Source organism: Actinoplanes sp. CA-051413, assembly GCF_050955795.1.
Classification (GTDB): Bacteria; Actinomycetota; Actinomycetes; order Mycobacteriales; family Micromonosporaceae; genus Actinoplanes.
In genome coordinates, this window is record NZ_CP192100.1 from 7,128,088 (window position 1) to 7,237,868 (window position 109,781).

Genomic DNA, 109,781 nt, shown 5'->3' on the forward strand with positions numbered 1-109,781 from the left:
GGTGATCGACGGCGAGAAGGTCGACAGCGCCGAGGGCAGCGCCGCCCACCTGACCACGCGCGGCAGCACGGCCCCGCCACGCTGACCGCCCATCCGGTTGGTTCCCCGTCCTGAGGGCAAGATGATCGGGAGCAGGCCGGCGAGAGGAATGACATGACCCGGATCGCGGTGACCGGTGGCAGCGGCAAGCTGGGACGGGCGGTGCTGGCCGACCTGGCCGCACACGGCAACGAGGTGGTCAACCTCGACGTCGCGGCCCCGCGCCCGGCCCTGAAGATCGACCTGACCGACTACGGGCAGACCGTCGAGGCGCTCACCGCCATCGACGACCGCTACGACAAGATCGACGCGGTGGTGCACCTGGCGGCGATCCCGGCGCCCGGCCTGATCCCGAACGCGGCGACGTTCCAGAACAACATCACGGCCACCTACAACGTCTTCTCGGCGGCCCGGCTGGCCGGGATCACCAACGTCGTGTGGGCGTCCAGCGAGACCGTGCTCGGGCTGCCGTTCAGCACCCCGCCGCCGTACATTCCGGTCGACGAGGACTATCCGGCCCGCCCGGAGTCGACGTACTCGCTGGTCAAGCACCTCGAGGAGACGATGGCCGCGCAGTTCTGCCGGTGGAACCCCGAGCTGAAGATGATCGGGCTGCGCTTCTCCAACGTCATGGACCCGGAGGACTACGCCGAGTTCCCGTCGTTCGACGCCGACCCGCGCAGCCGCAGCTGGAACCTGTGGGGCTACATCGACGCCCGCGACGGGGCGCAGGCGGTGCGCAAGGCGCTGGCGTACGGGACGCCCGGCGTGGAGGTCTTCGTCATCGCCAACGCCGACACCGTGATGAGCCGGTCGAGTGCTTCGCTGGCGGCGGAGGTCTTTCCCGGCGTACCGGTGAAGAAAGAGCTCGGGGAGCACGAGACGCTGCTCTCGATCGACAAGGCCCGCCGGGTCCTGGGCTACGAGCCCGAGCACAGCTGGCGCGACGAGGTGTCGTGAGGGCCGGACCTCACGGCGCGGTGAGCCGGGCGGCCGCGATCGGCCGCATCCGGTAGCCGAGCTTCTCGTAGGTGCGGATCGCCGCGAAGTTGTCGCCGCTGACCAGCAGCGCCACCCGGCTGCGGTCCTTGATCAGCTCGTCGGTGACAAAGGCGCAGAGCGTCGTGCCGAGGCCCTGCCCGCGGGTCCCGGCCCGGGTCGCCACCCCGGCGACAAAACCGATCTCCGGTACGGACCAGGCGTCGGCCGCCACCGCCTGTAGTTGCCCGGCGGCGTCGCGCAGACCGGCCCAGCGCCGTACCCCGGAGTCGCCGGGCTTGGCCCACGAACCGGGGTGCTCGGCCTCCAGCAGCGTCGTGACCTCGGGGATCTCGGCATCGGTGAGCCAGCGCGGCTCGCCGGCGACGCGGACCGGCGCGGGCGCCGGCGTGGTCGTGTCCATCCAGCCGAAACGGGCCACCAGTTGCAGGCCCTCGACCCGTTCGGTGAGGGCGTCGATCAGCGCCGCGTCCGCGACCGGGTTGAAGCCGGTGACCTGCGCTCGGATGCGCCGCACCAGCTCGGCGACGTCATCGGGGCTGCCGCGCAGCGCCAGCCGGTCGCGGCGGGAGACGTCCCGGCAGGCGACGGCGGCGGCGTCACCGTGAGCCCAGGCGCGGGCACCGGTACGCATGTCCTGAGCCGTCCACAGCAGCAGCGGATCGTCGTCGGCGGAGATACGGTCCAGAGCGATCATCACCGGCAATGATGCCCGGTCCGCCGGGCTTGACGCCTGCTGGCATCGTCACCGGCATGATCAGGCTCTGGTTCCGGCGCGGCGTCGTGGCGGGTGCGCTCAGCGTGGCGGCGGCGGTCCTCACCATGGCGGCCGGCGACCTTTGGGTACGCGCTGAGGCCCGCGGCCACGTCTACACCGTGGCAGCAGTCCCCGCGGCCCCGGTGGCACTGGTGCTCGGCGCCGAGGTGTATCCCGACGGCAACCCCTCGCCGTTCCTGGCCGCGCGGCTGGAGATCGCCCGGCAACTGCTCGCCGCGGGCAAGGTGCGCGCGATCCTGGTCTCCGGCGACCACATGGACTGGGGTTACAACGAGCCCGGGGCGATGTTCCAGTGGCTGGTCGACCGGGGTGTGCCGAGCCAGCGGATCGTGCTGGACCACGCGGGCTTCGACACGTACGACTCGTGCGCCCGGGCCCGCGAGGTGTTCGGCGTCAGCAAGGCGGTCGTGGTGACCCAGAGCTACCACATCGACCGCGCGGTGGCTTTGTGCCGCCGGCTGGGCGTCGACGCGACCGGGGTGGGCGACGACACCGTCCGGATCTACCGCGAGCCGTGGCGCAACAGTGTGGTCCGCGAGCGCGGTGCGGTGGTCAAGGCGCTCGCCGACGTGGTCTCCGGCCGTGATCCGGTCTTTCTCGGCCCGCGGGAACCGGGCGTCGAGACGGCCCTGAACAGCTACTGAGTGGCGCGCGTGTGGGATCTTCGGCTCATGCCGTCACGCCTGCCCAGACTGCTCGCCGCCACCGGCCTCGCGGTCTCCCTGCTCACCCTCGCCACCGCCTGCTCCGGGCAGGCGGCCGGGGACAAGTCAGCCGGACCGCCGGCCTCCGCACCCGGATCCACCGCGAAGTTCGGTGACGGCCCGGCGCCGGACGCGACCGTCACTCCCGTCGCGACGGGGACCTCGACGAAGCCGGCGGTCCTGCTGGCCGACGGCCGCTGGCCGGGCTTCATCGCCAAGGTGGCCGGCGAGACCGTGTCCATGGACCTCGTCGAGTTCCTCACCGGGGACGCGGCCGCGGCGGCGTGGCAGAAGAAGTACCCCGACTCCGAGCAGGACTCGCCGGACAACGACTACTTCATCATCAACGACAACAAAAAGCTCCGGAAGCTCCCGCTGTCCCAGTCCATCAAAGTCGAGGTCGTCGGAGCGGCGGGCCCGGGGACCGAGGAGACCATCGCGGTGTCGGCCGTGGAGAACCACTTCGGCAACCTGCTCAAGGGCACCCTGTTCTGGTTCACGGTCAAGCAGGGCGAGGTGACGAAGATCGAGCAGCAGTTCCTGCCCTGACCGCACGCCGGGGTGCGGTTATCCGCACCCCCGAACGGGAGCCACCCCCGATGTCCGGCGCGCTCCCGGCAGCCAGGCTGAACGGCATGGAATCGGTCTTGGAACTGAGGGACGTCGCCCGTGCCTTCCCGCGCGGCATCGTGGCTCTGCGGCAGGTGAGCCTGTCCGTGGGTGCCGGCGAGTTCGTCGCCGTCATGGGCGCGACCGGGTCGGGAAAGAGCACGCTGCTGCACTGCGCCGCCGGGCTCGACCGGCCCACCGCGGGCTCGGTCCGGCTGGCCGGCCGCGAGATCAGCCGGCTGCGGGAGCGACCCCTCACCCGCTGGCGGCGCGACCGGGTCGGCTTCGTCTTCCAGTCCTACAACCTGCTGTCGGAGCTCACCGTCCGGCAGAATCTGGCCCTGCCCGGCCGGCTCGGCGGCCCGCGCCGCCGCGGCATCGACGAGGTGCTGGCAGCGGTGGGGCTGGCCGGCACCGGCTCCCGGCCGGTGGGCGAGCTCTCCGGCGGCCAGCGCCAGCGCGTGGCGATCGCCCGGGCCCTGGTCACCGGCCCGTCGGTCATCTTCGCGGACGAGCCCACGGGGGCGCTCGACCCGACGACCGGCGGCCAGATCCTCGGCCTGCTGCGCCGCGCGGTCGACGAGCAGGGCGTGACCGTGCTGATGGTCACCCACGACCCGGTCGCGGCGGCCTGGAGCGACCGGCTGGTGCTGCTGCGCGCGGGCACCGTGGCCACGGACGCGGCCACCCCGGACGCCCCGGCCATCGCCGACCGGCTCCGCGCGGTCTCCACGGCGGTGGTGGCATGATCCGGCAGGCGTTACGCAGCAACCCGTGGTCGTTCCTCGGACCGTTCTCCACCCAGCTGCTGGCCGCGGCCCTGGTCGCGGCCGGCCTCGGCATCACCACCTCGTTCGACCGGGCCCCGCTGGACCCCGCCGCCCGGCAGGCTCTGACCGACAGCGGCCTCGCCGACATCGCGATCATCTTCGTGATGATCGCGATCTACCTGTCGATCATCATCGTCGGCGTGACGATGGCGGCGACGATCGCCCAGCAGGCCCGCGACATCGCCCTGGTCCGCGCGATCGGCGCCACCCCCGGCCGGGTCCGCCGCTCGGTGGCGGCCCAGGCGGCAATCGTCGCCGTGCCGGCCACCCTGCTCGGGGTTCCCCTGGGCAGCCTCGGCGGCCGAGAATGGATCAGCGGCGTCGTCAGCCACGACCTGGCCCCGGCCACGGTCACCTTCCACCCCCACCCGGCGGCCCTGCCGATCGCCCTGGCCGTCACGGTGGGCACGTCCCTGGCCGGCGCCCTGATCGCCGCGATCCGCCCGTCCCGGATGCGACCCGCCGCGGCCCTGGCCGAAACAGCGGCGCCCCGCCGGCGCCTCGGCCGCGTACGCACGACGGCCGGGCTGATCCTGGTGACCGGCGGCACCGTGCTGTCGATCGCGATCGCCGACCTGGACGCGGAAACCACCGACGCCCTGGGCCTGCTGGTGATGCTGGCCCTCTGCGTCGGCGCAGGCCTGCTGGGCCCGGCCCTGCTCCGGGTCGCGGCAGTCGTCGGAAGGTTGTTCGGCGACACCGGCCGGCTGGCGGGCGACACCATCGCCGTGCGATCGAAAGCCCTGTCCAGCGCCCTGGTGCCGCTCACCCTGGCGATCGCCTTCACCGCCGTCAAAGTCATCATCCTGAAAACCACGGAACACACGACAGGAACGGCACCGGCAGCCGCGGACCGCTGGCTGGAGTATTCCGGCACCTCGGTCTACGTCGCCTTCGCCGCGGTGGCAGCGGTCAACACCCTGGTCACCGTGATCCTGTCCCGCCGCCGAGACCTGGCGGTAACCCAACTCGCCGGAGCAACCCGCCGGCGCGCCCTGACGGTCGTGGTCTGCGAGGCTCTGCTGGTGACCGCAACAGCACTGGTGGTGGGCGCGGCGGTGGCCGCGATCACGACGCTGCCGCTGCTGCACACGGCCCTGGGCACCTGGATGCCGTGGATGCCGGTCAGCTGGCTGGTCTCCGGGGTGCTGGCCACGGCCGCCCTGGTCCTGGCGGGGACCGCGCTGCCGGCTGCCCTGGCGATGCGCCGACCCCCGATCGAGGTGGTCTCATGACCGTGCCGCCGACCGGGCAGCGGGCGGGGATCGGGGTGGTCGGGTGATCGTGCTGCGGGCCTGGCTGACCGGACGTACCTGGCGGGAGCTGGCCTACCTGGTCTCCGGGGTGTTTCTCGGACTGCCCACCTTCGTGCTGGCGGTGGTCGGTGCGGTGACCACAGTGGCGTCGGCGCTGACTGTCGGCCTGCCGCTGCTGGTCGGTGTGCTCGCCCTAGCCCGCCTCACCCCCCGCTACTTCCGCGGCCCGGCCCGGAAACTACTCGGCTGGGACTGGGCCGACCCACCGCCGCTGCCCGCCGGCACGTGGTGGGGACGGGTCCGGGCGCTGCCCAGCGACCCGACCGCGTGGCGGGCGCTGACCTATTGCCTGGCCCGGTGGCCGCTGGCGGTCGTCGGGACGTACCCGGGCCTGTTCGCCGTGGTGGCCGCGCCGGTCGGCATCACCTATCCGCTGTGGTGGTTCCTGGTCCCCGCGGACATGCGCGCGTTCGACACCGACACGTGGTCGCACACCTGGGTCATCGCTTTGCAGGGCCTCGCGGTTCTGCTGGCGACGCCCTGGTGGCTGCGGCTGATCGTGCTGCTCGACCGGTTCCTGGTGCGGGCTCTGCTGCATCCGAGCGAGGCCCAGCGCCGCATCGCGGAGCTCGAGGCCGGCCGCGCGGCCCTGCAATCGGATGCGGCGGCACTCCTGCGCCGCGTCGAGCGCGACCTGCACGACGGCACGCAGGCCCGCCTCGTCGCCCTGGGTCTGACTCTGTCCCGGATCGAGAACCGCAGCGCTGACGAGCCGGTCCGCAAGCTCGCGGCAGACGCCCGCGGCACGGTCACGGACGCCCTGGCGGAGCTCCGCGACATCGTCCGCGGCATGCACCCCCCGGCGCTGGACGACGGCCTCGAAGTGGCCCTGACAACCCTGGCGGCCCGCAGTGCCGTGCCGGCGGAAGTAACCGTGTCACTGCCCCGCCGCCCACCGGACGCGACGGCATCAGCCCTGTACTTCGCGGTGGCCGAACTGCTCACCAACGTCGCCCGCCACGCCGACGCCACCCGGGTCCGCATCGACCTCCGCACGGAGAACCGACGCCTACACCTGACGGTGACCGACAACGGCCACGGCGGCGCGGCGGTCATCACCCCCGGTAGCGCCGGATCCGCCACCACTGATCGAGACCGTCCGCCGCCCGATCCCGCCGCTTCCCTGACCGGCACCGCGCGCCCCGATCCTGGCGTCTCGGCGGCCATCCTCGCCGCTTCCTGGTCCGGGCCCGGCACCCCCGGCGGCAAGGCCGACGCCGGCCAAGCTCGGCGGCCCGCTGCCTCCGGGACAGGATTGGCCGGGCTGGCCCGGCGAGCCGCCGCACTCGACGGCTCGCTGACCGTGGACTCACCCCCGGGCGGCCCCACCACAGTGACGATGATTCTTCCCGAGATCGGAGGCTGACAGTGCGCGTGGTCATCGCCGAGGACAACCCGCTGCTGCGGGACGGGATCGCCCTGCTGCTCGGCGAGCATGGCGTCGAAGTGGTCGCCGCCGTTCCCGACGCCGGCGCGCTGCTCGCCGCTGTTGCCGCTGATCCGCCCGATGCTGCCGTTGTTGATGTGCGGATGCCGCCCACGTACACCGATGAGGGTCTGCGGGCCGCGTTGACGATCCGGTCCGCGTACCCCGGGGTCGGGGTCCTGGTTTTCTCGCAGTGGGTCGAGACCAGTTATGCGCGGCAGTTGCTCTCCGAGAACGCCGGGCGGGTCGGGTATCTGCTCAAGGACCGGATCGTCAGCACCGACGAGTTCGTCGGGGCGCTGCGGCGCGTCGCGGACGGCGGCACCGCCCTGGACCCCGAGGTCGTCCGGCAGCTGCTGGCCGCGCCGGCCGTCGACGCCGGTCTGGCGCGGCTCAGTGACCGGGAGCGGGAGATTCTCGGGCTGCTCGCCGAGGGACGGTCCAACGTGGCCATCGCCGAGGCCCTGCACCTGGTCGAACGCAGCGTCGAGAAGCACGTCACCGCCATCTTCACCAAGCTCGACCTGCCCCAGGCGCGCACCGACCACCGGCGGGTGCTGGCCGTGCTGCGGTATCTCCGGGCATGAGCGGGCGTGGTGTACCTTGCCGCGTGGTCCACCGTCCGTCCATTGAGGGAGAACGATGTCAACCAGCATGTCCCGCCGTTCGGCACTCGGTCTCGGCGCCGCGGCAGCAGTCGCGGGTGTCGGCGTGAGCACCCCCGCCCAGGCCGCGGCGGCCGGCCCGGCGAGCATCAAGAAGGTGTACGCGAAGGAGAAGGCCAAGGTCGGCGGCCTCTGGCACACCCACATCGCGGCCGTGGACAGCACCGGCGCGATCAAGCCCATCGTCGAGGACGACGCCGACCACGTCACGTACGGCTACAGCGTGCAGAAGCTCGCCGTGGCCACCGCCGTCATGGACAAGATCGACCGTGGTCAGCTGACCCTCGGCACCAAGCTGGACCTGCAGGCCGACATCATTCTCGGCGGCTCCGGCATCTACCACCTGCACCGGGTGTGGGGCGACGAGATCACGGTCGCGAACTTCCTGACCGCGATGCTGCTGGTCTCGGACAACACGGCGGTCCGCATGTGCGGACGGGTCGTGCCGGCGCTGGAGATCAACGAGATCCTCGCGGCCAAGGGCTTCGTGCACACCCGGGTCGAACCGGTGGCCAACCCCAACCGCTTCTTCCTGGGCACGACCACGCCGCGGGAGATGCACGACCTGCTGTGGCGCCTGGCGACCAAGACGCTGCTGAAGCCGGAATCGTGCGACTTCCTGCTGAGCATCACCCGCTGGCTCAACGGCTACCACGACGGCGTCCGCCGGGTGATGTCCTCCAAGGAGCGGGAGCGGGTCGCGACGAAGTACGGCGCCGACTTCAACGACCTGGGCGAGTCCCGGCACGAGGCCGGCATCATGTTCAGCCCGGACGGGGTGCCGCTGCTGACGTACGCGATGTTCGCCGAGGGCCTGGGCGACCCGGAGAACTACGGCGCGACCCACCCAGCGGTGGAGGCGCACGCCAAGATCGGCCGGACCATGCTGGACAACCTGCCGGCTGTGCCGACGTCGGCGACCGCGCGGTCGGCGGTGCCGCGCTCGCTGCCGAAGCCGTTCCACCCGGTCAACGGCGGCTGATTTCCCGTCGCCCGCGCCGGACGTGGCCACGGCATGCCAGGTGCATGCCGTGGCCACGGCCGATTTCCACGCCTACGGCAGGTCGCTGTCCCCGCCCAGGTTGTCGATCACTCGGCGCAGGACCGTCAGCGTGGCCGCGTACTCCTGCGGGGCTATGCCTTGGTGCATCTCCTCATGGGCCCGCATGTTGCGCTCCCGCGCCCGCAGCCGGCCCTCCTCCCCCGCCTCGCTCAGCGTCAGCGATCCGTCCGCCGCCCGCAGCACCCACCCGCGCCCCTCCAGGTCGTCGAAGACGGCCGCGAAATCCGTCTCCTGGTCGTCGAAGCGTTGCAGCCGCCCGGTCAGGCCGTTCCGCTCCCAGGTGCCCGGCGCCCCCGCCACATGGTTCAAGATCCACCAGTGCGGCTGGGTGAGCTGCTCCACCGCCAGCTCCGCGCGGATCCGCCCGACGACCGCCCGGTACGCCGCGCCGGTCCAGTAGCCGATCGGCTGCGCCGCGAGTTCCGCCTCCGCATACGTTTTCATCACCACGTCGAAACGCTAGAACTTCAAGCCGGCTGAAGGTCAAGAGTCGACATCTGACATCGATGAGCATGGACATCTGCTCCGGGGTGGACGACGATGCTGGGGTATGACGGATCACCGCGAAAAGCCCATCTCGTCGCGGCGCGCGTTCCTGACGGCCTCCGCGGCCGTCGCGGCGACGCCGGTCCTCGGCGCCCGGGCCGCCCATGCCGGCGGGCGGGGCGTGCACGGGCAGTCGCCGGACAAACAGCTGCGGGCGCTGCTGCGGGAGATCGACCCGAACAGGATCGGCGCCATCGTCACCCGGCTCGCCGCGTTCGGCACCCGGCACACGCTGTCCGCGCAGGACGACCCGGCGCGCGGCATCGGCGCGGCCCGGGACTGGATCTTCGAGCAGCTCACCGCCTACGCGGCCGCTTCCGGCGGGCGGATGACCGTCGAGCTGCAGTCGTTCATCCAGCCGGTCTCCCCGCGGGTCCCGGTGCCGACCCGGATCACCAACGTCGTCGCCACGCTGCGCGGCGACACCGATCCAGGCCGGGTGTACGTCGTGACCGGCCACTACGACTCACGGGCCACCGACGTGCTGGACGCCACCAGCGACGCTCCGGGCGCCGACGACGACGCGTCCGGCGTGGCGGCGATCATGGAGCTGGCCCGGGTGATGGCGACCCGGCACACCGAGGCCACCGTCGTCTTCGCCGCCGTCGCGGCCGAGGAGCAGGGCCTGTACGGCTCGGACTACCTGGCCCAGCAGTTCAAGAACGCCGGCACCGACGTGCAGGCCATGTTCAGCAACGACATCGTCGGCACCGGCGACGCGCACGACGGCTCGTCGTCGGATCCGCGCACGGTCCGGCTGTTCGTCGAGGGCGTGCCCACCGCCGAGACGGCCGCCGAGGCCACCGTCCGCAAGTCGGTCGGCGGCGAGAACGACGGGCCGTCGCGCCAGCTGGGCCGCTTCGTCCGGGACGTGGCGGAGAATCCCCAGACCGGGATGAAGGTCCGCGTCATCTGGCGCCGCGACCGCTACCTGCGCGGCAGCGACCACATCTCGTTCCTGCTGCGCGGCTATCCCGCGGCCCGCCTCACCGAGCCGCGGGAGAACTTCGCGCACGAGCACCAGAACGTCCGCGTCGAGAACGGGATCCAGTACGGCGACCTGGTCGAGTTCTGCGATTTCAAGTACATCGCGCGGGTGGCCCGGGTGAACGCGGCGGCCCTGTGGTCGCTCGCCCAGGCCCCGGGCACGCCGAAGGGGGTGGTGATCGACACCACCCAGCTGACCAACGAGACGACGCTGCGCTGGCAGCGCGGCACCAGCCCCGACCTGACCGGATACGAGGTGGTCTGGCGCGAGACCACCGCCCCGGACTGGACGAACGTGCTGGCGGTCGGCGACGTGACCACGGTGACGATCGACCTGTCCAAGGACAACGTCTTCTTCGGCGTACGCGCCGTGGACCGCGACGGTCACCGCAGCCCGGTGGCGGCCCCGCTGCCGGCCAGCTGAGCCCCGCAACCCCGGCGGCGTAATGTCGCCCGCGGGCACCTCCGTGCCCCGGGACCGGGAGGAACGGCGTGTCGTACGGCTATCTGGCGACCATGCGCACGACGGCGGGCCACCGCGACGACGTGGTGAAGATCCTGCTCAGCGGCGTGGACGGGCTGCGTGAGGTGGGCTGCCGGCTCTATGTGGTGGGCGTGTCCGAGACCGACCCGGACCTGATCTGGGTCAACGAGGTCTGGGAGAGCAAGGACCACCACGCGGCCTCGCTGCAGCTGCCCGAGACCCGGGCCGCGATCGCCCGGGCCATGCCGATGCTGACCGGCGAGTTCACCGGCCAGGAGCTGACGGTCGCCGGCGGGCTCATGTGAGCGGCTTCCCGACCGGCACCTCCGACGAGCCGGAGCTCTTTCTGCGCTGGCTGGCCTTCCTGCGCGGGGCGGTGCTGCGCAAGGCCGGCGGCATCACCGACGAACAGGCCCGCTGGCGCCCGGACGGCAAGCTGCTGCCGCTGCTCGGCCTGGTCAACCACCTCACCCACGTCGAGTGGCGCTGGATCGACGGCGAGATGCTCGGCCGGCCGACCGGCAAGAGCGCCGACGAGTACTTCCCCGGCCCGGAGCTGACGATCGAGGCCGCGATCCGGGCGTACCGCGAGCGGGCCGCGGCGACGGACGCCGCGGTCCGAGAGCTGGGAGACCTGGGTACGCCGTCACGAGCCGGCGACGGCACGGATCTACGCTTCGTCCTCATCCACTTGATCAACGAGACGGCCCGGCATGCGGGTCACGCCGACGCGGTGCGCGAACTGCTCGACGGTACGACGGGAGAATGAGTTGACGATCTCGGGCAGCGCCCTGGTCACCGGCGCCTCACGAGGACTGGGCGCCCAGATCGCCCGACGCCTCGCCGCTGATGGCTGGCCGGTCGCCGTGAACTACCGCTCCGACCGGGCGGGCGCGGAGAAGGTGGTCGCCGACATCGTCGCCGCCGGGGGCCGGGCCGCCGCGTTCGGCGCGGATGTCACGGACGAGGCCGAGGTCGCCGCGCTGGCCACCGCGATCACCACCGAGCTCGGCGCCGTACAGGTGGTGGTGGCCAACGCGACCGGCCCGCAGCCGCTCGCCCCGGCCGCCGAGGTCTCCTGGCAGGCCCACCTGGATCAGCTGGTCTTCTTCGTCAAGAGCCCGACGCTGCTGCTCCAGGCGACCCTGCCCGGCATGCGTGAGCTGGGCTCGGGGCGCTTCATCCACATCGGCTCCGACTCGTTCGAGCGGGCACTGCCCGGCGCCTCCGCGTACAACGCGGCGAAGGGCGCGCAGATCGGCCTGGCCCGGACGTGGGCGCGCGAGCTGGGTGCGTACGGCATCACGGTGAACGTGGTGGCGCCGGGCTGGATCCCGGTCGAGCGCCACGGCGTGGTGACGGCCGAGGACAGCGCCGGATACGTACGCGACGTGCCGCTGGGCCGGCTGGGCAAGCCGGAGGACATCGCCGACGTGGTGGCCTTCGTGGCCAGCGACGCCGCCCGCTTCATGACCGGGGAGCGTCTGACAGTCAACGGCGGCCACACCATCGACTGACGCGGCCCGAGGGCCGGGTGCCAGTAGGGTCATCCGGCATGAAGCTGCGTGAGGACGAGGTACGGGTACCGGCGTCCGGCTACGAGATCCGCTCGGTGGTCATCACTCCGGTGGGCGACGGCCCATGGCCGGGTGTGCTGCTGTACACCGACATCTTCCAGTTGACCGAGTCGACGCTGCGCACCGCCCGGCGCCTGGCCTCGGCCGGATTTGTCGTCTGCGTACCGGAGATCTACCCCCGCGGCGAGCTGTCCGGCGTGGTCCTGGAGTTCGACGACGCGGGCAAGCAGGCCGGCCTGGCCGGGGCGGCCGCGACCACCACCGGCCAGTTCGACGAGGACCGGGTCGCGGTGCTGGACTTCCTGGAGCAGCGCACGGACGTCACGACGCTGTTCGCGACCGGCTTCTGCATCGGCGGTCATCTGGCGTTCCGCGCCGCCTTCGACCCGCGGGTGGCGGCCACCGTGTGCTTCTACCCGACCGGCCTGCACAACGGCGCGCTGGGCGCCGACGCCGACGCCGGGTCCCTCGCCCGTGCCGCCGACATCCAGGGCCGGCTGATGATCGTCTTCGGCTCCCAGGACCCGCACGTGCCCGCCGGCGCCCGGGCCGAGATCCTGTCCGCCCTGTACGCGGCCGGCCAGGACGACCTCGAGCTGCACATCTACCAGGGCGGCGAGCACGCGTTCATGCGGGACGTCGGCGCCCGGCACGACCCGGTCCTGACCGACCTGGCCCTGACCGAGGCGATCTCGTTCCTCACCGGCCGATGACGGCCCGATACGCGGCGGATCCGGCCGGTTGTCCTTAGGCTCAGGGCATGCTCATCACCGTCGTGGCCGACTACGGCACCGGGGACCTGGCGTTCGCCGAGGTCCGTCAGACGTTCGCGGAGCTGCTGCCCGAGGCGCGGGTGGAAGCCCTGTCGGTGCCGCCGTTCGACACGGTCGGCGCCGGCTTCTGCGTGGCCCAGCTGGCCTTCGGGTCCGGGCCCGCCGACCGGGTGATCTACGCCAACGTGGCACCCCGGCAGGACGAGGAGCAGCCGCGCGAGGACAACGCCGGGGAACGGCTGGTCGCGGCGCGGCTGCCCTCCGGCGTGCTGGTCGTCGGCGTGGACTCCGGAGCCAGCCTGTCGTTCCTCGCCGACGAGGGCGTGCCGCTGCACGCGGTGAAGGTCGCCGACGCGGGCTCGCAGTTCCGCTCCCGGGACGTGTTCCCGGCCGCGGTCGCGGGCCTGGTCCGCGGCGACGACGACCTGCTCGGCGACGTGGTCCCGATCGGCCCGGCGCCGCAACGCACGGTCGTCTACACCGACGGCTACGGCAACCTCAAGACCAGCTGGTTCGAGGCGCCGGCCGAGACGGGCACGACCGTCCGGGTACGCATCGGCGACGCGGAGGCCGAGGCCGTGGTCAGCGACGGCGTGTTCGCCGTACCGGCCGGGCAGCTGTCGTTCGCGCCGGGCAGCTCCGGCTGGCCGAGCGGCACCGACGACGGCATGAAAATGTGCTTCGAGTTGCTGGCCCGCGGCGGGAACGCGGCCCAGCTCTTCGGCTTCCCACCGGCCGGCACCCCGGTCGAGATCGTCGGATGACGCGCCACGCGTTCGCCCATGACGCCGTGCTGATGATGGGCCCGGAGGCCGATCTGCGAGCGCCGGGCGGCGCGGTCACGACCGCCCTGTGCGGTCACTGGGAGCATGAACCGCCCTGCCCGGTGGCCGCGCACCACACCGCCGCCGTGCGCGTCGACGGCGAGGTCCGGGTCCACGTCCTCTTCGCGACAGAGCCGGACCGCGAGCAGCGGGTCCGCGGCCTGATCGACGCGGCGCTGGCCGCGGGGGCCTTCGCCGGCCCGGACGGTACGGCGTCCTTCTGGTCCCTGACGTCCTCGGCCCCGGGCGAGGTGGCCCCGGAGGAGACCGCGCACGCCGCCCGCCTCACCGAGCAGTGACCGCGGCGACGGATCAGCCGCCGTTCCAGCGGTAGATCTGCCCGTCCCGCAGCTCGTACGACGCCGGCGGGGCGGGTGCTGGTGACGCGGCCAGCCGGGCGAGTACCTTCACCCGGCCCCGGATCGAGATCCGCGGCTCATTCCAGTGCAGGTACGGGTGCAGCAAAGTCTTCAACGCCACCTGGTCGTGGCGTTCGACGGCCGACAGCACCTCACGAACGATTCCGTCCACCACCCCATCCTGGACCCGGCCGGCGTTTCCCCGCGACCCGGTAGCCGGGGACAGCCGCACGACGCCCGGTGAACGGGAACATGCCGCGTCGCTGGGCGTTGGGGGTAGCCAGCCCGCGCCGCGCCTAAGGTCCCCGGCCATCCCGGCCCGGCGATCCCAGCCCCGCGATCCCGGCGATCCGGCCCGGCGGTCCCGGCGATCCCAGCCCGGCGACCCCGGCCCGGCGACCCCGGCCCGGCGACCCCGCCGACCCCAGCCCCGCGATCCCGGCCCGGCGGTCGCGGCGATCCTGGCGATCCCGGCGGCGCTCGCCGGGCTCGGCGGCCGGGACGTCCCGCAGGAGATCCCGGCCGTCATCAGCTCGATCAGGCGCCGCGGAGCACAGCTCCCACCCGCGACGACGCCAGTGCCACTGCCGTGTCCCGGGCCGCCACGGCTTCCTCGACAGTCAGCGTCCGGTCCGGCGCGCGGAACGTCAGGTTGTACGCCAGGCTCTTCAGCCCCGCGCCGACCTGCTCCGAGGCGTACACGTCGAAGAGCCGCACCGACTCCAGCAGCGGGCCCGCACCCTCCGCCAGTGCCGCCTCGACCTCGGCCGCCGGGACCGCCTGGTCCACCACCAGCGCCACGTCGATCAGCGCCGGCGGGAACGTGGAGATCCGCCGGGCCTCGATCACCGGCGCCGCCGGGATCGCGTCCAGGTCCAGCTCCATCGCGCAGGTGCGCTTCGGCAGCTCCAGGGCCGAGATCACGCCCGGGTGCAGCTCGCCCGCGTACCCGATGACCGTGCCGTCGACCGCGATCGCCGCGCACCGGCCCGGGTGCCACGGGGCGTACTCGGCTGCCCGTACCGTGATCCGGTCCGGGGTCATGCCCGCCGCCGACAGCGCGATGCGCGCCGCCTCGATCGCGTCCGACCAGGTCGCGGGCCGGCCCGCGCCCCACCAGCCGGCCGGTGCCGCCTCCCCGGTCAGGACCGCGGCGAGGTGCCACGGCTGCTCGGGGACGATGGCGTTGGCCGCGGCCCAGTCCTCGTCGGACGGGCCGTGGTCCACCCCGAGCACCGGCGGCGCGACGGCCGTCAGGTGCGGCAGGAAGACCGTACCGGTCTCGTAGAGCGCCAGGTCGCGCTCGCCGCGGCCGAGGTTGCGCTTGAGCGTGCCGAGCAGCGGCGCCAGCAGCGAGGTGCGCAGCAGCGGCTCCTGCTCGGACATCGGGTTGGTGAGCCGCACCGCGCTGCGCCGCGGGTCGTCCGCGGCCAGGCCGAACGCGTCCGCCGTGCCGGGCGCCACGAACGGGTACGACAGCGCCTCGACGTAGCCGTTCTCGGCCATGGCCCGCCCGACCGTGCGCCGGCGCAGCTGGCCGGGGGTGAGCCGGCCGCCGCCGCGCACCGGCGGCAGGATGCTCGGGATGGCGTCGTAGCCGCCGAGCCGGGCCACCTCCTCGACCAGGTCGATCGGGGCCACCAGGTCGGGGCGCCAGGACGGCGGGGTGACCTCGAGTGGCTCGACCCCGCGGACCGTGCAGCCGACCTGGCCGAGCAGGGTGGTGATCTGCTCGGTGTCGTAGGCCAGGCCGATCCGCCGGGTCGCGAGGGTGGTGTCGAGCAGCACCGGGGCCGGCGCGACGACGTGGTCGAGGTCGAGCACCCGCTCGTCCACGGTGCCGCCCGCGTGCTCGGTGAGCAGGGCGACCGCCCGGTCCAGGGCGACCAGCGGCAGTTGCGGGTCGACCCCCCGCTCCCAGCGCTTCGCCGCCTCGCTGAACAGCTTGTGCCGGCGGGCCGTGCGGCCCACCATCACCGGATCCCAGTGCGCGGCCTCCAGCAGGACGTCGACCGTGTCCGGCTGCACCTCGCTGGTCTCGCCGCCCATGACCGCGGCCAGCGAGATCGGCCCGGAGTCGTCGCAGATGACCATGTCCTCGGCGTCGAGGACGCGCGCGACACCGTCCAGGGTGGTCAGCTTCTCGCCCGGGCGGGCCCGGCGCACGACCAGGCCGCCACGCAGCAGGTTCAGGTCGAACACGTGCATCGGCTGGCCCAGCTCGAGCATCAGGTAGTTGGTGATGTCGACGGCGAGCGAGATCGTCCGCACCCCGGCGGTGATCAGCCGGCGCTGCATCCACGCCGGCGACGGCGCGGACGGGTCGATGCCCCGGACCACCCGCGCGGCGAAACGGTCACAGCCGACCGTGTCGTCGATCCGCAACGGGTACGGCGCCTCGGCGGTCGCACCGGAAGCCGGCACGGCACCGGGATCGGTGTATGCCGAGGCGTACGCGTACGACAGCTCGCGAGCCACGCCCCGGATGCTCATCTCGTACCCGCGGTCCGGGGTGATTTCCACGTCGATGATGACGTCGTCGAGCCCGACGATCGGCCGCGCGTCCACGCCCGGCACAGCGGAGTTCGCGGGCAGCACGATGATGCCCGAGTGGTCGCCGCTGAGCCCGAGCTCGGCCGCGGAACAGATCATGCCGTTGGAATTGCGCCCGTACGTCTTCCGCGCACCGATCTTGAAACCGCCGGGCAGCTCACCACCGGGCAGGATGACCACGACAAGGTCGCCGACCTCGAAGTTGCGCGCACCGCAGACGATCTCCTGCGGCTCGGGGTTGCCGACGTCGACGCGGGTGAAGCGGATCGGCTTCTTGAAACCGGTCAGCTCCTCGATCTCCAGCACCCGGCCGACGACCAGGTCGCCCTTGACGGTGGCGGCCTGGTCGACGATGGACTCCACCTCGATGCCGAGGCCGACCAGCTTGCGCTCCAGCTCGTCGGCGGACAGCACCGCCGGCAGCTGCACGTACTCGCGCAGCCAGGACAGAGACAGCTTCATGATCAGACCGCCATCCCGAAGTTGCGGGTGAACCGGACGTCACCCTCGACCATGTCGCGCATGTCGCTGACCCCGTTACGGAACATCAGCGTGCGCTCGACCCCGATGCCGAACGCGAAGCCCGAATACCGCTCGGGGTCGATCCCGCAGGCGGTCAGCACCCGCGGGTTCACCAGGCCGCAGCCACCCCACTCGACCCAGCGCGGGCCGTCGCGGTGCTGGGCGAACCAGACGTCGAACTCCGCCGACGGCTCGGTGAACGGGAAGTAGTTCGGCCGCCACCGGGTCCGCGCGTCCGGCCCGAACATCGACCGGGCGAAATGGTCGAGAGTGCCCTTGAGGTGGGCGAGCGTGATGCCCTCGTCGACCACCAGGCCCTCGATCTGGTGGAAGACCGGGGTGTGCGTGGCGTCCAGCTCATCCGAGCGGTACGCCCGCCCCGGGCTCACCACGTAGATGGGGGGCTTGCGGCTCAGCATCGTCCGCACCTGGCCGGGCGACGTGTGCGTACGCATGACCAGCCCGGGCAGATCCACGTAGAACGTGTCCATGAGCCCGCGCGCGGGGTGGTCGGGGCCGATGTTGAGCGCGTCGAAGTTCGCCCATTCGAGCTCCAGCTCCGGCCCGTCGACAACCGAGTAGCCCATGCCGACGAACAGGTCGCCCATGTGCTCCATCAGCGTCGTCAACGGATGCCGGGCGCCACGCGGGGCCCGGTCCCAGGGCAGGGAGACGTCGACGCGCTCCTCCACCAGAACACGGGCGGCCCGCTCGAGCTCCAGCTCAGCGAGCCGCGCGTCGAACGCGCTCTGGATCGACTGCCGGGCCACGTTGACACGCTTGCCGGCCTCCGACTTCGCGTGCGGCGGCAGTGAACCGATCTCCCGCCGGGCCAGCGACACGGGCGAGCGGTCACCGAGATGCGCGGGCTTCAGGGCGCCGAGCGCGTCAAGGTCACCCGCACCGGCGAACGCCTTCTCCGCGTCGGCGACGGCGGCCTCGAGAGCCTCGGGGGCGAGCAGGACGGCCTGCTTCGGATCGTACGGATCGTTGCGGTAGGACATGGTCGGGCGAACTCCCTCACACCGGATGAGCCATCGGGCAGTGTACGGAGGCGCGGCTGGGCCGCAGCCCGCCGGTCAGGGGAAGTCGCGCAGGAGTGTCAGACCCGGCGCCCGCGACCAGCGGGCTGGGTAAACATCATCGGGTGCACTCGGCGCATGAGAGACAGCATACCGCCGTAGCCAACTCGGTATCACGGAGCGGCACTTTGTCCCGCGCGGCTGGGGAAGCCTCGACCCACGCGGCGGCGGCCTCGGCGCGGCTGCGGACGTCATAGCCAGCCGTTGTCTCGGGCGACGGTCGCGGCCTCGGTGCGGCTGCCGACGCGGAGTTTGGCCAGGATCGCGGTCAGGTGGTTGCGGACCGTCCCGGGCGACAAGTGCAGGCGGCGGGCGATCAGCGACACCGGCACGTCGGGCTCGGCGGAGCGCAGCACGTCGAGCTCGCGCTGGGTCAGCGGGCACTCCGGCATGCTGAGGGCGTCCGCCGCGAGTCCGGGGTCCACATACCGGCCGCCGCTGTGCACGCGCCTGATCACGTCGGCGAGCGTGCCGCCCTTGCAACCCTTGGGCAGGAAGCCTTTCGCGCCGGCGGCCAGGGCCCGCTGCACCTGCGCGGGCCGGGCGTGCCCGGTGAGGATGACCACCGCGCAGGACGGCAGGACGCGGGTCAGCTCGGCGGTGACCTCGATGCCGTCCCGGGGCATCTGGAGGTCCACGACTGCCACGTCGGGGCGGTGTTGCAGCGCTGACTCCACTGCCTCGTGGCCGTCCGCGGCGTGGGCCACCACGTCCAGATCGGCTTCGAGGTCGAGCAGCGCGGCCACGGCGACGCGGATCAGTTCCTCGTCGTCGGCGAGCAGCAGCCGGATCATGGCGCCGAGCGTACGACGGCCTCGACCGTGAACCGGCCGTCCGCCGCTCTGGTCCGCAGCACGCCGCCGGACTCGGCCAGCCGTTCCGCCAGGCCGTGCAGGCCGTGACTGTGCCGGTCAGGCGCGGCGTCGCCGGCGCCGTCGTTGACCACGGTCATCATGAACTCCGGCCCGGCCCGGACGATGTCGATCGTGCACCACGCCGCCCGGCTGTGCCGCAGCACGTTCGTGGAGGCCTCGCGCAGCACGGCGGCGAGCGGCCCGGCGACCGGCGGGGGTAGGACGCCGTCGGGTGCCTGCACCGAGCAGCGCACCCCGGAGGACTCCAGGACCTGCCCGATGGCGGTCAGTTGCTCGCGCAGGTCGACCTGGCGGTAGCCGTGCACGACCTCACGCAGCTCGGTCAGAGCTGACGTGGCGAGCCCGCGCACCTCCGCCGCCTCCCGGGCAGCCCGCGGCGGATCCACCGGGGCGAGTCGCTCGGCCAGCTCCGCCTTGAGTGCGATCACCGACAGGTGGTGACCCAGCGAATCGTGCACGTCCCGAGCGAACCGCAGCCGTTCCTCGCCGGCGGCCAGCTGGGACTGCGCTGCCCGGCCCTGCTCGGCCTGCACCAACAGCTCCCAGAACCAGACCTGCACGGCGTTGATCGCTGCTATGCCGGCTCCAAAGCCGACCGAGATGATCAGTGCGTCCCGGACCGAGCCCGGCGTGGTCAACACCGCGACCGCCGCGGTGACGGCGCTGAGCGCCAGCGCCCTCCATCTGCCGGTGATCACTGGCAGCACCCCGATGATGCAGGCGGCCAGCCAGGCCCAGCTCGGCCAGGTGCCGCCGGTGGGACCGACCAGCGGCACGGACGCGACGGACGCGGCGGCGAAGCCGAGCAAGGCGGCGCGGCGGGCCCGTGAACTGAGCCACGGCGTCACCAGGGCGTGCAGGACGAAACCCTGGGCGACCGAGAACAGCAGGATGCCGATCGCGCCGAGGACGATCCGGAACGTCTCAGGCTCACGCCAGAGACCGATCGCCGGCAGGAACAACGCCATCGAGCCGTTGGTAGCCAGCACGACCAGGGTGACGACCCGGGCTCGTCGCATCTGTCTGTGCATGCGCTGATGCTAGGCGCGGGAGCCGCACGGACGACCCATGAAAAGTTCATGGTTGCGGGATGCGCCGGCGACGGTGCCGGTTGCGCCCGGCGAGGCCGAGGCTGCTGGCATGACAATCTCAGCGGTACGCACCCGCCCCTGGCCCTTCACCCGGCACCTGCTGGAGATGCTCGCCGCGATGGTCGTCGGCATGGTGGCCCTGGGCCCGTTCTGGACACCGTCCCGGGTGGACGTGTCGGCGCTGTGGATGGCCACCACGATGTCGGTCGCGATGGCGGTCTGGATGGGCTACCGAGGCCACTCAGGGGCCGCGATCGCCGAGATGACCGCGGCGATGTACGCACCCTTCCTGCTGCTGCTCATCCCCTGGTGGGCCGGTCTGATACCGAGCCCGGCGGTGCTCCTCGGCGGACACCTCCTGATGCTGCCGGCCATGGCGCTGGCCATGCTCCACCGCGCTGACGAGTACGCCGGCGGACACGTCCACGAGCCGAGGACCGGCCTGCTGGCCCGCTGGCCGACCGCGCTGGCGTTGCTGATCACGGTGGACATGCTCGTCGAGCCGGCCGCGCTCGCGCCGTGGAAGCTGCTGGTACTGGCGTTCGCCTACCTCACCATCGGAGCGGTGCGGCGCACGTTGCGCCCGCGGGCTGTCCTGATCCGGCAGGTGGCGGCGATGGGGGTGTATCTGGGGCTGCTCCTGGCCACGGTCCTCGCCGGACCGGTGCTGAGCGTCTGGCTGGTGGGGCTGGGGTGGCTCGCGCACGCCGGCTGGGACTACTGGCACTTCCGCCGGAACGAGGTGGTCCCCCGACCATTCGCAGAATGGTGCGGCGTCGTGGACGCGGTCATCGGTGTCTCGGTCCTCGTCTACGCGGTCACGCTGTAGCGCGTCCGCGCCCACGCGCCCGCGCGGCTCCATGCGGTCACGCGGGTCCACGCGGTCACGCGGGTCCACGCAGTCACGCGGGTCCACGCAGTCACGCGGGTCACGCACGTCCACGCGCCCACGCGGGTCCACGCGGTCACCCGGTCACGTCATGGATCGGCACCGTGAGCCGCGGCCGGATCAACTCGGTGTCACGCGATCACGCGGTCAGGCGCCTACCCGGTCACGCTGTGACCGCCAGTCGGCCGGCGATGGGCGCGCGCCGAGGCGTAGAGACAAACCGCCGCAGCCGCCGCCAAATTCAGACTCTCAGCGCCGCCATAAATCGGGATCCGCACCCGCCTATCGGCCGCCTTCACCAAATCCTCCGGCAACCCATGAGCCTCCGACCCGAACAACCAGGCCGTCGGCCCCACCAACGAACCATCATCCAGTAGAGAGTCCAAGTCGTCCTCGCCATAGCCGGTCGTGGCCAACACCTGCATCCCGAAGTCCCGCAGTTCGTCGACCACCCCCAGCGGCGCCCGGACCACGTCAACGTTGAAGAGACTGCCCGCAGACGCCCGCACGCACTTGCCGTTGTAAGGATCAACCGCATCACCCGCAAAGATCACGGCCGCAGCACCGGCCGCGTCGGCGGTACGCAGGATCGTCCCCGCGTTGCCGGGGTCGCGGATCTCGGCGGCGACGGCCACCAGGCGAGGACCCTTCGACAACGCCTCAGCCAGCGGCACGTCCAACTGCTCACACACAGCCACCAGACCCTGCGGCTGGACCGTCTCAGCCAACGCCGCGAGGCCGTCTTCGGTCACCGGGGACACAACCGGCGCCTGGGAGGCCAGGTCGGCGTACCGGTTCAGTGCCGCGTCCGTACCGAAGAGCTCCAGGACGACCCCCGCGGCCAGCGCGGAACGCACCGCCTGCGGGCCCTCCGCGAGGAAGCGGCCGGTCTGGTCGCGGTCGCGGCGGCGCTGCAGGCGCCGGGCCGCGACGACCCTGGGGGTGCGGGGAGTGAAGGTCACGTGTCCTCCTGGAGGGAACAGCATCGGGGCGCCTCCCGGTCACCCGGAAGACGCCCCGAAAAAGTGCTGACGATCAGGCAGCCTGGGCGGCGGCGCCGCCGGTGCCCTCGGCCGCCACCGCGGCCCGCGCGATCTCGACGATCGCCGCGAACGAGGCGGCGTCGTTGACGGCCATGTCGGCCAGGATCTTGCGGTCCACCTCGACGCCGGCCAGCTTCAGGCCCTGGATCAGGCGGTTGTAGGTCAGGCCGTTGGCCCGTGCGCCCGCGTTGATGCGCGTGATCCACAGCTGGCGGAAGTCGCCCTTGCGGTCACGGCGGTCGCGGTACGCGTACTGCATCGAGTGCAGCACCTGCTCCTTGGCCTTGCGGTACAGCCTCGAGCGCTGTCCGCGGTAGCCACTGGCAGACTCCAGCAGCGTACGGCGCTTCTTCTGGGCGTTCACTGCCCGCTTGACGCGTGCCATTTCTGTACTCCTAACAGGGGAACGTGTGTGGCGCGCGCGTCAGCGGCCCAGCATCTTCTTGACTCGCGGGGTGTCGGCCTTGGAGACCACGACCGTACCGGTCATCCGGCGGGTGACGTGCGAGGACTTGCCCTCGAGCAGGTGGCGCTTGCCGGCCAGCTCACGCACGATCTTGCCCTTACCGGTGATCTTCACCCGCTTGCCCATGCCGGTGTGGCTCTTCATCTTCGGCACTCGGAACGCCTCTTTCTGATTACTCTGCGGTTACGGCGCTGGTGTCGGCAGCAGCCTCGGCCGGCGGTGCCTCGGCCTCTTCGCCTTCACGCGGCTCGCGGGGCGGGCGCGCGTTGGCGGCGATGACGGCAGCGGCAGCGGCCTTGGTCGCCCGATGCGGAGCCAGGACCATGATCATGTTGCGGCCGTCCTGCTTCGGACTGGCCTCGACGAAACCAAGCTCCGAGATCTCTTCGCTGAGCCTGCGCAGGAGCCGGAAACCCAGCTCGGGGCGACTCTGCTCGCGACCGCGGAACATGATCGTCACCTTGACCTTGTCGCCCGCCTTGAGGAACCGGACCACGTGACCCTTCTTGGTCTCGTAGTCGTGCGGGTCGATCTTCGGGCGGAGCTTCATTTCCTTGATGACGGTCTGTTGCTGGTTGCGCCGGGCTTCGCGCGCCTTGAGTGCACTCTCGTACTTGAACTTGCCGAAGTCCATGAGCTTGCACACCGGCGGGCGCGCCATCGGCGCTACCTCGACCAGGTCCAGGTCGACGTCCGCAGCCAGCTGCAGGGCGCGCTCGAGCGGGACGATGCCCACCTGCTCACCCTCGGGGCCGACCAGACGGACTTCCCTTGCCCGGATCTGCTCGTTCACGCGTGGTTCGACGCTGATGGGGCCTCCTCAGAACGATCTAGTGGATGTCTCCGCCTGCGGTCTTGCGCCGCGGGCAGAGCGCACTGCCAATGTCGGTCGGCCCTCTCACGCCCACTTGGCAGGGCGCCGAGGAAAGCAGAAGGCCCCGGCACGAATGCCAGGGCCCGCTCGACCGGTCATCGGCGTCCATGAGGACGCACACCGACACCGGGAAATTCCCGGAGCGGTTGACCGGACCCAGCCACCTCAGGGGCGACGGGGTGGGAACCAGCGGGCTCCTCTTTCGCGCCCCTCATGACGAGAGGCGTGGTCGACTACCGGGCGAGTCTACCAGCTCAGGAAGTCGCCGCCGAATGGAGGGCGCGAAGTGCGCGAACGCCCTCCACGGCGTACTCCTTGTCGGCCGCCTGCAGCGCATGGACCGACACGGTCTCGTCGTCGTGCAGCTCGAGCGTCGCCCAGGGTGAGTTGCGGTCGAAGCGCACCGCCCGCACCGCCGTCCACGGCAGGTCGTAGCCGCCGATCACGTTGCGCACCTTGACGCCGTCGGCGTCCGCCACCGCCCGCGGGCGGGTGAACGCCAGGATGCCCAGCCCGATCAGGATGCCGAGGCCGATCATCGCGGTCTGGTCGCCGCGCTGGTACGTGCCCATGTTGTCGCCGGTCGAGCCGTGCAGGCCGAAGCTCAGCACGGTGAAGAGGATCACCACGGCAGCCGCCGAGAAGCCGGCCACCCAGCGGATGCGCCGCGGCCGGAAGACGACCGGCGTGCTTGTCGAAGTCACGGTCACCATCGTGCCACTCCCCGTCCGACCACCCCACCGCCGCCCTTGAAAGGACTGAAGGCTCATAAACGGCAGTTGGAGATGTCGGTCACCAGGATCGCGCGGGCGCCGAGCTCGTACAGCTCGTCCATGATCCGGTGCACGTCGTTGCGGCGGACCATCGCCTGCACGGCGACCCAGCCCTCGCGGTGCAGCGGGGACACGGTCGGCGACTCGATGCCCGGTGTCAGCGCGGTCGCGTTCTCCAGCAGGTCGGCCCGGACGTCGTACGCCAGCATCACGAAGCTGCGGGCGACCAGCACGCCCTGCAGCCGCCGGATGAGCTGGGCCGCGGGGCCGGAGTCGCCGGCCGGTCCGCGGCCGATCAGGATCGCGGAGCTGCGCAGCAGCGGCTCGCCCAGGGTGACCAGGCCGGCCTGGCGCAGCGTGGTGCCGGTCTCGACCACGTCGGCGATCAGGTCGGCGACGCCGAGGCGCACCGCGTTCTCGACCGCGCCGTCGAGGCGGACCACCTCGGCCTTGAGCTCGTGCTCGTCGAGGTAGCGCTGGACGACACCCGGGTAGGCGGTGGCGATGCGGCGACCGCCGATCTCGTCCGCGGAGGCCAGCGCGCCGGCCGGGGCGGCCCAGCGGAAGGTGGCCCCGCCGAAGCTCAGGTCCAGCACCTCGGTGGCGGGCACGCCGGAGTCGACGAGCAGGTCACGGCCGGTGATACCGAGATCCAGATCACCCGAGCCCACGTACGTGGCGATGTCGCGGGGACGCAGGTAGAAGAACTCGACATTGTTGGCCTCGTCACGGCAGACGAGGTCCTTGGGGTCGGTGCGCTGGCGGTAGCCGGCGTCGCGCAGCATCTGGGCGGCCGGAGTGGACAGGGTGCCTTTGTTGGGAATGGCGATGCGCAGCATCGACGTGCTCCTTCGATCGGTCTCGATTGAGGCGGAGGAACGCTCGGCCTCCGGGAAAAACCCGATTCAAAACCGATCAGAGATGTCGGTACACGTCCTTGAGCTCGAGCCCGGTGGCGATCATCAGGACTTGTGCCTGGTAGAGCAGCTGGGAGATCTCCTCCGCGGCCCGCTCCGGCCCCTCGTGCTCGGCGGCCATCCAGGACTCGGCCGCCTCCTCGACGACCTTTTTCCCGATGAAGTGCACGCCCTTGTCCAGCGCCGCGACGGTGGACGAACCGGGGGTCCGCTGCGCCGCCTTCGCCTGCAACTCGGCGAACAACTCTTCGAACGTCTTCACGGGAGACGATTGTGGCAGCTCATCACGGGATGGCGACGGACGACCCCATCGGTTGGGACGTGGCCTAGGCTCGCGGTCATGGTCAGCAGAAACACCGTCGCCGCGCTGAGCAGCGCGGCCGTACTCCTCGCCGCCCTCGCGGGCTGCGCGCCCGCCGACGAGGCGAGCCCCTCGGCCGGCGCGTCGGCTTCCGCCTCCGGCCCGGCCTGCGCCCCCGGAACGCTGGGCACCCGCACCGCCGGCAAGCTCACGATCGGCACCGACAACCCGGCGTACGAGCCGTGGTTCAGCGACAACAAGCCCGCCAACGGCAAGGGCTTCGAGTCCGCGGTCGCGTACCAGGTCGCCGAGCGCCTCGGCTACAAGGCGCCGGACGTGGTCTGGACGAACGTGACGTTCAACAACGCCATCGCGCCGGGTCCGAAGACCTTCGACTTCGACGTCAACCAGTTCTCGATCACGCCCGAGCGGCGCAAGGCCGTCGACTTCTCGTCGCCGTACTACCTGGTCCGGCAGACGGTCATCACCACCAAGGGCTCGAAGATCGCCGGCGTCAAGACGATCGCCGAGCTCAAGGGCGCGAAGCTCGGCGCGCAGGTCGGCACCACCAGCTACCAGGCGATCAACGAGCTGATCAAGCCGACCGCCAAGGCCCAGGTCTACAACAACAACGACGACGCCAAGGCGGCCCTGGAGAACGGCCAGGTCGACGGCATCGTGGTGGACCTGCCGACCGCGTTCTACATGACCGCGGCCGAGCTCGACAACGGCGTGATCGTCGGCCAGTTGCCGCAGGTCGGCGTACCGGAGCAGTTCGGTCTGGTCCTTGATCTCGGGTCGCCGTTGACCACCTGCGTGTCGCAGGCCGTCGACCAGCTGCGGCAGGACGGCACCCTCGCGGTGCTCGAGAAGCAGTGGCTGGCGAGCACGGGCGGGGCCCCCGAGCTCTCGTGAGCACCGAGCTCCATCAGCCGTCCGAGATCCAGCGCGGGCGGATCGCCTACCGGCGACGGCAGACGGTCCGGTCCGTGCTGCTCGCGGCGCTGTCGACCGCGGTCGTCGGCGTGCTGCTCGTGGTCGCGGTCACCGGCGCGCCGGGCTGGGACCGCGTCAAGCGGTCGTTCTTCAGCCCCGAGGTGGCCTGGCGCTGGCTGCCGGAGATCCTCGAGGGCCTCTGGCTCAACGTCCGGCTGCTGGTCGTCTGCGCGCTGCTCGCGCTGACGCTCGGGCTGCTGATCGCAACGCTGCGGACCCTGCGGGGCCCGGTCTTCTTTCCGGTACGGGCAATGGCGACCGGCTACACGTACACGTTCCGCGGTCTGCCCTTGATCATCGTCATCTACCTGATGGCCTTCGGCGTCCCCGGCCTGCGGTTGCAGGGCACCCCGGGGGTGCTGGTCCTGGGCGGGGCCGCGCTGGTGATCACGTACGGCGCCTACCTGGCCGAGGTGTTCCGGGCCGGCATCGAGTCGGTGCACCCCAGCCAGCTCGCCGCGGCCCGGTCGCTGGGGCTGACGTACCGCCAGACGATGCGGCACGTGGTGCTGCCCCAGGCGATCCGCCGGGTGGCCCCGCCGCTGCTCAACGACACAGTGGCGCTGCAGAAGGACGTCGGGCTGGTCTCGCTGGCGGGCCCGATCGACGCCGTACGCGCGGCTCAGATCGGGGTCGCGCAGGACGCCAACTACACGCCGTACATCGTGGCGGGGGTGCTGTTCGTGCTGCTCGCGCTGCCGTTGATCGGTGTCACCGACTGGGTCACGCTGCGCGCGGCCCGCCGCCAGTCCGCGGGGGCCTGACCATGCTGCTGTCCTGCGAGCACGTCCGGAAGACCTTCGGTGCCGCCGTGGTGCTCGACGACCTGTCGCTGGAGGTGGACGAGCATCAGGTGGTCGCGCTGATCGGTGCCTCCGGCTCGGGCAAGTCCACGCTGCTGCGCTGCGTCAACCTGCTCACCGACATCGACGACGGCACCATCCGCCTCGACGGCGAGGACATCTCCGATCCCCGGGTGAACCCGGACCAGGTACGGCAGCGGATCGGCATGGTCTTCCAGTCGTACAACCTGTTCCCGCACATGACGGTGCTGCGCAACATCACGCTGGCCCCCGTACGGGTGCACAAGCGGTCCGCCGCCGAGACCCGGGAGCAGGCCATGCAGTGGCTGGACCGGGTCGGCCTGGCCGACAAGGCGGACAGCTATCCGGACCGGCTCTCCGGCGGCCAGCAGCAGCGGGTCGCCATCGTCCGGGCCCTGGTCAACAGCCCCCGGCTGCTGCTGCTCGACGAGGTCACCTCGGCGCTGGACCCGGAGCTGGTCGGCGAGGTGCTGACGATGATCCGCGGCCTGAAGGACGAGGGCATGACCATGGTGCTGGCCACCCACGAGATGGGCTTCGCCCGGCAGGTGGCCGACCGGGTGGTCTTCCTGGACGGCGGCCGGGTGCTCGAGGCCGGCCCGCCCGAGCAGGTGCTGGGCGACCCCACCGAGGCCCGGACCCGGCAGTTCCTGGCCCGCATCATCGAGGCCGGCCGTCTCTGACCGGCCGCCGGCTCAGACCGGCCATCGGCTCAGACCTGGCCGCGGTCTCGCGGCCCGGCCACTGGCTCAGACCCGGCCGCAATCCCGGGGCTCGGCCGGCGGCCTCAGCTTCGGCTGAGGACCTGGGTGCCGGGTTCGCGGGCCGGTCGCAGCGCCCCGGCGGCCACGGCGACCAGCAGGGCCAGCAGTACGGGGATGGACAACGCCACCGGCAGCCCGAAAGCCTCGGCCGCGCCGCCGATCAGCACCGGCCCGGCAAAGAAGCCGAGCCAGCCGATGCTCGCCACCCGGGCGATGGCCTGAGCCGGACGCTGCGGGTTGCGGTGGCCGGCAGCCGAGAACACCTGCGGCGCCACGCAGGACAGCCCGGCCCCCAGACACCCGAAGCCGATCACCCCGGCCACGGGCTGCCCGACCAGCAACGCGGTGCCCAGGCCGGCCGCCGCGAGCAGGCCGCAGCCCCGGACCAGCCGGACGGCACCGAAGCGGGCGGCCAGCCGGTCACCGGTCAGCCGCCCGGCCGTCATCGCGATGAAGAACGCCGCGAACGCCGCGGCCGCGAAGCCTTCCGTGCTGTGCAGGCTGTCACGCAGATACACCGTGCTCCAGTCGGCCGCTGCGCCCTCGCCGACGAGGGCACACAGGGCTAGCGTGCCCAGCAGGAGCACCCCGGACAGTGGGACCTGTCGCGCAGGGCCGTCGGCCGGGGAGCCCGCGGTCTCCGTCAGGGCCGCAGACCATCGGCGCGACCACAAGGCGAGGGCCGCGCCCAGAACCGCCACGACGGCGAAGGTGCCCAGCGGGCTCGCCCCGGCGGCCGCGGTCACGCCGCCCAGGACCGCACCGAGGAACCCGCCGATGCTGTAGACGGCATGGAACGACGACATGATCGGCCGTTCGGCGGCCCGCTCGATCTCCACCCCGCGGGCGTTCATCGCGATGTTCAGCACGCCGTGGACCACGCCGAACGCGAACAGCGCCGACGTCAGCGTCACCAGCGAGGGGGCCACGGCGACCGGCAGCAGGAAGCACCCGTCGACCAGCGCCGCCGGGATCATGATGCGCCGGCTGCCGTACCGGTCGACCAGCCGGCCGGAGAGCTGCATGCCGGTCACGGCGCCGAGGGCGAGCCCGACCAGGGCGATGCTGAGCCGGCCGTCGCTGAGGCCCAGGTGCTGCTTCACCGCCGGGATGCGCGCCGTCCACGTGCCGATCAGCGTGCCGTAGAGCAGGAAGAGCAGCGCGGCGGCGATCCGGCTCTGGCGTAACGTCTGCGGCACGGATCCAAGCTAGACGATCGAGGAGTCGCGCGGGGGTCAGTCCTTGCTGAGCTCGCGGATGGCCAGGACCGCGTCCAGCACCGCGACCGTCGACTGCCAGCCCTTGTCCTCGATCGAATCTTCCAGGCCGGCCCGGTCCTTGGCCTGGCCCAGGCTCTCCACGGTGAGCACGCCGTGCGCCACCGGGGTCTGCTCGTCCAGCGCCACCCGGGTCAGTCCGGCCGTCACCGCGTCGTTGACGTAGTTGAAGTGTGCGGTCTCGCCGCGGATCACCACGCCCAGCGCGACCACCGCGTCGCAGCGCTTGGCCAGGGCCTGCGCGACGATCGGCAGCTCCACCGACCCGGCCACCCGGGCCACGACCACGTCCTCCACGCCGCACGCCTTGGCGGCCGCCTGCGCCCGCTCGACCATGTGGTCGACCAGGTCGGAGTGCCAGCGCGAGCCGACGATGCCGAGCTTGAGCCCGGCGGCGTCGACGGTGTTGAGGTGCGGATCCCCGAAACCGGCCATGTGTTGCCCCCTCTTTGCCTGTAGTTTGCTCCGGCCACCGCGACGGCGCCGGGAATTCGGCCCAGAGCCCCGGCCCGGAGCCCCTCAGCCCCGGCCCGCCGGCCCAGGACCGCCGGCCAGGACGGTCAGCCCAGGGCCTCGAAGAGGTGGCCCATCCGGTCGCGCTTGGTCCGCAGATAGCGCACGTTCTCCGGGTGCGGCCGCACCGGCAGTTCCTCGCGGCCGGTGATGGTCAGGCCGTAGCCCTCCAGCCCGGCGCGCTTCGCGGGGTTGTTGGTGAGCAGCCGCATCGAGCGCACGCCCAGGTCGTACAGAATCTGGGCGCCGGTGCCGTAGTCGCGGGCGTCGGCGGGCAGGCCCAGCTCGAGGTTCGCGTCGACGGTGTCCAGGCCGCGGTCCTGCAACTGGTACGCCTGCAGCTTGTGCAGCAGCCCGATGCCCCGCCCCTCGTGGCCCCGCATGTAGAGCACGACGCCGCGACCGGCCTCGGCGACCCGATCGAGGGCGGCGTCCAGCTGGGGCCCGCAGTCGCAGCGCACCGAGCCGAAGACGTCCCCGGTCAGGCACTCGGAGTGCACCCGGACCAGCACGTCCTCGCCGTCGCCGATTTCACCGAAGACCAGCGCGACGTGCTCGGCGCCGGCCACGTCGGTGCGGTAGCCCACCGCGGTGAACTCGCCGTGCTCGGTCGGCAGCCGGGTCTCGACGACCCGCTCGACCAGGGTCTCGTGCCGGCGCCGGTACGCGATCAGGTCGGCGATGCTGATCAGCGCCAGGTCGTGCTCGGCCGCGAACTTCTCCAGGTCGGGCATCCGCATCATGGTGCCGTCGTCGTTGATCATCTCGCAGAGCACGCCGGCGGGACGCAGCCCGGCCAGCACGGACAGGTCGATCGCGGCCTCGGTGTGACCCGGCCGGCGCAGCACGCCCCCGGCCTTGGCCCGCAGCGGCACGACGTGACCCGGCCGGGACAGGTCGGTGGGCTGGGTCTCCGCGGAGCCCAGCAGGCGGATGGTGTGCGCGCGGTCGGCGGCCGAGATGCCGGTGCTGATGCCCTCCCGGGCGTCGACGGTCACCGCGTACGCGGTCCCGCGCCGGTCCTGGTTGGTGTGGAACATCGGCGGCAGGTCGAGCCGGTCGGCCTCCTCCTCGGGCAGCGGCACGCAGATGTAGCCCGAGGTGTAGCGGACCATGAACGCGACCAGTTCCGGGGTGGCGTGCTCGGCCGCGAAGATCAGGTCGCCCTCGTTCTCGCGGTCCTCGTCGTCGACCACGATGACCGGGCGCCCGGCCGCGATGTCCTTGATCGCCCGTTCGATGTCGGTGCTCATGACAGCCGCTCTCCCAGCATCTTCTCGACGTACTTGGCGATGACGTCGACCTCGAGGTTGACCGGGTCGCCGACGGACTTGGCCCCCAGCACGGTGAGCTTCAGCGTGGTCGGGATCAGCCCGACGTCGAAGGTGTCCGCGGTGACCGCCATGACGGTCAGCGACACCCCGTCCACGGTGATCGAGCCCTTCTCCACCACGTACCGCGAGAGCTCGCTCGGCAGCGAGAAGCGCAACACTTCCCACTCGTCGGCGGGCTCGCGGGCCACGATCCGGCCGACGCCATCGACGTGGCCCTGCACCAGGTGCCCGCCGAGGCGGGAGCCGACGGTCGCGGCGCGTTCCAGGTTGACCTGGCTGCCCGCGGTCAGCACGCCGAGCGACGAGCGGCGCAGGCTCTCGCCCATGACGTCAGCCGTGAAGACGCCGTCGACGTTGTCGATGACGGTCAGGCAGACGCCGTTGACCGAGATCGAGTCGCCGTGGCGGGCGTCGGAGGTGACGACGGGACCGCGCACCGCGATCACCGCCGAGTCGCCCCCCGCGTCGGTGAGGTAGACGACCTCACCCAGTTCCTCGACGATTCCCGTGAACATCAGGCCTCCTTGGCTCGGAGCGATGCGGTGAAGCGCAGGTCGGGTCCGACCCGCGCGATGTCGACGAGGTCCAGCTCGATGGCCTCGGCGATGGTGGTGACGCCCGCGCCGACCAGGGACGGCTGGCCGGCGCCGAGCATCTTGGGAGCGATGTAGCCGACGACCTTGTCGACCAGGCCGGCCGCCAGGAAGCCGCCGGCCAGGGTGGGGCCGCCTTCCAGCAGCACGGCGCGGACGCCGCGGGCGTACAGCTCGGTGAGCAGGGCGGCGAGGTCGACCCGGCCGTCGGGGCCGGTGCCGACCTCGGCCGCCGTCGCGATCCAGGTGGGTGCGGCCTGGTCGCGGATGCGGGCGGTGGCCGGGGTACGCCCGGAGGAGTCCACGACGACCCGCCACGGCTGCTTGATGGCCAGGCTGCCGTCCCGCAGGTCGCGCACGGTGAGCTGGGGATCGTCGGCGACGATGGTGCCGACCCCGGCGACGATCGCGTCGACCGTGCTGCGCAGCTTGTGCACGTCGCTGCGGGCGGGCGCGGAGGTGATCCACTGGCTGGTGCCGTCCGCCGCGGCGGAACGCCCGTCCAGGGTCGCCGCGTACTTCCAGGTCACGTAGGGCCGGCCGCGGCGTACGGCGGTCAGCCAGGCGACGTTGCCCTCCTCGGCCGGCGCTCGGCCCACCCCGGTCTCGACCCGGACCGCGGCGTCGCGCAGGGTCGCCGCCCCGCCGGCCGCCACGGGCGTGGGGTCGTCGACGGCGATGACCACCCGGATGATGCCGGCGTTGATCAGCGCCTGCGCGCAGGGGCCGGTGCGGCCGGTGTGGTTGCAGGGCTCGAGAGTGACGACAGCCGTCCCGCCACGGGCGCGCTCACCGGCCTGGGCCAGGGCGACGATCTCGGCGTGCGGCCCGCCCGCGTACGCGTGGAAGCCCTCGCCGACGACCTCGCCCTCCGCGCTGAGCAGCACGCAGCCGACCACCGGGTTGGGGCTGGTCGTGCCGAGGCCGCGGGCGGCGAGCGCGATCGCCCGGCCCATTGCCTCGTCGTCGGTGACCATCTGCGTTCCCTCTCCATGCGCGGTGCGGTCACGCGCCGAACAGAGAGAGAACAGACAAGCAGAAACAGGACATGAGGGGACGCTTCGCGCCGCCCCGGTGAGGACACGCCGCGACGAGCCCTCATCCTGCTCCCGCGCGCTGTCTCCCATCCGGACTGTCTGAGCAGTCGGCCCGAGGCCGTCCGCTCAACCGTCGGCTCTGGAGTCTCACCAGATCCACCGTCCGTCTTGGTATCGACGTCCGGGTCGCGGGCTCAGCCCTGCCGGAGCAGGGCATTACCGCCGGTTCGGAATTTCACCGAGTCCCGCCAGCGCGTGGTGGGTCACCCATGAGTCTTGCACGCGAATCGCGGGTTGCCACCTGCTGGGCGATCCACGTCACAGACCCACGCCCGACGAGGGATCCTCCGGGTCCTCGGAGTCGGCGCGGCGGCGGTCGATCGCCACGAACGAGCCGGGCTGGCTCTTGGCCACCTTCTTCATCTCCGAAGCCACCGCGACCACCTCGCGCGGGTCGCTGAAACGGCGCCCCTCGGCGGTGCCCTGGGCTACGCCGATGCTCAAGGTGACCAAGTGGGCCCGCTGCTTGTTGCCGCGGCGGTCGGGGACCTCGATGAAGCCGCGCGCCGCGTCCTCGGCGTCGTAGAGCTGGTCGGCCAGCTTCTCGTAGTCGGTCACCGTGCGCTTGGTCAGCGGCAGCACCTGCTCGGGCGTGCAGATGAAGACGAAGTCGTCACCGCCGATGTGGCCCAGGAAGATCGGCGGGCGCCCCGTGGCGGCCACCGCCCGGTGCAGGCAGCCGGCCAGCGCAGTGATGAACTCGTCGCCGCGGTCGAACCCGTACACGTCGTTGACGCTCTTGAACCGGTCGATGTCGATGTATCCGACGGCGAAGTCCTTGCCGCTGCGCATCCGCTCCGCGATCTCCCGGCGCACCCGGGCGTTGCCGGGCAGGCCGGTCAGCGGCGAGACCTCGCGGAACTCCTTGTTACGGCGCAACGTCGAGGACACCCGGGCGATCAGCTCGGCGGTGTCGAACGGCTTGACCAGGTAGTCGTCCACGCCGGCGGTGAGGCCGACCACCTTGTCGACGCTCATCCCCTTGGCGGTGAGCATGATCACCGGCAGCGCCGAGGTCAGCGGCTCGGCGCGCAGCCGGCGGGTCAGCTCGACGCCGTTCATGTGCGGCATCATCCAGTCGACCACGGCCAGGTCGGGTCGGCGGGTCTCCATGATGTCGAGGGCCTGCAGGCCGTCGCGGGCCCGCATCACCTCGAAGCCGTGCACCTTGAGGTTGAACGCGACGAAGCTGGCGATGTCCTCGTCGTCGTCGACCACCAGGATCAGGTCGGGCCGCTCCTCCGGCTCGCCGGCGCTGGCGTCCACCTTGTGCCGGACCACTCCAGTGCTCATGCGTGCACCATCGAACGCTCGGCCAGGGCGCGCAGCTTGCGGCAGGCCTCGGCGGGGTCCTCGGCGCCGTAGACCGCGGTGCCCGCGACGAACGCGTCGGCACCGGCCTCGGCGGCCTGCTCGATGGTGTCGGCGGCGATGCCACCGTCGACCTCGAGGCGTACCTCCAGGTTTTTGGCCTTGATCCGGCGGCGCACGTCACGCACCTTCTCCAGCATCTCGGGCATGAACTTCTGCCCGCCGAACCCGGCCTTGATCGTCATGATCAGCACCGTGTCCACATAGGGAATCAGCTCGAGATACGGCTCGACGGGCGTGTCGCGGTCGATGGCCAGGCCGGCCTTGGCGCCCGCCGCGCGCAGCGTCTTGGCCAGGGCCACGGGGTTCTCGCAGGCCTCGGCGTGGAACGTCACGTTGTACGCCCCCGCTTCCGCGTACCCGGGGGCCCAGCGCTCCGGATCCGTGATCATCAGGTGCACGTCGAACGGGATGGCGGTCGCCTTGCGCAGGCTCTGCACGACCGGCAGGCCGATGGTCAGATTGGGGACGAAATGGTTGTCCATGACGTCCACGTGCACCCAGTCGGCGGCGCCCTCGATGTCGTGCACCGCGGTGGCGAGGTGCGCGAAGTCCGCGGCCAGGATGCTGGGGGCGATGATCGGCGATGACTCCACCGGTGAAGTGTATGGCCTGTTTGCCGTCACCCGGGATACTCCTGGGGACTGCCTTCAGTCGGGTCCCGGAGGGTTCTATGCGACGCACGGCGGTGTTGCTGGCGGTGCTGCTCACCGCCGGTTGCTCCGGCGCGCCACCGGACGGCACCGACGGCGACCTGACCGACGACTGGCGGATGCCCTCGTCGCCGGCTCCCTTCCGGCCCGCCACCGGCCAGTGCCACGAGATGCTGGCGGCGACCGCGGCCCTGGACGACTACCGGCCGGTGGACTGCGCCGAGCTGCACGTCTCGGAGACCTTCCACGTCGGCACCGCGGCGGACGCCGATGTGGTCCCGGCTGCCGGCACGGCGGGCGCCCGGGCCGCGTTCAAGGAGTGCTCGGAGCAGGCGGCCGGCTTCCTGGGCGGGCCGTGGCGCACCGCCCGGGTGGCCGTGCAGGTGGTGTGGCCGACCAAAGCCGGCTGGTCGGGCGGCGCGCGCTGGTTCCGCTGCGACGTCACGACCGCCGACCTCGACGGGCAGAGCCGGACCAGCCGCACCGGCAGCCTGGCCGGTGAACTGGCCGGCCCGTCACCGCTCAAGCTGGGCTGCTTCAACCCGACGGTCGACGGCGAGACGGTGACGACGATGCGGCCGGTGCCGTGCGACGAGCGGCACCGGGCCGAGTTCGCCGGGCTGTGGAAAGCACCGGAGATCACCTACGCGGCACTGGAGTCCGGCACCGAGCGCAGCGCGGCGGGCTGCCGCGGGGTGATCGCCAAGTTCACGAAACTGCCGGACGACTCGGACATGCAGTACCGCACCGGCTGGATCTCGTACAACCCGACGCGCACCGAATGGCTGTCCGGCGAGCGCCGGGTGCGCTGCTTCGTGTACTTCGCCAAGCGGACCTTCACCCGCTCACTGAAGGGCGCGGGCCCCTCGGTGCTGCCCGTGGACTGAGGGCGCTACAGCTTGCCGGCGCTCTGCCGCTCCCGGATCCGCGCCTGGAAGGTCGCACTGTCGTTGGCTCGCGGGAACGGCGCGTCCGGCACCGGGACACCGAGGAAGTCGCAGAGCGGCTGCCAGCCCTGCGCGACCTCGAACTCCAGCAGCCGGTCCGCCGGGACCTCGCGGCGCACCGCCTCGTTGTGCTCGGTGAAGACCCGCACGGCGTGCTCCCGGTCGGCGAAGCGGCCGCCGAAGGTGCCCTCCCAGATGAGCGACCGGACCATGGCCAGGCCTGCGGTCACGGAGTCGTCGCCCTCGCGCGGCGCGCTCCGCGCCGCCTGGAAGATCGTGCTGTGCGCGCTGTCGTACCACTTCTGCGGGTCGCGGACCGTCAGCACCACCTTGGCGTCCGGATGCTTCTCGGTCAGCTCCCGCCAGAAGTACGTGCCCGGCCAGTCCACCGTGGAGCGGTGCCCCTCCAAGGCCTTGTCGAGGCTGGAGAGGTCACCCTCGGCGGCCCGGGCGAACAGAGTCGCCCGCTCGGGATCGTCGAGCAGCGGCAGCATGTGCATGCACGGCCCGCGGCCCAGCATCTCGAGCGCGATCTTCAAGCTGAGTGTGCCGGTACGGCCGAAACCTGCCCCGATGACATCCATGTCCATCTTTATACCGGACTTTGTTGACCGGGACAGTGCAGAAGGCACTCAGCTCGTGCGACGCAGCACCGCCAGGAACATCGCGTCGGTGCCGTGCCGGTGCGGCCACAACTGCACCGTCGGCCCCGGGCCCAGCTTCGGCATGCCCGGCGGCAGCAACGGGCGCGCGTCCACGAAGTCGACCTCCACGCCGCTGCGGCGGGCGCCCTCGGTGACGGTCACCTGGGTCTCCACCATGTGCGGTGAGCAGGTCACATAGGCGACCACGCCGCCGGGACGCACGGCCCGCAGCGCGGCCACGAGCAGCTCCCGCTGGAGCCGGGTCAACGGCGGAAGATCGGCCGGGGTACGCCGCCAGCGCGACTCCGGACGCCGGCGCAGCGAGCCCAGCCCGGTGCAGGGCGCGTCGACCAGCACCCGGTCGAAGCCCTCCTCCGGCAGGTCGGGGTCGCGCCCGACCGTACGGCCGTCGGTCGGCAGCACCGTGACCGGCAGTCCGGCGGTGGCCTGCTCGACCAGCCGGGCCCGGTGGTCGGCGACCTCGACGGCGGTGACCTCGGCGCCGCGCAGCGCGGCGATCGAACCCAGCAGCCCGGCCTTGCCGCCCGGACCCGCGCACAGGTCCAGCCACCGGTTGTCCTGGCCCTCGATCGGCGCGGCCAGCAGCGCGGCCGCCACGAGCTGCGAACCCTCGTCCTGCACGTGGGCGCGGCCCTCGCGGATGGCCGCCAGCTCGCTCGGCGAACCCCCGTTGAGATAGACCGCGTACGGCGAGAACGCGCCCGGCACACCCTCGACCTCGTCGGCCAGCTCGACCGCGTCGGACCGCCCCGGCCGCGCGCACAGGTGCACGGTCGGCGGCTGGTTGTCCTCGATCAGCAGCCGGGCGGTGTCCTCCAGGTCGCCACCGAGGGCCTCGGCGAACGACCGGATGATCCACTCCGGGTGGTTGTGCACGACCGCGAGGTTGCCGACCGGGTTCTCCGCGTAGTCCGGGGCCAGCTTGGTCAGCCACTCCTCCAGACCGGTGTCCGAGATCGTGCGCATGACCGCGTTGGCGAAACCGTGAGCGGCGGGCGCGACCGCGCGGACCAGGTCGACGGTCTGGTTCACCGCGGCGTGCGCCGGCACCCGGGTGAAGAGCAACTGGTACGCACCCAGGCGCAACGCGTCGCGAGCAGGCGGATCGATGCGCGACACGTCCCGGCCGGCCGCGTCCGCGATGATCAGATCCAGGGTGCCCACGGCGCGCAGGGTGCCGTAGGTCAGCTCGGTCGCGAACGCCGCGTCCCGGCCGTGCAGCCGCATGTCCCGCAGGATCTGGCCGAGCACCAGGTTCGCGTACGCGTCGTCACGGTGCACGGCCGCGATGGCCTCGTACGCTGCCTGCCGGGCCGGGTCCGACGGCGGGCGACCCGCTCGCGGAGCCCGCCCGGAACGGCTGTCGCGGCTCTGGTCCCGGCCCTGCCCGGGGCCGCCGGGGCGGCGCGGGCCGGCGTTGTGCGGCCGGTCGGCACTGTGCCGGCGCTGCTCCTGCGGCCGCTCGGCCCGATGGTCTTCGGTCATGAGAGGGTCTCCCCCGGGTTGAGGCGCAGGCCACGCGCCCAGTCGGAGGCCGACATCGGCTTTTTCCCGGCGGCCCGGACCTCGCCCAGGATCACCGGGGTGGTCGCCGTGCCCACCAGCACCTGGGTGCGCTCGACGAGCAGCTCCCCCGGGGCCAGCGTGGCGGCGTTGGCGACCGGGCGCACCGGCCCGAGCTTGAGCCGCTCGTCGCGCAGGGTGGTCCAGGCGCCCGGCGCCGGGGTGCAGGCGCGGATGCGCCGGTCGACGGCGAACGCCGGGTCGCTCCAGCGGACCCGGGCGTCCTCGACGGTGATCTTCGGGGCCATCGACACGCCGTCGGCGGGCTGCGGGTGCGCCCGGGCGGTGCCGGCCTCGATCGCGTCCAGGACGGCCACGAGCAGGCCGGCGCCCTCGGTGGCCAGCCGGGCGAGCAGGTCACCGGAGGTGTCGGTGGGGCGGATCTGCTCGGTCAGCGTGCCGTAGACCGGGCCGGTGTCCATCCCGGCCTCCAGCTCGAACACGCTCGCGCCGGTGACCTCGTCGCCGTGCAGGACGGCGTGCTGCACGGGGGCCGCGCCACGCCAGGCGGGCAGCAGCGAGAAGTGCAGGTTGACCCAGCCGTGCTTGGGGATCTCCAGGGCGCTGGGCGGCACCAGCGCGCCGTACGCGACCACGGGCACGCAGTCCGGGGCGAGCTCGCGCAGCCGTTCGAGGAACTCCGGCTCGCGGGGGCGCTGCGGGGTGAGCACCTCGATGCCACGTTCGTCGGCCCAGGCGCCGGCCGGTGAGCGCACCAAACGGCGGCCGCGGCCGGCCGGGGCGTCGGGACGGGTGACGACGGCGACGATCTCGTGGCTGGAGGCGGCCAGGGCGTCGAGCGACGGCAGGGTCACCTCGGGGGTGCCGGCGAAGATCAGGCGCACCGGGTCACCGCCCCAGGCCGAAGATGCCGTGCGGGTTGACCTTGACCTTCGGCGGGGCGCCGGCGTCGTACCACTCGGCGGCACGGATCTGCTTCATCGCGTCCTTACGTGCGGCGGCGTCCAGCCGGTCCAGGAAGAGCACCCCGTCGAGGTGGTCGGTCTCGTGCTGCACGCAGCGCGCCATCAGGCCGGTGCCGACCAGCTGCAACGGGTCCCCGTGCTCGGTGAAGCCCTGGGCGACGACGTGCTGGCGGCGCTTGGTGTCGACGTACACGCCCGGGATGGACAGGCAGCCCTCCGGGCCGTCCTGCTCCTCCTCGTCGGGGAACGACAGCACCGGGTTGACGATGTGGCCGGTCACGTCGTCGACGTGGAAGGTGAACACCCGCAGACCCACGCCGAGCTGGGGTGCGGCCAGGCCGGCGCCGCCCTCGTCCTGCATCGTCTCGGTGAGGTCCCGGACGAGCCGGCGCAGTTCCTTGTCGAAGTCGACCACGGCGTCGGCCGGCGTACGCAGCACCGGGTCGCCGAACAGACGGATGGGCTGGACGGTCACGCGGGTGCCACTCCTGACTGCTCACAAGAATTGCTGATCGCACCTAGTCTACGGACGCACCCGGCACCATTGTGCGGGGCCGCTTCACGCCGCCGTTGATCACGGTTCATCCGGGCTCTCTACCGTCCGGCCTCATGCGATTCCACATTCCCGGGGCGGCCGGCGCCGCCCTGCTCGCCCTCTCGCTCGGCCTGGTGGCCGCGCCCTCCGCGGCGCACTCGGCCGCCGCGCCGACCCTGACCGGCTTCGCGTCCCTGCCGGCCCTGACGTTCGTGCCGGGCAGCGAGCCGTCCGGGTCGGCCCTGGGTACGGCGCCGGTGAACGGCATCGCGGCGCCCTGGGCCGACCAGCCGGTGCAGGGCTTCTCCGGAGTGCTGCCCAACGGCGACGGCACCTACAACGTGCTCTCCGACAACGGCTTCGGCACCAAGGCGAACAGCGCCGACTTCCTGCTCCGCATCCAGAAGATCGGCCCAGTCCCGGCCACCGGCGCGGTCGACGTGCTCGGCGGCATCAACCTGACCGACCCCGACGCCAAGATCCAGTTCCCACTGGTACGGCCGGACCGCGTCCTGACCGGCGCGGACTTCGACGTCGAATCGATCGTGCGCGACCCGGACGGCTCACTGTGGATCGGCGACGAGTTCGGCCCGTGGCTGCTGCACTTCGACCGCGGCGGCCGGCTGCTGAGCGCGCCGATCCCGCTGCCGGGCGTACGCGCCCCGGAGAACGCGGCCGGCAACCCGAACCTGGGCAGCAGCAAAGGCTTCGAAGGCATGGCCCACTCCCCCGACGGCCGCTACCTGTACCCGCTGCTGGAGGGGACGGTGACCGGCGACACGGCCGGTGACCTGCGCTTCAACGAGTTCGACGTGCGGCGCGGCAGCTACACCGGCAAGCGCTGGACGTACCGCCTGGAATCGCCGTCCCACGCGATCGGCGACGCCATCCCGGTCGACACGAACCGCTTCCTGGTGATCGAACGCGACGGCGCCCAGGGCGACGCGGCCGCGGTGAAGCGGATCTACCTGGCCGACCGCCGCGACCGCAACCACGACGGCGTGATGGACAAGACCCTGGTGGTGGACCTGCTGCGGATCGCGAACCCGCGCGGGGTGGGCGGCTTCGGAAAGACGTTCCGCTTCCCGTTCCAGACGATCGAGGACGTGGCGTTGCTGGACGGCCGGACGCTGGCGGTGCTGAACGACAACAACTTCCCGGGCTCGGCGGGCCGCACGCCGGGCGTGGCGGACAACAACGAGTTCATCACCGTACGGCTGCCGTCCTCCCTGCACCCGGACCCGCGCGTCCTGCCGTGACCCCAACAAATTGACCGCGCTGGCAGTCTCATCGTCATGACGATCGAGATCAGGGTGCTCACGCATGCGGATATCGACGCTGTTGTCGGGCTGTCGCTGCGGGCGTGGGCGCCCGTCTTCGCGTCCTTCGAGACTGTGCTGGGCGAGGACATCTACCGCCGGATCTACCCGGACTGGCTGTCGTCGCAGGCCCGGGACGTGACGAAGGTGTGCACCGAACACGGCCCGACCACGTGGGTGGCCACTGTCGGCGACGAGCCGGTCGGCTTCGTCGCTCTGGTGGTCAACGATGCGGACCGCAGCAGCGAGATCGAGATGCTGGCGGTCGACCCGGTGCACCAGCGCAAGGGCATCGCGGACGCGCTTATCTCGTACGCCGTGGAGCAGGCGCGAGCGGCGGGTGCGCAGCTGGTGGCGATCGGCACCGGTGGTGACCCGGGCCACGCACCGGCCCGCCGCGCGTACGAGAAGGCCGGCTTCACCGCGCTGCCCCAGGTCAGGTACTACCGGGCGCTCTGACGGCGGGGTTACGGTCGGCGGATGACGTGGTCGACGTACGGATCATTCTTGATCTTCGCGATCGTGCTCGTCCTGGTGCCGGGCCCGGACTTCGCGGTGATCACCAAGAACACCCTGGCCGGCGGGCGCCGCCGAGGCTCGTGGAGCGCGGCCGGAGTGGCCAGCTCCAACGCGGTGCAGGGCCTGGCCGCGGCGGCGGGACTGGGCGCACTCGTGACCCGGGCGCAGCCCGTGTTCCAGGCGATCAAGTGGGCGGGCATCGCGTACCTGGCGTACCTGGGCATCCAGGCGCTGCGGTCGGCGCTGGCGGGTCGCTATGCCGAAGCTGGAAGCGAGGCTTCGGGGGCGGGGTGGCGGCAGGGGTTCCTGTCCAACATCACCAACCCGAAGGTGCTGGTCTTCTACCTGGCGGTGCTGCCACAGTTCCTAGGGCCGGACGCGCCGCTGGGGGCGCTGCTCGTGCTGGCGCTGAGTCATGCTGTGCTGTCGTTGCTGTACCTGCTGGTGGTGGTGGCTGGGTTGGCGCGGGCTCGGCGGGTGCTGGCTCGCCGGCGCGTTCGGCGCATGCTCGATGCGGCTACGGGGGCGGCGCTGCTCGGTTTCAGCGCCAAGCTGGCCACCGAGTGAGCTGTCATCCCGGTCAGGGCTGACCGGGGTTTCGGCTGCCGCCCGCCTTGTCCGGTTTGCTGTACCACCCATCGCTCATCTGGGTGCGGGGCGCGAGATCTTGGTAAAAAGTGGCCGCCATAGGGGCCGATTTTTACCTAGATCTACTGGATCACGCCAGCCATGTCCGGCTCACGTCCCGCGCGCCGCCCCACGTATCCCAGATCCTGTGCCGCCCCGTATGCGGTGCCGTGCGCCCGCGTTGGCGGTGCCGTGCGCGCGTCTGCGGTGCCGTGCGCCCGCGTTCGCGGTGCCGTGCGCACCCCCCGGCACCTGGCTGCTCGGCTTCATGCGAGCCGCTGGGTCAGAGGAGTTCGGCGGGGTCGATCTGGATGCGGATCGGCAGGTTGGACTTCTTCACGCTGCGGACCGCCGCCGCCTCGTGCAGAGCCCTGGCCAGAGCCGCCGCGCGACCCCGGGAAACACGGAGCAGCATGCGTTCCTGGTCGTCGGCTGCCGGAACCGGACCGAGGAGCTCCACGTCATCGGGCAGGCGCGCCGCGTCCAGGAACTCGGCCACCGCCTCGGCCTTGCCGGTGACGCTGGCCATCCGGGCCGCCGGCGGGAAGCCCAGCTCACGGCGTTCGGCGAGCTCACGGGCCGCGAACCAGCCCGGGTCCCAGCGCAGCAACGCCTGCACGGGTGCCAGCGAACCGTCGGCCACGACCACCACCCGGCCACCCGCCGGACCGGGCCGGGCCAGCGCGGCGGCGGACAGCCAGCGCCGCATGGTCTCCTCGGCGGCCCGCAGGTCCGCCCGGGACAGCAGCGCCCAGGTGTCCAGCAGCAACACTGCGCCGTAGCCGCCCTCGGCGACGGGCTCCGCTCCCGGTGTGGCGACGACGACGGCGGCCGTTCCGGGAACGGTGGTCAGGATTTCGTCCCGGCCGGAGGTGCGCACCGGGAACCCCGGGAAGGCCCGGCCGAGCTCTTCCGCCGTACGCCGGGCACCGGTCACCGAGGCCCGCAGCCGCCGTCCACCGCAGGCCGGGCAGGCGTAGTCGGCCGCGGCCCGGCCGCACCAGTGGCAGGCCGGCACGTCCCGCGAACCGGCAAGCCCCAGCGGACCGGAGCAGTGCGGGCACCGGGCCGGGGTGCGGCACTCGGCGCAAGCGGTGGACGGAAGGTAACCCCGCCGCGGCACCTGCACCAGAACCGGCATCCCGGCCTGCAACGCACCACGCGCCGCCTGCCAGGCAAGACTCGGCAGCCGCGCGGTCACCGCACCGGGATCCCGCGCCAGCTGCGGATCATCACCGGTCGGCGCGATGGCCGGGCTGCGCGCCCGCAAGGTGCCACGATCGGCGACGATCTCCTTGGCCCACCCGGTCTCCAGCAGCAACTGCGCCTCGCCCGTGCGGGCAAAACCCCCGACCAGCGCGGCGCAGTCGGCAAGCTGCGCGCGGGTGAGCAGAACATCCCGGGCATGCGGGTACGGCGCCCGCGGCTCGGCGTGCAGGTCATCCCCGTCGTCCCAGATCACCACGAGCCCAAGGTCAGCGACGGGCGCGAACATGGCCGCCCGCGTCCCGACGACAACAGGCACCCGATGGCGGCTGGCGGCAAGGAACCTCCTATACCGCTCAGCCGGGCCGGCGGCGGCGTTGAGGGCGACATGCCGACCATCCCCGAGCACCACGGTCAGAGCTCGATCGAGCCGCTCAAGATCCCGCGCGTCCGGCACCACGATGACCACACCCCGGCCGCCCCGCACCACGACCCCGGCAGCCTCAGCGATCCGCGCCGGCCAGTCCTCCCCGGGCAGCGCGGACCACACGGCCCGAGCCGGCCGGCCCTGCTCCAAGGCGTGCATGAAGGCCCCACCGGTGGGATAGATCCCCCACCCGTGCGCGACTGCCTCCGGCTGGACGTCACCGCGAGCCGTGATCTGGTCGAGTTCGGTGCCGGCGCCGGCCTGCGCCTCACCAACCCCGGTCCGCTGGTCGTCCACGACCTGAGCGAGCTGAACGTCACCAACCGCGTCCGGTTGGACTGACCGCCCACCGGCCGAACGGGACTGATCCGATAAATCCGGCACAGCGGAGGGGAAAGTCGCGGCGCGCGACGGCGCCGTTCCTGCAGCAGCGAATTCCTCTGCCTGAGCGAAGGCGGGGGCCGCTCCGTCGAGACGGCCAGAAGCCACTGCAACGAGATGATCGGAGCTCATCGCAGCCGAATCGCCGACGGCCTCGGGAGAGGCGGCGGCCGCCGCCTCAGGAGGGCCCGACGGCATCCCACCCACGGCCTCAGAAGAGCTGGACGATGGATCAAGGGGAGGCGGGGTGGCCTGCGCTTCCGCGCGAGCGTGACGAGGCGGCACAGCCAACCGCAGCACATCCGAGAGACTCCCCGCGTACCGGTCAGCGACAGAGCGAGCCAGCCGCGCCACCTCCGGGTCCAGCACCCGCTCCGGCGAGACCACCTTGTCCAGATAAGCCAGCTTGCCGCCGTGCGGGCTGCTCTCGGCCCGTTCCAGGAGGAAGCCGTTCACCAGCTGCCCGGCGAAGCGGACCTTCACCCGCACGCCCGGCTGAGCAGCCTCGTCGTCGGCCGCCGACACCAGGTAGTCGAACGGGCGGTCGAGGTGGGCCAGCGGCACTTCGACGCTCACCCGGGCGACCGGCAGCCGGGGTGCCGGCTCCCGGTCGGGTTTCGCTTTTGCCGCCTTCACCCGCACATTCTGGCGCGGGGGTACGACATCTTCCGGTGCAAACAGCACGGGTGCCTCGACCGGAGTCGAGGCACCCGTTCCTGGCGTCACCAAGCTCAGGCCGCGGCGGACTTCAGGTCCTGGGCGCGGTCCGTGTTCTCCCACAGCAGTTCCGGCAGTTCGCGGCCGAAGTGGCCGTACGCCGCGGTCTGCTGGTAGATCGGGCGCAGGAGGTCCAGGTCGCGGATGATCGCGGCCGGGCGCAGGTCGAACACCTCGTTGATGGCCTTCTCGATGCGCTCCACCGGCACGTTCTCGGTGCCGAACGTCTCGACGAACAGCGACACCGGGTGCGCCTTGCCGATCGCGTACGCGACCTGCGTCTCGCACCGCTCGGCCAGGCCGGCGGCGACCACGTTCTTGGCCACCCAGCGCATCGCGTACGCCGCCGAGCGGTCCACCTTCGACGGGTCCTTGCCCGAGAAGGCGCCACCGCCGTGACGGGCGTAGCCGCCGTACGTGTCAACGATGATCTTGCGGCCGGTCAGGCCGGCGTCGCCCATCGGGCCGCCGATCTCGAAGCGACCGGTCGGGTTGACCAGCAGGCGGTAGTCCTCCACGTCCAGGCCCAGGCCCTCGAGCTCCGGGGCGATGACGTGCTCGCGGACGTCGGGGGTCAGCAGCGACTCCAGCGAGATGTCGGCCGCGTGCTGCGACGAGACCACGACGGTGTTCAGCCGCACCGGGCGCAGGCCGTCGTACTCGATGGTGACCTGGGTCTTGCCGTCCGGGCGCAGGTACGGGATCGTGCCGTCCTTGCGGGCGCTCGACAGCCGCCGGGCCAGCCGGTGGGCCAGCGCGATCGGCAGCGGCATCAGCTCCGGGGTCTCCGAGCAGGCGAAGCCGAACATCATGCCCTGGTCGCCCGCACCCTGGGCGTCGAGCGCGTGCTCGGAGTTGCCCTCGCGCAGCTCGACCGCGCTGTCCACGCCCTGGGCGATGTCGGGCGACTGCGAGCCGATCGACACGCTGACGCCACAGGACGCGCCGTCGAAGCCCTTCTTGGACGAGTCGTAGCCGATCCCCAGGATGGTCTCGCGCACGATGTTCGGGATGTCCGCGTACGCCTTGGTGGTCACCTCGCCGGCCACGTGAACCTGGCCGGTCGTGATCAGGGTCTCCACCGCGACGCGGCTGCGGGGGTCCTGCGACAGCAGGGCGTCGAGAATACCGTCGCTGATCTGGTCAGCGATCTTGTCCGGGTGGCCTTCCGTGACCGACTCGGAGGTGAACAGGCGGCGTGCCACGGTGCTCCTCAGATTTGTCGAAGTTTCGTTCCGCGGCAGTGTAGTCACCACCGCTGTAGCGATGCCGGGGCGGTCTCAGCCCGTCCCAAGCGCGCCGACCTGCGGATCAAGGCGTCCGGCAACCTGATCCCATATCGCATCGGCCACATCGTCTTTCGGGAGTTCCCCCAGCGCGGTGGTGCTCCCGTCGGCGCCCAGGATCGTGACCGTGTTGTTGTCCGACCCGAAGACCAGGTCGACGCCCACCTCGTTAACGACGATGAGGTCGGCGCGTTTCCGTACCAGTTTGCCGCGGGCGTTCTCCAGCGCGTCGTGGGTCTCCGCGGCGAAGGCAACGAGCAGCTGACCAGGGCGTTTGGCCGCACCGAGCTCGGCTGCGATGTCCGGGTTGGTGACCAGCTCGAGGGTGGGCGCCGTACCCTCGTCGCTTTTCTTGATCTTCTGGCCGGCGACCGCGGCCGGCCGGAAGTCGGCCGGGGCCGCCGCCATGACCACGACGTCCGCGTCCGCGGCGGCCTCGACCGTGGCCTTGCGCAGCTCCTCGGTCGTGCCGACGCGCACCACGTCGGCGCCCGCCGGATCGTCCAGAGTGACGTTCGCCGCAATCAGGGTGACGCGCGCGCCCCGGGCGACCGCCGCGCGGGCCAGGGCGTATCCCTGCTTGCCGGACGAGCGGTTGCCCAGGAACCGGACCGGGTCCAGCGGCTCGCGGGTGCCACCTGCGGTGACGACCACCCGGCGGCCCGTCAGGTCGGTCTCCGCGGCCGCGCCGCGACGCAGCACGCGCAGGGCCGCGGCGAAGATCTGGGCCGGGTCCGGCAGCCGGCCCTTGCCGGTGTCGGCGCCCGTGAGCCGGCCCACAGCCGGCTCGATGACGATCGCGCCGCGGGACCGCAGGGTCGCGACGTTGGCCCTGGTGGCCGGGTTTTCCCACATCTCGGTGTGCATGGCCGGGGCGTAGACCACCGGGCACGTCGCCGTGAGCAAGGTGTTGGTGAGCAGGTCGTCGGCGATGCCGTGGGCCGCCTTGGCGAGCATGTCGGCGGTAGCGGGCGCGACCACGACCAGCTCGGCGTGCCGGCCGATGCGTACGTGTGGCACCTCGTGCACGTCGTCCCACACCTCGGTGGTCACCGGGCGGCCGGACAGCGCGGCCCAGGTGGGCGCGCCGACGAATTTCAGCGCGGACGCGGTCGGCACGACACGCACGCCGTGCCCCGACTCGGTGAACAGCCGTAGCAGCTCACAGGCTTTGTACGCGGCGATGCCACCGCACACCCCGAGCACGACCTCCGGCATGGGCACACTTCCCGTCAACGAAAAACCCGCGCCCGCGGTGAGCGGGCGCGGGTGCACGGTGGATCAGCGGATCAGGGGTTGTCGGTCGCCTCGGCGGTCAGCAGACCGGCGTTGATCTCGCGCATCGCGATCGAGAGCGGCTTCTCCTGCGGAGTGGTCTCGACCAGCGGGCCGACATACTCCAGCAGACCCTCGCCGAGCTGGCTGTAGTAGGCGTTGACCTGGCGGGCGCGCTTGGCCGCGAAGATCACCAGCGAGTACTTCGACGAGGTCTTGTCGAGCAGCTCGTCGATCGGCGGATTGGTGATGCCTTCGGGGTTGGCGATGGTTCCCACAGTGATGTACTTCCTTAATTCTCAGCTTGACACCGGCGGCTGAGCGGGAGTCAGAAACGACGAACCGAGCAATCCTACCAGCTCGTCGGCGGCACGCTCGACGAAGTCGTTGACGACGGTGCGGTCGAACTCCTTCTCGGCGGCGAGCTCCTCGTCGGCGTGCGCCAAGCGCCGCCGGATGGTCTCCTCGTCGTCGGTGCCGCGCCCGATCAGCCGGCGCTTGAGCTCCTCGACGCTGGGCGGGGCGAGGAAGACGAGCTGGGCGTCGGGCATCGTGGCCCGCACCTGCCGGGCGCCCTGCAGGTCGATCTTGAGCAGTACCGGACGGCCCTGCGCGAGCCAGCCCTCGACCTGGGCCCGGGGCGTGCCGTAGAGGTTGCCCGCGAACTCCGCCCACTCGAGCAGCTGGTCGCCGTCGACGAGGCGCTGGAACTCCTGCCGGGTGACGAAGTGGTAGTGCTCGCCGTCGGTCTCGTAGTCGCGCTTCTTGCGGGTTGTCACCGACACCGACAGCTTGATCCATGGCGAGCGCGCCCGGATCAGCTCGATCACGCTGTCTTTGCCCACCCCCGAGGGGCCGGACAGGACGGTGAGTCGGGCTGCCGGGCGCGCGTCGTCATCCATGCTCACAGGCTCATTCAACACGAGCCGGTGAGTCAGTTCGCAGCGAACTCCCCCAGGAGGGCCTTACGCTGCTGCTCGCCCAGGCCACGAAGACGGCGACTGTCGGCGATCTTGAGCTTCTCCATGATCTGGGTGGCCCGGATCTTGCCGATGCCCGGCAGCGCCTGAAGCACGGCCGAAACCTTCAGCTTGCCGACGACGTCGTCGCCTTCCGCCCGGTCGAGCACGGCGGCGAGGGTGGTCTTGCCAGACTTGAGCTGATCTTTCAGCTCGGCCCGGGCCTTGCGAATCTCCGCGGCCTTCTCCAGCGCGGCTTTACGCTGCTCGGGGCTTAGTTGCGGGAGCGGCACCAGTTCTCCTCAGGTCCCTATCGCACCGGTAGTCCAATACCGGCACTCTGTGAAACGTGGTGTGCCAGGGAACCAAAGGGGCATGTGGTTCCTGGCGCCGGGAAAACTAGCGGTCAGCGGCGGTTTCGGCAACGTGGGGGTACCCCCCATCCGGACCGGGGCAGGCCTGCTAGGCAGGCCGTTTCACCCGATCACGGCGCTACAGGCGGTGACCGCGCGGTCCGCGGCGGCCCGCAACGAGGTCGCCTCGGGGCCCGCGCCGAGGACCTCGCGTGAGTACGACGGCAGCACGTTCCGCAGGCTCTCCCCGAAAATTTCGCGCAGGTCCGCGGGGCTTCCACCCTGTGCTCCGAGGCCCGGGGCGAGCAGTGGTCCGTTCACCTTGGACAGGTCGTGGCCGGTCGCGCCGATGGTCGCGCCGACCACCAGCCCGAGGCTGCCGAGCGGCTCCGCACCCACGTTGACCTGCGCAATCTCGTCGATCACGGTCTGCGCGACGGTCCGTCCGCCGGCGCCGACGGCGTGCTGGACGCTCGCTCCCTCGGGATTGGAGGTCAGCGCCAGAACGAAAACGCCGCCGCCGTGTTCGGCCGCCAGGTCGAACGCGGGCTGCAATGAGCCCACTCCGAGATAGGGACTCACAGTGATCGCGTCAGCACACAGCGAACTGTCCGGATTGAGGTAAGCGCTTGCGTACGCGGCCATCGTCGAGCCGATGTCGCCGCGCTTCACGTCGAGAAGTACCAGCGCACCGGCCTCGCGTGACTGTCGGATAGTTGACTCAAGAACAGCGACGCCACGTGACCCAAATCTCTCAAAGAAAGCCGACTGCGGCTTGAGGACGGCGACCCGATCGGCCAGTGCTTCGACGACCGTTAGGGCGAAGCGTTCCAGGCCGGCGACGTCGTCCGAGAGGCCCCAGCGGGCGAGCAGAGCGGCGTGCGGATCGATGCCGACGCACAGCGGCCCCCGCTCCCGGGTGGCACGGTGCAGGCGGCTTCCGAAGGACTCCATAGGGGCGTTCTCACTTCCGTGTCAGGTGGCGGACACCGCCGCGGCGATTCCTTGGGTAATGCGGGCGACGTCGGCGTCGTCGGTGACGTACGGCGGCATCGTGTAGATCAGGTCCCGGAACGGCCGCAGCCAGACTCCGGCGGCCACGGCGGCGGCAGTCGCCGCGGCCAGGTCGACGGCGTGATCGAGCTGGACCACGCCGATCGCGCCCAGGACCCGCACGTCGGCGACCCCGGGAAGGCCCCGCAGCGGCTCCAGACCGGCCCGGAGGCCCGCTTCGATACGCCGGACCTGGCCCGGCCAGTCCTGGGCCCGCAGCAGGCCGATGGAGGCGTTGGCGACGGCGCAGGCCAGCGGGTTGCCCATGAAGGTCGGCCCGTGCGCCAGCCCGCCGGCACTGCCGGCGGAGACGGAGTGGGCCACCGCGGCGGTGCAGAGGGTGGCCGCCAGGGTCAGATAACCCCCGGTGAGGGCTTTGCCCAGGCACATGATGTCGGGCGTCACCCCGGCGTGGCCGGCGGCGAAGAGCTCACCGGTACGGCCGAAGCCGGTCGCGATCTCGTCGAAGATCAGCAGTACGCCGTGAGCAGCGGTCACCTCGCGCAGCACCCGCAGGTAACCGGGGTGATGCATGCGCATGCCGCCGGCGCCCTGCACGACCGGCTCGACGATGACGGCGGCGAGCTCATCGGCGTGCCGGGCGACCAGCTCGGTCAGCTCGGTGGCGTAGGCCTCGTCGTAGCCGGCCGGCGGCGGGCCCGCGAAGATCTGCGCGGGCAGCACCCCGGTCCAGAGCTGGTGCATCCCGCCGACCGGGTCGCAGACGCTCATCGGGTGGAACGTGTCGCCGTGGTAGCCGCCCCGCCAAGTGGCGAGCTTGCGCCGCTGCGGCCGGCCCCGGGCGAGCTGGGCCTGCAGGGCCATCTTGATGGCCACCTCGACCCCGACGGAGCCGGAGTCGCAGAGGAAGACGTGCTCGAGCCCGTCCGGGGTCAGCTCGACCAGGGTGGTGGCCAGCTCGACGGCGGGCGCGTGGGTGAGCCCGCCGAACATGACGTGGCTCATCCGGCCGGCCTGCTCGCTCAGCGCCGCGTCCAGCACGGGGTGCCGGTAGCCGTGGATGGCGGCCCACCACGACGACATGCCGTCGATGAGCTCCCGCCCGTCGGCCAGCCGCAGGCGGACACCCTCGGCGCTCTCGACGACGTAGGGCTCGCTCCGGCCGGGCATCGGCCCGTAGGGATGCCAGACGTGCGCCCGGTCGAGCGCCAGCAGCTCGGCCTCGCCCAGCGGACCACCGCGGCTCAAGACCGCCCTCGCAACCTGCCGGTGACCGCGTCATCGGTCGAGGCCCGGCGGATACGTCCGGCCGGCCGGACCAACCGGCCGGGGCCCGCAGCCGGACCGGCGGCCACGGCCCGCCCGGCGGCCGGGACGGGGGTCACGGCGTGGCCTTCTCCCCGGCGGTCGCGTAGGCCCTGGCCGCGGCCCGGACCAGGGCCGGCCCGCGGTAGATGAAGCCGGTGTAGAGCTGCACCAGCGCCGCCCCCGCGTCGAACATGCGGGTCGCGTCGTCCGGCTCGACGATGCCGCCCACGCCGATGATCGGCAGGCGGCCGCCGGTCTCCTCGTGGACGAAGTGGACGATTTTGCGGGCCCGTTCGGTGAGCGGCCGCCCGGACAGCCCGCCCGTCTCCCCCGCCCGCGGCTGGTCGGCCGCCGCCAGCCCGTCGCGGGACAGCGTCGTGTTGGTCGCGATGACGCCCGCCGCGCCGTACGCCAGGCAGACCTCGAGCAGCTCCGCGATGGCCGGTTCGGTCAGGTCCGGGGCGATCTTCACCAGCACCGGCTTCTTGCCCACCAGCGCCCCGAGCAGCGCCGCCAGGGCCGACTTGTCCTGGAGCGTACGCAGTCCGGGGGTGTTCGGTGACGACACGTTGACCGCGATGTAGTCCGCGTACGGGTGCAGCAGGTTGTAGGACGTCAGGTAGTCCTCCACCGCCTCCTCCAGCGGCGTCACCTTGGACTTGCCCAGCGAGATGCCCAGCGGCACCGCCAGCGGTCCCAGCTCGGCCAGGCGGGTGGCCAGGGCCGCCGCGCCCGCGTTGTTGAAGCCCATCCGGTTGATCACGGCCTCGCTGTCACGCAGCCGGAACAGCCGGGGCTTGTCGTTGCCGGGCTGCGGTTTCGCGGTGACCGTGCCGACCTCGACGAAGCCGAAGCCGAGCGCGGGCCAGGCCGGCAGGGCCACCCCGTTCTTGTCCATGCCGGCCGCCAGCCCCACCGGGTTTCCGAAGCGCACGCCGAAGGCCTCGACCGGGGCCTCCACCGCATAGCGCCGGTGCAGCAGAGCGCGCGGGCCGGCACCCAGCCCGGCGAGCCGTTGCAGGGTGAACTCGTGCGCCCTCTCGGCGTCACCGCCACCCAGCCGGAACAAAACAGGCCGAACAGCGCTGGTGAAGGCGCTCACTCGCCCTCCCGCAGCATGGCGTGCAGCTCCTGCAGCGGGCGGACCGTCATGTCGCCGCGCATCAGGGCCTCGATGCCCATCACCGCCGCGGCCGCGCCCGGCACGGTGGTGATGCTCGGGATGTCGTACGTGACCGCGGCGCTGCGGATCTCGTAGCCGTCCGAGCGGGCGCTCGCCCCCGAGCCCTGCGGGGTGTTGATGATCAGGGCGATCTCGCCGGCCTGGATCAGCGCCACCGCGTTCTGGCCGGGGCTCTCGAAGTGCTTGGGCACGATCTCGCACTCGATGCCGTGCCGGCGCAGCACCTCGCCGGTGCCGGCCGTGGTGACGATGGTGAAGCCCAGGTCGGCCAGGCGCTTGACCGGGAAGATCATCGAGCGCTTGTCGCGGTTGGCCACCGAGACGAAGATCTTGCCGCTGGTCGGCAGCGAGCCGTACGCCGCCGCCTGCGACTTGGCGAAGGCCGGGCCGAAGGCGGGGTCGATGCCCATGACCTCGCCGGTCGACTTCATCTCCGGGCCGAGCAGGCTGTCCACGCCCTGGCCGGCCGGGGTGCGGAACCGCTTGAACGGCAGCACCGCCTCCTTGACCGCGATCGGCGCGTTCGCCGGGGTCTCGCCGCCGTCGCGGTTGCGGAACAGGATGCCCTCGGCGCGCAGCTCCTTGATGGTGGCGCCGAGCATGATCCGGGCGGCTGCCTTGGCCAGCGGCACCGCCGTCGCCTTGGAGACGAACGGGACCGTCCGGGACGCGCGCGGGTTGGCCTCCAGGACGTAGAGCGTGTCGTCCTTGAGGGCGTACTGGACGTTGAGCAGGCCGCGCACGCCCACGCCGCGGGCGATCGCCTCGGTGTAGCGGCGTACCTCGGCCAGGTGCGAACCGGCCAGGGTGACCGGCGGCAGCGTGCAGGACGAGTCGCCGGAGTGGATGCCGGCCTCCTCGATGTGCTCCATGACGCCGCCGATGTAGACCTCGCCGGTGGCGTCGCAGAGGGCGTCCACGTCGATCTCGATCGCGTCGTCCAGGAAGCGGTCGACCAGCACCGGGTGGTCCGGCGAGATCTCGGTGGCCCGGGCGATGTAGTCGGCCAGCGTCGGCTCGTCGTACACGATCTCCATGCCGCGGCCGCCCAGCACGTACGACGGCCGGACCAGCACCGGGTAGCCGATCTCGTCGGCGATGGCCTTGGCTTCGGCGAAGCTGGTCGCGGTGCCGTGCTCGGGCGAGCGCAGGCCGGCCCGGTGCAGCACCTGGCCGAACGCGCCGCGGTCCTCGGCCAGGTCGATCGACTCGGGCGAGGTGCCGACGATGGGTACGCCCGCGGCCTTGAGCCGCTGGGCCAGGCCGAGCGGGGTCTGGCCGCCGAGCTGGACGATCACGCCGACCACGCCGGGGCCACCGGCGGCCTTGCCGGACGAGTCCTCGGAGTGGAACACCTCCAGGACGTCCTCGAAGGTCAGCGGCTCGAAGTAGAGCCGGTCGGCGGTGTCGTAGTCGGTGGAGACCGTCTCCGGGTTGCAGTTGACCATGACGGTCTCGAAGTTGACCTCACGCAGCGCCATGACCGCGTGCACACACGAGTAGTCGAACTCGATGCCCTGCCCGATCCGGTTCGGCCCGGACCCGAGGATCAGCACCTTGGGCCGGTCGGACGGCGCGACCTCGGTCTCCTCCTCGTACGTGGAGTAGTGGTACGGCGTGTTCGCCTCGAACTCGGCGGCGCAGGTGTCGACCGTCTTGTAGACCGGCCGCACCCCGAGCCGGTGCCGCAGGATGCGTACGCCGTCCTCGCCGGCCAGTTCCGGGCGCAGCGCGGCGAGCTGGCGGTCGGAGAAGCCCGAGCGCTTCGCGCGGCGCAGCAGGGCCTCGTCGAGCACCGGGGCCGCCTCGACCGCGTCGCGCAGCTCGATCAGGGCGGCGATCTCGTCGAGGAACCACGGGTCGATGCCGCCGCTGGCCTCGTGCACCTGCTCGACTGTCGCGCCGAGCCGGAGCGCGCGCTCGACGGTGTAAAGGCGCCCGTCGTGCGGGATCCGCAAGGCGGCCAAGGTCGACGCGAGGTCGGCATCGTCCGGGAGAGTCCAGAAACCGGCGGCCTTGGTCTCCATCGAGCGCATCGCCTTGTTGAGCGCCTCGGCGAAGTTGCGGCCCAGGCTCATCGCCTCGCCGACCGACTTCATCGTGGTGGTCAGCTCGGCGTCCGCGCCGGGGAACTTCTCGAACGCGAACCGCGGGATCTTGACGACCACGTAGTCCAGCGCCGGCTCGAACGCCGCCGGGGTCTTGAGCGTGATGTCGTTCGGGATCTCGTCCAGGGTGTAGCCGATGGCCAGCTTGGCGGCGATCTTGGCGATCGGGAAGCCGGTGGCCTTGGAGGCCAGCGCGCTGGAGCGCGAGACCCGCGGGTTCATCTCGATCACGACCAGGCGGCCGTCGGCCGGGTTGATCGCGAACTGGATGTTGCAGCCGCCGGTGTCCACGCCGACCTCGCGCAGCACGGCGATGCCCAGGTCGCGGAGTTTCTGGTACTCGCGGTCGGTGAGGGTCATGGCCGGGGCGACGGTGACGCTGTCGCCGGTGTGCACGCCCATCGGGTCGACGTTCTCGATCGAGCAGACCACCACGACGTTGTCGTGCTTGTCGCGCATCAGCTCGAGCTCGTACTCCTTCCAGCCGAGCACGCTCTCCTCGATCAGCACCTCGTGCACCGGGGAGGCGGCCAGGCCGCCGCCGGCCAGGCGGTCCAGGTCCTCGTCGTTGTGCGCCATGCCCGAACCGAAGCCGCCCATGGTGAACGACGGGCGGATGACCACCGGCAGGCCGAGGTCGGCGACCGCGGCGTGCACCTCGTCCATCGAGTGACAGACCCGCGAGCGGGGCGTCTCGCCGCCTGCCTTGGCGACGATGTCCTTGAAGAGCTGACGGTCCTCACCCTTGCGGATGGCGTCGACGTTGGCGCCGATCAGCTCGACGCCGTACTTTTCCAGGACGCCGTTCTCGTGCAGGGCGATCGCGGTGTTGAGCGCCGTCTGCCCGCCCAGCGTGGGCAGGATCGCGTCCGGACGTTCCTTGGCGATGACCAGCTCGACGAACTCCGGGGTGATCGGCTCGACGTAGGTGGCGTCGGCGAACTCCGGGTCGGTCATGATCGTGGCCGGGTTGGAGTTGACCAGCGAGACGCGCAGCCCCTCGGCGCGCAGCACCCGGCACGCCTGGGTGCCGGAGTAGTCGAACTCGCAGGCCTGGCCGATGACGATCGGGCCGGAGCCGATCACCATCACGTGCTGCAGATCGGAGCGCTTCGGCATCAGCGGGCCTCAACCTTCTCGACGAGCTCCACGAAACGGTCGAACAGGTAGTCCGCGTCGTGCGGGCCGGCTGCCGCCTCGGGGTGGTACTGGACCGTGAACGCGGGCACGTCCAGCGCCCGCAGACCTTCGACCACGTTGTCGTTGAGGCAGACGTGCGAGACCTCGACACCACCGAAATCGGTGTCGATGACCGTGTTCAGCGGGGCGTCGACCGCGAAACCGTGGTTGTGCGAGGTGACCTCGACCTTGCCCGTGGTCTTGTCGAACACCGGCTGGTTGATGCCGCGGTGGCCGTACCCCAGCTTGTAGGTGCCGAAGCCGAGCGCCCGGCCCAGGATCTGGCTGCCGAAGCAGATGCCGAACAGCGGCACCCGGCGGGTCAGGACCGCCCGGGCCAGTTCCACCGGTACGTCCGCGGTGGCCGGGTCGCCCGGGCCGGGTGACAGGAACACCGCGTCCGGGCTGACCTCCAGCAACTGCTCGATCGTCGAGGACGCCGGGAAGATGTGCGTGGTCACGCCGCGCTCGGCCAGCCGCCGGGAGACGTTCCGCTTGATACCGAGGTCCAGCGCGGCGACCGTGTACCGGTGCTCGCCGACCGCTTCGACCGTGTACCGCTCGGCCGTGGTGACCTCGGCGGACAGGTCGGCGCCGGTCATCTGGGGCTGGGCCAGCACCCGTGCCTTGAGCGAGGCCGGGTCGAGGTCGACGGTCGAGATGCCGACCCGCATCGCGCCGCGTTCGCGCAGGTGGCGGGTCAGGGCGCGGGTGTCGACGCCGCTGATGCCGACGATGCCCTCGGCGACGAGCCGCTCACCGAGGTCGCCGGTCGAGCGCCAGTTCGACGGCCGGCGGGCCGGGTCGCGGACCACGTAGCCGGCCACCCAGATCCGGTCCGACTCGTCGTCCTCGGCGTTGACGCCGGTGTTGCCGATCTGCGGCGCGGTCTGCACGACGACCTGCCGGTGGTACGACGGGTCGGTCAGCGTCTCCTGGTAACCGGTCATGCCGGTGGTGAACACGGCCTCACCGAAGGTCTCCCCCTCGGCGCCGTAGGACTGACCACGGAACGTGCGTCCGTCCTCGAGTACAAGAATTGCTGGCTTCATTTGACGGCCTTCCCGTCGAGGACTGTCGGCTCTCCCCGGAGGAAGGTCGCGACGATGCGACCCGGCAGGGTGGTGCCCGCGTACGGTGTGTTGCGGCTGCGGCTCGCCAGCTCGGCCGGGTCGACGACCCGGCGGGCGGACGGGTCCACCAGCGTCAGGTTGGCCGGCGTGCCGGCCGCGAGGTCGGTGCCGTGCCCGGTGAGGCCGGCGATGCGGGCCGGGGCGCGGGACATGCGCTCGGCGATGAGCTCCCACTGCTCCCCGAGGACGGAGAGCACGACCGGCAGGGCCGTCTCGAGACCCACCATGCCCGGGCGGGCGTAGGCCCACTCACATTCTTTGTCCTCGACCGCGTGCGGCGCATGGTCGGTGGCCACGATGTCGATCACACCGTCGACCAGGGCCTGGCGCAGCGCGCGCACGTCGGCGGCGGTGCGCAGCGGCGGATTGACCTTGTAGACCGGGTCGTAGCTGGCGGCGAGCTCGTCGGTCAGCAGCAGGTGGTGCGGCGTGACCTCGGCGGTCACCCGTACGCCGCGGGCCTTGGCCTGGCGCAGCACCTCGACCGACCCGGCGGTGGAGACGTGGCAGACGTGCAGGCGGCTGCCGACGTGCTCGGCCAGCAGCACGTCGCGGGCGATGATCGCCTCCTCGGCCACCGCGGGCCAGCCGGTCAGCCCCAGCCGGGTGGAGACCTCACCCTCGTGCATCTGGGCGCCCTCGGTCAGCCGCGGCTCCTCCGCGTGCTGGGCGATGATGCCGTCGAACGCCTTCACGTATTCCAGGGCGCGGCGCATCAGGCGCGGGTCGGCGACGCAGTGGCCGTCGTCGGAGAAGATCCGCACGCCGGCGGCCGAGGTGGCCATCGCACCCAGCTCGGCCAGCTGCTTGCCGGCCAGCCCGACCGTGACCGCGCCGATCGGCTGCACGTCGACCAGGCCGGCCTCGCGGCCCAGCCGCCAGACCTGCTCGACGACACCGGCGGTGTCCGCGACCGGCGAGGTGTTGGCCATCGCGAAGACCGCCGTGTAGCCGCCGAGGGCCGCGGCGCGCGAGCCGGTCTCGACCGTCTCGGCGTCCTCGCGGCCCGGCTCCCGCAGGTGGGTGTGCAGGTCGACCAGGCCGGGCAGGGCGACCAGGCCGGCGGCGTCGATGACCTCCGCGTGCGCGTCGGTCCCGGTGGCGATCACCCCGTCGCGGATCAGCAGGTCGGCCGGCGCGGCGCCGAGCAGGGAAACACCCTTGATCAGGTACGAGGTCATGCCTTGCCTCCGAGCAGCAGGTAGAGAACGGCCATCCGGGCGCTGACACCGTTGGCGACCTGTTCGACGATCGTGGAGCGGGAGGAGTCGGCCACCTCGGGCGCGATCTCCATGCCGCGGTTCATCGGTCCGGGGTGCATGACGATCGCGTGCTCCGGCAGCTTGCGCATCCGGGGCACGTCGAGGCCGTAACGCCGGCTGTACTCGCGGGCCGAGGGGAAGAAGGAGTCCTGCATCCGTTCGGTCTGCACCCGCAGCATCATCACCACGTCGGTGTCCGGCAGGACGCTGTCCAGGTCGTAGGAGACCTTGGTGGCCGGCTCCAGCGCGGCGGCGATGTCCACCGGGACCAGTGTCGGCGGCCCGACCAGCGTCACCTCGGCCCCCAGCGTGCTCAGCAGCAGCACGTTGGAGCGGGCGACCCGGCTGTGCAGGACGTCACCCACGATCGTCACCCGCAGGCCGGCGATGCGGCCGAGCCGCGAGCGCATCGTGTACGCGTCCAGCAGCGCCTGGGTCGGGTGCTCGTGGGTGCCGTCCCCGGCGTTGATCACCGAACCGTCCACCCAGGACGCCAGCCGGTGCGGCGCGCCGCTGGCCGGGTGCCGGATCACCACCGCGTCGGCGCCCATCGCCTGCAGGGTCAGCGCGGTGTCCTTGAGGCTCTCGCCCTTCGACACGCTGGAGCCCTTGGCCGAGAAATTGATCACATCGGCGGAGAGCCGCTTGGCCGCCGCCTCGAACGAGATCCGGGTGCGGGTGGAGTCCTCGTAGAAGAGGTTGACCACCGTACGGCCGCGCAGCGTCGGCAGCTTCTTGACCTCGCGGCCGGCCAGGGCGGCCATCTCGCCGGCGGTGTCCAGGATCAGGGTGGCGGTCTCGGCGTCCAGGTCGGCGGCCGAGCGCAGGTGCTTGATCATCGAGCCTCCTCCGAGCCGGAGAGCCGTACCTCGTCCACGCCGCCGTCAGTCTCGGCGAGCGAGACCCGCACGCTCTCCGACTGCGCGGTGGGGATGTTCTTGCCGACGTAGTCGGCGCGGATCGGCAGCTCCCGGTGGCCACGGTCGACCAGCACGGCGAGCTGCACGGAGCTGGGCCGGCCGACGTCGTTGAGCGCGTCCAGCGCGGCCCGCACGGTCCGGCCGGAGAACAGCACGTCGTCGACCAGGATCACCCGGCGCCCGTCGATGCCGTCGCCCGGGATCTCGGTCTTGCCGAGCGCGCGGGTGGCGTGCAGCCGCAGGTCGTCGCGGTAGAGCGTGATGTCGAGCGCGCCGACCGGCACGTCGATGCCCTCGAAGGCGTGGATGCGGGCGGCCAGCCGGCGGGCCAGCGGTACGCCGCGGGTCGGGATGCCGAGCAGCACGGTGCCGGTGGCGCCGGAGGTCTTCTCCAGGATCTGGTGCGCGATCCGGTCGACGACTCTGTGCAGGTCGGACCCGGAAAGGATGATCTTCGAAGTGCCCTGCTGGGCGGATGTGTCTGCGCGTGGGTATGCCACGGCGGACCTCCTTCCCCGCCTCACGGGACGGGTCGTTAAAGGACGTCGGTCAAGCAGACCCGGGTAGGGCCCGCTTGATGGCTGACGCTACGTTACCAGTGAGCGCGGCGTTGACCATGGTGACGTGGCTGACCCGCCGACCAGACGGACGAATGCGGGCAACTCAGTCTCGGGCCCGGCGACTCATCGGTCGACACTTGACCAGAGGTTGCAAACTCCGTACCGTCACGCAGCGTAGCGATCCGAGGAAGAACCCTCCGGGCCAGCACAGTACTGGGAGTGTCCGAATGCCGTCTGAGTACGCCAAGTCGTTGGGCGCCCGCCTGCGCTCCATCCGCCAGCAGCAGGGCCTGTCCCTGCAGGGCGTGGAAGAGAAGTCGAACGGCCGCTGGAAGGCCGTCGTCGTGGGTTCGTACGAGCGTGGCGACCGCGCCGTCACCGTGTCGCGCCTCGCCGAACTGGCCGACTTCTACCGCGTCCCCGTCTCGGAGCTGCTGCCCGACGGCAGCGGTGTCCGGCTCGAGGCCACCAACAAGATCGTGCTCGACCTGGAGAAGCTGTACGACGCCGCCGGCGAGGACCTGGCCTATGTCGCACGCTACGCCCGGGCCATACAGCAGCAGCGCGGTGACTACAACGGACGCGTCCTGTCGATCCGCGCGGACGACCTGCGCGCGCTCGCCATCGTGTACGACATCTCGCCGTCCGGCCTCATCGAGCGCCTGACCGAGCAGGGTGTGCTGGTCGCCGACCCGCGGGCGTTCTTCGCCTCCTGATCGCCGCCGCCGAAGAGGGGTCCCGCACATGCGGGTCCCCTCTTCGCGTCTTCACCGCCCCGTCTTCACCGGCGAGCCCTCCCGCTTGGACCGCCCCTCCCGCTCGGTCACCGCGCCGGGTGACCGCCACGGTCGGCCTCCTCCGCCCTGGTGACCTCACCCAAAGCGATCAACGCGGGCGCGGCACCAGATACGCGATACGCAGCGTTGCCGACCGGCCCCAACCGTCGCGATCTTGATCACAATCTTGCGTGTGGCCGGCCCGCCCGGAAACCGGCCCGGCACGACTGGACGCGGTCACGACCGGCGCCGCATCGGTCACCGAAAGTTCGCCCACTCGACTCCCGTCGATCAGATCGGCCCTGGTCAATGGCATCCCGGGCCTGATCGCCCAGGCCGGTGAGCGCCCGCCGGCGGGCACACATCCCGTGACCGCGGGTGACCGAATCACTCAGCGCAGCGTGGGTCTGACCTTCGCGCGCAGCGGCGGCTTTGACCTTCGCGCGCAGCGGCGGGTGGACCTTCGCGCGCAGCGCGGAAGCGCAACCACTCACGCACATGGCAGGGAGCGCAGCGACCGGTCTCGACGGGAGTGACGGTCAGCACCATGCAACCAGGCACGACCAGAATTTGATCTTGATCGTGAATTTCGCACAAGAAACGGCCCGGACCATCAGGCCCGGGCCGTCGCTGCAAAAACTATCTGCTGGCGAATTCTGCGATGCGTCCCAGCAGACCGTTGAGGAAGCGCGGGCTGTCGTCGGTGGACATCTGCTTGGCCAGCTCGACCGCCTCGGAGATCGCCACCGGGTCGTCGATCTCGCCCACGTAGAGCAGCTCGAAGACCGCGATCCGCGCGAGGTTGCGGTCCACCACCGGCATGCGGTCGATGGTCCAGCCCTCGGCGTAGCTGGCGATCAGCTCGTCGATCCGGTCGAGGTTCTTGGCCACGCCCTCGACCAGGCTGACCGTGTAGTCCAGGTGGTCGGGGCGGGGCTTGGAGATGCGGTCCAGGTAGGTGACCAGGACCTGGGCCGGCGGCAGATCGCGCAGGTCGGCCTCGTAGAGGACGTCCAGCGCCCGCTTGCGCGCCTTGCGGCGCGCCGGCATCTGGGTCTTGGGGCCCTCGGCCATCAGCTACGGCCGAGGTAACGGCCGTCGCGGGTGTCGACCTTGATCTTCTCACCGGTGGTGATGAAGAGCGGGACGTTGACCGTCGCGCCGGTCTCGACGGTGGCGGGCTTGGTGCCGCCGGTGGAACGGTCGCCCTGCAGGCCGGGCTCGGTGTAGGTCACCTCGAGGAACACGCTGGTCGGCAGCTCGATGTAGAGCGGCACGCCCTCGTGCGTGGCGACGGTGGCCTCGGCCTCGGGGAGCAGGTAGTTCGCGTTGTCGCCGACGGTGGGGCCGGGCACGGTGATCTGCTCGAAGGTGTCCAGGTCCATGAAGACGAAGTCCTCACCGTCCTGGTAGAGGTACTGCATCGTGCGCTTGTCGACGGTCGCGGTCTCGACCCGGGTGCCGGCGTTGAACGTCTTGTCAACGACCTTGCCGGAGAGGACGTTCTTGAGCGTGGTGCGCACGAACGCCCCGCCCTTGCCCGGCTTGACGTGCTGGAACTCGACGACGGCCCAGAGGGCGCCTTCGAGGTTGAGCACGAGGCCGTTCTTCAGGTCGTTGGTGGAAGCCATGTCCTGCCTTGGTCTTTGAAAGCGATGGTCTGGAAAGCGTGCAGGTGACCGAGCGAGTTTACCGGCGTGAGTCGTGAACAGGCGAATCGGGTCAACGGCGGCCGGCGAGGTGCTGCAGCGCGAGGCGGTAACCGTCGACACCGAGGCCCGCGATCACCCCGGTGGCGACCGCCGAGACGACCGAGTGGTGCCGGAACTGCTCACGGGCGTGGATGTTGCTGATGTGCACCTCGATCAGCGGGGCGCGCAGCATCGCGCAGGCATCGCGGACCGCGTACGAGTAGTGCGACCAGGCGCCCGGGTTGAGCACCACCGGGGCCTCCTCGTCGGCGGCGGCGTGCAGCCAGGCCAGCATCTCGTGCTCGGCGTCGGTCTGCCGCACCTCGACGTCCAGGCCGAGCTCCCGGCCCTCCTCCTGGCACAGCTTCACCAGGTCGGCGTACGAGGTGACGCCGTAGACGTCGACCTGGCGGCTGCCGAGCCGGCCCAGGTTGGGGCCGTTCAGGACGTACGTCTTCACGCGGACACCGCCCGGTAGGCCTCGGCCAGAGTCTGCTCGGAAGGACCGGTGAGGATGCCCGGCCGCGCCAGGCCGTCGAGCACGACGAAGCGCAGGGTATCGGCCCGGGCCTTCTTGTCGACGCGCATGGCGGCGAGCAGGTCGGGCCAGGCCGCGGCCGGATAGCTGACCGGCAGCCCGAGCAGGGTCAGCACCGCCCGGTGGCGAGCCGCGGTGGCGTCGTCCAGCCGGCCGGACAGCCGGGACAGCTCCCCCGCGTAGATCAGGCCGACGGCGACCGCGTGGCCGTGCTTCCAGGCGTAGTGCTCGTTCTTCTCGATCGCGTGGGCCAGCGTGTGACCGTAGTTGAGGATCTCCCGCAGCCCGGACTCGCGCAGGTCGTTGCCGACCACGTGGGCCTTGACCCGGATCGCCCGCTCGACCAGCTCCCGCAGCACGGCGCTGCGCGGGTCGGCGGCCGCGGCCGGGTCACCCTCGATGAGGTCGAGGATCACCGGATCCGCGATGAAGCCGCACTTGGCCACCTCGGCGAGCCCGGCGACCAGGTCGTCACCGGGAAGCGTGTCCAGCACGTCGAGATCGCACAGCACCCCGGCGGGCGGATGGAAGGCACCGACCAGGTTTTTGCCCGCGGCGGTGTTGACGCCGGTCTTGCCGCCGACGGCCGCGTCGACCATGCCGAGCAGCGAGGTGGAGACCGGTACCCAGCGCACGCCGCGCAGCCAGCTCGCCGCCACGAACCCGGCCAGGTCGGTCACCGCGCCGCCACCGATGCCGAGGACGACGTCGGTGCGGGTGAAACCGGCCGCGCCGAGCTCGTCCCAGCAGCGCGCGGCCACGTCGATCGACTTGCCGGCCTCGGCGTCGGGCACCTCGATCGGCAGCGGCCGGATGCCCGCCGCGGACAGGGCGTCGGCGACGGCGGCCGCCCGCTCCTTGAGCGGCGGAGCATAGAGAACGGCGGCCCGCACAGCGCCGTCGACCAGGCCGGGCAGGGCGTCGAGCAACCCCCGGCCGACGAGTACGTCGTAGGGCCGGTCACCGGGCACAGAAATTCGCGTCACGTCGTCCATCAGCGCTGATCCTAGTGCTCGCGGCATGGGGTTATAGACACCTAACCCCATCACGGGTTACATCTACGTCATGCCGAAAATCAACGTCTACCTGCCCGACGAACTGGCCGACGCGGTACGCGAGTCAGGGCTGCCGGTGTCCGCGATCTGCCAGCGAGCCCTGGAGGAGGCGGTCCGGCGGATCACCGTGATCCGGCAGACCGCCCTGGGCGACCTCGACGCCGACCAGCTCGCGGCCACCCTGCCCTCCTTCACACCCAGGGCGATCACCGTGCTCTCCCTGGCGATCAACGCCGCCCGCGAGGCCGGCGCACCGAACGTCGGCACCGGCCACCTGCTCCGCGCCATGATCACTGAAGGGGAGAACCTGGCGTTGCGCCTGCTGCGGGCGATGGAGATCGAGCCCGCCACCCTCACGTGGGCCGAGCAGGACGAGCCGGGCGGCGGGCCGGGGCTGCGCTACAGCACGCCGGCCGCGAACGCGCTGGAGATGCTGGTCGCTGAGGCGACTGCGCTCGGGCACAACTACGTGGGCTGCGAGCACCTGCTCATCGGTCTCGCGGCCGAGCCGGACGGGATCGCCGGGCGGACGCTGCGGGCGGCGGGCGCCGACGCCCGGACCGTGCGGCGGACGGTGTCGGCCGCCCTCAGCGGCTACGCCCACCTGCGGGCGACGAAGCCGCCGGTCGGACCGGAAGAGCTCACCACGGTGGTACGCCAGGAGCTGCGTCCACTGATCCAGCGCGTCGAGGCGCTCGAGGCGCGTCTGGGTTAGCGGGTGGCGTAGCGGACGAGTTGCGCGGCGTGCTCGGCCAGAGCGGTCCGCAGCTCGTCCGGCCGGACCACCGTGAACGGCCAGCCCAGGCCGGCCAGCATCTGCGCCATCCCGGGCAGGCTCTGCGCCCGGCAGCTCAGCCGCACCCCGTCGGCGACCTCGGTGACATCCGCGATGGCCGCGGGGATCCGGCGGCGCACCTGGGCGACGTCGGCCTCGATCAGCACCTCGACCTCCCACTTCCAGGGCAGCCCGGCCCACTGCCGGGTGACGTGCGCGACGGCGTCGAAGTTCGGCGGCGCCTCGAAGTCCTCGCCGGTGGGCACGGCGGCGGCGATCCGGTCCAGCCGGAACGACCGGATCTCGTCGGTGCGGTGGTCATGGGCGACGAGATACCAGCGCCCACTGTGGAAGACCAGCCCGTATGGATCAACCTGCCGCCGGCTGACCCGCGGCGCGGTCCCGGCCTCGACATCGGCCGCATCCGCCACCGGCCCGTCCGGCCCGCCCGGCTCGATCGCCGATCCCGCGACCGCGGCCGCCGCCGGTGTATCAACCGTCGGGTCCGGCGCGGCCGGCGCATCCGGCGCGTCGTCGGTGGTCGGGCGGCGGCGGGGTGTGCGATAGGTGAGCGCAAGCCGCTGCTGCGAGCGAGTCGCCGTACCCAGCGTCAGCAACAGATCAGCGGTCGACGGCGCGGCGCCGTAGCGCGGTGCGGCATCCGGCTCGCGGCGCCGCATGGTCAGGCCCAGACTCGCCCGCAGGGCCGCCAGCCGGTCACCCAACGCCGCCGGGAGGACCCGCGTGATCTTCGCTTCGGCGGCAGCACTAGCCGGGGCGTCCGTCGCCAACCCGAGACTGTCCGCCGCCACCAGGCCCAGCACCACGGCCACCGCTTCGTCGTCGGTGAGCATCAGCGGAGGCAGCTTGAAGCCAGGCAGGAGCCGATAGCCCCCGTACCGACCGCGTTCCGCTGTCACCGGGATGCCCAGTTCGGCGAGGGTGCCCGCGTACCGGCGGACCGTACGCTCATCTACCGCGAGCCGGGCCGCCAGCTCGGCCCCGCGGATGCTGCGGTGGGCCTGGAGCAGCTCCAGCATGGCCAGGACGCGTGAGGCGGGGTGCGGCATGCCGAAGATTCTCCACCCCATACCGGACCGGTATCGTCCGGTATCCGGTTTAGCGTGAGGGCATGACGACATACGTTCTGGTTTCCGGTCTCTGGCTCGGCGGATGGGCCTGGCACGACGTGACGGCGGCGCTGCGCGGCGGCGGGCACGAGGTCTTCCCGCTGACGTTGACCGGCGTCGCCGACCGCTCCCATCTGCTCGGTCCCGGCGTGGATCTGGACACCCACGTCGAGGACATCGTCCGGCTGGTCGAGACCGAGGATCTGCGGGACGTGGTGCTGGTCGGGCACAGCTACGGCGGGATGCCGGTGAGCGCCGCGGCGCTGCGGTTGCGGGAGCGGATCGCTCGGGTGGTCTATGTGGACAGTGGGCCGTTGCCGGAGGGCACCACCCAGCAGTCGATGTCCGGGGAGCCGGCCGGCCCGGGTGACGCGGTGCCGCCCCGCGAGTGGGACGCCGACGCCGACCCGGTGCTGCTGGCCGGGCTGGACGAGGCGGCGCTGACGCTGCTGCGTACGCGGAGCACACCGCATCCCCGCGCTTCGGTGGAGCAGCCGCTCGGTGCCCGGGCCACCTCCCGGGAGCTGCCGACCACGCTGGTCGCCTGCACGTTCCCGGAGGATCAGATCAAGGAGATGATGGCCGCCGGCCATCCGTTCTTCGCCGGTCTCACCGAGGCCGAGGTCGTGATGCTGCCCACCGGTCACTGGCCGATGCTCAGCGAGCCGGTCGCCCTAGCCCGGATTCTTGAGCAGCGCGGCTAGCTCGGCGGCGATCTCCTCGGGGGTGCGGGCATCGGTCGCGATCGTGTGGGTGGCCACCGACGCGTAGAGCGGGCGGCGCTGTTCCATCAGGTATTTCAGGGTCGCCCGCGGGTTCACGGACAACAGCGGGCGGCCCGCGCCGAGCCCGACCCGCTTGACCGCGTCGGACAGCTCCACCGACAGGAAGACCACGGTGTGCTCCCGCAGCGACTCGCGGGTGCCCTCGTGCAGGATCGAGCCACCGCCGAGGGCGAGCACGCCGGGAAACGAGCCGAGCGCCTCGGCGATCGTCGTGCGTTCCAGGGCCCGGAAGGCGTCCTCGCCGTCGTCGAAGAAGATCTCCGGGATCGGCTTGCCAGCACGCTCCTCGATCAGGTGGTCGGTGTCGGCGAAGTCCACGCCGAGCAGCGCGGCCACCGCCTGCCCGATCGTGGTCTTGCCCGCGCCGGGCGGGCCGACGATCACCGCGGCCGGTGCGGTCACCGGATCAGCAGACTGTCTAGGTAGCCGGCCAGGTTGCGGCGGATCTCGGCGACCGAGTCGCCGCCGAACTTCTCCGTCGCGGCCTCGGCCAGCACCAGCGCGACCATCGCCTCGGCGACCACCGCGCCGGCCGGCACCGCGCACACGTCGGAACGCTGGTTGATCGCCGTGGTGGCCTCGCCGGTGACCACGTCGACCGTCTGCAGGGCGCGGTTCAGCGAGGAGATCGGCTTCAGTGCGGCGCGGACCCGCAGGTTCTCGCCGTTGGTGATGCCGCCCTCCAGGCCGCCGGCCCGGTCGGTGATCCGCTTGACGCCGTCCGCGGTCGGGATGATCTCGTCGTGCGCGACCGAGCCGCGCGAGCGGGCCTGGGTGAAGCCGTCGCCGATCTCCACGCCCTTGACGGACTGGATGGACATCAGGGCGGTGGCCAGCCGGGCGTCCAGCTTGCGGTCCCACTGCACATGCGACCCCAGACCCGGGGGTACGGCCCAGGCCAGCACTTCCACGATGCCGCCGAGGGTGTCCGCGTCCTTCTTCGCCGCGTCGACCTCGGCCACCATCCGGGCGCTCGCCTCCGGGTCGAGGCAGCGCAGCGGGTCGGCGTCGATCCGGGCCGCGTCCTCCGGCGTGGGGATCAGGCCGGCCTTGGCCGCGACCGAACCCAGCTCGATCACGTGCGAGACGATGTCGATGCCCAGCGCCTGCTTGACCAGCGCCTTGGCGACCACGCCGACGGCCACCCGGGCCGCCGTCTCCCGGGCGCTGGCGCGTTCCAGGATCGGCCGGGCGTCGGTGTGGCCGTACTTCTGCATGCCGGCCAGGTCGGCGTGGCCGGGCCGGGGCCGGGTCAGCGGCGCGTTGCGGGCCTGGGCGGCGAGCTCCTCGGGGTCGACCGGGTCGGCGGCCATCACGGTGCGCCACTTGGGCCACTCCGAGTTGCCGATCCGGATCGCGACCGGGCTGCCGAGCGTGACCCCGTGGCGGATGCCGCCGATGATCTCGATCTCGTCCTGCTCGAACGCCATCCGCGCGCCCCGGCCGTAGCCGAGACGGCGGCGAGCGAGGTCGCGGCCGATGTCCTCGCTCGTCACCCGCACACCGGCGGGCACCCCTTCGAGAAGGGCGACGAGAGCGGGGCCGTGGGATTCACCTGCGGTAAGCCAGCGCAACACGGGTCACAGTCTGGCACGCCGTCGTCGCAGGCCGCCGCGCCGGGCAGCCCCGTCCCGCCTGCCGGACCGCGGGGCCGCAGCAGAGCTATCGTCCGGTGGTGTCGTCCCAGCCCACCACGCCGGTCGCCCGGCCTGTCCCGGCCGTGCACGGGCCCCTGCTCGTCGTCATGCTCGGGCTCATCACCGCAATCGGCCCGCTGTCGCTGGACATGTATCTGCCCGCGTTCCCGGCCCTGTCGCGGGACCTCGGGGTGGCCGACGCGCAGGTGCAGCTGTCGCTGACCACGTGCCTGATCGGGCTGGCGGTCGGGCAGCTGGTCTGCGGCCCGCTCAGCGACCGCTGGGGGCGGCGCCGGCCGCTGATCATCGGCGTCGGCGCGTACGCGATCTTCTCGTTCCTCTGCGCGCTCGCCCCGACCGCGCCGGTCCTGGCCGGGGTCCGCCTGGCGGAGGGCATCGCCGGCGGCGTCGGCGTGGTGGTGGCCCGGGCGATCGTGCGGGACCTGTACGCCGGGGTCGCCGCCGCGAAGTTCTTCTCCCGGCTGACGCTGATCTTCGGCGTGGCCCCGATCGCCGCACCGAGCCTGGGCAGCGCGGTGCTCAAGGTGACCTCGTGGCACGGCATCTTCGTGGCCCTCGGCATCATCGCGACGCTGCTCACGGCCCTGGTCGTCTGGCGCATGCCGGAGACGCTGCCACCGGAACGCCGCAGCCCCGGCGGCCTGGCCGACACAGCCCGTACGGCCCGCACGCTCTTCGCGGACCGGTTCTACCTCGGGTACGCGCTGGCCCAGGCGTTCGCGTTCGCCGCCCTGTTCAGCTACATCTCCGGCTCGTCGTTCGTGCTCCAGGACGGCTACGGCGTCTCCCCCACGGTGTTCAGCCTGCTGTTCGGTCTGAACGCCTGCGGCCTGATCGTGCTGAGCCAGGTCAACGGGTGGCTGCTGGACCGGTTCGCGCCCCGCCGGCTGCTGCTGGCCACGCTGGTGGCGCAGGTGGTGGCGGGTGGCATCGTGCTGGCCGCGGCCCTGCTGGGCAGCCTGGTGGCGCTGATCGTGGGACTGTTCGTGCTGGTCGGCACGATCGGCATGGTCACCCCGAACGGGACCGCGCTGGCCCTGGACCGGCACCCGGAACGCGCCGGGACCGCGGCCGCGCTGCTCGGCGGCATCCAGTCGGTGATCGCGGCGGTGGCCGCGCCGCTGGTCGGCTTCGGTGACCCGGGGCGGGGCGCCCCGATGGCGCTGGCGATCGTCAGCTTCGCGCTGGTGGCGCTGCTGTCCGTGCTGACGCTGACCTGGTCCCGGCGGCCGGCCTGAGCGGCTCAGCCGACGGCCGACGCCGCCGTCAGGGCCGCCCGCATCGCCGCCTCCGGCGCGGGGCGCACGCCGGTGAACTGCTCGAACTGACCCAGTGCCTGCGCCAGCAGCAGATCGAGGCCGGACACCACCGGGAGCCCGTGGTCGGCCGCCGCGGCAGCCAGCGGGGTCGGCCACGGGTCGTAGATCGCGTCGAACAGCACCGTGCCGGGCCGCCATTTCACGGCGGTCGCCAGCGCGTCGGCCGCGCCCTTGGGCACGGTCGAGATCACGGCGTCCGCGTCGAAGGCGGCCGGGGCGTCGGCCCACTCCACGCCGGTGATGGTCACGCCCAGGGCGGCCGCGGCGGGCGCGAGCTCCTCCCGGGCCTCCGGGCGGCGGGTCACGACGGTCACGTCAGCGGCGCCGAGCTGGGCCGCGGCAGCGAGGGCGGCCCGGGCCGTGCCGCCGCCACCGAGCACGGTGACGCTCGGGCCGGGGGCCAGACCCGCGTCGCCGAGCACCCGGACCATGCCCGGGACGTCGGTGTTGTCGGCGAACCAGGTGCCGTCGGGACGCCGTACCAGGGTGTTGGCCGCACCGATCGCGGTCGCGACCGGCGACGCCGCCGCGGCCAGCGTCAGCGCGACCTCCTTGAGCGGCATGGTCAGTGACAGCCCGGCCCATTCCGGGCCGAGGCCGGCCACCAGGCCGGGCAGCTCGGCCTCGGCGCACTCGATCGCGGTGTACGTCCAGGTCAGCAGACCGGCGGCAGCGAAGCCGGCGGTGTGGATGACCGGGGACAGGGAGTGCCCGATCGGTTTTCCGCAGACGGCGGCTCGCCGGGCGCGCTCAGTGGATTGCACAGGCACAGATTAGAACCCGTCAGAGGACGCCGTTCTTCTTGGCGGTCTCGATGTTCTTCTCGTGCTGCGGGTAGCTGTTGGTGAACGCCGAGTGGCCCTGCTTGTCGATCGCCACGAAGTACAGCCAGTTGCCCTTCGGCGGCACGAGGGCGCCCTGCAGCGCGGCCTTGCCGGGGTTGTTGATCGGTGTCGGCGTGAGCCCGTCCTTGCCGTGCAGGCGGTACGGGTTCTTCACGTCGTACAGCTCTTTGTCGGTCATCTTGCCGGACGGCTTCGTCGGCCTGCCGGTGAGCTGGTAGTAGTAGTTGATCCCGACGTCGAACTCCAGGCACTTGCAGTGGAAGTCGTCGCCGTAGAGCCGGTTGTAGGCCACCCGGGCGACCTTGCCGAGGTCCTCGACGTTGCCGGCCTCGGCCTGGGCCAGCGACGCCACCGTCAGCACTTCGTACGGGCTGATGTTGCGCTGGGTCTCGGCCTGCTTCACGAAGTCCACCTCGTTGGCGACGTTCATGAAGTGCTCGACCATGAGGGTCAGATACTCCGCCGCGGTGCCCTTCGGCGGGAACTCGTAGGTGTCCGGGAAGAGGAAGCCCTCGATCGACTTCGCCTTCTTCTGCCCGTCGGTGCGGTTGAACCAGAACGCCGGGACGCCGAGCGCCTCCGGGTCCTTGGCGGCGTTCTTGAAATCGGCCACCTTGACCCCGGTCGCCTTGGCCAGGATCTCGTAGACCTGGTTGGCGGTCTTGCCCTCGGGGATGGTGATGCCGTTGGTGACCCGGCTCTTGGGATCGAGCATCAGGGTCACGGCCTGCTCGGCCGCCATCTGCTTGCGCAGGTTGTAGGTGCCGGACTGGATGTTCTTGCCCTTGGGGTTGGCGTCGGCGGCCTCGGTGAAGGCGGCTGTGCTCTTGACCACATCGGCGTCGTACAGCACGTTGCCGATCTCGGTCAGCGACGCGTCCTTGGGGATCTTGACCTGCACCGGGTCGGTGCCGGGGCCGTCGTAGTCGGCCGCCGTGAAGAAGCCCTTGATCTTCGAGTAGCCCAGGTATCCGCCGACGCCGAGCACGCCCAGCAGGATGAACACCATGAGGAAGGCGACCGCGGACTTACCGCCCTTGCCGCCGCCGCCCTTCGAACCGCGGAACCCCCGCCGGTGGCGAGGTCTGCCCTTCTCCGCCTGTTCGTCGAACGCCAGGTCCAGCTCGTCGATCATCTCGTCTGCCTCCGCTGCGCGTCCAGCCAGCTCTGCAGGATCTCCACCGCGGCCGCCTGATCGACGACCGCCCGTTGCCGCTTGCCCCGTACGCCACGTTCGGCCAGCCTACGGGTTGCGACCACGGTCGACATCCTCTCGTCCGCCAGGACGATCGGAACAGACCCTACCGCCCGTTCCAGTCGACCAGCGTACGCACGTATGTCGATGGCGGCAGGCCCCTCCTCGCCGTTGAGGCGCACAGGGAGGCCCACCACGATCTGCACCACCTCGTGCTCCCCCACGAGGCGGACGAGCTGAGCAATGTCGCCGGGGACGACGTCGGGCGCCGCACCCATGTCACGGGGCACCGTGACCAGGGGGGTGGCCAGGATCCCGTCAGGGTCACTGAGTGCGACCCCGACGCGGACCTTACCCACATCCACACCCAGCCGCCTACCCCGTGGCAACGGCAACATGTCGACGGCCTCCCTCTCAGGCGGCCTCGCCGACCGCCTTCTCCACCGCTGCGAGCAAGACATTCACCTGGTCAGCGGGCACTCCGCCGCCCTGGGCGAGGTCGGCGTTGCCGCCGCCCCGGCCGGAGAGCGCGCCCTTGACTAGATCGGCCGCGGACAGACCACGACTCTTCGCCGTGGCGTTGATCGCTACGATGAGTGACGCCTTGCCGTTTGACCGGGCCGCGACCGCGACCACCGCCGGACGACCGGCGTCGATCTTGCCGCGGATCTCCTGGGCCAGGGTACGCACGTCGTTGGTCGCCGCACCCTCGGGTGCCTCGGTCCCGACGTACGCCACGCCCCGCAGATCACGGGCCTGCGCCGCCAGCGCACCGGCACCACCGAGGACCAGCTGCGCGCGCATCTTCTCGAGCTCCTTCTCGGCGTCGCGCAGGGCCGTCACGGTCTGCTCGACCCGGTCCGCGACCTGGTCGCCGGGCACCCGGAACAGCTCCGCGAGCCGCGCGACGAGCAGGTGCTCCTTGGCCAGGAAGCCGAACGCGTCGATGCCGACGAGCGCCTCGACCCGGCGGACGCCGGAACCGATCGACGACTCGTTGAGGATCTTCACCAGGCCCAGCTGACCCGAGCGGGCCACGTGCGTACCGCCGCAGAGTTCACGTGCGTAGTCGCCGACTTCAACCACTCGGACCTCGTCGCCGTACTTCTCCCCGAACAGGGCCATCGCGCCGAGCCGGCGCGCCTCCTCCTGCGAGGTGACGAACGCATGAACTTCCAGGTCACGCAGCAGCACCTCGTTGACCTGCTGCTCGACGTCGTGCAGCACCGCGGGCGAGACGGCCCCCGGGGTGTTGAAGTCGAAGCGCAGCCGGCCGGGCGCGTTCAGCGAACCCGCCTGGGTCGCCGACTCGCCGAGGAACGCCCGCATGGTCTGGTGGATCAGGTGCGTCGCCGTGTGCGACCGCGAGATCGCCTTGCGGCGGGTCACGTCGATCTCGGCGAAGCCCGCCTCACCCGCGCGCACCTCACCGCGGACGACCCGCGCCTTGTGCACGATCAGGCCGGGCAGCGGCTGCTGCACGTCGACGACCTCGACCTGCCCGCCGCCGACGTTGATCAGGCCGGTGTCGGCCTGCTGGCCGCCGCCCTCGGCGTAGAACGGGGTGGTGTCGAGCACCAGCTCGACATAGTCACCCTCGTTCGCCGCCGCGACACTGGCGCCGCCGTCGCCGAGCAGCGCGCGCACCCGCGACTCCCGGGAGACCTCCGCGTAGCCGGTGAACTGCACCGGTCCGCCGTCCTCCAGCACCGTGCGGTACGCCGACAGGTCCGCGTGGCCCGTCTTGCGCGCGGCCGCGTCCGCCTTCGCGCGGGACCGCTGGTCGGCCATCAGCCGGCGGAAGCCGTCCTGGTCGACGTCGAGGCCCTGCTCGGCGGCGATCTCCAGGGTCAGGTCGATCGGGAAGCCGTACGTGTCGTGAAGCTGGAACGCCTGCGCGCCGCTGAGCTTCGCGCCGCCGGACTTCTTGGTGTCGGTGATCGCCGTGTCGAGGATCGTCGTGCCCGCGCGCAGCGTGGACAGGAACGCCTCCTCCTCCGCGTACGCGTACGTGGAGATCCGGCCGAACTCCTTCGCCAGCTCCGGGTACGAGGGCGCCATGCAGTCGCGCGCCACCGGTAGCAGCTCGGGGAACGTGGCCCCCTGCCAGCCGAGCAGGCGCATGGCCCGGATCGCCCGGCGCATGATGCGGCGCAGCACGTAACCGCGGCCCTCGTTGGACGGGGTGACCCCGTCACCGATCAGCATCAGCGCGGTACGGACGTGGTCGGCGATCACGCGCAGCCGGACGTCGTCGGGGTGCGACAGGCCGGCCTCGTGACCGGAGTGCGCGCCGTACACCTTGCCGGACAGCTCGGCCGCCCGGGCCAGGATCGGCTTGACCTCGTCGATCTCGTACAGGTTGTCGACGCCCTGCAGGATCGACGCGACCCGCTCCAGCCCCATGCCGGTGTCGATGTTCTTCTTGGGGAGATCGCTGACGATCGTGAAGTTCTCCTTGCTCTTCACGTCGGTGATCTCGTACTGCATGAAGACGAGGTTCCAGTACTCCATGTACCGGTCCTCGTCGACCTCCGGGCCGCCCTCCTTGCCGTACTCGGGGCCGCGGTCGTAGAAGAGCTCGGAGCAGGTGCCGCCCGGGCCGGGGATGCCCATGTGCCACCAGTTGTCCTTCTTGCCCCGGCGCACGATCCGCTCGGCGGGCACACCGGTCGCGCGCCACATCTCGAACGCCTCGTCGTCGTCGAGGTAGACGGTCGGCCAGATGCGCTCCGGGTCCAGCCCGAAGCCACCCTTGTCGACCGGGTTGGTGGACAGCTCCCAGGCCAGCCGGATGGCCTCGGCCTTGAAGTAGTCACCGAAGGAGAAGTTGCCGTTCATCTGGAAGAACGTGCCGTGCCGGCTGGTCTTGCCGACCTCGTCGATGTCGGGCGTCCGGATGCACTTCTGCACGCTCACGGCCCGCTGGTACGGCGGGGTGCGCTGGCCGAGGAAGAACGGCACGAACTGGACCATGCCGGCGTTGATGAACAGCAGGTTCGGGTCGTCGATGGCCGGCAGCGGGGCACTCGGCACGACCGTGTGCCCGTTCGCCTCGAAGTGCGCCAGAAAGCGCCGCTTGATCTCCGCCGTCTTCATCGCTGGTCCTCACTCGCGTGCCGCCCCTGCGTGCCGTCACGCAGCTCGGCGAACTGGTCGTCGTAGAGCTCACCCGCGGCGAAGGCCTCGTGGATCTCCTGCTCGCGCTCGGCCATCCCCTCGCGGACGTCATCCACGAAGCTACGCAGCGACTCGACCAGACCGCCAGCGGATTGCGACAGGGAGGTGGCGATGCCGGTGGGGGTGAACTCGTTGGCCTTACGGGTGACCTTGCGGACGACGATGGCGCCGACGGCCAGGCCGACACCCAGCCAGAGCAGCCGCTTCATGGCGGTGTTCCTTCCGAGCTAGAAAAGCTGGTGAGATGGTCAGCGGGCCGCGCGGGCGGCCTTGCGGCGCTGCTTGAGGGAGGCGCGGACCTCGCGCTCGTCCTCGGCGTGCCGGCGGGCGGCGGCGGCCTTGCGCAGGCCGTAGCCGAACGACGCCACCTTGATCAACGGGTTCGCCGCGGCGGCGGACACGACGGTGGCGAGGTTGGCCACGCTGGCCGTGACGTTCTGGGCGTGCTCGGTCATGGTGTCGACCTTGGCCAGCTGCACGTTGACACCGTCCAAAGAGACCTGGACCTGGCCCAGCGCGGTGTTCACGTTGCCGACCGTCTCGGTGACGTTGCCGAGCAGCGGCCCGGTCCGGTCGTTGAGGTCGTTGATCGCCTGGGTGGCGGCGTCGACCGTGTGGCGTAGCTTGAGAATCGGGACGGCGAGCACCAGCACGAGCATCAAAAACGCGCCCGCCGCGATCAGGCCTGCGATTTCTCCGGCGGTAACGTCCATCTACGCGTCTCCTCTACTGACGTGCCTCACAGTGTGACAACGTGCAGACCCTACCGTCAGTGACCGGTGGACGCTTCACGACGCCGTCGGTGTCGGCTCCAGCAGAGGATCAGGCGTGAGAACAGGGTCGGGCGTCTCGCCGATCAAAGAGGGATCCACGGCCGGCTGCGGCTTGCCCCGCTGGTCGGTGACGGCGTTCTGCACCTTGATGCTCACGGTCGAACCGGTGCACTTGTCCGGGTCAGGAGTGGGCACCAGCCCGTCCGGCCCGACGGAAGGCTGAGTGGCCGGATCCTGCGCGGCGACAGCGTCGACAGCGCACTCGGGCAGCCGCACCCACAGGTCCAGAGTGAACTCGTCCCTGGTCCAGCAGGTGTACTTGCCGGAAGTGGTGGGCTGATCGGAGCACTCTCCGCTCCGCGCCTTCCAGCCGGCTCCGGTCAGCGCGGTGGCGTAGGCCTTGTCGGTCTCCTCGAACGGCCGCTCGGACTGCGCGGTCCGCTCCCGGAACCGGCAGTCGAAGAAACACCAGATGCTGCCGCTGGTCCGGTCCTCGACCTGCTTGTCGGCCCAGGTGGGCACGCTGAGCGCATCGAGGGAGTTGAACACGGGGTCACGCGTCGCGGACCGGATCCCGAACAGCAGCGGAAGCAGCCCGAGCACCACGACGCTGAGCGTGACCAGGGTGATGACCCGCAGCCGCCGCTCGGTCCGCAGCCGGGTGCGCAACTCGGCACCCTTACCGAGCAGACCACCGGGAGACTCACGCTCGTCGTCGGCCGAGCTGTCACCCGCATCGGGTACGGGCCCAGCGCCGACAACCGCAACCCGCCCGGGCGGAGTGACGGTGCCGGTGCCCCGCCCCGCCGCGGGGACCTGTCCGGTCCCCCGCACGGGTGAAACCTCAGCCTTGCCCCGCCCGGGCACCTCAGCCTTGCCCCGCCCGGGCACCTCGGCAGCACCACGACCGGGTACCTCAGCAGCGCCACGACCCGGCACTTCCGCGGCGCCACGACCAGGTACGCCTGCTGCGCCGCGGCCGGTCACCTCAGCGGTGCCACGGCCCGGAACCTCGGCAGCTCCCCGGCCGGAAGCGTCACCGCGCACCTGACCGGGTACTGCGGCGGCTCCGCGTCCGGGGGCGCCCGGGGCGCCGCCGTCCGGCAGGTCGGATGTGGGTCGGGTCGGCACTTCGCCGGTGCCGCGGCCACGGGGTGCCTCGACGGCGGCGCGACCAGGCAGAACCTCCGCAGCGCCGCGGCTCTGCGGAGGCTCGGGAGTGCCGCGACCTGGCGTTGCCGGGCCTGCGCCGTGGCCGGGCGTGACCGCGCCTGAGCCATGGCCTGGCGTGACCGGGCCGGTGCCGTGGCCGGATGTGACGGGGCCTGTGGCACGGCCCGGCGTCACCGGGCTTGCGCCGCGGCCCGGCGTAACGGGTCCTTGGCCCGGGGGCACGGCGGCGCCGCGGCCGGGCAGTACCGGGCCGGTCCCGCGCGCGGGGCGGCCGGGGTCGTCCAGGCTGGCCGGGCGGGCGCCCGTGCCGGTGTGCTCGTCGCCGTGCGGCCCGGCGAGGCCGCTCGGCTGCCCGGGGCCGCCAGGGCCACCAGGTTGTCCAGCGCCGGGACGGCCGCCGGGCCGACCCGGGCCGCCGAGATGACCTGGGGCGCCGGGGTGATCGGGAGCGCCAGCCTGACCGGGACCGCCGGCCTGACCCGGCCCGCCGGGCTGACCGTGACTGCCGGGCTGACCGGGACCGCCGGGCTGACCCGGGCGGCCGGGCTGTCGGGGACCGCCGGGCTGGTTCGCGGCGCCGGGCAGGCCGCTGGGCAGGCCGGGGCCGGAGAGACCGCGAGCTGGGCCGCCCGGTGCCGGGCTGCCCGGTCGGATCGGCAGCCCGCTCGGTTCGGCCGGGCTCACCGGGCTGCTGGGGTTGCGACCCGGACGGGCCGGGGCGTTCGGCTGCTGACCCGGCGCGCCGCGGCCGGGTGCGGCACGACCCGGGCCGCGAACGACACCAGCGCTGCGCTGGCCGCTCTCGACCGGGCCCGAGAAGGCTCCGGGACCGCTCGGCTGGCCAGGACCGGTCGGCTGCCCGGGGGCGCCGGCGAGGCCGCTCGGCTGCTGGTCGGGCGCGACACGGCCGCCCGGTGAACGGCCGGGCACGGCACGGCCGGCACCCGGCTGACCGGGAGCCGGCGGCTGGACACGTCCGGGCGCCGGCGGGCGGGTGCCCTGCTGACCTGGTCCGGGACGTCCGGCACCGGGCTGCGCGCGGCCGCCCGCTGCGGTTCCCGGCGCACCTCGGCCGGGCTGACCGGCAGCCGGCGACCCGGGGACCGGCGCACCGGGCACCTGCGGGCCTGCTCCCGGCTGGCCGGGAACGGGACGCTGACCGGGCCGGGGAACCCGTCCGGTGCCGCGGCCCGCCGCACGGGCAGCCGCCTCACCGGCGCGGGCGATCTGCCCGGTGGTACCGATCACACCGGACGTGCTCCCGGCCATCGCACCGGCGCGACCGGGTACGGCGGGCGTGCGCACGCCTTCGCGGCCGGGCACGACGGGCGGTACGACCGCCGACGCGCGGACCGGCCCGGTGGTGGAACCGGGTCCGCCACGGCCGGTGGGGGCGGCAGGGCCCGGGGCGCCGCGTCGGCCGATCGGTCCGGTTCCGGGCTCATCGTCGAGGTCCGGGGCGCCGTGCTGGCCACCGGCGCGGCCGGTCGGCGGCATCGCCCCGGTGTGGTGGCCGAGACGGTCGCCGGACTGCTGTCCGGGGTCGGGGCGGCCGTGGCGGCCGCCGCCGTCAGCGGGACTGGCGTCCGGCCGGGCGTGGGCTGCCGAGCCGGCGTTGCGCGCGCCGAAGGAATGGCCGTCGGCACCGGGTACCGCGGACACCGGGCGGCTCGATCCGCCGGTCTGCTGGCCGGGGCGGCCACCGGTGGCGAAGCCGCTGACCTCATCGGGCGCGGCGTGGCCGCCACGGGCGGGACCGGCCTGCTCCGGCGGGGCATACCCGGCGCGGGCCGGACCCGGCTGGTCGGGTGCCGCGTGACTCGCGTGGGCGGGACCGGGACCGAACTGTTCCGGCGCGGCATGGCCGCCCCGGGCAGGGGCATCCGGCTCGTCGGCCCGAGCCCGCCGGCCCCGGGTCACGAAGCCCGACTGGTCCCCACCGGGCACGAAGCCCGGCTGGTCAGGCTGTCCCGGATCCGCCGGACGGCCGCCGGGATCCTGGTGCCGGGCAGCACGGCTCGCGGGCGACACCGGCCCACCGGGCAAAGGCCCGGCCGCGCCAGGCGGCGGCACAGCAGCAGCAGCAGCAGCACGACGACCGCCCGCGGCCGGCCCAGCGGCAGCAGGCGGCACAGCGCCACGACGACCACCGGCAGGCGGCCCGGCCGGAGGCCCCCCAGCCGGCCCACCAGCAGCAGCAGGCGGCACAGCAGCAGAACGACCACCGGCAGGCGGCCCACCAGCAGCAGGCGGCCCGGCAGCACGACGACCACCGGCAGGCGGCCCACCGGCAGCAGGCGGCACAGCAGCACGACGACCACCGGCAGGCGGCCCACCAGCCGGCCCATCAGCGACGGGCGGCACAGCGCCACGACGACCACCGGCGGGCGGCACAGCAGGCGATCCGGTAGCCCCGGGCGTGACGGGCCAGCCCGGCGGCGTAGCAGGCGACGTCGGACGGACACCGGGCACTGCGGGAGCGTTACCCGAGGCAGGCACGGCCGAGGTGGGACTGACCGCCGGGAACGAGCCGGACGGGTTCGGGTCGATCCGGCCGCTCAGCTGCCCGGCGTCCATCTGCCGACGCCCGTGACCGGGAGCCGGCACAGCGCCGGGCTCGGGAGCCGCGGGAGCCCCGCGCCGCCCGGGCGGGCGGATGCCGGGCTCGCTGCGATCGATCGGGGCGTGCCGTCCGGTCGGCTCGCCCGGAACGCGGCGTGCTCCAGCCGGGCCCTGTCCCGGGGTGCCCTGTCCGGGTGCGGCCTGCCAGCCACCGGAGTGCTCACCGGACGGGGCCTGCCAGCCACCGGTCGTGTGCTCACCCGATCCGGCCTGCCACGCCGGCGGCTGGTCGCCGCGAGCCAGGGAGGCCGGTGCTGCCGGAGTGCCATATGCCGGACCGGACTGAGGCCCGGCCGGCGATCCCGGCACCACCGGAGATCGCGGACCAGCCGGAACACCAGGACCAGCCGGAACACCAGGACGAGAACCGGCACCCGGACGGGGCCCGGGAGCAGTACCAGGAACGGGAGCAGAACGAGGACCCGAGCGAGGCGCCGCCGGCGACCCCGGAGCAGCAGCGGAGTGCGGACCCGCCGGGGACATGGGCGCCGCCGGGAACGGGGAATCGTCCGCCGGATCGTCCGGTCCGGGCGCCCGCCGGCCGCTCTTGCTCGTGCGGCCCTCCCCCGCTGGTGTGCCGGGGCCGATCGCCGAGCGGTCCTCCTTGGCGCTGCGCAGGTCGTCGAGCCAGCCGGTCTCCTCGCGGGGCACCTCGACGGGCTCGACCGGCTCCGGCCGGCCGCGACCGAACAGGCGGCGGCTGCGACCGGCCTGTTCGCGCTGGTCGGCGTCGTCGTCGGGCCTCTCGGCACCGCGCCTGCTCACGGCTGGTCCTCTCCGGCGGCCGGGCCGCTGTCGTTCGCCTTCGACCCGTCGCCGGACGGGCCGTTCGAGCTGCCCGCGCCGGGTGGCGTGAGCCGGGTGTCCCCGCCGGGTGGCGTGGGCCGGGTGTCCGCGCCGGGTGGCGTGGGCCTGGGGTCCGCGGCCGGGCCACGGACGATTCTGCGCAGGCGGGGCAGCCGCTCGCCGACTGCGCGTTCCGCGCCGTGGTCGGTCGGGCGGTAGTAGTCCGCGCCGATCAGATCATCCGGCACATACTGCTGCCTAACAACACCCTTGGGGTCGTCGTGTGGATACCGGTAGCCCTTGCCGTGACCAAGGCCACGTGAGCCCGGGTAGTGGGCGTCGCGCAGGGCCGGTGGGACGGCGCCACCACGGCCGGCCCGGACGTCGGCCAGGGCCTCGCCCAGGGCGGTGGTCACGGCGTTCGATTTCGGGGCTGTGGCCAGGTGGACCACGGCCTGGGCCAGGTTGAGCTGGGCCTCGGGCAGGCCGACCGACTGCACCGCCTGGGCCGCGGCCGTCGCGATCAGCAGCGCCTGGGGGTCGGCCATGCCGACGTCCTCGCTGGCGAAGATCACGATGCGCCGGGCGATGAACCGCGGGTCCTCGCCGGCGACCAGCATCCGGGCCAGCCAGTGCAGGGCGGCGTCCGGGTCGGAGCCGCGCATGCTCTTGATGAACGCGCTGATCACGTCGTAGTGGGCGTCGCCGTCGCGGTCGTAGCGGACCGCGGCCACGTCGACGGCCTGCTCGGCGGTGGCCAGGTCGATCTCGGTGGCGCCCTGGGCGGCGGCGGAACCGGCTGCGGCCTCCAGCGCCGTCAGGGCCTTACGGACGTCGCCGCCGGCCAGCCGTACCAGATGCTCCTCGGCCTCGTCGGTGAGCGTGACCGCGCCGCCCAGGCCGCGGGGGTCGGTGACCGCGCGGCGGACGAGCTGGCGCACGTCGTCGTCGCCCAGCGCCTGCAGGGTGAGCAGCACGCAGCGGGACAGCAGCGGAGAGATGACCGAGAAGTACGGATTTTCGGTGGTGGCCGCGAGCAGGGTCACCGTGCGGTCCTCGACGGCGGCGAGCAGGGAGTCCTGCTGGGTCTTGCTGAAGCGGTGCACCTCGTCGATGAACAGCACGGTCGGCGGGCCGCCGGCGCGGCGTTCGCGGCGGGCGGTGTCGATGACCGCGCGCACGTCCTTGACCCCGGCGGTCAGCGCCGACATGGCCACGAACTTGCGGTCGGTGGCCCCGGCGACGAGGTGGGCGATGGTGGTCTTGCCGGTGCCGGGCGGGCCCCACAGGATGACTGACATCGGCGTGGTGCCGGTGACGAGCTGGCGCAGCGGGGCGCCGGGGGCGAGCAGGTGCTGCTGGCCGACGAGCTCGTCGATGCTCGCCGGGCGCATCCGCACGGGCAGCGGAGAGTCCTCGGACCAGGCGGTGAAGCCGGCGGACGTCGCACCGGCCGGCGGCGCGGTGCGGACACCACCCGGCTCGGTCAGTGGGAACAGTCCGTCGAATTCCATCGGCAACGACAGTACCGGCCCGCCCTCGAGTGCCGGAAATGCACCGAAGGCGGGCCGTATGCCGAAATCAGCGGATCAGCCGCGGCCGGGGCGACGGCCACGGAAGCTGCGGCCGCTGCCGCTGCTCGTGTTGCGCGGGCCGCTGCCCACGCCGGCCAGGTAGAGCGAGAGCAGGAGCAGACCCAGCGAGGCCATGGTCGAGAAGTTGAACAGGTCGGGAGCGCCGAGGTTGGTGTCGAAGAGATCGAGCAGCAGCCAGATGCCGAAGACGATCGCGGCGGCGATAGCAAGCATGGGTTTCCTCCGAGGGGATGAGAGCACTTGTCGTGCTACTACCCCGGTGCTGGTCACGAGTAAACTCCACCGTGGATCGCCGGGACGGGCTCCGACGCCGGGGCATCCGCCGGCGCTGCCGAGCCGCGGGCGACCAGGTAGAGCGGCGCGGCCACCGCCAGGACCGCCGCACCGACCAGAAGTGACATCCGCAGGTCGGCCGCCGACGCCACGGCGGTCAGCGTGACCAGGCCCAGCGCACCGGCGGGCTGACTCACCATCGAGTTCAGCGACAGCAGGCTGGCCCGGTACGGCCCGTCGACCTGACGGTGCAGCAGCCCGTTGTGCACCGGGCTCGCCGCCCCGTGCACGGTGTAACAGACCAGGTACGCCGCGATCACTCCCACCGGCCCGGCGAACAGGGCCATCCCGACCACCGTCACGCCTTGCAGGATCCGCAGCACGAAGCCGGTCCAGGGTGCTCCGATGCGGCGGGCCAGCAGCGGGATCAGGGCCGCGCCGAGGGCCGACGCCAGCCAGCCCACCGAGCCGACCGGTCCCATCAGCGCCGACGCCTGGCCCGGGTCGCCGACGACCTCGGCCAGCCGGACCGGCATCAGGCTCTCGAACGCCACCATGCCGAAGCCCCAGAAGAGCTCCACCGCCACCAGCGCCACGATGACCCGGGAGCGCCGCAGCAGGCTCAGCGCGCCACCGATCGCCGCCGGCACCCCGCGCACGGACCGGGCCAGCGCGGCGAATCCGCGGCCCGGGCGGCGCTCGGTCATCAGCAGCGCCACCGCCGCCAGCGACACGATCTGCAGGCCGAGGGCGACGTAGACGGGCAGGCTCAGGGCCCCGCCCGGCACGGTCGGGCCGACGGCGACCAGACCACCGGTGAGCAGGGCACCCGCCGCGACGGCGACGCCCAGGACGACCCCGCTGCGGCTCAGGCCGGTCTCGATGTCGGCCTGCGCGTCGGCGGCCAGCGCGTGGTCGACGTACCAGGCTTCCAGCGGGCCGCTGTCCAGGGCGCGGTAGAGGCCCTGCAACAGGTAGAAGATCATGAACATCAGCACCGAGTCGGCCACCGTGAGCAGCGACAGGGCGGTGATCTCGATGGCGCCGGCCAGCAGCAGCACCGGCCGGCGGCCGATCGCGTCGGACAGGCCTCCGGTCGGCAGCTCCAGCAGCAGGACGGCCAGACCCTGCAGGGCGGCCGCGGAGCCGTACTGGGCGAGGCTCAGGCCACGGTCCAGCGGGAGCAGCACGGTGACCGGGATCATCAGGCCGACCGGGAGCCAGCGCAGGGCGAGCAGCCACAGGAAGCGGCGCCGGGCCTGTACTGCGGTCAGCGCGGTCATGCCGGGTCCTCGATCCTCGGCACGGCGTACAGGTAGAGGAGAACCTGGCGGGCATCCGGCGCCGGGTCGCTCTCGCCGCGGGCGCGATAGCGCTCGATGACCGTGTCGAGCTCCGCGGTGAGCGCGCTGAGCTGCTCGCTGCCCAGGCTCAGGATGTAGTCGGAGAAGCCGGCGGCGGCCCGCCAGGCCGGCGGCTCGGCCGGCCGGGCCCGCTGCCAGCTCTCGGCCCGGGCGACGAGGCGCTGCAGGCCGTAGCTGTCGAGCCAGTCGGAGGCGGCGGTCGCGTCCGGGTCGCCGGCGAACGCGTCACGCTGCCAGCTGCTGATGTCGTGGGCGGCCCGCCACCAGCGCTCACGGCCCCGACCGGCGTCCTCGTCCTCGATGACCAGCCCGACATCGGCGAGCTGGCGCAGGTGGTAGCTGGTGGCGCCGGTGTTGGTGCCGAGCGCCTCGGCGAGCCGGGTGGCGGTGGCCGCCCCGTCCAGTCGCAGCTGCCCCAGCAGCCGCGCCCGCAGCGGGTGGGCGAGCACCCGGATCTGCTTGCCGTCGAGGTGGACCTGAATGGGTTCCATGAGTTGCACAATACTTGTGCACAGAATTTGTGCAAGCCGCCCGTGCCAGAATGACGGCCATGATCGAGGTCCGGCGCGCCGGCGTGGAGGATGCCGCCGAGCTCCTGCGCCTGCGCAGCGTGATGATGAATTCGGTCCGTCCCGGCGACGGTCGCGACCCGCAGGCCTGGATCGGTCCCGGCGTCGCGGTCGTGCGCCGGCTGCTCGACCCGGGCAACGACGCCATGGCCGCGTTCGTGGTGGACAAGCCGGACGGGCCGGGGCTCGCGGCCTGCGTCGTGGGCACGATCGATCAGCGGCTGCCGGGCCCGAACGACCCGACCGGGCTGCGCGGGTACGTGCTCAACGTCGCAACCGACCCCGCGTACCGCCGCCGGGGTTTGTCCCGGGCCTGCATGACCGCCCTGCTCGCCTGGTACGAGCAGCGCGGCATCGGGGCGATCGACCTGCGCGCCTCCGCGGAGGGCGAGCCGCTCTACGCCTCGCTCGGTTTCGTCCGCAACCGTGACCCGGGCATGCGCCTGTTCATCCCAGCGCGTTGACCGCCTTGGCGACCACCAGCGCCGCGGTGACCAGCGAGATCGCCGACTGCAGCATCATGGTCAGCTTGGCCCAGCGCGACAGCGGCAGCGTGTCCGTCGGACTGAAGGCGGTCGCGTTGGTGAACGCCAGATACAGATAGTCGGCGAACTGCGGCCGCCACTCCTTCGGCGCCATGTCCGGCGTGGTCATCTGCGGAAAGAGAAAATCCGGGTACGGGTCGGTGCCGGCCGCCCGCTCCAGCGCCCCGCCGCGGTCCAGCTCCCAGTACCAGACCGCGAACGTCAGCACGTTGATCAGCCAGATCGAGGCGCCGCTGCCCAGCAGTTCCGCCGCGCTGCCGGTGTCACCGCCGCCGGCGATGTCGACCACCAGCCGCACGACCGACCAGGCCGTGCCCAGGCTGGCCACGGCGATCAGGCCCAGGCTCAGCCGGCGCAGCATCGGGGTCCGGCGCTCCAGCCGGCCCGGGTTCGCCGCCACCAGCGCGCCGATGACGACCACCTCGACGGCCGGCAGCACCCACCACGCGCCCAGGCTGTACCGCTCGGGCAGGGTCAGTTGCAGCCCGATCATCACGGCGATGGCGAGGGCGAACGGCCAGCGCTGCTCGCCGCGGCTGAGCCGGCGCCAGAACGGCCGCGCGTCCAGATCCTCCTCGAAACCCACGGGCCCATCATGTCCCCTTGACCTCAACCGAGGTTCAACCCGCACGCTGCGATGATGACCGGAATTCTCGATGAGGCCCTGCGGCGGCTGCACACCACCGGGCCCGAACACGACGGCTGGCTGTCCAACCACGGCCCGATGGCGGCCGAGGTGCTGGTCCACCACGGGCACGCGGACGAGGTGCACCGGTGGCTCGACGCGTACGAGCAGCGGTTGGTGGAGGTGCCGCGGGGCATCGCGCCGATCGCCGCGGACGAGTGGCGCGAACCGCTCGGCGACCCGGTGCGCACGGGCGACTGGCTGGCGTTCTTCGACCGGGCGATGCACGCCGAGCCGTGGCCGGACGTGCTGGCGCTCTGGTGGCTGCGGCTGCTGCCCGGCATCGCGGCGGGGGCGACGCACGGGGTGATCAGGGTCGGGCACGCGGTGCGGGCGCTGCGCGAGCAGGAGACTCCGGCGCGGGTGGCGGAGCTGGGGCAGGGGCTGGCGTACTGGGCGGCGCGGTGGCAGCCGCTGGCGCCGGCCGGGCGGGGGCCGTACCGGAGCTCGGATCCGCGGGCGGCGCTCGATGCCATGCCGCGCGTGCCGGACCAGCGTTCCGGCATCCGCTCCCGGTTGGCCCAGCTCGCCGACCTGCCGGGCTGGCCGGCCGCGGTCGGGGCGGTGCCCGGCCCGGATCAGGACACCGTCGAGGACCGGCTGGCCGGGATCGTCACGGCGGCGGTCCGCCTGCACACCACCCATGGGTACGGGAACCCGGTGCTGCTCGTGCACGCGGCAACGGCACCGCTGGCCGTACTGCGAACCTTGCCGTCGCTCCCGGTCGCGCTGCACGGGCCGAGCCTCGCGGCGGCGTGGGCGGCCACCGCCGCGGTGACGGCCGCCTACGCTCCCCCGGCCGCTCGCGCCTTCACACCCGGCGCCGGTGACGCGTCGGCCGTGCTGCGGCAGGCCACCGAGTCCGGGGACGCGCACGCCATCAAGTTCGCCGACGCGGCGATCGAGATGTGGCAGCGCGACCCGGATCCGGTGCTGCTGGCCGCGTCCCGGCATGCCACGGAACTGATCCTGAACGAATGAGACGTACGCGGATCCGCGTACGCGGGTGTCGCTTCTGAGCGGACGACGCGCGGCGCCGATGCCGACACGCTGGGGCGGTGATGAGACAACGCACGATCGCCGCCACTGCCCTCACCCTCGCCGCCCTGGGTATCTGCGTGCAGATTCTCGGCGGCGCCGACTATCCCACTGTCCCTCCTGGACTGATCATCGTGCTGGCCGCGGTCGCGATCTGCGTGTGGTGGCGGCGCTGGTGGGCGCTGCTGGTGGCGGCCGCGATCAGCGCGTTCCTGCTCGTGGGCGGGGCGCTCGCGCCGGCCGTCGGCGTCAATCTGGATGCCGGCGGTGGCCGCCGCTGGGGCACGGTTCTGCAGCTGGCTGCCCTGGTGGTGGCGCTGGCCGCGGCCGGGGCGGGCGCGCTCGCCGAACGGCGCCGGGGTGCCCGCGCGGTCCGGCACTGACAGCCTCCGCGCATCTCAGCGGGGCAAAATCAATCGGGGTCCGATAACGACAGTCCTTGTGCAGAAATACGGCCGGCGGTTCGGCGCGCGCGGTTCTGCCGGCATTCCGCGACTTCGCTGGACAAGATTTTCCGGAGCACTAGAGTGGTCGCTGCTTCCACAGTGGAATTCGCTGAATGCGTAGCCACCACAAAGTCTCCCGCCGACTGAGGACGCCCATGCCCGAATCACCCTCGTCCGCCGTGCCCGCGCCGGACGACACCCTGTTGCGGGGTCGGCTGCTGTGGCTGGTCGCGGCGCCCGCCGGGGCCGCCGCGCTGCTGTTCGCGGTCACCGCCGGCTACCTCTGGGCCGGCGGGGCGGACCGGTCGGACCTGGTGCTGATCATCGTCTTCCTGCTGGGCGTGGTCGCGCTCACCGTCGTGGCGGGCCAGGCCGTGGGGACGGTCCGGCGCCTCGACGACCGGCCGGCCCGGCTGCGGGCCGAGCTCGCCGAGGCGCGCGCGCAGACCGCGCTGGCCCGCGCCGATCTCGCCGACAACCGGGCCGAGACCACGGCGGCGCTGACCGAGGCGGCCGGCTACCGCACCGCGGTCGAGAAAGCCCGGGCCGAGCTCGAGGCGCTCGGCGAGCGGGTGCGGCTGGCCGAGGAACGGCCGATGCCGGTACGCACGTCAGCCGGGCGCCAGGTCGAGGTGTTCGTCAACCTGTCCCGCCGGCTGCAGTCGCTGGTGCACCGCGAGATCAAGCTGCTGGACGCGCTGGAGAACGAGGTCGAGGACCCCGACCTGCTCAAGGGCCTGTTCCAGGTCGACCACCTGGCCACCCGCATCCGCCGCCACGCAGAGAACCTCGCGGTGCTGGGCGGCGCGGTCTCCCGGCGGCAGTGGAGCCGGCCGGTGGCGCTGACCGAGGTGCTGCGTTCGGCCATCGCCGAGGTCGAGCACTACTCCCGGGTCAAGCTGGTGCCGCCGATCGACGGGACCGTGCCCGGGCACGCGGTGGCCAGCATCATCCACCTGGTCGCCGAGCTGATCGAGAACGCGACGATGTTCGCCCCGCCGCAGACCCAGGTGCTGCTGCGCGCGCAGCACGTCGCGGCCGGGGTGGCGGTCGAGGTCGAGGACCGGGGGCTGGGCATCCAGCGCGAGGACCAGGACCGGCTGAACCGGCTGCTGCTCAACCCGGAGGACATCAACCTGGACGAGCTGCTGCGCGACGGCCGGATCGGGCTGTTCGTGGTCTCGATGATCGCCCGCCAGCACGGCGTCACCGTGCAGTTGCAGGGCAACATCTACGGCGGCACCCAGGCCGTGATCATCCTGCCGCAGCAGCTGCTCGGCTCGGCCCAGGACGACCGCGGCCCGGTGGTGGCCCAGCCGGCCCTGACCCAGAACACCATGGAACTGGTGCAGCGGGTCCCGGGCCCGTCCCAGATCGCGGCATCCCCGCCGACCTGGCCCGCCTTCACCGGCGCCCCGGACACCCCCTCCCCCGCCCTCGTCTCCGCAGTGCCCGCACCCGCGATCTCGGCGCCCCCGGAACAGAAGTCCTCGAATCAGACGCCCCCGCAGCAGGCGCCCCCGCAGCAGGCGCCGTCGGGTCCGGTGCCCCCGCAGCAGGCGCCGCCGAATCCGGTGCCGGCGGTTGCCGGGTCGCTGCGGCGCACCGGGGCCGAGGTGGCCGAGGGCCGGCCCACCGTCACCCCGCCCCCGCTGCCGCGCCGGCACAGCCAGACGCATCTGGCGCCGCAACTGCAGTTCGGGCCGCCGCCGGCCCCCGAGGACGACGGCGCCGAGCACGATCCCGGCCTCATGGCCTCGTTCATGCAGGGCGTCTCCCGCAGCGACGCCGGGCCGCACTCCCCGGCCGAGCCGGCCACGCCCGACCAGCACTGACGGTCCCCTCCCCCAGCTCCACCGAGACCCGAGCCCCATGGAGAAAGGTGTGCTCAGATGCTGAGCAACGACCCGGTACGTTCCGCCCAGGACCTCGTCTGGCTGCTGTCCGGGCTGGTCGAGCGCGTCCCGGACACCCGTAGCGCGCTGCTGCTCTCCTCCGACGGGCTGCGCAAGGCCGCGCACGGACTGGACGACGACGGCGCCGACCATCTGGCCGCCATCGCCTCCGGGCTGTTCTCGCTGGCCCGCAGCGCCGGGTCGCGCTTCGGTGGCGGGGAGGCGGTACGCCAGGTCGTGGCCGAGCTGGAGGACGCCCTGCTGTTCGTGTCCGCCGCCGGCTCCGGTGCGGTGCTGGCCGTCATCGCGGGCAAGGACGCCGATCCGGGAGTGCTCGGCTACGAGATGGCGCAGCTGGTCAAGAGTGTGCGGCCGTACCTGGGCACCCCGGTCCGGCAGGCGGCCGGCCATCCCGGCGGCGCGGGTCGGTGACGATGGGGCGGCCCGACGACGAGCACTGGCTCGACGACGCCGCGGGACGTCTCGTCCGGCCGTACACGGTGAGCAACGGGCGCACCCAGCCCAGCACCCACCTGGAACTGCTGTCGATGGTCCGGGCGACCGGCCGGCTGCCGCACGGCCAGCTCGAGCCCGACCACGCCGAGGCCCTCGGGTTGTGCGGCAGCCCCACGACGGTCGCCGAGGTCGCCGCCCGGCTGCGGCTGCCCGCGGTCGTCACCAAGATCCTGCTTTCCGACCTGGTCGACGCCGGCGCCATCGACACCCGCTCCCCCGGCCCGGCGGCCGAACCCACCAACACGGCGGTACTGGAGACCATTCTCAATGCCTTACAGCGACGACTCTGATCCGTTCCCGACACCGCTCAAACTGCTCATCGCCGGCGGGTTCGGGGTGGGCAAGACGACGTTCGTGGGCGCGGTCAGCGAGATCGAGCCCCTGCGGACGGAGGAGATCCTCACCACCGCCGGCGTCGGCACCGACAACCTGACCGGTATCGAGCGCAAGACGACCACCACGGTGGCGATGGACTTCGGCCGGATCACCATCGACCGGCGGCACATCCTCTACCTGTTCGGCACGCCCGGCCAGGAACGTTTCTGGTTCATGTGGGACGAGCTGTCCGCCGGGGCGATGGGCGCGGTCGTGCTGGCCGACACCCGCCGGCTGCAGGACTGTTTCGCGGCGGTGGACTTCTTCGAGTCGCGCGGCATCGGCTTCCTGGTGGCCGTCAACCAGTTCGACGACGCGTTCCGGTACGAGCCGGACGACGTGCGCAGCGCGCTCGACCTGCGGCCCGACGTGCCGATCGTCAGTTGCGACGCCCGTGACAGCCGGTCCGCCACGAGTGTGCTCGTCCAGCTCATCCAGCACCTGCTCGGCGTACATCCCACCCCGACGGCCATCCGGAGCTTGGCATGATCTACGACTCGTCCCCGCACCACCCGCTGACCCCGACCGACCTGGAGGTGCCGCTGCGGATGCGGCGGCTGCGCGAGCTGGGCCTCGGTGAGCAGCCGGACCCGGAGTTCGACGACTTCGCGCGCAAGCTGACCGAGGTCACCGGCGCCCCGTACGCGATGGTGAACTTCATCAGTGAGGACCGGCAGTACTTCGCCGGCCTGCACACCGTGGCCAAGGGTGACCCGTCCGCCTCGCCGGGCCGGGTCATGGACCGCGACCACGGCTACTGCCCGCACGTGGTGGTACGCCGCAAGGCGCTGGTCCTCGACGACGTCTGCGACTACCCCCGCTTCGCCGGCAACCCGGTGGTCGACGAGATCGGCATCCGGTCCTACCTGGGCGCGCCGTTGATCGACCGGACGGGCACGACACTCGGCACGATCTGCGTGGTGGACGTGGAGCCGCGCCCGTGGGGGCGGCCCGGCCTGGAGACCATCAAGGCGATGGCCGCCGAGCTGATCACCCAGATCCACCGCCGGGAGGACAGCCGCTGACCGCGGCTCACGGGGTGACGGCCTCCGCGGCCGGACGGGTGGCCAGCCGCTGGGACCACTGGCCCTTGGTCGTACCCAGGGCGACCTCGGCCAGGCGGATCAGCTGCACGTCGGAGGTGCCGGCCGGGGCGAAGATATGGTGGGCGTCGCGCAGGTAGCGCTCCACCGGCCGGTCCGCGTAGAGCCCGGCGGCGGCGTGGATCTCCATCGCGTTGCGGGCGCTGTCCAATGCGGACTCGACGTTGATGAGCTTGGCGTTCATCAGCTCCGCGTCGCAGGGCAGCCCCTGATCCAGCGTGTGCACGGCGTGGTACGCCGCCAGCCGCGCGGTCATCAGCCGGGACTGCATCTGGCCCAGTTTCAGCTTGATCGGCAGCAGTTCGCCGAGTGGCTTGCCGTAGCGGTGCCGCTCGGTCACGTACGCCGAGGTCTCCTCGACCAGGGCCTGGTGGATGCCGAGCGCCACCGCGGTCAGGTTCGGGCGGCCGTACAGGATGCTGGAGGAGTAGGCCACGGAGAGGCCGTCGCCCTCGGCACCCAGCCGGTTGGCCGCCGGAATCCGGCAGTCGGCGAAGGTGAGCTCGCCGAAGCTGAAGCCGTGCAGGCCCATCGCCGCCCGGTGCGGGCCGAGCGAGAAGCCGGGCCGGTCCGCCTCGACCAGGAACGCCGACAGGCCCTTGGAACCGGGACCGGTGCGCACGACCACGCCGTGCAGGTCACCGACGTGGCTGTTGCCGACGAAGACTTTGCGTCCATTGAGGACGTAGTCTGAGCCGTCGCGGACGGCGGTGGCCGACATGCCCAGCACGTGCCCGCCGGAGTGCTCCTCGGTGACCGCGATCGTCGGCAGGCACTCCCCCGCCGCGATGGCCGGCAGCCACTTCGCCTGCTGATCCGCGTCGCCGAAGTGCAGGATCTTGGCCACGCCCAGCTGGGACGCCTGCACCATGGCGCCCATCGCGCCGCTGACCCGGGCCAGCTCCTCGATGATGATGGTCTTGGCCAGGTGACCGAGGCCCATGCCGCCGTGCCCGGGGCCGATCGTGACCCCGATCCAGCCCTGGCGGGCGATCAGCCGCGAGAGGTCGTACTGGACCGCGCGGGAGGCTTCCATCTCGTCGATCCGCAGGCGCACCTCGGTCTCCGCGAAGGCCCGCACCTCCTGACGCAACTGTTCATGGCGCGCGGTCATGAAGTACGCGTCCACTGCAACTCCTCGTGGGGTCGGCAAGCGGCGAGAGACAACGGCGAGTCGGACACGGACACCGGTGGGCGCGCCGTCGCTGCCGCTGATCGTATCCGCGCAGACACGTATAGTGATAGATCAACGATCAAGAGAAATACTCACGATTGACTGGCGCCACCCGGGAATCCGGGCGAAACGGTCCACAGTGGAGCCCCGTCAGCGGCGCCCACCGAAGGCCCAGTTGTGCACCTCGACGGCGGCGTACCGGTCGGCGGTCAGCACCGTCCGCGCCCGGTCGGGATCGACTGCCCGGACCAGGGCCGCCGTTCCCAGCCAGGCGTCACCGTCGTCGGACAGCAGCGGCCCGTACGCGATCAGGTCGTCCGCCGCGGCCGGCACGGTGGGGTCGGCGCCCCGCCCCGCGCCCAGGCCGAGCACCAGGTAGCGATTGCCGCCGCTGCGGCCGCCGGAGAAGTCCCACATCGTGCGCCCGAGCAGGTTGCGCCACCGGCGCAGCAGCACGTCCCGGTACGCGCCGGCCTGGTAGTTGGGCTCGTCGAAGGCGAACGCCCGGGCCGCGGCGGCGCCGGGCAGGTCGACGATGTGCACGCTGCCGGTCGCCGTCTCACCGTCGTCGGTGAGAGTCGGGCCGCGGGCGATCATCCCGGCCGCATAGGCGTCCATGTAGGACCAGTGCTCCAGCAGCAGCTCATCGCGCAGCGCCGCGGAGCCCGGCCGGTCACGGTGGTAGCAGAAAAACTCCATGCCGTAGGCTAGTCGGCCAGGCGGAACAGCAGCGCGGTCTCCCACTTGTGCAGGTCCGGCTCCTCGGCCGGGTTGGTCAGCAGCACCTCCAGCCGGGCGCCCCACACCTCGCCCTCCGGGGTCGGGGTCACGTCCCAGCGCAGGCCCTGGTGCTGTCCCCAGTCCAGCAACGTGGCGGTGACGCCCATCAGCTCGTCCGGGTGGCCGATGTGGGTGAGGGTCGCGTACCGGCCCGCGGGCAGCACGTCGACGAAGTCCGGCTCGGCGACCTCGATCGGCGCCGGCAACGGGATGCCGGCCTCGACGACCAGCTCGGCGGACATGTCGATCACGCGGTAGCGGAAGAAGGGGGCACCGGCCGGGACCACCCCGCGCTCCCCCAGCCAGCCGAACATGGCCGGCAGGTGGTCGGCGACCCGCGCGAACTCGGTCATGGTGATCGACTCGCGCCGGGCGACGTACAGCTGCTCGTCGCGCCACAGGACGGTGGGTTCGGCCAGCACGGACGCCTCCTCGGTGACGGGTTCGGCTCCATCATCGGCAACGATCACCCGAAGCGCACCTCGATGACCAGGCCGCCCTCCGGGGGCGCGGCCGGGACGAGCGTCGCGCCGTGGGCGGTGGCGATCGCCCGGACGATGGCCAGGCCCAGGCCGTGACCGCCGGAATGGCCGAGCCGCTGGGCGCCGAGGCGCTGGAACGGCTGGAACAGGCGATCCAGCTCGGCCGGCGGGATGACCGCGCCGGTGTTGCGGACCGTCAGGACGGCCCGGCCGTCGAGGGTTGCGGTGCGGAGCTCGACATTGCCGCCGGGTGTGTTGTGGCGCAACGCATTGTCGACCAGGTTGGCCACCAGGCTCTCGACCAGGCGGCGGTCGCCGGTGGCCGGAGCCGCGCCGAGTTGCACCCGTACCTTGAGGTCGCGTCGCTGCGCCTCGTCCTGCCGGCCGGTCACCACCGCGCCGGCCACGTCGGCCAGGTCGAACGGCTCCCGGTGCTCGACACCCTGCTCGCCGGTGGCCAGGGTGAGCAGCGCGTCGATCAGGCGTTCCTGCGCGGCGCCGAGGTCGAGCACGTCGCGGCCCACGGCTCGCAGGCTCTCCACCGTGACGTCCGGATCGGCCAGGGCCACCTGCAGCAGGGCCCGCTGGGCGGTCAGCGGCGTACGCAGCTCGTGCGAGGCGTTGGCGACGAAGTCGCGCTGCGAGGTGAAGGACGCCTCCAGCCGCCCGAACAGGTCGTCGAGGGTCGCGGCGAGCTCGGTGAACTCGTCGTTGCGACCGGTGCGGCCGAGCCGGCGGTGCAGGTTGCGGGCCGAGATGTCCCGGGCGGTCGCGGTGATCTCCCGCAGCGGGCGCAGGAACCGTCCCGCGATCAGCCAGCCCAGCACCAGCGCGACCAGCCCCATGGCGGCCAGCCCGACCGCGGAGGCGGTGACCACCCGGGCGAAATCCGGGCCCGGGACGGGGGCCACCGGTGGCGGGCCGACGCCGATGCCCACCGGAGTGCTCTCGCGCCCTTGCAGGATCGGGATGCTGAGCAGGATCGCCCCGGACGCCAGGAACGGCACCGCGTACAGCAGGGTCAGCTGGGTCCGCAGCCGGCGGCGGGCGCTCACGGGGCGCCGATCCGGTAGCCCGCCTCGCGGACGGTGTGCACCAGCGGCGGATCACCGAGCTTGACGCGTAGCCGGCGGATGGTCGTCTTCACCGCCGTCGTGAACGGGTCCGCCGCCTCGTCCCAGACGCGTTCCAGCAGTTCCTCGGCCGGCACCAGCCGGCCCTGGGCGGCGAGCAGGCACTCCAGCACGGCGAACTCCTTTCCGCTGAGCTCGAGCCGGCGGCCGCCGCGGGTGACCACCCGCAGGTTCGGGTCGAGCATGAGGTCGCCGCTGTGCAGGACCGGCGGCAGCGCGGTGGCCGGGCGCCGCCCCAGCGCCCGGATCCGGGCCACGAGCTCGGCGAAGTCGAACGGCTTGGGCAGGTAGTCGTCGGCGCCCAGGCCCAGGCCGGCGACCCGCTGCCCGACCGTGGCGGCCGCGGTCAGCATCAGCACCCGGCTGCCCGAGCCCTCGGCGACGATCCGGCGGCACACCTCGTCACCGTGCACGCCCGGCAGGTCACGGTCGAGCACGACCACGTCGTAGCGGGTCACGGCAAGGTGCTCCAAGGCGTCCGGGCCGTCCAGGACCACGTCCACGGCCATGCCCTCGCGGCGCAGACCGGTGCCGAGGGTACGGGCCAGGATCTCGAAGTCTTCCACGACCAGCACGCGCATGACCTCACGATGCCAGGCGCCCGGTGTCAGTGGGGTGTCAGCCGGCGCCACCGTGGCGACACCGGCGCCCGCGTAGACACCACGGCATGAACGAGACCAGCATCGTCGTCAACGGCCTGCGGAAACGCTTCGGGCCCACCCTCGCCCTGGACGGGATGTCCTTCGCCGTCGAACCGGGACAGGTCACCGGCTTCGTCGGCCCCAACGGCGCCGGCAAGTCCACCACCATGCGGGTCGTCCTGGGGCTGGACGCGCCGGACGCCGGGACCGCACTGGTCGGCGGGCGGCCGTACCGGAGCTTGCCCTGCCCGCTGCGCGTTGTCGGCTCCCTGCTGGATGCCGGCGCGCTGCAGCCGGGCCGCACCGCCCGCAACCACCTGCTCTGGCTGGCCCACTCGCAGGGGCTGACCGCGGCGCGCGTCGACGAGGTGCTGGAGCAGGCGGGTCTGACCGGCGTGGCCCGGCGCCGGGCCGGCAGTTTCTCGCTCGGAATGCGCCAGCGGCTCGGGATCGCGGCGGCGATGCTCGGTGACCCGCCGGTGCTGATGCTCGACGAGCCGTTCAACGGGATGGACCCGGAGGGCATCGTCTGGATCCGCGGCTTCCTGCGGGCGCTGGCCGTCGAGGGCCGCGCGGTGCTGCTCTCCACCCACCTGATGAGCGAGCTCCAGGACACTGCCGACCACGTGGTGCTGGTCGGCCGGGGCCGGGTGCTGGCCGACCGCACGATGCCGGAGCTGCTGGCCCGGCACGGCAGCCTGGAACGGGCGTACCTGGAGCTGACCCGCGACGCGGTGGAGTTCCGGGCGGCCGGGTCGCCGGAGGCGTCGCGATGAGGGCGGTGCTGCACGCCGAGTGGACCAAGCTGCGGACGGTGCGCGGCTGGGTCGTCGCGCTGGCCGTCGCGGCCGCCGCGGTGGTCGGGCTGGGGCTGCTCACCGGCGGCCAGGGATCGTGCGGGCGCAACGGCCCGCAGTCGGAGTGCGTGCTGCCGGTCGGGCCGGGCGGACAGGAGGTCACCGACCACTTCACCTTCGTGCACCGGTCGCTGACCGGCGACGGGAGCATCACGGTACGGCTGAACGGGCTCACCGGCGTCCTGCCCCGCAAGCCCGGTCTGGGCGGACCGCCGGACGGCGCCGGCCCGCAGGTGGCCGAGGGTGGTCCCGGGGACGGTCAGCCCGGGCTCGCCCCGTGGGCCAAGGGCGGTCTGATCATCAAGGACGGCACCCGCCCCGGCTCGACGTACGCCGCGATCATGCTGACCGGGGCCCACGGCGTACGGATGCAGCACGACTACGTGCACGACCGGGCCGGCCCGCCCGCTCCGGCCACCACGCCACGCTGGTTGCGGCTCACCCGGGCCGGGCAGACGATCACCGGCGAGGAGTCGCCCGACGGTACGGCGTGGACGACCGTGGGCACCGTACGGCTGCCCGGGCTCCCGGCGACCGCCCAGGTCGGCACCTTCGCGACCTCGCCGCAGTTCACCTGGATCCTCGGCGGCGGCCGTGGGGTAGGCGGCGCGATGGGCGGCCCCAGCGAGGTCACCGCGACGTTCGACAACCTCGCCGGCCGGGACACCGGATCCGACGCGAGCTGGAGCCGGACCGTGGTCGGTGGCGACGCACCCCCGCAGCCGGAGCAGCTCGGCGCGAGCTTGCGGGTGACGGGCAGCGGCGACATCGCCCCGGCGGTCTCCGGCATCTCCGGCATCGGCACCACAGTGAGCCAGACCCTGGCCGGCACCTTCGCCGGGCTGATCCTCGTGGTCGTCGTGGCCACGATGACGATGACCGCCGAGTACCGGCGCGGGATGATCCGCACGACGGTGGCCGCGGTCCCCCGGCGCGGCCGGATCCTGCTGGCCAAGGCCACGATCATCGGCGCTGTCACCTTCGGGCTGGGTGTGCTGGCCGCGACAGTGGTCATCGTCGTCGGCCGGCGGGTGCTCCTGGCCAACGGCGTCTACCTGCATCCGGCCGCGACCGGCACCGAAGTGCGTCTCGTCGTGGGCACCGGCCTGCTGCTGGCGGGCGCGGCGGTGCTGGCGCTCGGGCTGGGTGCCCTGCTGCGGCGCGGGCTCACCGCTGTCGTGGCCGGGATCGTGGTGATCGTGCTGCCGTACCTGCTGGCCATGACGGTCCTCCCGCCGGAGCCGGCCAAATGGCTGCTGCGGGTCACGCCGGCCGCCGCGTTCGCCGTGCAGCAGAGCGCGGTCAGCTATCCGCAGGTCGACGACTTCCCCATCCCGGTGAACGGCTACTTCCCGCTGCCGCCGTGGGCCGGCCTGGCCGTGCTGGCCGGATGGGCGGCGCTGGTCCTGGGCCTGGCCGGGTTCTCACTGCGGCGGCGTGACGTATGAGGCGGGCGCTGCACGCCGAGTGGACGAAGCTGCGGACCACGCCCGGGACGGTCCTGCTGCTGCTCAGCGTCGTCGTGGCGACCGTGGGGATCAGCATCCTGGCGGCCGCGGCCACCGACTGCCCCGGCGGAATCTGCGCGGTGGACATCACCAAGGTCAGCCTCACCGGGGTCCAGCTCGGCCAGGCCGTCGTCGCCGTCCTGGCGGTGCAGCTCATCGGCGCCGAGTACGGCACCGGCATGATCCACGTCAGCCTGGCCGCGGTCCCGCGCCGGCTCACCGTCCTGGCCGCCAAGGCGCTGGTGCTCACCGCGGTGGTGACGGCCGCCGCCACCGCGGGTGTGGCCGGTTCCCTGGTGGCCGGGAACCGCCTGCTGCCGCTGACGGTCACCGACACCGCGGTGCTGCGGGCGGCCTTCGGGTCGGTGCTGTACCTGGTCCTGATCGGTCTGCTCGCGCTCGGCGTGACGGCTGCTGTCCGTACCCCCGCGACCGCGGCTGGTCTCGTCCTGGGGCTGCTCTACGTCTTCCCGATCGTCGGGCTGGCCGCGACCGACCCGGACTTCCGGCGGCACCTGGACCAGATCGCCCCGATGACGGCCGGGCTGGCGATCCAGAGCACCACCGGCCTCGACAGCCTGGCCATCAGCCCGTGGCGGGGACTCGCCGTGCTCGGCGCGTGGGCCGCCGCGGCGCTGCTCGCCGGTGGACTGCTGATCCGGCTACGCGACGCCTAGCGCCTCGACGACCCCACGCAGCCGGGTCCGGAGCAGGCCGGCGGCGAGGGTGCTGTCCAGGCGTACCTCGGCCGGGCGCGGACCCAGCCCGCCCTCGGCGATCGTGCTCACCGGCACGGTCGCCGGGTCCAGGCCGTACCGGGCGGCCACCAGCCGGCCGAGCTCGGCCCGGCTCACCGCCTGCGGGCCGGCGATGTTGATCGTGCCCGCGTGGTCCGTGCCGGCCAGCTCCAGGACCGCCGCGGCCAGGTCGGTCACGTCGATCGGGCAGCGGATCTCGTCGGTGAACAGCGCACCCGGCCGCCGGCCGGTGATCAGGTCCAGCGAGAGTTTGACCTGCTTGCTGCGCTCGTCACCGACGATCAGCGAGGTGCGGACCACGGCCGCTGCCGGGTCGATTGCGGCGACGGCCGTCTCGGCCGCGGCCTTCGCCGCACCGTACGGGTAGAGGGGGCTCGGTGCGACGTCGTCGGCGTACGGCTCGGACCGGCCGGCGTGCACCGCGTCCGAGGAGATGTGCACGAGCCGGGCGCCGATCGCGGCAGCCGCGAGAGCCACGTGGGCGGCACCGTCGGCGCAGATCGCCCAGCTGTCCATCCGGGCCGCCGTGTTGAACACGACTGCCGGCCGTACCCGGGAGATCAGCGCGTGGACCGCCTCGCGGTCCGTGATGTCCAGCCGCGACCAGCCGCCGGCACCTGTCGTAGAGGTGCCGGTGACCTGCGCGCCGGCGGTCGACGCCAGCCTGGCCGTCTCGCTGCCGAGATAGCCGCTGGCGCCGACCACCAGCATCCGCACTAGTTCGAGGGCTCCACCGGGGCTGCCACGCCGTCCGTGCCAGGCGTCGCCGCCGTGGCCTTCGGCTTCGCGTCGATGCCGGCCTCCAGCCGCTGCTGGGCGGTGATCGGCGTCGGCGCGGTGGTCAGCGGGTCGTAGCCGCCGCGGGTCTTCGGGAACGCGATGACCTCGCGGATCGACTCGTTGCCGGAGAGCAGCATGCAGGTGCGGTCCCAGCCGAGCGCGATGCCGGCGTGCGGCGGCGGGCCGTACTTGAACGCCTCCAGCAGGAAGCCGAACTTGTCCTGGGCCTCCTCCGGGGTGATGCCGAGCAGGTCGAAGACCCGGCTCTGCACGTCACCGCGGTGGATACGGACGCTGCCGCCGCCGATCTCGTTGCCGTTGACCACGATGTCGTACGCGTAGGCCAGCGCCTTGTCCGGCGCCTCCTCGAACTTGTCCATCCACTCGGCGTTCGGCGAGGTGAACGGGTGGTGCACGGCCGTCCAGCCGCCGTCGTCCGTCTTCTCGAACATCGGGGCGTCGACGACCCAGCAGAACGCCCACGCGGACTCGTCGATCAGCCCGGCCCGCTTGGCGATCTCGATGCGGGCCGCGCCCAGCAGCTCCTGGGCCTCGCGACGCTCGGTGGCGGCGGCGAAGAACACCGCGTCGCCCGGCTTCGCGCCGACCACGTCGGCCAGACCGGCCAGGTGCGCCTCGGAGAGGTTCTTGGCGACCGGGCCGCGCGCCGCGCCGGTCTCCGCGTCCAGCACCACATAGGCCAGGCCGCGGGCGCCGCGCGCCTTGGCCCAGTCCTGCCAGCCGTCGAGCTCCTTACGGGTCTGCGAGGCGCCGCCCGGCATGACGACCGCGCCGACGTAACCCCCGGCGTCGATCGCCCCGGCGAACACCCGGAACTCGGTGCCGCGCAGGAAGTCGGTCAGCTCGGTCAGCTCGAGGCCGTACCGCAGGTCGGGCTTGTCGGAGCCGTACCGGTTCATCGCGTCGGTCCAGGTGATCCGCGGGATCGGGGTCTGCACCTGGTAGCCGGCGAGCTCGCCCCAGAGCTTCACCACGAGCTCCTCGCCGAGCTCGATGATGTCGTCCTGGGTCACGAAGGACATCTCGATGTCGAGCTGGGTGAACTCCGGCTGCCGGTCGGCGCGGAAGTCCTCGTCGCGGTAGCAGCGGGCGATCTGGTAGTAGCGTTCCATGCCGGCCACCATCAGCAGCTGCTTGAACAGCTGCGGGGACTGCGGCAGGGCGTACCAGGTGCCCGGCTGCAGCCGGACCGGGACCAGGAAGTCCCGGGCGCCCTCGGGCGTCGACCGGGTCAGCGTCGGCGTTTCGATCTCATTGAAGTCCCGGGCGTGCAGGATCTCCCGGGCGATCTGGTTGGCCCGGCTGCGCAGCTTCAGCGCGTTGGCCGGGCCACTGCGGCGCAGGTCCAGGTAGCGGTACTTGAGGCGCAGGTCGTCGGAGGCGGTGATGGTGTCGTCGACGGGCAGCGGCAGCGGCGCGGCCTCGGAGAGCACGACCAGCTCGCTCGCGGTGACCTCGACGGCCCCGGTGGGCAGGTCCGGGTTCTCGTTGCCGGCCGGGCGCTGGGTGACCTCGCCGGTGACCTTCACACAGAACTCGTTGCGCAGCGCGTGCGCGTCCTCCTCGCGGAAGACGACCTGGACGACCCCCGAGGCGTCACGCAGGTCGACGAAGATGACACCGCCGTGGTCGCGGCGGCGGGCGACCCACCCGGCGAGCGTCACCGTCTGACCGGCGTGGCTCGCACGCAAGCTGCCGGCGTCATGGGTACGGATCACGGAAACTTCTCCTCACAGGGTTACGGGGCGCACCCGACATTGTGTCAGCTACGCCCCGTCCCGCTGCGCACAGGCCCGGGACCGCACCACTCACTGAGGCACGATGTACGCGGTCGCCTGCAGCGTCACCAGATTGTCGGCGCTGACCCCGGTGACCGTGACGACCACCATGCGCTGGCTGTCGCCCCGGCTGTTGGCCGCGGCCAGCGACGTCTGGATGCAGTAGGCGTCGCCCTTGCGCATGGCGTACTCCTTGGTCGACGGGATCGCGCTGAACTGGATCTGCTCGGCGCACGCGTTCGGCGTCATGGCGCTCTCCCCCACCGCCGCGACGACGCCGTCACTGAACTCCATCTTGGCGATCCCGCCCGTACACGCGTCGAGGGAGATGTCCGCCGCCCCCTCCGCGTCGAGCCGCGGCTCGTCCAGATCGATCTTCCTGGTGTCGCACCCCGTCACCTGCACGTTCAGGGTGCGCTTCTCGTAGAACAGCTTGAAGACCGACTGCGGGTTCAGCGGCGCGTTGCTCGTCTCGGCGGCGGGTGGCTCGCCCTGTCCCGGGTCGGTGGTGGGCTCCGCGCCCGCCGTCGGGTCCGCGGCCGGTGCCGTCGGCTCAGCGCCCTGTGCCCCGGCCGGCGGGGCGGGAAGGGCCGCCACGGTCTCCTCGGCGTTGTCCGCCTTGCTCAGTGCCCAGGCCGCCACTCCGAAGGAACCGAGAGAGAGCAGCACCGCGACGGCGGCGACGAGCATGGCCAGCCGCGCCGTGCCCCGACCCGGCCCGGCAGCCGGCGGCCCGGCAGCCGGGGAGCCGTAGGGCGGCCCGGAGACCGGCGACTGCTGCTGACCGGGCGCGCCGGCAGAGGCCCGCCCGAACGCGGGCGGAGGGGATGCGGAGGGCACGGACGGGCCGGCGCCGGACGGCGGCTGCGGTGAGGTCACCAGGACTCCAAGATCGCTGCGACTCGGTCGAACGGACACGACATCGACCGGAACGGTGGAAAGGGCTTTTTTACGCGCCCGGCGGTACGCAACACTCGATCGGCGCGCATCCGGGACGATATTCCGCACATCGTCGGCCGTGCATCGATGATTAGGGCAAGAGTGGTGACCGAAAGCACGAGTACCAGCACACACAGTCGACGTGACCGGTGGCGGGCCCTCAACATGGGCGACAAGGCCGGAGTGATCTCGGCCGTCATCGCGGCGATCACGGCGCTCGCGGCCGGTGGCAACTGGGCCTGGCAGCACTTCTCCGGACCGGACGACAAGGCGGCTTCGAGCACTTCCGCCACCACGCCCCCGGCACCGACGGCCGGACCGAACACGAGCCCACCGGGCGGCACCACATCCCCGGCGCCGGCGGCAGGTGCCGGCACACCGCTGGACACCCTCGACCGGATCGGCGGCGCGGTGGTGGCCCTGCCCGACGGCGTGACCGCGGCGGACTATTCGCGTCCGATGGCCATCGAGTGCCCGAGCAACAACACGGGTGACCAGACCCGGACCCTCACCTACGAACTCGACCGCCGGTTCCGCACGTTCACGGCGACGGTCAGCGGCTGGGCGGAGACCCGAGACCCGGATCCCATTCAGGTGACGGTCTACAAGAAGACCCGGCAGAAGGACGACACCTTCAGCACCCTCGAGGTGGGCGGCCAGCAGGCTGTCGTCAACGCGCCCGGCCGTGCGTTGAGCGCCAAGGTCACCGGGGCCGATCAGCTGCTGGTCGAGGTGCGCTGTCAACGTCCGGACGGGATCGTCATCCTGGACGCGGCGACACTCGCCGGCTGACCTGCGCACGTACCATTCCAGCCGTGGCCTCTCACAACGGGACAGGATCCGCCGCGGTCGACCAGCTGGATCGGCAGATCCTCCAGGGGCTGCGGCTCGCGCCGCGGGTTCCGTTCGCTCGGCTGGCGGCCGTGCTGGCCGTGTCCGAGCAGACCGTCGCCCGGCGCTATCAGCGGATGCGGACCCGGGGTCTGATCCGGGTCTTCGGGCAGGCCGATCCCGAGCGGCTGCCCGGGACCACGTACTGGACGCTGCGGATCTCCTGCCGGCCCGGCACCGCCGCCGTGACGGCGCAGGCGCTGGCGCGGCGCACCGACACGAGCTGGGTGACCATCGGGGCCGGCGGCGCCGAGCTGACCTGCGCGGTGCGGGTGACCGCGGACCACGACCGCCGTGAGGGCCTGTTGCATCATCTGCCGCGGGCGACGAACGTGCTCTCGCTCAGCGCCCATCAAGTGCTGCACCGTTTTGTGGGGCGGGGCGAGACCGACTGGATCGCCGGCGACGAGCAGTTGAGCGCGGATCAGCGCGAGCAGTTGCTGAACGGGAACGACCCCGGCGTACGGGCAAGTTTTGAAATGCGGGTGACCGACGAGGGCGGCGCCCGGGTCGAGCCCGGGGACCGGGCGCTGCTCGCCGCGCTCGCCCGGGACGGCCGGGCCGGTTATGCCGCGCTGGCCACCGTCACCGGCTGGACCCAGCGCAAGGTCGCCCTGCGGCTCGGCGCGCTGATCGCCGCCGGGGCGGTGTACTTCGACACCGAGGTGGCGGCTTCCCTGATGGGTTTCCGATCGGCGGCGAACCTGTGGCTCACCGTCGCGCCGGCCGATCTGGCTGCGGTCGGCGCCCGGCTCGCCGATCACCGCCAGCTGGCCTGGGCGGCGGCGGTCACCGGCACCGCCACCATCACCGCGATCGCTCTGTGCCGCGACGCCGAGGAGCTCTACCGCTATCTGACCACCGAGGTCGCCGCCATCCCGGAGATCCGCACCTGCGAGACGGTGCCGGTGCTGAGCCGGGTCAAGCATGCCGTCTCACTCGTGGACGGCGGTGTACTCGGGGAGCCGGTCCTCTGAGGGTGCCGGGACGGCCGGCCGTACCAAGATGAGCACCGCGATCCCGCCGAGCAGGCCCACTCCGGCCGCGACCAGGAAGCCCGCGTCCAGCCCGGCCACCGCCGCGCCGTGCAGGGCCCGGTCGACAGTGCCGCGCAGGCCGTCGGGCACCGCGGCCAGGATGCGGCCGGCCTGTCCTCCCGCGAGGGCATGCGCGGTCTGCTCCGGCTCCGGGGCACCCTGGGCGCCGAGGTGGTCCTCCGCACGGGCCGCGAAGACCGTGCCGAGTACGGCGATGCCGATCGCGAAGCCGAGCTGCCGGGCGGTGGTGACCGCGCCGCCGGCCATGCCGCCGCGGTGGGCCGGGACAGCACCCATGGCGGATTCCGCGAGGGTGGGCATGACCAGGCCGACGCCGGCGCCGATGACCGCGTACCCGGCCAGCAGTGCGGGCCAGCTGGACTGCGCGCCCAGCAGCAGTGCGCAGAGGGCGCTGCCCAGGCCGATCAGCAGCATCCCGCCGCCGATGAGCAGCCGCGGGGAGCGGCCGTGCAGCTTGGCGCCCGCGACACCCGAGACGATCACCGACACGATCGACATCGGCAGCCCGGTCAGGCCGGCCTGCAGCGGCGAGAGCCCGATGACCGTCTGGAGCCAGATCGAGGTGTAGGTGAACGCCGCGAAGGCCGCGAAGTTCACCAGCAGCGCCGCCACCAGGATGCCGGCGAAGGAGCGGTTGCGCAGCAGGGCCAGGTCCAGCATGGCGTGCGGGCTGCGGCGTTCCACCAGGACGAACGCGGCCAGCGCGAGCCCGCTGAGCAGCAGCAGGCCCCAGGTCTGGACCGAGCCCCAGCCGACGGTGGTGGCCCGGATGACGGCCAGCGTCAGGGCGCCCGCCGCGACGGTGAAGGTCAGGGTGCCGGCCAGGTCGAAGCGGCCGCGGCGGGCCGCGCGGTCGGCGGTCAGGGCGGTGAAGCACAGCACCAGCGCGGCGATGCTCACCGGCAGGTTGACCAGGAAGATCCAGCGCCAGCTCAGCGCCTCGGTGAGCAGGCCGCCCAGGATCGGGCCGATGGCCGCGGCCGCGCCGGAGACGCCGCCCCAGACGCCGTAGGCCACGCCTCGGGAGCGGCCCTGGTAGGCGCTGTTGAGCAGGGCGAAGGTGGTGGTGAACATGGCCGCGGCGCCGATGCCCTGCACCACCCGGGCGGCGATCAGCAGGCTGTCGTTGCCGGCGAGCCCGCAGGCCAGCGAGGACAGGGCGAACAAGATCAGGCCGGCGATGTAGAGCCGGCGATGCCCGAGCAGGTCGCCGAGCGCCCCGGCGCCGAGCAGCAGGACGGCCAGTGACAACGCGTAGCCGTCCACGACCCATTGCAGGGAACTGAACGACGTGCCGAGGTCCACCGCCATCTCCGGCAGGGCGACGTTCACGATGGTGACGTCGACGAGCAACATGAAAGTACCGAGGCACACCGCGATCAGCGGCCACCATTTCCGCACGGGAATCTCCTCACTAGGCGTGACCGCTTCACGATCTCTCACCGTGGCCGCGATCCGCCAGCCAGAGCTCCCTTGACGTCGGATTCCGACATGTGATGGCTTCCGGGGATCAGGAATCGACTCAGTGGATTTCTACCGGAAGATAATCCGCCACGAACCATCCGTCGGTCAGAATCGGCACCGCCGTGGTGGCGCCGAGCTGCGCCGCCACCGTGACGTCCTCGGGGAAACCATGCGCCTGCAACTCGCGCCCGGAGGCGCAGTCGCGCAGGGCGGTCGCCAGGTCGTCTGCGACGCTCCGGTACGCCGTCAGCGCCGTCCCCGCCTCGACGGAGAGACCACCGGCTCCCCGCCGTACCAGGGCCTCGATGAACGACCCCGCACCCCACAGGTCCTCGACCGCCGGCCGCAACGAACCGTCCGGCCAGCGCTCCCCCGCCGCGACCACCGCGACCGCCTCCCCCGCACCCAGCCGGCGCACGACGCTCGCCGCGGCCGCGTCCGCGTTGCGCAGCGACACGCCGACGACGGTCGAGCCGGCCTCGGCCAGCCGAGCCGAGATGGTCGCGCCGTTCGGTGAAGGCAGCACGAGCCGCTCGATCCCGGCGCTGCGCCGGATGCTGTCCGGCGACAGGCTCACCTGGCCCGGCCGCACCACCCGCTTGCGCCCGACGGCGAGCACCGCGCGATGCTCCCGGGCGACCCGCGCGGCCGAGTCGTCACCCCACCGGTACGGCAGCACGGCGATCCCCCGCTCGACGGCGACGGTCAGCGCCGTGGTGAAGGAGAGCACGTCGACCACGGCGACGAGGGCGGCACCGGGGCTGACGGCGTCCGCCCCGGCCGGACCCCAGTCGAAGCGGACCCGGCTACCGGCCTGCGTCCAAGCGTCGTTCATTCGGCGATTGTGCCGTCCGGTCCCTCGTCGAGCTGCCGCAGTGCTGTCCGGACGGCGCGGTGCTGGGCGGCGCGGTGGCCGTTCTCCGGCGCCAGGCCCAGAGCCGCCACCCGGTCGGTGACTCCATGGGTGATCCGGTAGAGCACCACCTGGACCGCGACCTCCCGCCAGTCGGTGGCCCGGGCCGGTAGCGGCCGGTGCCCGAGCACGTTCGTGAACCACGGCGGGAAAAGTTCGTAGTCGGCGACCGCGGCGTCGATCCGGTCCCGGACGTGCGCGGCGAGCCGGTCCGCGACCGAAGCGCCCGGATGCGCGCTGTACGCCTGCTGCTGCGCGGCGTCGCGGTGCAGCTCCTGCTCCGCCTCGTCACGCTGCACCCGCGCCGCCGCGACCTGCGCCTCCTGCTCATCCATCAGATCCCGCTCCGACCGGTACGCCGCTGCCGCGCGCCGGAACGCCCACCCACCGGCCTTGCGCACGGCGAGCGAACGGCTGACGCCCAGCGCCCGCTGCCGGGTCTCCGCGAGCCGGCGTTCGTCCTGCTCGAAGCGCTCGATCTGCTGCCGGCGCAGCGCCACCGCGGCATCGTCCATGATGGTGGACCGGACCTGCTCGGCCGCCCGGACATCCGCGACCAGCGGCGCCAACTCGGCCGGCACGGTGTCCAGATCCACCGGGACCTGGCCCTGCTGCCGGCGGAGCAGTCCCTCGATCTGCTGGATCTCCCCCTCCAGCCGGCTGGTTCGGGTCGCGTACTCGCGCAGCTTGCGTTCGACGTGCCGGCGCAACTCGGCCTGCTCCACGGCGAGGGCGTCCACTTTGGCATCAGTGGCGTCGAACCGCGCGAGGGCCTCCCGGGCGCGCCTCTCCGCGTTCTTGTCGATCCGCTGCATCTCCTGGGTGAGCTGGAGACGCAGGGTGTTGACCTTGCTGCCCATCTCGCGGCGCAGCCCGGCGGCGACCCGGGCCAGGTCACCGGAGGCGTCGGCGCTCACGGGCCCGTCCCCGGCACGGCCCGGGTGGTGAGGGCGTCGGCGCTCACGGGCCCGCCCCAGGCGGCCCGGGTGGTGAGGGCGTCGGCGCTCACGGCCCCGCCTCCGGTACGGCCCGGGTGGTGAGAGCGTCGGCGCTCACGGGCCCGCCCCAGGCACGGCCCGGGTGGTAAGAGCGTCGGCGCTCACGGGCCCGTCCCCGGCACGGTCCGGGTGGTGAGCCACAGAGCTATCGCCGCGGCGAGCACGACCACGACGCCGAGCAGCGCCCAGGCGGGCAGCACACTCGCTGCGACGAGCACGGCAGCCAGGGCGGCCACGCCGAGCAGCACGAACGTCAGCATCAGCCGGCGCTGGGCGGCGTCGGCCGCGAGCTCGTCGACCACCGTCATCAGCTCGTCGGTGCCGGCGAAGACCCGATCGAGCTGCCCGGCGTCGTACGGCGGCTCCGCGCCCAGCCCGCCCAGCGCGTCGTGCCGGGCGCGCAGCTCCCGCTGACGTTCGAGCAGCTCGGCCCTCCGTGACGAAGCACCCACACGCACTCCCTGCGGTCGCGTAGGGGTGTTTCGTAGATCATGGCGTCGCCGAGGCGAGGTCCAGCTCTCGCGTCGCGTCGCGGGCCGTCATGATCGACGAGACACCCCCTGAGGCAATGCTGGGCCTAGGCGGTGAGACCGGTCAATCCCTCGGAAGGGTCGAGGGCGTCCAGGACGGCGACCAGCCGCTTCTCCTCGCCGATGAAGTGCGTCTCGAGCACGGCGGCGAGCCCGTCCAGTTCGCTCTGGATCGCCGCGGCCCGGGCCGCCGTGTGCTCGTCGCGCAGCTGCCCGCTCAGCGTGCTCACCCTGGTCAGCATGCCGGCGATCACCTCATGGTCGCGTTCCATCCCGGCCAGGAACGCGCGCAGGCCGGGATGGCGCTCGGCCAGCAGCGGGAACACGCCGGTGTCCTCACCGGTGTGGTGCCGGGTGACCGCGGCGCAGAACGCCAGGCAGTGAACGCCCAGCTCGGCGTCGGGGACGAAGCCCTCCCGCAGATCGGCGAGCATGTCGCGCAGGCCGATGTGGATCTCGATCAACTGCTGTCCGTACGCCCGGAACCGGGAGTATTCACTGTCCACGGAGCTGTCCCACGGTCCGGCGCCTCCATGCCCGCGGCGGTCTCCTGGCCGGGTGCACTGCGACGCTGCGACCATCCGATCAGCCGGCGCCGGGCCGCGTCAAGTCACCCGCCGTGCGAGGCTGGATCCATGATCACACCGGATTGGGACCGCCGGATGGACGGCGCGTGGGCGGCGTTTGACTCACTTGACGAGGCGCGGTTCCTGCAGCTGGTCGAGCAGCTCACCGGCGAGCTCGCCCCGGACGATCCGGTCGGTCTCTTCGAACGGGCCGGCTCGCTGGACGCCGTCGGGCGCACCGGCCAGGCTGTGCCCCTCTACCGGCAGGCGCTGGCGGGCGGGCTGTCCGGCAGCCGTCGTCGGCAGGCTGTGATTCAGCTCGCGAGTTCGCTGCGGGAGTTGGGCGAGGCCCCGGAGAGCGTCGCGCTGCTGACCGCGGAGCTGGCCGGCGGTTCGGACGAGCTCGACGATGCGGTGAAGGCGGTGCTGGCGTTGTCGCTGGCGGACGCGGGGCGGGAGCGGGAGGCGGTGGGGATCGCGGTGGGCGCGTTGGCGGCGCACTTGCCGCGCTATCAGCGTTCGATGGAGAACTACGCCCGGCTGCTGCTGCAGCCGGAGCCGGCTGCCGACCCGGAGGCCGACGTCCGCTCCTGACCGGCCGACCTCCACATCCTCAAGCCGACCTCCGCCTCGTCAGGCCGACCTCCACTTCCTCAGGCCGACCTCCGCCTCGTCAGGCCGACCTCCGTCTCGTCAGGCCGACCTCCGCCTACTCAGGCCGACCTCCGCTCCTTCCGGCCAACGACCGGGCGGCCGGCGGGCAGGCGGGCGGCGGGCGGGCAGGCGGCGGACGGCGGACGGCGGACGGCGGGCGGCTGCGGGATCCAAACGCATGCGGACGCATCAGCGCCGCAGGTCGGCCGTCATCTCGTGCACCTCGGCCAGCCGGTCCACCAGGTCGCGAGGATGACCCGGAGCGTCGGGGCGGGCGTCCCACGGCCGCGGCCCGGACAGCGGCCGGTAGTTGACGCCCAGCGCGTCCAACCGAGCCAGATGCGGGCCGAGCCGGGCTGCAAAGTCGGCGTGGTCACGGTCCGCCGGACCCCACACCGTCTCGGCGAACGCGCACAGCCGCGGAAACGCCTGGTAATCCACCCGGCGGGCCGACTCCAGGTGCTCGGTCCACACGTTGGCCTGCGCCCCGATGATCCGACCCGCCTCAACGTCGCTCAGTCCGGGTGGGACCGGCTCGAAGGCGTACACGTCAGCCAAGGTGAGCAGAGTGCCGACCGGGGTCGGCTCGCCCGGGTCGTCGGACTGGCGGTAGTCCAGGTAGACCGAGGTGTCCGGGCACGACACCACGTCGTGGCCGGCCCGGGCGGCCAGAATCGCCGGTTCGGCACCACGCCACGCCGCGATGGTGGCCCCGGCCGGCGCGCCACCGGCGAGGATCTCGTCCCAGCCGTAGATGCGGCGGCCGTGCCCGGCCAGATGCTCGGCGATCCGGGCGGTGAACCAGGCCTGCAGCTCGTGCGGGCCGGCCAGGCCGGCGGCGGCGATCCGGGCGCGGGCTGCCGGGGTGTCCCACTCGCCCGATGGGCACTCGTCGCCGCCGATGCCGATCAGCTCGCCCGGGAAGACCGCGACGACATGGTCGAGGACCTCGCGGCAGAAATCCAGGGCCTCGTCGGAGACGTTCAGCACGTGCGGGGAGATGCCCCAGGAGGTACGGACCCCGCCCGCGAACCCGTTGCCCAGCTCGGGGTACGCGGCGATCGCGGCCTGCATGTGCCCCGGCATGTCGATCTCGGGCACCACGGTGACGTGCCGGTCGGCCGCGTAGGCGACGATCTCCCGCAGATCACCGGTGCTGTAGTAGCCGCCGTGCGGCCGGTCGTCGTAGCGGTCGTGGATCCGCGAGCCGAGCATCGTCCGGGGCCGCCAGGCGCCGACCGTGGTCAGCCGGGGCCGGCCCGGCACCTCCACCCGCCAGCCCTGGTCGTCGGTCAGGTGCAGGTGCAGCACGTTGAGCTTGTGGAACGCGGCCAGATCGATGAAACGCAGCACGTCGGCGACCGGCATGAAGTGGCGCGCCACGTCCAGCAGCACGCCGCGCCAGCCGAAGCGCGGCGCGTCCTCGATGTGTACGGCCGGCACCGGCAGCGGCCCGGGCACGATCGGGGCGCGGCGCAGGGTTTCAGCGGGCAGGAGCTGCCGGAGTGTCTGCACGCCGTGGTGCACGCCGGCCGGGGAGCCGCCCCGGATGTCGATCCCCGTGGCGCCGACATCCAGGACGTACCCCTCCGGCGCCAACCCGGCCACGACCCGCAACCGAATCCCTCCGCCCGCCCCGGCATCACCCAGCCCGGCACCACGCGGCCCGGCATCACCCAGCCCAGCACGGGCCGCTGCGGCGCCGGCCGGGAGCAGGTCCCGGACGCGAGCAGCCAGGCGCTCCAGCCCCGGATCCGCGGTCACCGGCGTCCCGGAATGCAGGGCGAAGCTGCCGCCGCCGGCCACCAGCACCGCCGGGCGGGGGATCAATCCTTCACCGCCCCGCCCAGGCCGGCGACCAGCCGGCGCCGGACCAGCAGGAAGAAGATCAGGACCGGCACGGTCATCAGCGTCGACGCCGCCATGATCGCTCCCCAGTCGTTCTCGTCGGGCTTGAAGAAGACCAGCAGCGCCATCGGCAGGGTCTGCCGG

Annotated in this window: 117 protein-coding genes and 1 riboswitch (2 of these 118 only partly in view); of the genes, 43 read left to right on the plus strand and 74 right to left on the minus strand. The window is 72.2% G+C overall.

Features of this window, described 5'->3' with window-relative positions; translation table 11 throughout:
* Positions 1 to 85, plus strand: the final stretch of a protein-coding gene (locus tag ACQP2Y_RS33465; RefSeq protein WP_433719841.1) for a LacI family DNA-binding transcriptional regulator. The gene continues 929 nt to the left of window position 1, outside the view; 85 of the gene's 1,014 nt are visible here — the last part of the coding sequence; its start codon lies beyond the left edge, outside the window; the stop codon is at positions 83 to 85.
* Between the two features lie 68 nt (positions 86 to 153).
* A complete protein-coding gene (locus ACQP2Y_RS33470; protein ID WP_433719842.1) occupies positions 154 to 999 on the plus strand; it encodes an NAD-dependent epimerase/dehydratase family protein in 846 nt (281 codons plus the stop codon).
* Between the two features lie 10 nt (positions 1,000 to 1,009).
* Here ACQP2Y_RS33470 and ACQP2Y_RS33475 read toward each other — a convergent pair whose 3' ends face one another.
* Positions 1,010 to 1,735 (minus strand): GNAT family N-acetyltransferase, encoded by a 726-nt coding sequence (locus tag ACQP2Y_RS33475; RefSeq protein ID WP_433719843.1) that lies wholly within the window; start codon positions 1,733 to 1,735, stop codon positions 1,010 to 1,012.
* Positions 1,736 to 1,791: 56 nt separating this feature from the next.
* Here ACQP2Y_RS33475 and ACQP2Y_RS33480 point away from each other — a divergent pair, with 56 nt between their 5' ends.
* The 7 genes from ACQP2Y_RS33480 to ACQP2Y_RS33510 all read left to right on the plus strand — a co-directional run bounded on the left by ACQP2Y_RS33480 (position 1,792) and on the right by ACQP2Y_RS33510 (position 8,348).
* Entirely contained in the window at positions 1,792 to 2,460 is a 669-nt protein-coding gene (locus tag ACQP2Y_RS33480; protein WP_433719844.1) for a SanA/YdcF family protein, read from the plus strand.
* 27 nt (positions 2,461 to 2,487) lie between these two features.
* Positions 2,488 to 3,069: a hypothetical protein gene (locus tag ACQP2Y_RS33485; RefSeq protein ID WP_433719846.1), complete on the plus strand. Its 582-nt coding sequence runs from the start codon at positions 2,488 to 2,490 to the stop codon at positions 3,067 to 3,069.
* Between the two features lie 86 nt (positions 3,070 to 3,155).
* A complete protein-coding gene (locus ACQP2Y_RS33490; protein ID WP_433719847.1) occupies positions 3,156 to 3,878 on the plus strand; it encodes an ABC transporter ATP-binding protein in 723 nt (240 codons plus the stop codon).
* Positions 3,875 to 5,194 (plus strand): FtsX-like permease family protein, encoded by a 1,320-nt coding sequence (locus ACQP2Y_RS33495; protein WP_433719849.1) that lies wholly within the window; start codon positions 3,875 to 3,877, stop codon positions 5,192 to 5,194. Before ACQP2Y_RS33490 ends, ACQP2Y_RS33495 begins: the two co-directional genes overlap by 4 nt.
* A gap of 43 nt (positions 5,195 to 5,237) precedes the next feature.
* The gene (locus ACQP2Y_RS33500) at positions 5,238 to 6,641 is read left to right on the plus strand and encodes a sensor histidine kinase (RefSeq protein WP_433719851.1); all 1,404 of its coding nucleotides are present in this window, start codon (positions 5,238 to 5,240) and stop codon (positions 6,639 to 6,641) included.
* A 2-nt stretch (positions 6,642 to 6,643) separates the two neighbouring features.
* Positions 6,644 to 7,288 (plus strand): response regulator, encoded by a 645-nt coding sequence (locus tag ACQP2Y_RS33505; RefSeq protein WP_433719853.1) that lies wholly within the window; start codon positions 6,644 to 6,646, stop codon positions 7,286 to 7,288.
* Positions 7,289 to 7,343: 55 nt separating this feature from the next.
* Positions 7,344 to 8,348, plus strand: a complete 1,005-nt coding sequence (locus ACQP2Y_RS33510) for a serine hydrolase (protein WP_433719855.1) — start codon at positions 7,344 to 7,346, stop codon at positions 8,346 to 8,348.
* 72 nt (positions 8,349 to 8,420) lie between these two features.
* On the opposite strand, the gene ACQP2Y_RS33515 is transcribed toward ACQP2Y_RS33510, so the two are convergent.
* Positions 8,421 to 8,879: a MarR family winged helix-turn-helix transcriptional regulator gene (locus ACQP2Y_RS33515; protein ID WP_433719857.1), complete on the minus strand. Its 459-nt coding sequence runs from the start codon at positions 8,877 to 8,879 to the stop codon at positions 8,421 to 8,423.
* A gap of 100 nt (positions 8,880 to 8,979) precedes the next feature.
* Between ACQP2Y_RS33515 and ACQP2Y_RS33520 the strand changes: the two genes are divergently transcribed.
* The 7 genes from ACQP2Y_RS33520 (at position 8,980) to ACQP2Y_RS33550 (ending at position 13,919) form a co-directional block, all read left to right on the plus strand.
* Positions 8,980 to 10,386, plus strand: coding sequence for a M28 family metallopeptidase (locus ACQP2Y_RS33520; RefSeq protein WP_433719859.1), 1,407 nt, complete (start codon positions 8,980 to 8,982; stop codon positions 10,384 to 10,386).
* A gap of 68 nt (positions 10,387 to 10,454) precedes the next feature.
* Positions 10,455 to 10,751: a putative quinol monooxygenase gene (locus tag ACQP2Y_RS33525; RefSeq protein WP_433719861.1), complete on the plus strand. Its 297-nt coding sequence runs from the start codon at positions 10,455 to 10,457 to the stop codon at positions 10,749 to 10,751.
* Positions 10,748 to 11,215 (plus strand): DUF664 domain-containing protein, encoded by a 468-nt coding sequence (locus ACQP2Y_RS33530; protein ID WP_433719863.1) that lies wholly within the window; start codon positions 10,748 to 10,750, stop codon positions 11,213 to 11,215. The genes ACQP2Y_RS33525 and ACQP2Y_RS33530 overlap by 4 nt, the downstream gene beginning before the upstream one ends.
* Position 11,216: 1 nt before the next feature.
* Entirely contained in the window at positions 11,217 to 11,963 is a 747-nt protein-coding gene (locus tag ACQP2Y_RS33535) for an SDR family oxidoreductase (protein ID WP_433719865.1), read from the plus strand.
* Positions 11,964 to 12,001: 38 nt separating this feature from the next.
* Entirely contained in the window at positions 12,002 to 12,736 is a 735-nt protein-coding gene (locus tag ACQP2Y_RS33540) for a dienelactone hydrolase family protein (RefSeq protein ID WP_433719867.1), read from the plus strand.
* Between the two features lie 47 nt (positions 12,737 to 12,783).
* Positions 12,784 to 13,560, plus strand: a complete 777-nt coding sequence (locus ACQP2Y_RS33545; protein WP_433719869.1) for an SAM hydrolase/SAM-dependent halogenase family protein — start codon at positions 12,784 to 12,786, stop codon at positions 13,558 to 13,560.
* Positions 13,557 to 13,919 (plus strand): hypothetical protein, encoded by a 363-nt coding sequence (locus ACQP2Y_RS33550; protein WP_433719871.1) that lies wholly within the window; start codon positions 13,557 to 13,559, stop codon positions 13,917 to 13,919. The genes ACQP2Y_RS33545 and ACQP2Y_RS33550 overlap by 4 nt, the downstream gene beginning before the upstream one ends.
* A gap of 13 nt (positions 13,920 to 13,932) precedes the next feature.
* On the opposite strand, the gene ACQP2Y_RS33555 is transcribed toward ACQP2Y_RS33550, so the two are convergent.
* From ACQP2Y_RS33555 to ACQP2Y_RS33575, 5 genes are all read right to left on the minus strand, one after another.
* Complete coding sequence (locus ACQP2Y_RS33555; RefSeq protein ID WP_433719873.1) at positions 13,933 to 14,151, minus strand: nuclear transport factor 2 family protein; 219 nt, start codon at positions 14,149 to 14,151, stop codon at positions 13,933 to 13,935.
* A 365-nt stretch (positions 14,152 to 14,516) separates the two neighbouring features.
* Positions 14,517 to 16,994, minus strand: coding sequence for a phenylalanine--tRNA ligase subunit beta (pheT, locus tag ACQP2Y_RS33560; RefSeq protein WP_433719874.1), 2,478 nt, complete (start codon positions 16,992 to 16,994; stop codon positions 14,517 to 14,519).
* Between the two features lie 2 nt (positions 16,995 to 16,996).
* Positions 16,997 to 18,058, minus strand: a complete 1,062-nt coding sequence (pheS, locus tag ACQP2Y_RS33565; protein WP_433719875.1) for a phenylalanine--tRNA ligase subunit alpha — start codon at positions 18,056 to 18,058, stop codon at positions 16,997 to 16,999.
* A 269-nt stretch (positions 18,059 to 18,327) separates the two neighbouring features.
* Positions 18,328 to 18,930, minus strand: a complete 603-nt coding sequence (locus tag ACQP2Y_RS33570; protein WP_433719877.1) for a response regulator transcription factor — start codon at positions 18,928 to 18,930, stop codon at positions 18,328 to 18,330.
* Positions 18,927 to 20,042 (minus strand): sensor histidine kinase, encoded by a 1,116-nt coding sequence (locus ACQP2Y_RS33575; RefSeq protein ID WP_433719879.1) that lies wholly within the window; start codon positions 20,040 to 20,042, stop codon positions 18,927 to 18,929. The genes ACQP2Y_RS33570 and ACQP2Y_RS33575 overlap by 4 nt, the downstream gene beginning before the upstream one ends.
* A gap of 109 nt (positions 20,043 to 20,151) precedes the next feature.
* Here ACQP2Y_RS33575 and ACQP2Y_RS33580 point away from each other — a divergent pair, with 109 nt between their 5' ends.
* Complete coding sequence (locus tag ACQP2Y_RS33580; protein WP_433719880.1) at positions 20,152 to 20,931, plus strand: hypothetical protein; 780 nt, start codon at positions 20,152 to 20,154, stop codon at positions 20,929 to 20,931.
* Positions 20,932 to 21,146: 215 nt separating this feature from the next.
* Here ACQP2Y_RS33580 and ACQP2Y_RS33585 read toward each other — a convergent pair whose 3' ends face one another.
* The 7 genes from ACQP2Y_RS33585 to ACQP2Y_RS33615 all read right to left on the minus strand — a co-directional run bounded on the left by ACQP2Y_RS33585 (position 21,147) and on the right by ACQP2Y_RS33615 (position 25,326).
* Positions 21,147 to 21,953, minus strand: coding sequence for a TrmH family RNA methyltransferase (locus ACQP2Y_RS33585; protein ID WP_433719881.1), 807 nt, complete (start codon positions 21,951 to 21,953; stop codon positions 21,147 to 21,149).
* 73 nt (positions 21,954 to 22,026) lie between these two features.
* Positions 22,027 to 22,419 (minus strand): 50S ribosomal protein L20, encoded by a 393-nt coding sequence (gene rplT, locus ACQP2Y_RS33590; protein ID WP_433719883.1) that lies wholly within the window; start codon positions 22,417 to 22,419, stop codon positions 22,027 to 22,029.
* Positions 22,420 to 22,458: 39 nt separating this feature from the next.
* The gene (rpmI, locus tag ACQP2Y_RS33595; RefSeq protein ID WP_212992624.1) at positions 22,459 to 22,653 is read right to left on the minus strand and encodes a 50S ribosomal protein L35; all 195 of its coding nucleotides are present in this window, start codon (positions 22,651 to 22,653) and stop codon (positions 22,459 to 22,461) included.
* Between the two features lie 19 nt (positions 22,654 to 22,672).
* Entirely contained in the window at positions 22,673 to 23,293 is a 621-nt protein-coding gene (gene infC, locus ACQP2Y_RS33600) for a translation initiation factor IF-3 (RefSeq protein WP_360556237.1), read from the minus strand.
* Positions 23,294 to 23,628: 335 nt separating this feature from the next.
* Complete coding sequence (locus ACQP2Y_RS33605) at positions 23,629 to 24,078, minus strand: PH domain-containing protein (RefSeq protein ID WP_433719884.1); 450 nt, start codon at positions 24,076 to 24,078, stop codon at positions 23,629 to 23,631.
* A gap of 62 nt (positions 24,079 to 24,140) precedes the next feature.
* Positions 24,141 to 24,986: an ATP phosphoribosyltransferase gene (gene hisG / locus ACQP2Y_RS33610; protein WP_360556233.1), complete on the minus strand. Its 846-nt coding sequence runs from the start codon at positions 24,984 to 24,986 to the stop codon at positions 24,141 to 24,143.
* A gap of 76 nt (positions 24,987 to 25,062) precedes the next feature.
* Positions 25,063 to 25,326 (minus strand): phosphoribosyl-ATP diphosphatase, encoded by a 264-nt coding sequence (locus tag ACQP2Y_RS33615; protein WP_360819612.1) that lies wholly within the window; start codon positions 25,324 to 25,326, stop codon positions 25,063 to 25,065.
* Between the two features lie 78 nt (positions 25,327 to 25,404).
* On the opposite strand from ACQP2Y_RS33615, the gene ACQP2Y_RS33620 reads away from it, so the two are divergent.
* From ACQP2Y_RS33620 to ACQP2Y_RS33630, 3 genes are read left to right on the plus strand one after another with little or no spacing between them, the layout of a single operon-like run.
* Positions 25,405 to 26,280 (plus strand): ABC transporter substrate-binding protein, encoded by an 876-nt coding sequence (locus tag ACQP2Y_RS33620; protein WP_433719886.1) that lies wholly within the window; start codon positions 25,405 to 25,407, stop codon positions 26,278 to 26,280.
* A complete protein-coding gene (locus tag ACQP2Y_RS33625; RefSeq protein ID WP_433719887.1) occupies positions 26,277 to 27,125 on the plus strand; it encodes an amino acid ABC transporter permease in 849 nt (282 codons plus the stop codon). Before ACQP2Y_RS33620 ends, ACQP2Y_RS33625 begins: the two co-directional genes overlap by 4 nt.
* Before the next feature lie 2 nt (positions 27,126 to 27,127).
* A complete protein-coding gene (locus ACQP2Y_RS33630; protein ID WP_360556229.1) occupies positions 27,128 to 27,868 on the plus strand; it encodes an amino acid ABC transporter ATP-binding protein in 741 nt (246 codons plus the stop codon).
* Between the two features lie 104 nt (positions 27,869 to 27,972).
* Here ACQP2Y_RS33630 and ACQP2Y_RS33635 read toward each other — a convergent pair whose 3' ends face one another.
* The 7 genes from ACQP2Y_RS33635 to rpe all read right to left on the minus strand — a co-directional run bounded on the left by ACQP2Y_RS33635 (position 27,973) and on the right by rpe (position 34,730).
* The gene (locus tag ACQP2Y_RS33635) at positions 27,973 to 29,148 is read right to left on the minus strand and encodes an MFS transporter (protein WP_433719888.1); all 1,176 of its coding nucleotides are present in this window, start codon (positions 29,146 to 29,148) and stop codon (positions 27,973 to 27,975) included.
* Positions 29,149 to 29,184: 36 nt separating this feature from the next.
* A complete protein-coding gene (ribH, locus tag ACQP2Y_RS33640) occupies positions 29,185 to 29,661 on the minus strand; it encodes a 6,7-dimethyl-8-ribityllumazine synthase (RefSeq protein WP_433719889.1) in 477 nt (158 codons plus the stop codon).
* 125 nt (positions 29,662 to 29,786) lie between these two features.
* Entirely contained in the window at positions 29,787 to 30,992 is a 1,206-nt protein-coding gene (locus ACQP2Y_RS33645) for a bifunctional 3,4-dihydroxy-2-butanone-4-phosphate synthase/GTP cyclohydrolase II (RefSeq protein ID WP_433719891.1), read from the minus strand.
* On the minus strand, positions 30,989 to 31,588 hold the full coding sequence (locus ACQP2Y_RS33650; RefSeq protein ID WP_360556223.1) for a riboflavin synthase: 600 nt from the start codon (positions 31,586 to 31,588) through the stop codon (positions 30,989 to 30,991). The genes ACQP2Y_RS33645 and ACQP2Y_RS33650 overlap by 4 nt, the downstream gene beginning before the upstream one ends.
* Positions 31,588 to 32,643 (minus strand): bifunctional diaminohydroxyphosphoribosylaminopyrimidine deaminase/5-amino-6-(5-phosphoribosylamino)uracil reductase RibD, encoded by a 1,056-nt coding sequence (gene ribD, locus ACQP2Y_RS33655; RefSeq protein ID WP_433719892.1) that lies wholly within the window; start codon positions 32,641 to 32,643, stop codon positions 31,588 to 31,590. The genes ACQP2Y_RS33650 and ribD overlap by 1 nt, the downstream gene beginning before the upstream one ends.
* 134 nt (positions 32,644 to 32,777) lie before the next feature.
* Positions 32,778 to 32,960: riboswitch (FMN riboswitch) on the minus strand.
* Positions 32,961 to 33,021: 61 nt separating this feature from the next.
* Entirely contained in the window at positions 33,022 to 34,056 is a 1,035-nt protein-coding gene (locus ACQP2Y_RS33660) for a GGDEF domain-containing response regulator (protein WP_360825163.1), read from the minus strand.
* Positions 34,053 to 34,730, minus strand: coding sequence for a ribulose-phosphate 3-epimerase (gene rpe / locus ACQP2Y_RS33665; RefSeq protein ID WP_360825165.1), 678 nt, complete (start codon positions 34,728 to 34,730; stop codon positions 34,053 to 34,055). Before rpe ends, ACQP2Y_RS33660 begins: the two co-directional genes overlap by 4 nt.
* A gap of 77 nt (positions 34,731 to 34,807) precedes the next feature.
* On the opposite strand from rpe, the gene ACQP2Y_RS33670 reads away from it, so the two are divergent.
* Positions 34,808 to 35,674, plus strand: a complete 867-nt coding sequence (locus tag ACQP2Y_RS33670; protein WP_433719894.1) for a septum formation family protein — start codon at positions 34,808 to 34,810, stop codon at positions 35,672 to 35,674.
* Positions 35,675 to 35,679: 5 nt separating this feature from the next.
* On the opposite strand, the gene ACQP2Y_RS33675 is transcribed toward ACQP2Y_RS33670, so the two are convergent.
* Genes ACQP2Y_RS33675 through def form a run of 4 tightly spaced genes read right to left on the minus strand, consistent with a single transcriptional unit; the run spans position 35,680 to position 39,363 of the window.
* Positions 35,680 to 36,318: a sulfotransferase family protein gene (locus ACQP2Y_RS33675; RefSeq protein WP_433719896.1), complete on the minus strand. Its 639-nt coding sequence runs from the start codon at positions 36,316 to 36,318 to the stop codon at positions 35,680 to 35,682.
* 48 nt (positions 36,319 to 36,366) lie between these two features.
* Positions 36,367 to 37,884 (minus strand): RsmB/NOP family class I SAM-dependent RNA methyltransferase, encoded by a 1,518-nt coding sequence (locus ACQP2Y_RS33680; protein WP_433719898.1) that lies wholly within the window; start codon positions 37,882 to 37,884, stop codon positions 36,367 to 36,369.
* Positions 37,881 to 38,807: a methionyl-tRNA formyltransferase gene (fmt, locus tag ACQP2Y_RS33685; protein ID WP_433719899.1), complete on the minus strand. Its 927-nt coding sequence runs from the start codon at positions 38,805 to 38,807 to the stop codon at positions 37,881 to 37,883. The genes ACQP2Y_RS33680 and fmt overlap by 4 nt, the downstream gene beginning before the upstream one ends.
* Before the next feature lie 4 nt (positions 38,808 to 38,811).
* A complete protein-coding gene (def, locus tag ACQP2Y_RS33690) occupies positions 38,812 to 39,363 on the minus strand; it encodes a peptide deformylase (RefSeq protein ID WP_360834495.1) in 552 nt (183 codons plus the stop codon).
* A 134-nt stretch (positions 39,364 to 39,497) separates the two neighbouring features.
* On the opposite strand from def, the gene ACQP2Y_RS33695 reads away from it, so the two are divergent.
* From ACQP2Y_RS33695 to ACQP2Y_RS33705, 3 genes are read left to right on the plus strand one after another with little or no spacing between them, the layout of a single operon-like run.
* A complete protein-coding gene (locus tag ACQP2Y_RS33695) occupies positions 39,498 to 40,682 on the plus strand; it encodes an esterase-like activity of phytase family protein (protein ID WP_433719900.1) in 1,185 nt (394 codons plus the stop codon).
* 36 nt (positions 40,683 to 40,718) lie between these two features.
* Positions 40,719 to 41,201, plus strand: coding sequence for a GNAT family N-acetyltransferase (locus tag ACQP2Y_RS33700; protein ID WP_433719902.1), 483 nt, complete (start codon positions 40,719 to 40,721; stop codon positions 41,199 to 41,201).
* A gap of 48 nt (positions 41,202 to 41,249) precedes the next feature.
* Positions 41,250 to 41,828 (plus strand): LysE family translocator, encoded by a 579-nt coding sequence (locus ACQP2Y_RS33705; RefSeq protein WP_433719904.1) that lies wholly within the window; start codon positions 41,250 to 41,252, stop codon positions 41,826 to 41,828.
* 343 nt (positions 41,829 to 42,171) lie between these two features.
* On the opposite strand, the gene ACQP2Y_RS33710 is transcribed toward ACQP2Y_RS33705, so the two are convergent.
* The 14 genes from ACQP2Y_RS33710 to pyrR form a co-directional block, all read right to left on the minus strand.
* Positions 42,172 to 44,478, minus strand: coding sequence for a primosomal protein N' (locus ACQP2Y_RS33710; RefSeq protein WP_433732169.1), 2,307 nt, complete (start codon positions 44,476 to 44,478; stop codon positions 42,172 to 42,174).
* A gap of 155 nt (positions 44,479 to 44,633) precedes the next feature.
* Entirely contained in the window at positions 44,634 to 45,824 is a 1,191-nt protein-coding gene (gene metK, locus ACQP2Y_RS33715; RefSeq protein ID WP_433719906.1) for a methionine adenosyltransferase, read from the minus strand.
* Between the two features lie 75 nt (positions 45,825 to 45,899).
* Positions 45,900 to 47,123 (minus strand): bifunctional phosphopantothenoylcysteine decarboxylase/phosphopantothenate--cysteine ligase CoaBC, encoded by a 1,224-nt coding sequence (gene coaBC, locus ACQP2Y_RS33720; RefSeq protein ID WP_433719908.1) that lies wholly within the window; start codon positions 47,121 to 47,123, stop codon positions 45,900 to 45,902.
* Between the two features lie 71 nt (positions 47,124 to 47,194).
* Positions 47,195 to 47,458: a DNA-directed RNA polymerase subunit omega gene (gene rpoZ / locus ACQP2Y_RS33725; RefSeq protein ID WP_015623990.1), complete on the minus strand. Its 264-nt coding sequence runs from the start codon at positions 47,456 to 47,458 to the stop codon at positions 47,195 to 47,197.
* 21 nt (positions 47,459 to 47,479) lie between these two features.
* A complete protein-coding gene (gene gmk, locus ACQP2Y_RS33730; RefSeq protein ID WP_360556202.1) occupies positions 47,480 to 48,082 on the minus strand; it encodes a guanylate kinase in 603 nt (200 codons plus the stop codon).
* Positions 48,083 to 48,114: 32 nt separating this feature from the next.
* Positions 48,115 to 48,432, minus strand: coding sequence for an integration host factor, actinobacterial type (mihF, locus tag ACQP2Y_RS33735; RefSeq protein WP_125806289.1), 318 nt, complete (start codon positions 48,430 to 48,432; stop codon positions 48,115 to 48,117).
* A gap of 183 nt (positions 48,433 to 48,615) precedes the next feature.
* Positions 48,616 to 49,446 carry an orotidine-5'-phosphate decarboxylase gene (gene pyrF / locus ACQP2Y_RS33740; RefSeq protein WP_433719910.1) on the minus strand — a complete coding sequence of 277 codons (831 nt, stop codon included), beginning with the start codon at positions 49,444 to 49,446 and terminating at the stop codon, positions 48,616 to 48,618.
* Positions 49,447 to 49,467: 21 nt separating this feature from the next.
* Complete coding sequence (locus tag ACQP2Y_RS33745) at positions 49,468 to 50,676, minus strand: adenosylmethionine--8-amino-7-oxononanoate transaminase (RefSeq protein ID WP_433732171.1); 1,209 nt, start codon at positions 50,674 to 50,676, stop codon at positions 49,468 to 49,470.
* 211 nt (positions 50,677 to 50,887) lie between these two features.
* Positions 50,888 to 51,916, minus strand: a complete 1,029-nt coding sequence (locus tag ACQP2Y_RS33750) for a quinone-dependent dihydroorotate dehydrogenase (RefSeq protein ID WP_433719911.1) — start codon at positions 51,914 to 51,916, stop codon at positions 50,888 to 50,890.
* Positions 51,913 to 55,224, minus strand: coding sequence for a carbamoyl-phosphate synthase large subunit (gene carB, locus ACQP2Y_RS33755; protein ID WP_433719912.1), 3,312 nt, complete (start codon positions 55,222 to 55,224; stop codon positions 51,913 to 51,915). The genes ACQP2Y_RS33750 and carB overlap by 4 nt, the downstream gene beginning before the upstream one ends.
* Positions 55,224 to 56,336: a glutamine-hydrolyzing carbamoyl-phosphate synthase small subunit gene (gene carA, locus ACQP2Y_RS33760; protein ID WP_433719913.1), complete on the minus strand. Its 1,113-nt coding sequence runs from the start codon at positions 56,334 to 56,336 to the stop codon at positions 55,224 to 55,226. Before carA ends, carB begins: the two co-directional genes overlap by 1 nt.
* Positions 56,333 to 57,598 (minus strand): dihydroorotase, encoded by a 1,266-nt coding sequence (locus tag ACQP2Y_RS33765; protein WP_433719914.1) that lies wholly within the window; start codon positions 57,596 to 57,598, stop codon positions 56,333 to 56,335. The genes carA and ACQP2Y_RS33765 overlap by 4 nt, the downstream gene beginning before the upstream one ends.
* Positions 57,595 to 58,518, minus strand: coding sequence for an aspartate carbamoyltransferase catalytic subunit (locus ACQP2Y_RS33770; RefSeq protein WP_433719915.1), 924 nt, complete (start codon positions 58,516 to 58,518; stop codon positions 57,595 to 57,597). Before ACQP2Y_RS33770 ends, ACQP2Y_RS33765 begins: the two co-directional genes overlap by 4 nt.
* On the minus strand, positions 58,515 to 59,099 hold the full coding sequence (gene pyrR, locus ACQP2Y_RS33775) for a bifunctional pyr operon transcriptional regulator/uracil phosphoribosyltransferase PyrR (RefSeq protein WP_433719916.1): 585 nt from the start codon (positions 59,097 to 59,099) through the stop codon (positions 58,515 to 58,517). Before pyrR ends, ACQP2Y_RS33770 begins: the two co-directional genes overlap by 4 nt.
* 287 nt (positions 59,100 to 59,386) lie before the next feature.
* On the opposite strand from pyrR, the gene bldD reads away from it, so the two are divergent.
* Entirely contained in the window at positions 59,387 to 59,875 is a 489-nt protein-coding gene (gene bldD / locus ACQP2Y_RS33780; protein WP_015624001.1) for a transcriptional regulator BldD, read from the plus strand.
* A 699-nt stretch (positions 59,876 to 60,574) separates the two neighbouring features.
* On the opposite strand, the gene nusB is transcribed toward bldD, so the two are convergent.
* The 4 genes from nusB to aroB all read right to left on the minus strand — a co-directional run bounded on the left by nusB (position 60,575) and on the right by aroB (position 63,159).
* Positions 60,575 to 60,985: a transcription antitermination factor NusB gene (gene nusB / locus ACQP2Y_RS33785; protein WP_433732173.1), complete on the minus strand. Its 411-nt coding sequence runs from the start codon at positions 60,983 to 60,985 to the stop codon at positions 60,575 to 60,577.
* A 23-nt stretch (positions 60,986 to 61,008) separates the two neighbouring features.
* Positions 61,009 to 61,566 (minus strand): elongation factor P, encoded by a 558-nt coding sequence (efp, locus tag ACQP2Y_RS33790; RefSeq protein ID WP_212992656.1) that lies wholly within the window; start codon positions 61,564 to 61,566, stop codon positions 61,009 to 61,011.
* Positions 61,567 to 61,657: 91 nt separating this feature from the next.
* Positions 61,658 to 62,086 carry a type II 3-dehydroquinate dehydratase gene (aroQ, locus tag ACQP2Y_RS33795; protein ID WP_433719918.1) on the minus strand — a complete coding sequence of 143 codons (429 nt, stop codon included), beginning with the start codon at positions 62,084 to 62,086 and terminating at the stop codon, positions 61,658 to 61,660.
* A complete protein-coding gene (gene aroB / locus ACQP2Y_RS33800; RefSeq protein ID WP_433719919.1) occupies positions 62,083 to 63,159 on the minus strand; it encodes a 3-dehydroquinate synthase in 1,077 nt (358 codons plus the stop codon). The genes aroQ and aroB overlap by 4 nt, the downstream gene beginning before the upstream one ends.
* Positions 63,160 to 63,229: 70 nt before the next feature.
* On the opposite strand from aroB, the gene ACQP2Y_RS33805 reads away from it, so the two are divergent.
* Positions 63,230 to 63,934, plus strand: coding sequence for a Clp protease N-terminal domain-containing protein (locus tag ACQP2Y_RS33805; RefSeq protein WP_433719920.1), 705 nt, complete (start codon positions 63,230 to 63,232; stop codon positions 63,932 to 63,934).
* Here the strand turns inward: ACQP2Y_RS33805 and ACQP2Y_RS33810 are convergent.
* The gene (locus ACQP2Y_RS33810) at positions 63,931 to 65,064 is read right to left on the minus strand and encodes a helix-turn-helix transcriptional regulator (protein WP_433719921.1); all 1,134 of its coding nucleotides are present in this window, start codon (positions 65,062 to 65,064) and stop codon (positions 63,931 to 63,933) included. The two genes, ACQP2Y_RS33805 and ACQP2Y_RS33810, sit on opposite strands and share 4 nt — an antisense overlap.
* Before the next feature lie 62 nt (positions 65,065 to 65,126).
* Here ACQP2Y_RS33810 and ACQP2Y_RS33815 point away from each other — a divergent pair, with 62 nt between their 5' ends.
* Positions 65,127 to 65,828 carry an alpha/beta fold hydrolase gene (locus ACQP2Y_RS33815; protein WP_433719923.1) on the plus strand — a complete coding sequence of 234 codons (702 nt, stop codon included), beginning with the start codon at positions 65,127 to 65,129 and terminating at the stop codon, positions 65,826 to 65,828.
* Here the strand turns inward: ACQP2Y_RS33815 and ACQP2Y_RS33820 are convergent.
* Positions 65,799 to 66,311, minus strand: coding sequence for a shikimate kinase (locus ACQP2Y_RS33820; RefSeq protein WP_433719924.1), 513 nt, complete (start codon positions 66,309 to 66,311; stop codon positions 65,799 to 65,801). The genes ACQP2Y_RS33815 and ACQP2Y_RS33820 overlap by 30 nt on opposite strands.
* Entirely contained in the window at positions 66,308 to 67,486 is a 1,179-nt protein-coding gene (gene aroC / locus ACQP2Y_RS33825) for a chorismate synthase (RefSeq protein WP_433719926.1), read from the minus strand. Before aroC ends, ACQP2Y_RS33820 begins: the two co-directional genes overlap by 4 nt.
* A gap of 95 nt (positions 67,487 to 67,581) precedes the next feature.
* Between aroC and ACQP2Y_RS33830 the strand changes: the two genes are divergently transcribed.
* Entirely contained in the window at positions 67,582 to 68,805 is a 1,224-nt protein-coding gene (locus tag ACQP2Y_RS33830) for a multidrug effflux MFS transporter (RefSeq protein WP_433719928.1), read from the plus strand.
* A gap of 5 nt (positions 68,806 to 68,810) precedes the next feature.
* Here ACQP2Y_RS33830 and ACQP2Y_RS33835 read toward each other — a convergent pair whose 3' ends face one another.
* From ACQP2Y_RS33835 to ACQP2Y_RS33865, 7 genes are all read right to left on the minus strand, one after another.
* The gene (locus ACQP2Y_RS33835) at positions 68,811 to 69,650 is read right to left on the minus strand and encodes a shikimate dehydrogenase (RefSeq protein ID WP_433719930.1); all 840 of its coding nucleotides are present in this window, start codon (positions 69,648 to 69,650) and stop codon (positions 68,811 to 68,813) included.
* A 19-nt stretch (positions 69,651 to 69,669) separates the two neighbouring features.
* Entirely contained in the window at positions 69,670 to 70,866 is a 1,197-nt protein-coding gene (gene mltG, locus ACQP2Y_RS33840; RefSeq protein WP_433719932.1) for an endolytic transglycosylase MltG, read from the minus strand.
* The gene (ruvX, locus tag ACQP2Y_RS33845) at positions 70,863 to 71,324 is read right to left on the minus strand and encodes a Holliday junction resolvase RuvX (RefSeq protein WP_433719933.1); all 462 of its coding nucleotides are present in this window, start codon (positions 71,322 to 71,324) and stop codon (positions 70,863 to 70,865) included. The genes mltG and ruvX overlap by 4 nt, the downstream gene beginning before the upstream one ends.
* A 16-nt stretch (positions 71,325 to 71,340) precedes the next feature.
* Positions 71,341 to 74,025 carry an alanine--tRNA ligase gene (gene alaS / locus ACQP2Y_RS33850; RefSeq protein ID WP_433719935.1) on the minus strand — a complete coding sequence of 895 codons (2,685 nt, stop codon included), beginning with the start codon at positions 74,023 to 74,025 and terminating at the stop codon, positions 71,341 to 71,343.
* A complete protein-coding gene (locus ACQP2Y_RS33855; RefSeq protein ID WP_212992667.1) occupies positions 74,022 to 74,315 on the minus strand; it encodes a hypothetical protein in 294 nt (97 codons plus the stop codon). Before ACQP2Y_RS33855 ends, alaS begins: the two co-directional genes overlap by 4 nt.
* A 39-nt stretch (positions 74,316 to 74,354) precedes the next feature.
* Positions 74,355 to 74,819 (minus strand): DUF948 domain-containing protein, encoded by a 465-nt coding sequence (locus ACQP2Y_RS33860; protein ID WP_433719936.1) that lies wholly within the window; start codon positions 74,817 to 74,819, stop codon positions 74,355 to 74,357.
* 75 nt (positions 74,820 to 74,894) lie between these two features.
* Positions 74,895 to 75,713 (minus strand): hypothetical protein, encoded by an 819-nt coding sequence (locus ACQP2Y_RS33865; protein ID WP_433719938.1) that lies wholly within the window; start codon positions 75,711 to 75,713, stop codon positions 74,895 to 74,897.
* A gap of 546 nt (positions 75,714 to 76,259) precedes the next feature.
* Here ACQP2Y_RS33865 and ACQP2Y_RS33870 point away from each other — a divergent pair.
* Complete coding sequence (locus tag ACQP2Y_RS33870; RefSeq protein WP_433719940.1) at positions 76,260 to 76,970, plus strand: hypothetical protein; 711 nt, start codon at positions 76,260 to 76,262, stop codon at positions 76,968 to 76,970.
* 998 nt (positions 76,971 to 77,968) lie between these two features.
* Here the strand turns inward: ACQP2Y_RS33870 and ACQP2Y_RS33875 are convergent.
* From ACQP2Y_RS33875 to ACQP2Y_RS33895, 5 genes are all read right to left on the minus strand, one after another.
* A complete protein-coding gene (locus ACQP2Y_RS33875; protein ID WP_433719942.1) occupies positions 77,969 to 78,424 on the minus strand; it encodes a hypothetical protein in 456 nt (151 codons plus the stop codon).
* A 1,011-nt stretch (positions 78,425 to 79,435) separates the two neighbouring features.
* Positions 79,436 to 80,974, minus strand: coding sequence for a replication-associated recombination protein A (locus ACQP2Y_RS33880; protein WP_433719944.1), 1,539 nt, complete (start codon positions 80,972 to 80,974; stop codon positions 79,436 to 79,438).
* Positions 80,975 to 81,049: 75 nt separating this feature from the next.
* Positions 81,050 to 81,268, minus strand: coding sequence for a hypothetical protein (locus ACQP2Y_RS33885; RefSeq protein ID WP_212992672.1), 219 nt, complete (start codon positions 81,266 to 81,268; stop codon positions 81,050 to 81,052).
* A 53-nt stretch (positions 81,269 to 81,321) separates the two neighbouring features.
* Positions 81,322 to 82,611 carry an MFS transporter gene (locus ACQP2Y_RS33890; RefSeq protein WP_433719945.1) on the minus strand — a complete coding sequence of 430 codons (1,290 nt, stop codon included), beginning with the start codon at positions 82,609 to 82,611 and terminating at the stop codon, positions 81,322 to 81,324.
* The gene (locus ACQP2Y_RS33895) at positions 82,608 to 83,183 is read right to left on the minus strand and encodes an ArsR/SmtB family transcription factor (protein ID WP_433719947.1); all 576 of its coding nucleotides are present in this window, start codon (positions 83,181 to 83,183) and stop codon (positions 82,608 to 82,610) included. Before ACQP2Y_RS33895 ends, ACQP2Y_RS33890 begins: the two co-directional genes overlap by 4 nt.
* A gap of 59 nt (positions 83,184 to 83,242) precedes the next feature.
* Here ACQP2Y_RS33895 and ACQP2Y_RS33900 point away from each other — a divergent pair, with 59 nt between their 5' ends.
* Positions 83,243 to 83,725 carry a GNAT family N-acetyltransferase gene (locus ACQP2Y_RS33900; RefSeq protein WP_433719948.1) on the plus strand — a complete coding sequence of 161 codons (483 nt, stop codon included), beginning with the start codon at positions 83,243 to 83,245 and terminating at the stop codon, positions 83,723 to 83,725.
* Here ACQP2Y_RS33900 and ACQP2Y_RS33905 read toward each other — a convergent pair.
* Positions 83,709 to 84,392, minus strand: a complete 684-nt coding sequence (locus ACQP2Y_RS33905; protein ID WP_433719950.1) for a hypothetical protein — start codon at positions 84,390 to 84,392, stop codon at positions 83,709 to 83,711. The genes ACQP2Y_RS33900 and ACQP2Y_RS33905 overlap by 17 nt on opposite strands.
* A 51-nt stretch (positions 84,393 to 84,443) precedes the next feature.
* Here ACQP2Y_RS33905 and ACQP2Y_RS33910 point away from each other — a divergent pair, with 51 nt between their 5' ends.
* The 7 genes from ACQP2Y_RS33910 (at position 84,444) to ACQP2Y_RS33940 (ending at position 89,786) form a co-directional block, all read left to right on the plus strand.
* Positions 84,444 to 85,472 carry a questin oxidase family protein gene (locus ACQP2Y_RS33910; RefSeq protein WP_433719952.1) on the plus strand — a complete coding sequence of 343 codons (1,029 nt, stop codon included), beginning with the start codon at positions 84,444 to 84,446 and terminating at the stop codon, positions 85,470 to 85,472.
* Between the two features lie 77 nt (positions 85,473 to 85,549).
* On the plus strand, positions 85,550 to 85,912 hold the full coding sequence (locus ACQP2Y_RS33915; protein WP_433719954.1) for a hypothetical protein: 363 nt from the start codon (positions 85,550 to 85,552) through the stop codon (positions 85,910 to 85,912).
* 218 nt (positions 85,913 to 86,130) lie between these two features.
* A complete protein-coding gene (locus tag ACQP2Y_RS33920) occupies positions 86,131 to 87,810 on the plus strand; it encodes an ATP-binding protein (protein ID WP_433719956.1) in 1,680 nt (559 codons plus the stop codon).
* 57 nt (positions 87,811 to 87,867) lie between these two features.
* Entirely contained in the window at positions 87,868 to 88,302 is a 435-nt protein-coding gene (locus ACQP2Y_RS33925; protein WP_360556153.1) for a roadblock/LC7 domain-containing protein, read from the plus strand.
* Positions 88,303 to 88,304: 2 nt separating this feature from the next.
* Positions 88,305 to 88,676: a DUF742 domain-containing protein gene (locus ACQP2Y_RS33930; protein WP_433719958.1), complete on the plus strand. Its 372-nt coding sequence runs from the start codon at positions 88,305 to 88,307 to the stop codon at positions 88,674 to 88,676.
* A complete protein-coding gene (locus ACQP2Y_RS33935) occupies positions 88,654 to 89,250 on the plus strand; it encodes a GTP-binding protein (RefSeq protein WP_433719960.1) in 597 nt (198 codons plus the stop codon). Before ACQP2Y_RS33930 ends, ACQP2Y_RS33935 begins: the two co-directional genes overlap by 23 nt.
* Positions 89,247 to 89,786 (plus strand): GAF domain-containing protein, encoded by a 540-nt coding sequence (locus ACQP2Y_RS33940; RefSeq protein WP_433719962.1) that lies wholly within the window; start codon positions 89,247 to 89,249, stop codon positions 89,784 to 89,786. Before ACQP2Y_RS33935 ends, ACQP2Y_RS33940 begins: the two co-directional genes overlap by 4 nt.
* Positions 89,787 to 89,793: 7 nt before the next feature.
* On the opposite strand, the gene ACQP2Y_RS33945 is transcribed toward ACQP2Y_RS33940, so the two are convergent.
* The 5 genes from ACQP2Y_RS33945 to ACQP2Y_RS33965 form a co-directional block, all read right to left on the minus strand.
* Positions 89,794 to 90,993: an acyl-CoA dehydrogenase family protein gene (locus ACQP2Y_RS33945; RefSeq protein ID WP_360819121.1), complete on the minus strand. Its 1,200-nt coding sequence runs from the start codon at positions 90,991 to 90,993 to the stop codon at positions 89,794 to 89,796.
* Positions 90,994 to 91,188: 195 nt separating this feature from the next.
* Positions 91,189 to 91,737 carry a YciI family protein gene (locus tag ACQP2Y_RS33950; RefSeq protein WP_433719964.1) on the minus strand — a complete coding sequence of 183 codons (549 nt, stop codon included), beginning with the start codon at positions 91,735 to 91,737 and terminating at the stop codon, positions 91,189 to 91,191.
* 8 nt (positions 91,738 to 91,745) lie between these two features.
* Positions 91,746 to 92,288 carry a GyrI-like domain-containing protein gene (locus ACQP2Y_RS33955; RefSeq protein WP_433719966.1) on the minus strand — a complete coding sequence of 181 codons (543 nt, stop codon included), beginning with the start codon at positions 92,286 to 92,288 and terminating at the stop codon, positions 91,746 to 91,748.
* A complete protein-coding gene (locus ACQP2Y_RS33960) occupies positions 92,285 to 93,355 on the minus strand; it encodes a sensor histidine kinase (RefSeq protein WP_433719967.1) in 1,071 nt (356 codons plus the stop codon). The genes ACQP2Y_RS33955 and ACQP2Y_RS33960 overlap by 4 nt, the downstream gene beginning before the upstream one ends.
* Positions 93,352 to 94,014 carry a response regulator transcription factor gene (locus ACQP2Y_RS33965; RefSeq protein ID WP_360556140.1) on the minus strand — a complete coding sequence of 221 codons (663 nt, stop codon included), beginning with the start codon at positions 94,012 to 94,014 and terminating at the stop codon, positions 93,352 to 93,354. Before ACQP2Y_RS33965 ends, ACQP2Y_RS33960 begins: the two co-directional genes overlap by 4 nt.
* An 86-nt stretch (positions 94,015 to 94,100) precedes the next feature.
* Here ACQP2Y_RS33965 and ACQP2Y_RS33970 point away from each other — a divergent pair, with 86 nt between their 5' ends.
* From ACQP2Y_RS33970 to ACQP2Y_RS33980, 3 genes are read left to right on the plus strand one after another with little or no spacing between them, the layout of a single operon-like run.
* Positions 94,101 to 94,850, plus strand: coding sequence for an ABC transporter ATP-binding protein (locus tag ACQP2Y_RS33970; protein WP_433719970.1), 750 nt, complete (start codon positions 94,101 to 94,103; stop codon positions 94,848 to 94,850).
* Positions 94,847 to 96,379 carry an ABC transporter permease subunit gene (locus ACQP2Y_RS33975; protein ID WP_433719971.1) on the plus strand — a complete coding sequence of 511 codons (1,533 nt, stop codon included), beginning with the start codon at positions 94,847 to 94,849 and terminating at the stop codon, positions 96,377 to 96,379. Before ACQP2Y_RS33970 ends, ACQP2Y_RS33975 begins: the two co-directional genes overlap by 4 nt.
* Positions 96,376 to 97,116: an ABC transporter permease gene (locus ACQP2Y_RS33980; protein WP_433719973.1), complete on the plus strand. Its 741-nt coding sequence runs from the start codon at positions 96,376 to 96,378 to the stop codon at positions 97,114 to 97,116. The genes ACQP2Y_RS33975 and ACQP2Y_RS33980 overlap by 4 nt, the downstream gene beginning before the upstream one ends.
* On the opposite strand, the gene ACQP2Y_RS33985 is transcribed toward ACQP2Y_RS33980, so the two are convergent.
* The 3 genes from ACQP2Y_RS33985 to ACQP2Y_RS33995 form a co-directional block, all read right to left on the minus strand.
* Positions 97,102 to 97,914 carry an SDR family oxidoreductase gene (locus tag ACQP2Y_RS33985; protein ID WP_433719975.1) on the minus strand — a complete coding sequence of 271 codons (813 nt, stop codon included), beginning with the start codon at positions 97,912 to 97,914 and terminating at the stop codon, positions 97,102 to 97,104. The two genes, ACQP2Y_RS33980 and ACQP2Y_RS33985, sit on opposite strands and share 15 nt — an antisense overlap.
* Positions 97,914 to 99,716, minus strand: coding sequence for an aspartate--tRNA ligase (gene aspS / locus ACQP2Y_RS33990; protein ID WP_433719977.1), 1,803 nt, complete (start codon positions 99,714 to 99,716; stop codon positions 97,914 to 97,916). The genes ACQP2Y_RS33985 and aspS overlap by 1 nt, the downstream gene beginning before the upstream one ends.
* A gap of 90 nt (positions 99,717 to 99,806) precedes the next feature.
* Entirely contained in the window at positions 99,807 to 100,655 is an 849-nt protein-coding gene (locus tag ACQP2Y_RS33995; RefSeq protein WP_433719979.1) for a hypothetical protein, read from the minus strand.
* Positions 100,656 to 100,880: 225 nt separating this feature from the next.
* Between ACQP2Y_RS33995 and ACQP2Y_RS34000 the strand changes: the two genes are divergently transcribed.
* The gene (locus ACQP2Y_RS34000; protein ID WP_433719981.1) at positions 100,881 to 101,507 is read left to right on the plus strand and encodes a hypothetical protein; all 627 of its coding nucleotides are present in this window, start codon (positions 100,881 to 100,883) and stop codon (positions 101,505 to 101,507) included.
* Between the two features lie 23 nt (positions 101,508 to 101,530).
* Positions 101,531 to 102,583: an Lrp/AsnC family transcriptional regulator gene (locus tag ACQP2Y_RS34005; RefSeq protein WP_433719982.1), complete on the plus strand. Its 1,053-nt coding sequence runs from the start codon at positions 101,531 to 101,533 to the stop codon at positions 102,581 to 102,583.
* On the opposite strand, the gene ACQP2Y_RS34010 is transcribed toward ACQP2Y_RS34005, so the two are convergent.
* From ACQP2Y_RS34010 to ACQP2Y_RS34030, 5 genes are all read right to left on the minus strand, one after another.
* Entirely contained in the window at positions 102,542 to 104,065 is a 1,524-nt protein-coding gene (locus tag ACQP2Y_RS34010; RefSeq protein ID WP_433719984.1) for an MFS transporter, read from the minus strand. The genes ACQP2Y_RS34005 and ACQP2Y_RS34010 overlap by 42 nt on opposite strands.
* A gap of 121 nt (positions 104,066 to 104,186) precedes the next feature.
* Positions 104,187 to 104,963, minus strand: a complete 777-nt coding sequence (locus ACQP2Y_RS34015; RefSeq protein ID WP_433719986.1) for a 2-phosphosulfolactate phosphatase — start codon at positions 104,961 to 104,963, stop codon at positions 104,187 to 104,189.
* Positions 104,960 to 105,958, minus strand: coding sequence for a hypothetical protein (locus ACQP2Y_RS34020; RefSeq protein WP_433719988.1), 999 nt, complete (start codon positions 105,956 to 105,958; stop codon positions 104,960 to 104,962). The genes ACQP2Y_RS34015 and ACQP2Y_RS34020 overlap by 4 nt, the downstream gene beginning before the upstream one ends.
* 182 nt (positions 105,959 to 106,140) lie before the next feature.
* The gene (locus tag ACQP2Y_RS34025; RefSeq protein WP_433719990.1) at positions 106,141 to 106,491 is read right to left on the minus strand and encodes a hypothetical protein; all 351 of its coding nucleotides are present in this window, start codon (positions 106,489 to 106,491) and stop codon (positions 106,141 to 106,143) included.
* A gap of 125 nt (positions 106,492 to 106,616) precedes the next feature.
* A complete protein-coding gene (locus ACQP2Y_RS34030) occupies positions 106,617 to 107,075 on the minus strand; it encodes a hemerythrin domain-containing protein (protein WP_433719992.1) in 459 nt (152 codons plus the stop codon).
* Between the two features lie 129 nt (positions 107,076 to 107,204).
* Here ACQP2Y_RS34030 and ACQP2Y_RS34035 point away from each other — a divergent pair, with 129 nt between their 5' ends.
* Entirely contained in the window at positions 107,205 to 107,729 is a 525-nt protein-coding gene (locus ACQP2Y_RS34035) for a tetratricopeptide repeat protein (RefSeq protein ID WP_433719993.1), read from the plus strand.
* Between the two features lie 249 nt (positions 107,730 to 107,978).
* On the opposite strand, the gene ACQP2Y_RS34040 is transcribed toward ACQP2Y_RS34035, so the two are convergent.
* Together ACQP2Y_RS34040 and ACQP2Y_RS34045 are read right to left on the minus strand one after the other, a co-directional pair.
* Positions 107,979 to 109,619 (minus strand): beta-N-acetylhexosaminidase, encoded by a 1,641-nt coding sequence (locus ACQP2Y_RS34040; RefSeq protein ID WP_433719995.1) that lies wholly within the window; start codon positions 109,617 to 109,619, stop codon positions 107,979 to 107,981.
* Positions 109,616 to 109,781 carry the end of a carbohydrate ABC transporter permease gene (locus ACQP2Y_RS34045; RefSeq protein ID WP_433719996.1) on the minus strand. The gene runs 674 nt beyond the window's last position, so 166 of the gene's 840 nt are visible here — the last part of the coding sequence; its start codon lies off the right edge, out of view — the gene reads right to left on this strand; it ends in the stop codon at positions 109,616 to 109,618. Before ACQP2Y_RS34045 ends, ACQP2Y_RS34040 begins: the two co-directional genes overlap by 4 nt.

Bases quoted from the DNA above. Each gene is read 5' to 3' on its own strand.
- ACQP2Y_RS33575 (WP_433719879.1), bottom strand. From the start codon at position 20,042: ATGCACAGACAGATGCGACGAGCCCGGGTCGTCACCCTGGTCGTGCTG.
- ACQP2Y_RS33805 (WP_433719920.1), top strand. From the start codon at position 63,230: ATGCCGAAAATCAACGTCTACCTGCCCGACGAACTGGCCGACGCGGTA.
- pheT (WP_433719874.1), bottom strand. From the start codon at position 16,994: ATGAAGCTGTCTCTGTCCTGGCTGCGCGAGTACGTGCAGCTGCCGGCG.
- ACQP2Y_RS33680 (WP_433719898.1), bottom strand. From the start codon at position 37,884: ATGACCGAAGACCATCGGGCCGAGCGGCCGCAGGAGCAGCGCCGGCAC.
- ACQP2Y_RS33910 (WP_433719952.1), top strand. From the start codon at position 84,444: ATGATGACCGGAATTCTCGATGAGGCCCTGCGGCGGCTGCACACCACC.
- ACQP2Y_RS33580 (WP_433719880.1), top strand. From the start codon at position 20,152: ATGACAATCTCAGCGGTACGCACCCGCCCCTGGCCCTTCACCCGGCAC.
- ACQP2Y_RS33470 (WP_433719842.1), top strand. From the start codon at position 154: ATGACCCGGATCGCGGTGACCGGTGGCAGCGGCAAGCTGGGACGGGCG.
- ACQP2Y_RS33925 (WP_360556153.1), top strand. From the start codon at position 87,868: ATGCTGAGCAACGACCCGGTACGTTCCGCCCAGGACCTCGTCTGGCTG.
- ACQP2Y_RS33520 (WP_433719859.1), top strand. From the start codon at position 8,980: ATGACGGATCACCGCGAAAAGCCCATCTCGTCGCGGCGCGCGTTCCTG.
- nusB (WP_433732173.1), bottom strand. From the start codon at position 60,985: ATGCCGGCGCGCCGCAAGGCGCGCAAGCGGGCGCTGGACGTCCTCTAC.
- ACQP2Y_RS34035 (WP_433719993.1), top strand. From the start codon at position 107,205: ATGATCACACCGGATTGGGACCGCCGGATGGACGGCGCGTGGGCGGCG.
- ribH (WP_433719889.1), bottom strand. From the start codon at position 29,661: ATGGCCGGTTTCGGGGATCCGCACCTCAACACCGTCGACGCCGCCGGG.
- ACQP2Y_RS33890 (WP_433719945.1), bottom strand. From the start codon at position 82,611: ATGACCGCGCTGACCGCAGTACAGGCCCGGCGCCGCTTCCTGTGGCTG.
- ACQP2Y_RS33770 (WP_433719915.1), bottom strand. From the start codon at position 58,518: ATGATCAAGCACCTGCGCTCGGCCGCCGACCTGGACGCCGAGACCGCC.
- ACQP2Y_RS33885 (WP_212992672.1), bottom strand. From the start codon at position 81,268: ATGCTTGCTATCGCCGCCGCGATCGTCTTCGGCATCTGGCTGCTGCTC.
- ACQP2Y_RS33860 (WP_433719936.1), bottom strand. From the start codon at position 74,819: ATGGACGTTACCGCCGGAGAAATCGCAGGCCTGATCGCGGCGGGCGCG.
- ACQP2Y_RS33550 (WP_433719871.1), top strand. From the start codon at position 13,557: ATGACGCGCCACGCGTTCGCCCATGACGCCGTGCTGATGATGGGCCCG.
- rplT (WP_433719883.1), bottom strand. From the start codon at position 22,419: ATGGCACGCGTCAAGCGGGCAGTGAACGCCCAGAAGAAGCGCCGTACG.
- gmk (WP_360556202.1), bottom strand. From the start codon at position 48,082: ATGGATGACGACGCGCGCCCGGCAGCCCGACTCACCGTCCTGTCCGGC.
- ACQP2Y_RS33970 (WP_433719970.1), top strand. From the start codon at position 94,101: ATGAACGAGACCAGCATCGTCGTCAACGGCCTGCGGAAACGCTTCGGG.
- aroB (WP_433719919.1), bottom strand. From the start codon at position 63,159: ATGGACGACGTGACGCGAATTTCTGTGCCCGGTGACCGGCCCTACGAC.
- ribD (WP_433719892.1), bottom strand. From the start codon at position 32,643: ATGGTCACCGACGACGAGGCAATGGGCCGGGCGATCGCGCTCGCCGCC.
- ACQP2Y_RS33815 (WP_433719923.1), top strand. From the start codon at position 65,127: ATGACGACATACGTTCTGGTTTCCGGTCTCTGGCTCGGCGGATGGGCC.
- bldD (WP_015624001.1), top strand. From the start codon at position 59,387: ATGCCGTCTGAGTACGCCAAGTCGTTGGGCGCCCGCCTGCGCTCCATC.
- ACQP2Y_RS33660 (WP_360825163.1), bottom strand. From the start codon at position 34,056: ATGAGCACTGGAGTGGTCCGGCACAAGGTGGACGCCAGCGCCGGCGAG.
- carB (WP_433719912.1), bottom strand. From the start codon at position 55,224: ATGCCGAAGCGCTCCGATCTGCAGCACGTGATGGTGATCGGCTCCGGC.
- ACQP2Y_RS33485 (WP_433719846.1), top strand. From the start codon at position 2,488: ATGCCGTCACGCCTGCCCAGACTGCTCGCCGCCACCGGCCTCGCGGTC.
- ACQP2Y_RS33880 (WP_433719944.1), bottom strand. From the start codon at position 80,974: ATGGAATTCGACGGACTGTTCCCACTGACCGAGCCGGGTGGTGTCCGC.
- ACQP2Y_RS33950 (WP_433719964.1), bottom strand. From the start codon at position 91,737: ATGGAGTTTTTCTGCTACCACCGTGACCGGCCGGGCTCCGCGGCGCTG.
- ACQP2Y_RS33620 (WP_433719886.1), top strand. From the start codon at position 25,405: ATGGTCAGCAGAAACACCGTCGCCGCGCTGAGCAGCGCGGCCGTACTC.
- ACQP2Y_RS33675 (WP_433719896.1), bottom strand. From the start codon at position 36,318: ATGGATGTCATCGGGGCAGGTTTCGGCCGTACCGGCACACTCAGCTTG.
- ACQP2Y_RS33810 (WP_433719921.1), bottom strand. From the start codon at position 65,064: ATGCCGCACCCCGCCTCACGCGTCCTGGCCATGCTGGAGCTGCTCCAG.
- ACQP2Y_RS33540 (WP_433719867.1), top strand. From the start codon at position 12,002: ATGAAGCTGCGTGAGGACGAGGTACGGGTACCGGCGTCCGGCTACGAG.
- ACQP2Y_RS34000 (WP_433719981.1), top strand. From the start codon at position 100,881: ATGGGCGACAAGGCCGGAGTGATCTCGGCCGTCATCGCGGCGATCACG.
- ACQP2Y_RS33650 (WP_360556223.1), bottom strand. From the start codon at position 31,588: ATGTTCACGGGAATCGTCGAGGAACTGGGTGAGGTCGTCTACCTCACC.
- efp (WP_212992656.1), bottom strand. From the start codon at position 61,566: ATGGCTTCCACCAACGACCTGAAGAACGGCCTCGTGCTCAACCTCGAA.
- hisG (WP_360556233.1), bottom strand. From the start codon at position 24,986: ATGCTGCGCATCGCCATTCCCAACAAAGGCACCCTGTCCACTCCGGCC.
- ACQP2Y_RS33895 (WP_433719947.1), bottom strand. From the start codon at position 83,183: ATGGAACCCATTCAGGTCCACCTCGACGGCAAGCAGATCCGGGTGCTC.
- ACQP2Y_RS33745 (WP_433732171.1), bottom strand. From the start codon at position 50,676: ATGCCCGGCCGGAGCGAGCCCTACGTCGTCGAGAGCGCCGAGGGTGTC.
- ACQP2Y_RS33965 (WP_360556140.1), bottom strand. From the start codon at position 94,014: ATGCGCGTGCTGGTCGTGGAAGACTTCGAGATCCTGGCCCGTACCCTC.
- ACQP2Y_RS33930 (WP_433719958.1), top strand. From the start codon at position 88,305: ATGGGGCGGCCCGACGACGAGCACTGGCTCGACGACGCCGCGGGACGT.
- ACQP2Y_RS33630 (WP_360556229.1), top strand. From the start codon at position 27,128: ATGCTGCTGTCCTGCGAGCACGTCCGGAAGACCTTCGGTGCCGCCGTG.
- ACQP2Y_RS33920 (WP_433719956.1), top strand. From the start codon at position 86,131: ATGCCCGAATCACCCTCGTCCGCCGTGCCCGCGCCGGACGACACCCTG.
- ACQP2Y_RS34015 (WP_433719986.1), bottom strand. From the start codon at position 104,963: ATGAACGACGCTTGGACGCAGGCCGGTAGCCGGGTCCGCTTCGACTGG.
- ACQP2Y_RS33510 (WP_433719855.1), top strand. From the start codon at position 7,344: ATGTCAACCAGCATGTCCCGCCGTTCGGCACTCGGTCTCGGCGCCGCG.
- ruvX (WP_433719933.1), bottom strand. From the start codon at position 71,324: ATGTTGCCGTTGCCACGGGGTAGGCGGCTGGGTGTGGATGTGGGTAAG.
- ACQP2Y_RS33940 (WP_433719962.1), top strand. From the start codon at position 89,247: ATGATCTACGACTCGTCCCCGCACCACCCGCTGACCCCGACCGACCTG.
- ACQP2Y_RS33545 (WP_433719869.1), top strand. From the start codon at position 12,784: ATGCTCATCACCGTCGTGGCCGACTACGGCACCGGGGACCTGGCGTTC.
- ACQP2Y_RS33490 (WP_433719847.1), top strand. From the start codon at position 3,156: ATGGAATCGGTCTTGGAACTGAGGGACGTCGCCCGTGCCTTCCCGCGC.
- ACQP2Y_RS33700 (WP_433719902.1), top strand. From the start codon at position 40,719: ATGACGATCGAGATCAGGGTGCTCACGCATGCGGATATCGACGCTGTT.
- ACQP2Y_RS33495 (WP_433719849.1), top strand. From the start codon at position 3,875: ATGATCCGGCAGGCGTTACGCAGCAACCCGTGGTCGTTCCTCGGACCG.
- ACQP2Y_RS33645 (WP_433719891.1), bottom strand. From the start codon at position 30,992: ATGAGCACCGACATCGAACGGGCGATCAAGGACATCGCGGCCGGGCGC.
- ACQP2Y_RS33475 (WP_433719843.1), bottom strand. From the start codon at position 1,735: ATGATCGCTCTGGACCGTATCTCCGCCGACGACGATCCGCTGCTGCTG.
- ACQP2Y_RS33570 (WP_433719877.1), bottom strand. From the start codon at position 18,930: ATGATCCGGCTGCTGCTCGCCGACGACGAGGAACTGATCCGCGTCGCC.
- pheS (WP_433719875.1), bottom strand. From the start codon at position 18,058: ATGTCCTACCGCAACGATCCGTACGATCCGAAGCAGGCCGTCCTGCTC.
- coaBC (WP_433719908.1), bottom strand. From the start codon at position 47,123: ATGCCGGAGGTCGTGCTCGGGGTGTGCGGTGGCATCGCCGCGTACAAA.
- ACQP2Y_RS33670 (WP_433719894.1), top strand. From the start codon at position 34,808: ATGCGACGCACGGCGGTGTTGCTGGCGGTGCTGCTCACCGCCGGTTGC.
- ACQP2Y_RS33765 (WP_433719914.1), bottom strand. From the start codon at position 57,598: ATGACCTCGTACCTGATCAAGGGTGTTTCCCTGCTCGGCGCCGCGCCG.
- carA (WP_433719913.1), bottom strand. From the start codon at position 56,336: ATGAAGCCAGCAATTCTTGTACTCGAGGACGGACGCACGTTCCGTGGT.
- ACQP2Y_RS33900 (WP_433719948.1), top strand. From the start codon at position 83,243: ATGATCGAGGTCCGGCGCGCCGGCGTGGAGGATGCCGCCGAGCTCCTG.
- ACQP2Y_RS33975 (WP_433719971.1), top strand. From the start codon at position 94,847: ATGAGGGCGGTGCTGCACGCCGAGTGGACCAAGCTGCGGACGGTGCGC.
- mltG (WP_433719932.1), bottom strand. From the start codon at position 70,866: ATGATCGACGAGCTGGACCTGGCGTTCGACGAACAGGCGGAGAAGGGC.
- ACQP2Y_RS33980 (WP_433719973.1), top strand. From the start codon at position 96,376: ATGAGGCGGGCGCTGCACGCCGAGTGGACGAAGCTGCGGACCACGCCC.
- ACQP2Y_RS33855 (WP_212992667.1), bottom strand. From the start codon at position 74,315: ATGAAGCGGCTGCTCTGGCTGGGTGTCGGCCTGGCCGTCGGCGCCATC.
- ACQP2Y_RS33480 (WP_433719844.1), top strand. From the start codon at position 1,792: ATGATCAGGCTCTGGTTCCGGCGCGGCGTCGTGGCGGGTGCGCTCAGC.
- pyrF (WP_433719910.1), bottom strand. From the start codon at position 49,446: ATGGAGTCCTTCGGAAGCCGCCTGCACCGTGCCACCCGGGAGCGGGGG.
- ACQP2Y_RS33695 (WP_433719900.1), top strand. From the start codon at position 39,498: ATGCGATTCCACATTCCCGGGGCGGCCGGCGCCGCCCTGCTCGCCCTC.
- ACQP2Y_RS33935 (WP_433719960.1), top strand. From the start codon at position 88,654: ATGCCTTACAGCGACGACTCTGATCCGTTCCCGACACCGCTCAAACTG.
- alaS (WP_433719935.1), bottom strand. From the start codon at position 74,025: ATGAAGACGGCGGAGATCAAGCGGCGCTTTCTGGCGCACTTCGAGGCG.